This is a genomic window from Pseudomonas sp. 2822-17 (assembly GCF_002742485.1).
GTDB lineage: Bacteria > Pseudomonadota > Gammaproteobacteria > Pseudomonadales > Pseudomonadaceae > Aquipseudomonas > Aquipseudomonas cyclaminis.
This window is the reverse complement of sequence record NZ_LJRZ01000926.1, coordinates 225,151-309,481: the sequence shown is the minus strand read 5'-3', so window position 1 is coordinate 309,481 and position 84,331 is coordinate 225,151. Positions and strand designations below refer to the sequence as shown.

Sequence of the window (84,331 nt, the reverse complement as noted above, 5' to 3'; positions counted from 1 at the left end):
TCGGCGGGTTTTGGGCGGTGATCGAACGACTTTGAGCGGATAAACGCTCGGGATAGGTTGCTCGTGTGAGCACACAGGCCGTCCATGAAATTGATAATCATGGACGGCATTTATGACGCCAGCGAATGACTACAGCGCCTTTCCCTCAGCGCCACGATCCATTGTCGAGTTGCTCAAGTTGCCGGGTCAGTTCACTGCGGGCTTCACGGATGCGGCGTTCGTCCTGGGTGTCGAGGATCTGCTGGAACTGCGCGGCCCAGTGGCCGAGCTGCTCGCGCAGCTCGCCGAGGTTTTCCTGATAGAGCCGTTCGAGGCGCGCAGTCAGCACCGTGTTGACCTGCTGATCGCGTGGGTGAACCTTCAACTGCGCCAGCGCTTGCAGGCGTTGCTGAATCTCTTGCGGGCTGAGCACGCCGGGGTTGTTCTCGATCACCAGGGAGTGCTGCTCGCCGGTCAGCGGGATGCTCACCTGGGCTTCCAGCAGACCGTTGTTGTCGTAGGTGAAGCGCACATCCAGCGAGACTTCACCGGCCTTGCGCTTGGGCACCGCGATGTCCAGTTGGCCCAGTTCGATGTTGTCTTTCACCAGGCGGCTTTCGCCTTGGTAGATTTTCAGCAGCACCTGGCTCTGGTTGTCGTGCAGTGTCACTACGCTTTTGACCCGACTCACCGGCACGCTGCTGTTGCGTTCGATCAACGGCAGGTAATGGCCGCTTTCGATATGGCCGCCGTATTGGTTCGAGGTTTCGATGCCCAGGGTGTAGGGGCACACGTCGGTCAGCACCACTTCTTCAAGCGCGGCGGAACGGGCTTTGAGCGCCGCCTGGATCGCCGCGCCGTGGGCGACCACCTGGTCGGGGTCAAGGCTGATGGACGGAAAGCGCCCGAACAACCCGGCGGCGAGTTTGCGCACCAGCGGCATGCGTGTGGTGCCGCCCACCAGCAGGATTTCATCGAGGTCGCTGACGCGAATCCGCGCATCGCGCAGGGCGCGTTCAATCGGGGCGCGCAGGCGTTCCAGCAGTGGCGTGTAGAGCTTGGCCATGTCCTGTTGGGTGATGGTCTGCACCCATTGCTGGCCATCGACCCGCAGGGCGAACTCGGCGCTGTCGTCCTGGCCGAGGGCCTTGCGCACGCGCTCGGCTTCGCGGCGCAGGGCTTGCAGCACACTGTTGGTGGGCGGAAAACCGGCGCTGTTGCGCTGGCTCTCGACGAAGTGTTCCAGCAGCAAGGTGTCGAAGTCTTCGCCACCGAGGAAGTTGTCGCCGGCGCTGGCGCGCACTTCCATCACCCCGTCGAACAGCTCGATGATCGACACGTCAAAGGTGCCGCCGCCGAGGTCGAAGACCAGGAACGAGGTTTCTTTGTCGCGCTGATGCAGGCCGTAGGCGAGGGCGGCGGCGGTGGGTTCGTTGATCAGTTTTTCAACGTTGAGCCCCGCCAGTTCACCGGCGATGCGCGTGGCTTTGCGTTGGCCGTCGCTGAAGTAGGCCGGCACGCTGATCACGGCTTCGGTGACGGTATGGCCGTAGGTGCGCTCGATGTCTTCCTTGAGGCTCTTGAGCACCAGCGCCGAGAGTTCTTCGGGGCGGAACGAGCGATCACCCAGGCGCACCTCAGTGGCGCTGCCCATGTAGCGCTTGAACAGCGACGTGGTCAGGTGCGGGTGGGTGTGCAGGCGCTCTTTGGCGGCCTGGCCGACCAGGATACGGCCTTGATCATCCAGCCCGACCACGCTTGGGGTCAGCAACTGGCCAAGGGCATTGGGCACCAGTTCGGCGGCGTCGCCGCGCCAGACGGCGGCGAGGCTGTTGGTGGTTCCCAGGTCGATTCCTACGATCATTACGACAAGCTCCCTCTGTGGTCTGTAAGAATCTGTGACCAATTTTACCCTGAAAGGTTGACGCGAAAGCAAGGCGACAGGGCGTTTTGTGGTGAGCCCGCTCGCCACTATGGACATAAAAAAACCGCCTCCTGTAAGGGAGGCGGTTTTTTCTTTACTGCAGCGTGATCAGAACAACTTCAACGCCGGCGCTTCTTCTTTCAACGGCTCATTCTTCGCCGTCTGCTCGTTCCAGCCGCCGCCGAGGGCCTTGTACAGGGTGACCTCGCTGGTCAACTGTGCCAGGCGGTCGGTGATCAGCGATTGCTGGGCACTGAACAGCTGGCGCTGGGCGTCGAGGAAGGTCAGGTTGCTGTCGACACCAATACGGTAGCGACGCTCAGCCAGGCGGTAGTAATCCTGGTTGGCCTCGACGAAACCGCGCTGGGCGTCCAGTTGCTGCTTGTAGGTCTCACGTGCGGCGAGGCCGTCGGAGACTTCCTGGAAGCCGGTCTGGATGGCCTTCTCGTAGTTCGCCACGTTGATCTCTTTCTGGATCTTCGAGTAGTCCAGGCTGGCGCGCAGGCTACCGGCGTTGAAGATCGGGATGTTGATCTGCGGTGCAAACGACCAAGTGCCCGAACCGCCTTTGAACAGACCACCCAAGGTTGGGCTGGCGGTGCCAGCACTGGCCGTCAGGGTGATGCTCGGGAAGAACGCGGCACGGGCCGCGCCGATGTTGGCGTTGGCCGCCTTGAGGTTGTACTCGGCCTGCACGATGTCAGGACGACGTTGCAGCAGGTCCGATGGCAGCCCGGCCGGCACGTCGCTGAGCAGGTCATCCGACAGCGGCTGGCTGGCGATATTCGCCGGCAGGCCGGTGCCCAGCAGCAGGGTCAGGTTGTTTTCGTCCTGGGCCACCTGGCGGGTGTAACGCGCCAGTTGCACGCGGGCGTTTTCCACCGAGGTGCGCGCCTGGCTCAGGTCAAGTGCCGAGGCCACGCCGACTTCGTTGCTGCGCGAGGTCAGTTTGAAGCTCTGCTCGAACGCGCCCAGGGTGTCCTGGGTGAGCTTGAGCAGCTCCTTGTCGGCCTGCCAGGTCAGGTAGGCGTTGGCCACACTGGCTACCAGGCTGATCTGGGTGCTGCGGCGCGCTTCTTCGGTAGCGAAGTATTTCTGCAGCGCTTCTTCACTCAGGCTGCGGACACGCCCGAACAGGTCCAGCTCGTAGGAGCTGATCCCCAAGCCTGCCGAGTACTGGCTGGCGATGGTCGCCTCACCGGTCTGCGACAGCTTGGCCGGTGTACGCGAACGGCTGCCGCTGCCCGTGGCCGAGACGGCCGGGAACAGGTCGGCGCGCTGGATCTGGTACTGCGCGGCATAGGCATCGATGTTCAGCGCCGCAACGCGCAGGTCACGGTTGTTTTCCAGCGCGGTCTTGATCAGCTGTTGCAGGGCCGGGTCATGGAAAAACTGCCTCCAGCCTTGCTCGGCAGCCGCCTGGTTCGGCGCCTGGGCTGGCGAATACGCCGGCCCCTGCGGGAACTGTGCCGCCACCGGCGCTTCGGGGCGCTGGTAGTCAGGTATCAGCGAGCAGCCACTGAGCACGAAGGCGGTGACGGCTAGGGAAAGTAGCGACTTGCTCATTGGCCAGCCTCTTTAGGAGTTTGCTTAGGTTCAGTCTTTTTACGCTCGCCCGCGGCGGACACGGTTGCAAAGAACAGTGGCACCCAGAAGATCGCCAGGACAGTGGCCGTGATCATACCGCCAATCACGCCGGTACCGATGGCGTGCTGGCTGCCTGAACCGGCGCCCGAGGAGATCGCCAGCGGCAGTACGCCGAGGACGAACGCCATGGAGGTCATGATGATCGGGCGCAGACGCATGCGGGAGGCTTCGATGGCCGACTCGACAATGCCCTTGCCTTGTTCATGCAGCTCTTTGGCGAACTCGACGATCAGGATGGCGTTTTTCGCCGCCAGGCCCACCGTCACCAGCAAGCCCACCTGGAAGAACACGTCGTTGGACAAGCCGCGCATGCTGGTGGCGATCAACGCACCCACCACACCCAACGGCACCACGAGAACAACTGCAATCGGGATCGACCAGCTTTCGTACAAGGCCGCGAGGCACAGGAACACCACCAGCAGCGACAAGGCGTACAACGCAGGTGCCTGGGAGCCGGACAGACGTTCTTCGTACGACAGGCCCGTCCAGGCATAGCCCACGCCCGCCGGCAGTTGCTTGGCGATGCGTTCGACTTCAGCCATGGCATCACCGGTGCTGTAGCCCGGAGCCGGGGTACCGAGGATTTCCATCGCCGCTACACCGTTGTAGCGCGAGAGCTTCGGCGAACCGTAGATCCACTTGCCCGACGAGATAGCCGACAACGGCACCATCTTCCCGGAGTCGCTGCGCACGAACCACTTGTTCAGGTCTTCAGGGGACATACGGCCAGCGGCCTCACCCTGCACGTACACCTTCTTCACGCGACCACGGTCGATGAAGTCGTTGACGTAGCTGCCACCCAGGGCAATCGCCAGGGTCTGGTTGATGCTCGACAGCGTAATGCCTTGGGCACTGGCCTTCTCGTCGTCGACGGTGAGCTCGTACTGCGGCTCATCGTTCACGCCGTTGGGGCGTACACCGGCCAGAATCTTGCTCTGGGCCGCCATGCCGAGGAACTGGTTACGCGCCTCCATCAGCTTCTCGTGGCCGACACCGCCCTGGTCTTGCAGGAACACGTCGAAACCGGTGGCGTTACCCAATTCCAGAACCGAAGGCGGCACGATGGCGAAGACCATGGCGTCCTTGAAGGCCCCGAAGAAGTAACCCTGGGCACGCTTGGCCACTTCGAATACCGACTGCGAAGCGTCGCGCTCATCCCATGGCTTGAGCATCACGAACGCAAGGCCCGAGCTCTGGCCACGGCCGGCGAAGTTGAAGCCGTTGACGGTAAACACCGATTTCACAGCCTTGCCTTCGCCTGGCTCGCCTTCTTTGTCGTTGAGCAGGAAGGCACGCATGTCGTCGATGACTTTTTGCGTACGTTCAGCCGACGAACCGACCGGCGTCTGCACCTGGGCAAAGATCACACCCTGGTCTTCCTCGGGCAGGAACGCGCTTGGAATGCGGGTGAACAACCAGATCATGCCGACGACGATGATCAGGTACACAAAGAACGCAGGGAATTTGTGCTTGATCATGTTGCCCACGCCGCGCTCGTAGCTGATGACGCCACGGTCGAAGGTGCGGTTGAACCAGCCGAAGAAACCACGCTTGGGTTGGCCGTGTTTCTCGGGATCGATGGGTTTGAGCATGGTGGCGCAGAGCGCCGGGGTGAAGATCAGGGCAACCAGTACCGACAACGCCATGGCCGAAACGATGGTGATGGAGAACTGTTTGTAGATCACACCGGTGGAACCACCGAAGAACGCCATCGGCAACAGTACCGCCGACAGCACCAGGGCAATACCCACCAGGGCGCCCTGGATCTGGCCCATGGACTTGACCGTCGCCTCTTTCGGCGACAGGTGTTCCTCGGCCATGACCCGCTCGACGTTTTCCACCACGACGATGGCATCGTCCACCAGCAAGCCGATGGCGAGGATCATGCCGAACATGGTCAAGGTGTTGATGGTGAAACCGAACGCCGCCAGGATCCCGAAGGTGCCCAGCAATACCACTGGTACAGTCATGGTGGTGATGATGGTGGCGCGGAAGTTCTGCAGGAACAGGAACATCACCAGGAACACCAGCACGATCGCTTCGACCAGGGTGTGCACCACGCCGGAGATCGATTCGGTCACCACAGGGGTGGTGTCATACGGCACCACCGCCTTCATGCCTGGCGGGAAGAACGGTTCCAGGGATGCCACGGTCGCACGGATGGCCTTGGCGGTGTCCAGGGCGTTGGCGCCCGAGGCGAGCTTGATCGCCATGCCGGAAGCCGGCTTGCCGTTGAACTGTGCACTGATGCTGTAGTTCTGGCCGCCCAGTTCGATACGCGCGATGTCACGCAGACGCACCTGCGAGCCATCGACGTTGACCTTCATCAGGATCTTGCCGAACTCTTCTGCGGTTTGCAGGCGGGTCTTGCCGATGATGGTCGCGTTCAGTTGGGTGCCGGGCAGGGCAGGCAGGCCGCCCAGTTGACCGGTGGCCACCTGTACGTTCTGTGCCGAGATGGCGGTGCTGACGTCGACCGGGGTCAACTGGTAGTTGTTCAGCTTGCCTGGGTCCAGCCAGATACGCATGGCGTACTGCGAACCAAACACCTGGAAGTCACCGACACCCGCAGTACGCGAGATCGGGTCCTGGATGTTGGACACGATGTAGTTGGAAAGGTCGTCCTTGGTCATGCTGCCGTCTTCCGACACCAGACCGATCACCATCAGGAAGTTCTTCACCGACTTGGTCACACGGATACCCTGTTGCTGCACTTCTTGCGGCAGCAGCGGGGTCGCCAGGTTCAGCTTGTTCTGCACCTGGACCTGGGCGATGTCCGGGTTGGTACCCTGGTTGAACGTCGCGGTGATGGTCATGCTGCCGTCGGAGTTACTGTCCGAGGCGACATAACGCAGGTTGTCGATACCGTTGAGCTGTTGCTCGATGACCTGCACCACGGTGTCCTGCACGGTTTGTGCGGACGCGCCTGGGTAGGTCACCTGGATGTCGATGGCGGTTGGCGCAATGGCCGGGTATTGGTTGATGGGCAACTTCAGAATCGACAGTGCCCCGACCAGCATGATCACCAGGGCAATTACCCAGGCGAAAATGGGACGGTCGATAAAAAATTTCGACATGGATTACTCCCCTTTGCCGGCAGCGGCAGCAGGAGCAGCAGCAGCGGAACCTGCGGGCTTGGCGTTGTCAGCGTCCTTGACCTTGACTTCGATGCCCGGCTTGATGAATTGCAGGCCTTCGGTGATCACGCGGTCACCGGCGTTCAGGCCTTTTTCCACCAGCCAGTAGGCGCCGTCGGTACGGTTGGCCACCAGGGTGCGTTGCTCGACCTTGTTGTCTTTGTTCACCACCAGCGCGGTCGGGATGCCCTTGATGTCACGGGTCACGCCTTGCTGCGGTGCCAGGATCGCCTTGCTGTTCACACCGGCTTGCAGTTGGGCGTGAACAAACATGCCCGGCAGCAGGGTGTGGTCAGGGTTGGGGAACACAGCGCGCAGGGTCACGGAACCGGTGGTCTGGTCGACCGACACTTCGGAGAACTCAAGTTTGCCTTCCTGACCGTAGTCGGTGCCGTCTTCCAGGGTCAGCTTGACCTTGGCGGCATTGGCGCCGGCTTTTTCCAGCTGACCGCTTTCCAGGTCACGGCGCAGTTTCAGCATTTCAGCGGAAGACTGCGTGACGTCGACGTAGATCGGGTCCAGTTGCTGGATTACGGCCATGGCATCGGCCTGGCCATTGCTGACCAGCGCGCCTTCGGTGACGGCAGAACGGCCGATACGCCCGGAAATCGGCGCGTAGACCTTGGTGTAGCGCACGTTGATCTGGGCGGTTTGAACGTTTGCTTCGGCAGTCATGCGGTTAGCGACGGCGGTGTCGTATTCCTGACGGCTGACGGCTTGTTCATCCACCAACTGTTTGTAGCGATCGGTGATCGACTTGGTCTGGGTCAGCGTCGCTTGTGCGCTTTTGAGCGTGGCTTCATAGACCGACGGGTCGATCTGGTAAAGCTGTTGGCCTTCCTTCACGTCGGCGCCTTCTTTGTACAGGCGCTTGAGGATGATGCCGTTGACCTGAGGACGAACTTCCGCGATGCGGTAGGCGGTGGTGCGGCCTGGCAGCTCGGACGTCAGGGTATAGGCTTGCGGTTGAATGGTGACGACGCCGACCTGAGGGATTTGAGCGGGCGGAGCCGCTTCTTCCTTTTTACATCCGCTGAGCAGCGATGCCAGGGCGACGGCAGTGACCAGAGCGGTAACAGCTGGCTTAAGTTGCATGAAGATCCTCGGGTCAGGCGCGCAGGGTGCGCACAAGAAGGGTGGAAGGGTAAAAAACAAGCCGTGAGTGGATAAGTAGCTTGCTACGCAATATACTTACGTTCATGGTTGTTTGTAAACTCTTGACAGGCTGCGTGGAATGTTGACAAAGCAACGCCCGAAGCCTCGATTCCATTACGTTCGGCACCCATGACGGTGTCGTCCCACAAATATTCAGATGATCGTTCGCGTCTATTAACGTTGCGTTAACGATAGTCTCAAGTGTCCTGATTGAGGTTCTACTGCCATGGTTCGTCGCACTAAAGAGGAAGCTCAAGAAACGCGCAGCCAAATTCTTCAAGCCGCCGAGCAAGCCTTTTACGATCGCGGCGTTGCACGCACGACGCTGGCGGACATCGCCGCGCTGGCCGGTGTGACGCGGGGCGCTATTTACTGGCACTTCAGCAACAAATCCGATCTGTTGCAGGCGCTGCTCGACACCTTGCATGAGCCGCTGGATGAATTGGCCAGGGCCAGTGAAAGCGAGGATGAACTCGACCCGCTGGGCTGCATGCGCAAGCTGCTGATTCATTTGTTTCATCAAGTGGCCCTGGACCCGAAAACCCGGCGCATCAATGAGATTTTGTTTCATAAGTGCGAATTCACCGATGAAATGTGCGACATGCGGCGCCAACGTCAGACCCATAGCCTGGAGTGCAACCTGCGCATCGGCCTGACCCTGCGTAACGCGGTCCATCGCGGGCAACTGCCGGAAAACCTCGACACCACCCGCGGCGCCGTGTGCATTCATGCCTACATCAATGGGCTGATTGGCCAGTGGCTGTTGGTCCCCGACAGCTTCCAATTGCATCAGGAAGCGGAACGCTGGGTAGACGCAGGGCTAGACATGCTGCGTCTGAGCCCAAGCCTGCGCAATTGAAACAAAATGCGTAATTGCATCAGGGTGTGTCAACAGTAAAGCCTAAGGACAGTCAATCGTCCTTCTGCCTGATTGGTGGGGTGACTTTATATACGGGCTGGCGGGCGGTTGATAGGTAGCCGCCTAAGTATTTTGTAGGGATTTTGTTGCGGTTCTGTGAAGCGATGTTTCCCAAGGCTACAGACAGTCAAAAACGTGGGAGGGGGCTTGCCCCCGATAGCAGTGGGTCAGTCAACACCTATAGTGACTGATGCACCGCCATCGGGGGCAAGCCCCCTCCCACATTTGGTTTTACAGCGCCAGCGTCGGGTAATCGATGTAGCCGACCGGGCCCTTGCCATAGAAGGTGTCCGGACGTGCTTCGTTCAGCGGCGCATCGGCCTTCAAGCGTGCCGGCAGGTCCGGGTTGGCAATGAACGGCACACCCCAGGCCACCGCATCCGCTTTACCTTCGGCCAGCCACGCATTGGCCCTGTCCTTGGTAAAGCGTTCGTTGGCGATGTACACGCCGCCGAAGGCTTTCTTCAGTTGTGGACCGAGGCTGTCCGCGCCTTCCTTTTCACGTGAGCAGATAAACGCGATGCCACGTTTGCCCAATTCGCTGGCGACGTAGGTGAAGGTTTCTGCCAGGTTATCGTCGCCCATGTCATGGGAATCGGCACGCGGTGCCAAATGCACGCCCACACGGCCGGCGCCCCAGACTTCGATGGCCGCGTCGGTCACTTCCAGCAGCAGGCGTGCACGGTTTTCCAGGGAGCCGCCGTACTGGTCGGTGCGCTTGTTGGTGCTGCTCTGAAGGAACTGGTCGAGCAGGTAACCGTTGGCGCCGTGGATTTCCACGCCGTCGAAGCCGGCGGCCTTGGCGTTCTCGGCACCGATGCGGTAGGCGTCGATGATGTCGGCGATTTCTGCAGTTTCCAGGGCGCGCGGGGTCGGGTAGTCAGCCAGTGGGCGTACCAGGCTGACGTGGCCCTTGGGCTGGATCGCGCTCGGTGCCACCGGCGTTTCGCCGTTCAGGTAGGACTCGTGGGAGATGCGGCCCACATGCCACAGTTGCAGGAAGATCTTGCCGCCCGCGCCATGAATCCCCTTGGTGACGTTGGCCCAGCCACGCACCTGGTCGTTGGACCAGATGCCTGGGGTGTCTGGGTAGCCCACGCCCAGCGGCGTCACGGAGGTGGCTTCGCTGAGGATCAGCCCGGCGGACGCACGTTGCACGTAGTACTCGGCCATCAGCGCGTTGGGTACGCGGCCTTCATCGGCACGGCAGCGGGTCAGCGGCGCCATGATGATGCGGTTCGACAGTTCCAGGTCGCCCAGTGTGATCGGATCGAAAATAGTCGTCATGGGAATACACCTTTCTCTTTGAAGTTGATCAGTTGGTCGCAGGGGCCAGGTCGGCATCGCCGCCCTGGCGGAAAGTAATCAGGGTCACTACCAGCGCAAGGATGGCCAGGGCAGCTGCCGCCAATGGCACGCTGGTCAGGCCGAAGCCGTGGGCAATCACACTGCCGCCGACCCAGGCACCAAGGGCGTTGCCGATGTTGAAGGCGCCGATGTTCAAGGTGGACACCAGGTTTGGCGCGGCCTTGCCGAAGGTCACCACGTTGATCTGCAACGCAGGCACGGCAGCAAACGAGGCGGTGGCCCACAGGAACAGGGTGATTTCAGTCGGGATCACGGCGACGCTGGTCCAGGTCAGCGCCGTGGACACCACCGCCATGCTGATAAACACGCCGATCAAGGTCGCGGCCAGACGCTTGTCCGCCAGCTTGCCGCCGATGATGTTGCCCACGGTGAGGCCCAGACCGATCAGCAGCAGGGTCCAGGTCACGCCTTTGGGCGACACGCCGGTGACATCACCGAGCAGCGGCGCCACATAGGTGAAGAGGGTAAACATGGACGCGGCGAACAGCGCGGTCATGCTCAACGACAACCAGATCCCGGCCCCTTTGAGGGCGGCCAGTTCGGCGCGCATGTCGAGTTTTTCTTCGTCGCGCTTGGCCGGCAGGAAGCGGATCAGGCCGATCAACGCCGCCACACCAATCACCGTCACCGCCCAGAAGGTCGAGCGCCAGCCGGCTTCCTGGCCCAGCGCAGTACCCAGCGGTACACCGAGCACGTTGGCCAGGGTCAAACCGGTGAACATCAAGGCCACGGCGGACGCCCGCTTGTTGGCAGGCACCAGGTTGGCCGCCACCACCGAGCCGATCCCGAAAAACGCACCGTGGCACAACGCGGTGACCACGCGGGCAAACATCAGCACGTTGTAGTCACTGGCCAGGGCGCAGAGCAGGTTGCCGATAATGAAGATGCCCATCAACGCTACCAGCGCCGCCTTGCGTGGCAGTTTGGCGGTGGCCAGTGCCATGAACGGCGCGCCGATGGCCACGCCCAGGGCGTAACCAGTCACCAGCCAGCCGGCGCCGGGAATCGACACACCGAGGTCCGCCGCCACATCGGGCAACAGGCCCATGATGACGAACTCGGTGGTGCCAATGGCGAAGGCGCTCAGGGCCAGGATGAGTAGCGAGAGGGGCATTTGCGTTTCCTTTGTTACAGCGCTGCGTTGTCGTCAGCGCTGAGTTCGGTGGTGAGCGCTGCGAGGAAGGCCTGGATGGTTTCCTCGTTGCGTTTGAAAAAGTGCCACTGCCCGGCCTTCTGGCTGCTGATCAAGCCCGCCCGTTGCAAGGTGGCCAGGTGGGCCGACACGGTCGACTGGGACAAGCCGCAGCGCTGGTCGATCTGCCCGGCACAGATGCCGTATTCGTGGTTGTGCAGTTGCTCGGGGAATTGCACTTTCGGGTCTTTCAGCCAGGTGAGGATGTCTCGTCGTACTGGGTGCGCCAGGGCTTTTATTATTTCGTCGAGGTCGATGGACATGGCAGGTGCTCGGTGTCGTAAAGCGTTATATCGCGATGAGGCGAACCTTAAATCGTTGTATCTCGATATACCAATATGATTTTGGTCTGAGGACAGGTCAAATCGGTATATCGGGTTATAACGATACGTTGACGGCAGTGCTAGACTGCGCGCCATGAATTATCTCGCACATCTGCACCTGGGCGGCCAACTTCCTGCACAACTGCTGGGCAGCCTCTATGGCGATTTCGTCAAAGGTCGCCTGCAAGGGCAGTTCAGCCCGCAAATCGAGTCGGCGATCCAGTTGCATCGCTCCATCGACCGCTTTACCGACAGCCACGCGCTGGTCGGCGAAGCGTTGTCGCGTTTCAGCCTTACCCGCAGGCGCTATGCGGGGATCGTCCTCGACGTGTTTTTCGATCATTGCCTGGCGCGGGATTGGACGTTGTATGCCGATCAGCCGCTGGAGCAGTTCACTTCGCAGGTGTATCGCGTGCTCGCGGCCGAGCCGCAGTTGCCGGGGCGGCTGGCGCAGATTGCGCCCTGGATGGCAGCGGATGACTGGCTGGGCTCGTACCGTGAGTTTGAGGTGATGGAGCAGGTGTTGCGCGGGATTTCGCGGCGGCTGACGCAGCCGGAGGAGTTAGGGCAGGCGATGCGGGAATTGCGGATTCTGTATGAGCCGCTGAGCAAAGACTTCAGTGAGTTCTACCCAGAGCTACAAGCCTTTTCACAAGCCCAACTGATTAGTGGGGTCTAAATGTGGGAGGGGGCTTGCCCCCGATAGCTGTGGGTCAGTTATAGATGAGCTGACTGATACACCGCTATCGGGAGCAAGCCCCCTCCCACATTGGAACCGTGTTTAGCTCCTATCAGGCGGCGAATGCTGGTCGAACCGCCACTTGCTCAGCCTCTGGAAGCGGCCCAAACAACGCCTTCTGCACCGCCTGCTGCGCCTGATACGCCAATGCCGCGCGTTCTTGCCCGGCGCACGCAATCGGCTTGAGCACGTGAATCTCCACATCGCCCTGATCATTGGCGAACAACCGCATCAGGTGCGACAACAAATCGTCATCGCCAATAAACGGCGCCAGCGGGTCTACTTGCCCATCGCGCAGGTAACGAATTGCCACCGGTTGCAGCGCCACATCCGCATCGATCGCACTGGCCAGCAAGCGCCCGTGGAAGGTGCGCAGGCTACGCCCGTCAGTGGTGGTGCCCTCGGGGAACATCAGCAGCGGGTGCTGTTGCTCCAGATGGCGGGTCATCTGCTTGCGGATCAACTGGCTGTCGCCCGAGCCACGGCGGATAAACAGGCTGCCGGCCTTGGCCGCCAACCATCCCGCCACCGGCCAGGTGCGCACTTCGGCCTTGGACAGGAACGACATCGGCGCCACCGCACCCAGCAGCGGAATGTCCGTCCAGGACACGTGATTACTCACCCACAGCATCGGCTGCGTTGGTAACTCACCGTGCACCGTCACGCGAAAGGGCAGGGCGTTGGTCAGCCGCGCCATAAAAAACCGCGACCAACGCTGACGCCGCACCATCGAGTTGGCGATGCCCAGCCGCTCGAACACGCCGAACACACTGGCCATGCTCAAGCCCAGCGCCACCACCACCAGCACGCGGGCGATGCGCCCGTACACGCGCAAACGGCTCATCACATGGCCGCCTTGAAGTGGCGCGCGTAACGCGGGCACAAATTATCGCGTTTGAGCAGGATGAACACGTCGGCCACCTGGAAATCTTCATCCCAGCACGGCTCGCCGCAGATCTTCGCACCCAGGCGCATGTAGGCCTTGAGCAGCGGTGGCATTTCGGCGATCACGTTGGACGGCAGGTCCAGCGCCGGCAGCGGTTTTTTCGGTTCGGCGCGCAAGTGTTCGTTGCACAGATAGCGTTCGCGCAGGCGCTGCATGATCGCGTGGGCCTGGATGCCGCCGTCGTGCATCGGGATGCTCGCGCAGCCCATCAGATAGCTGTAGCCGCCCTGGTTGAGCACTTCGGCCAATTCGCCCCACAGCACGGCGATGGTGCCGCCGTTGCGGTAGGCCGGATCGACGCAGGTGCGGCCGATTTCCAGGATCGGGCCCTGCAGGTGCAGCAAGCCATGCAGGCTGAATTCTTCTTCACTGTAGAACCGGCCCAAGGTGCTGGCGGCCTGATGGTCGAGCAAGCGGGTAGTGGCGACGAGTCGACCGCTGTTCAAATCCCGCACGCCGATGTGGCTGCAGTGAACATCATAGTCATCCATGTCCAGGCCGTGTTCCGCGCCTTTCAGCTTGGCGTTGAACTCGCCGCTGAACACGTTGAACCGCAGGGCCTGGGCTTCCTGCAACGCTTGTGCGCCAACCAGGCGTTCGGCTTGCAGACGGCGTTCATTGCCGGTGTCGCTGATGCGGGCGATCTGAGTCATGGCGAATCTCCGAGTGCCAGCCACCTTTCGGCCGGTCGACTTGTTTGTCCAAACTCAGGCTATGTAGGCTCGGTGTCATCTCCATGAAGTTATGGTGACGCTTGGATGACAGCCCTTCCTGTCGCAAATCTGTCATCACCCTCGGCTAGGCTCGCGGGCTTGAATGCCCCCTTGAGTCTGTGTCCATGGTCAGAGGCCTGCTGTGTGTTGCCCTGCTGTTCGTCACCGTTACCGCCTATGCCGACACCTGGCCAGACAAGGACTGGGCCAAGGGCACGCCGCTTGCCGGGCCCGCCGTCGAAGCCTTGGACGCCTACGCGTTCCCGCCGCGTGACGATGTCACCCGCCAAGGCATTCGCACCGATGCGCTGCTGGTGATCCGCGACGGCCAGATCATCTATGAACGCTACGCCGCGCCCACCACCGCCGACACGCCGCACCTGACCTGGTCCATCAGCAAGAGCCTGATGGCCACTGTGCTGGGCATAGCCTACGGTGATAATCGCTTCAAACTGACTGACCCTGTGTGGCGTTTTTACCCGCCGATGAAGCAACACCCCACGGTGACCATGGTCGACCTGCTGCACTGGGCCTCAGGCCTGGACTGGCAGGAGGACTACGAATACGCGCCGCTCAAATCCTCGGTGGTGGCGATGCTCTATACCCGTGGCCACGCCGATATGGCCGAGTTCGCCGCCAACACCGGATCGTTCAGCGCGCCGGGCCAGGCCTTCCGTTATTCCAGCGGTGACAGCAATATTTTATCCGCCGCACTCAAAGGCATGCTCGGGCACAAGGCTTACATCAGCTACCCGTGGGACGCGCTGTTCAAACCGCTGGGCATTCGTAATGCCACGTGGGAAACCGATGCCGATGAAACATTCGTCGCCTCGTCCTATGCCTACCTGACTGCACGCGACTTGGCCCGTATCGGTTTGCTGATGGCGCGCAACGGTCGTTGGGGCGAGCAACAGTTGCTGCCAGAAGACTGGGTCGCCTTCAACCGCCAGCCTTTCGACAAATACCAAGCAGGCCAGGACGAAGCCGTGCCCGGCGGTCATTGGTGGCTGAACCAAGGCACCCCGCGACCCTGGCCCGCCGCCCCGGCTGACACGTTCGCCGCACTCGGCCATTGGGGCCAGGCGCTGTACGTGATGCCCGCCGAACACCTGGTGATCGTGCGTTACGGCGATGATCGCGACGGCAGCTACCAACACAACGAACTGCTCAAGCGCGTGCTTGCGGCGGTGCAGCCATGATCCGTCGTCGGCCGTTTACCACCGTGTTTCTATTGTTGGTCGCAGCCCTGCTGGGCTGGATCTGGCACGAGCGCGTCAACCTGCAAGCCTTCCCCGACATCATCGCGGCGTACACGGCCAAGGAGTACTGCTCGTGCCGGTATGTGGCGAACAATCCAGCCGACTATTGCCGGGGTTATGTGAAGCAGTACGTGCCGACCAGTGCATTCAGCGATAACCCGGAGCGCAGTGAAGTGACGGCGAGTGGGTTGGGGCGCACGCACAGTGCCAGGTGGTTGGGGGAGCGGCAGGGCTGCCGCCTGACACCCTGACCCGGCAAGCGCCCTCCCACATTTGGATTTGCGCCGTTCCTGACATGCGCTTAAGGTTCGTGCAGGTTTTTTGCCCCACGAGTCTTTATGTTCAATGTCAAACCTCTGGCCTTCACGTTACTGACCTGCGCCGCTATCCCCGCCCACGCCGATTGGTACCTGGATAACGAATCCTCGCGGCTGTCCTTTGTCACCACCAAAAACACCGAAATCGCTGAAGTGCAGCGCTTTCTGGTGCTGCACGGCAAGGTCGACAGCAAGGGCGCGGCGCAGGTGGAAGTGGAACTGGAGTCGGTCAATAGCGGCATCCCGCTGCGTGACGAGCGCATGCGCAACCAGCTGTTCGAGATCAAGACGTTTCCCGATGCGCTGATCCGTACAGAGATCAATCTGCAACCCATCAATGACCTGGCCCCCGGCGCGCAGTTGGAGTTGCGCCTGCCGCTGAGCGTGACCTTGCACGGCAAGACCCAGACCTACAGCGCCGAATTGCTGGCCACGCGCCTGGATGACCGGCGCTTCCAGGTAGTGACCCTGGAGCCTGTGGTACTGCACGCCGAGGATTTCGACCTGGCGCCGGGTGTGGCGGCATTGCGTGAAGCCGCGGGGCTCAAGTCGATCAGTTTGTCGGTGCCGGTGGGTGCGGTGCTGATTTTCACGGCGCGCTGACGTGAGCGGCGCAGTGTTCCCGTGGCGCAGCGCCAACCGTTTCGAGTTGTTGATCGACGGACCGAATTTCTTCCCGCAGATGCTGGTGGGCATTGCCCGCGCCGAGCGCCAGGTGGATCTGGAGTTGTACCTGGTGGAGGCGGGCGCTTGTGCCGAAGCCATGGTGCAGGCGCTGGTGCTGGCCGCCGAACGCGGCGTGCAGGTGCGTTGCCTGTTCGATGACTACGGCAGCCTCGCCTTCACCCTGGGGCTGCGCAAGCGTTTGACCGATGCGGGTGTGACGCTGCGTTTCTACAATCGCCTGAGCTGGCGCCGTTGGATGCGTAACCTGTACCGCGACCACCGTAAGCTGCTGCTCATCGACCAAAACATCGCCGTGGTCGGCGGCACCGGCGTCACCGATGAATTCTGGACGCCGGGCGAAGACACCGCCGAATGGCACGAAGTGATGGTGCAGATCAGCGGCCCGTTGGTGCAGGACTGGCAGGCGCTGTTCGACCGCCAATGGCACGCCAACGTGGCGCGCCGGGAATGGAAGCCCGCCACCCATTTCGGTTTGCCGCGCTTGCCCAAAGTGCCGGCGACCGGGCCGGGTCTGGGCCGCGTCGCATATGCCGACGCCCGTCAGCACCGCGACATCCTGCAATCGCTGATCCGTGCACTCAACAACAGCAAGACGCGAATCTGGCTGGCTACGCCGTATTTCCTGCCCACTTGGGGCGTGCGCCGTGCCTTGCGCCGGGCGGCTGGGCGCGGGGTGGATGTGCGTTTGCTGCTGACCGGCCCACGTACCGATCACCCGTCCGTGCGTTACGCCGGGCATCGTTATTACCCGCGTTTGTTGCGCTCGGGCGTGCAGATCTTTGAATACCAGCCGTGTTTTTTGCACCTTAAAATGGTGCTGGTGGATGACTGGGTGAGCATCGGCTCGTGCAATTTTGATCACTGGAACCTGCGCTTCAACCTGGAAGCCAACCTTGAAGCGTTGGACCCGCAATTGACGGCGGCGGTGGCGGGCAGTTTCGAGCGGGACTTTGCACAGAGCCAGGCGGTAAGCCTGCAAGCATGGAAGGCGCGGCCATTGTGGCGGCGGGTAAAGCAGCGAGTGTGGGGCTGGGTGGATCGGTTGGTGGTCAATCTGCTGGATCGACGCGGCTGACAAGAACAACGAGGCCAAATGTGGGAGGGGGCAAGCCCCCTCCCACAGTTTTTAGCGCATTTAAGGTTTAGAGCAGTTCGAAGGTCTGCTGCTGCACATCCTGGGAATCCAGCCCGATCTGCACATTGAATTCACCCGGTTCCGCCGCGAACTTGAGCTGGGTGTTGTAGAACTTTAAATCCTCTTCGGTGATGGTGAAGTGCAAGGTGCGCTCTTCCCCAGCCTTGAGCATGACTTTCTGGAAGTTCTTCAGCTCCTTGATCGGGCGGATCATCGAGCCGGCCACGTCCTGGATATACAGCTGCACCACGGTTTCGCCGTCGACCTTGCCGGTGTTCTGCACGGTGACGCTGGCGTCGAGCTTGCCGGTCTTGTTCAGGGTGGTGGACGACAGCGCCATGTCCGACAGGCTGAACGTGGTGTAGCTCAGGCCATACCCAAACGGGAACAGCGGCCCGGTGGTGTCATCGAAGTATTGCGAGGTGTAGTTGCCCGGTTTGCCTGGGGTGAACGGCCGGCCGATGGTCAGGTGGTTGTAGTAAGTCGGAATCTGCCCCACGGAGCGTGGGAAAGTGATCGGCAGTTTGCCCGACGGGTTGTAGTCGCCGAACAGCACGTCGGCGATGGCGTTGCCGCCTTCGGTGCCGGCGAACCAGGTTTCCAGGATGGCGTCGGCCTGTTGGTTCTCTTCCAGGATCGACAGCGGGCGACCGTTCATCAGCACCAGTACCAGCGGCTTGCCGGTGGCCTTCAACGCCTTGATCAGGTCGCGCTGGCTTTGCGGGATATTCAGGTCGGTGCGGCTGGAGGATTCGTGGGACATGCCACGGGACTCGCCCACGGCGGCGACGATCACGTCGGCATCCTTGGCCGCTTTGACCGCTTCATCGATCAGCACCTGCGGCGCACGCTTGTCGTCCACCACTTCCGGGGCATCGAAGTTGAGGAAGTTGAGGTAGTCGACTACGGCCTTGTCGTTGGTGATGTTGGCGCCACGGGCGTAGATGATCTTGCCTTTCTCGCCGATCACCGCATTCAAACCGTCGAGCAGGGTTACCGACTGTTCCGGCTTACCGGCTGCGGCCCAACTGCCCATCATGTCGATCGGCGCCTTGGCCAGCGGGCCGACCAGGGCGATGGTCGCGGATTTTTTCAGTGGCAGGGTGTTGTTCTGGTTTTTCAGCAAGACCAGGCTGCGGCGCGCGATGTCACGGGCCTCGGCGCGGTGCAGGCGGCTGTCGGCGTAGGTGTCGGCCGGGTCATCCTCGGCCTTGCCGATGCGCAGGTACGGGTCCTTGAACAGGCCCATGTCGTACTTGGCGCCGAGCACTTCGCGCACCGCGTTGTCGATGTCGCTTTGCTCGATCTCACCGGACTTGAGCAGCCCCGGCAATTCCTTGCCGTAGAGCGAGTCGTTCATGCTCATGTCGATGCCGGCCTTGATCGCCAGCTTGGCGGCTTCACGCCCGTCCTTGGCCACGCCGTGCTTGATCAGTTCGAAGATCGCACCGTGGTCGCTGACGGCCAGGCCCTTGAAGCCCCAGTCCTTGCGCAGCAGGTCGTTCATCAGCCAGGTGTTGGCGGTGGCCGGCACGCCGTTGATCGAGTTGAGCGCCACCATCACGCCGCCGGAACCGGCCTTGATCGCCGCGTGGTACGGCGGCAGGTAGTCCTGGTACATCTTGACCGGGCTCATGTCGACCACGTTGTAGTCGCGGCCGCCTTCCACCGCGCCGTACAGGGCGAAGTGCTTGACGCTGGCCATGATGCTGTCGGCATTCGCGGGGCTGGCGCCCTGGAAGGCCTTGACCATGACTTCGGCAATGCGTGAGACGAGGTAGGTGTCTTCGCCGAAACCTTCGGAAGTCCGGCCCCAGCGCGGGTCACGGGAGATATCGACCATCGGCGCGAAAGTGATGTCGAGGCTGTCGGCGGCGGCTTCCTGGGCGGCGATGCGCCCGGAGCGGCCGATGGCGTCCATGTCCCAGCTGGAGGCCAGGGCCAGGCTGATCGGGAAGATCGTGCGGTGGCCGTGGATCACGTCATAGGCGAAGAACATCGGGATCTTCAGGCGGCTGCGCATGGCCGCGTCCTGCATCGGACGGTTTTCCGGGCGGGTGATGGAGTTGAACGTGCCGCCGATGCGGCCGGCGGCGATTTCCTTGCGGATCATCTCGCGGGGCATTTCGGGGCCGATGCTGATCAGGCGCAATTGGCCGATCTTCTCGTCGAGCGTCATCTGCTTGAGCAGGTCGCTGACAAAGGCGTCCTTGTCTTTAAGCGCAGCAGGCTTTGTTTCTGCCCAGGCGGGGTGGGTGGCCAGCGTGGCAACAAGGCCGAGCAAACACAGCTTCTTCATGAATATCCTTTTTCGGCTCACTGCACAGCGAACAGGCGCTGTTCTGCCAAAATGTGGGGAACATATGGTGTTGTTCGAGTGTTATTGCAGAAAATGCACCACACTTCTGAACTCTTATTTGCGCTGGGCATCTTTTTAGCTGAATGATTCGATGCAATCCAGTAGTGGGAGCGGATTATGCCCCAAGCGCGCGGTTTATAGGGTCAGTCGTCACATTCCATCAAGATTGCTCAGGAGAAACACCATGCAAGCAGCACAAGGTTACCGCTGGGGCGTCAAGGCCGCGGCTTTGCTATTGATCAGCACGGTGCTGAGCGGTTGCGGCATCAACACCATTCCCACCCTGGACGAACAGGCCAAAGCCGCCTGGGGCCAGGTGCAGAACCAATACCAACGCCGCGCCGACCTGATCCCCAACCTGGTGGAAGTGGTCAAAGGCTACGCTGCCCATGAGCAAGACACCCTCACTGCGGTGATCGAAGCGCGGGCCAAGGCCACCTCGATCCAAGTGGATGCCAGCACCCTCGACAATCCCGAAAAGCTCAAGCAGTTCCAGCAAGCCCAGGACGGTTTGAGCGGCGCCCTCAGCCGTTTGATGGTGGTGTCCGAGCGCTACCCGGACCTGAAGGCCAACCAGAACTTTCTGGCCCTGCAATCCCAGCTTGAAGGCACCGAAAACCGTATCGCCGTGGCCCGCCGCGACTTTATCCAGGCCGTCCAGGCCTACAACACCGAGATCCGCACCTTCCCAGGTCGCCTGTGGCACAGCGTGATGTACAGCGACTTGCCGATCCGCCAGACGTTTGAAGCCACCAGTGCCGATGCCGATAAAGCGCCGCAAGTGAAGTTCAAGTAAGCCGATGCGCTTATTACGGATAGGCCTGGCGCTGTGGCTGCTGGCCTGCGTCGGGGCGGCCCAGGCGGCGTTGACCTTCCCGGAGTTGACCGGGCGGGTGGTGGACAACGCCCAGATGATCGACCCGGCGGTGCGCGCGCACTTGACCGAGCAGTTGCAGGCGCTGGAGCAGACGTCCGGCGACCAGATCGTGGTCGTCACCGTGCCCGACCTGCAAGGCGTGCCCATTGAAGACTTCGGTTATCAACTGGGCCGCCACTGGGGCATCGGCCAGAAGGGCAAGGACAACGGCGCGCTGTTGATCGTCGCCCGCGATGAGCGCACATTGCGCATCGAAGTCGGCTATGGCCTGGAAGGCGTGCTGACCGATGCGCAGTCGTGGGTCATCATCAATCAAGTGATCACTCCAAAATTCAAAACCGGCCATTTCAGCCAGGGCATCAGCGATGGCGTGGCCGCGATGATCCAGGTGGTTGGTGGTGAGCCATTGGCCGTGCCGGCCCATGTGGCGGACGCCAACTTTGCCAAGGATAATCCCGGGTTTTCCATTGGCCTGTTTATCTTGCTGATCGGCGTGTTGTGGCTGTGCAACCGTATGGGGCTGCCGGTGGGCGCGATCTTGCTGGCTATTCTCAGCAGCAGCGGACGCGGCGGCGGGGGAGGCGGTGGCGGCGGTGGTTTCCGGGGCGGCGGTGGCGGTTTCGGCGGCGGCGGCGCTTCAGGTGGCTGGTGATGACAATAACTAGAAAAGAGCATGTACAACCATGGCATTACTGACTGAACACGAGCAACGCCAAGTCGCCGAGGCGATTGCCCGGGTCGAGCAACAGACCGACGCCGAGCTGGTCACCGTGCTGGCCGCGCGTGCCGACGATTACGCCTACATCCCGTTGTTGTGGGCCAGCCTGATCGCCTTGGTGGTGCCGGGTGTGGTGCATTACCTGTCGGGCTACCTGACCATGTACACCTTGTTAGTGGCCCAGTGGCTGACCTTCATTGTGCTGTGCCTGGTGTTTCGTTTGCCCAAGGTGACCACGCGGCTGATTCCGCGCTCGGTGCGCCACTGGCGGGCGTCCAACCTGGCGCGCCGGCAGTTTCTGGAGCAGAACCTGCACCACACATTGGGCAGTACCGGTGTGCTGATTTTTGTGTGTGAGGCCGAGCGTTACGTGGAAATCCTGGTGGATGACGGCATTTCCAAACGCCTGGATGACAGCAGTTGGGATGCCATCGTCAAGACTTTTACCCAGCAGGTGAAGCAGGGGCAGACGTTGGCCGGGTTCATCTCCTGTATCGAAGCGTGTGGCGAGTTGTTGAAGGTGCATGTACCGGTGACGCAAGCCCGGAATGAACTGCCCAACCGTCTGGTCGTACTCGAATAACCCAGGCGCCGCTGAACAACAATGTGGGAAGGGGCTTGCCCTCCCACATTTGGATCTGTGTTGACCACTGGTCAAATAACCCCGTGCCCTAAACCTCTATCCCCCCTAAAATGCCCGGCATTCTTAGCCCGAGGCGTTTTTGTTCATGTCCGTCACCGCTCAACCTGCCAGCCCCGCGCCGGATCATCACGCCCAGTTCATCGAACTGCTGGACACGAGCCTTGCGCAGAACGCCTTTATCAAGCTGGTGCTGGCCAAGTACGTTGGTGAGGAAGCCGAGCTGCAACGGCTGATCGTCAAGCCCGTGACGGTCAAGGAGCAGGCGTGCCTGTCCTTCGTCTACCGCTACAAGACCCGCGACATCACCAAGAACTTCCCGTTGGCCGATGGCGTGGCGGCGATTGCCGAGCTGCTGCCGGCCTCGTTCAAGAACGCGCATTTGCTGTCGCTGACCGACGAAGCCCAGTTGGAATACAGCAAGAAGAACAAAAGCTCGCTGTTCAAAAGCAAGCCCCAGCAACTGCGTGAGGCACCTTCGGCCGAGCATAACCGCGAGAAGCATCGCTTCCTCGATCTGAGCCGGCCGTTTCTCGCCGACCTGGGCGTGACCGACGCCAGGCAGGCGCTGATCCCATCGATGTCGCGCAAGTGGAAGCAGATCAACAAGTTCATTGAAGTGTTCAGCCATGCGCTGACCTCGTCACCGCTCAAGCTGGACCAACCGGTGCGCGTTGCCGACTTCGGTTCGGGCAAGGGCTACCTCACGTTTGCGATCCACGATTACCTGCGCAACACCCTCCAGGCCGAAGGTGAAGTTACCGGTGTGGAACTGCGCGAAGACATGGTGACCCTGTGCAACACCGCTGCCGCACGCCTGGAACACCCGGGGCTGGTGTTCAAATGCGGCGATGTACGCAGTGTGGCGCCGAGCGAACTGGACGTGATGATCGCGCTGCACGCGTGCGATATCGCCACCGACTATGCGATCCACACCGGCATCCGCTCCGGCGCGTCGATCATCATGTGTTCGCCGTGCTGCCATAAGCAGATCCGCTTGCAGATCCAGAGCCCGGTACTGCTCAAGCCGATGCTGCAATACGGTTTGCACCTGGGCCAGCAGGCGGAAATGGTCACTGACAGTTTGCGCGCATTGTTCCTTGAAGCCTGTGGTTACGAGACCAAGGTGTTTGAGTTCATCTCCCTGGACCACACCAACAAGAACAAGATGATCCTCGCGGTCAAGCGCGCGGAGCCGGTGGACAATGCGCAGTTGCTGGAGAAGATTCAGCAGTTGAAGGCGTTCTACCAGATCACCGAACACTGCCTGGAAACCCTGCTGCGCGCCGACGGCTACCTGGCCTGAATACTGCTCAATATGGGAGGGGGCTTGCCCCCTGCTACATTTAGACCGTGCTCGGTTTAGGCGCTGGGGCCGGTTGCACGGATGTCCTGCGCCCCAGCATCACCGTCACAATCACCCCGCACGCAAACACCCACGTAATCGGCTCGATATGTTCCCCAAAGAACAACGCCGAAAACGCGATGGTGAAGAAGATCTGCAACAGCTGAATCTGGCTGACCCGCGCAATACCGCCCATGGCCAACCCGGCGTACCAGGCAAAGAACCCCAGGAACTGCGAGAACAGCGACACATAGCCAAACGCCCACCAGGTGCGCATGGAAATCGCGCCTTGATGTTGCGCCGCCAGGTACCACACCGGTCCGATCAACACCGGCGTCGACAGCACCAACGCCCAGCAGATCACCTGCCAGCCGCCCATCTCCTTGGCCAACCGGCCGCCTTCGGCATACCCCAGGCCACCCACGGCAATCGCGCCGAGCATCAGCAAATCACCCGCCTGGATACTGCCGGCGCCGGTGATCAACGCATAACTCAATACCAACGCACTGCCCAATGCGGCGCAGGCCCAGAAGGCTTTGGACGGTCGCTCGTGGGACAGCCACGCCGCATACAGCGCCACGCACAGCGGTTGCAGGCCGTTGACCAGCGCGCCATGGGACGCCGGCAGGGTTTGCATGGCCCAGGCCGACAGCACCGGAAAGCCAAGAATGACGCCCGCGATCACCAGGCACAGCCCGCGCACTTGGCGCCAGGTGGGCCAGCGCTCGCGACGCCACAGCAACAGCGCCGCCGCCGGGACCGCCGCGAACAAGGCACGGCCCAGGCCGTTGAGCAGCGGGTGGATCTCCTGCACCACGATACGGGTGAAGGGCAGGGTCAGGCTGAAGATGATGACGCCCAGCAGGCCGAGGGCCATGCCGGTGTTTTCACGCGATCTCATGGGGGTACCGAAATCCAGAGGGCTTCAAGGGAAGCCCATCTAGCCACAACCCCCGCCGAATGCGGGCCTACAGCTGGGTACGGAATTATCCGTACAGTTTTAGAAGAAGCGTGTGACGCTGATCTTGGCGTTGCGCCCTTCGCTGTAGGCACGGTCGCCGCTGAGTGCCGGCCGGTAGTTGTTGTTAAGCAGGTTGTCGACAGTGAAGTTGACTTCGGTGCCTTTGAGGCCGGCCTGTTGGGGTTTCCAATTGGCGAACAGGCCCATGCTGCCGTAGGACGGGTTGGCGTATTGGTCATAGAACGTGTCGCCCACCGAGCTGTTCAAGGCGCTTGAGTATTTATCGCTGGGCAGGCGGTCGGTCTTGCGCACGAACTGCGCCGTCCAGCCGAATTGGGCGTTCCAGGCGGGGATCTTGTTGCCCATCATCAACACCCATTTGGCTGGTGGAATGTCCCGGGCCCAGACGTGGATGTCGGTGGCCCACGGGTTGGTGTAGGGGTTGTCGCGTTTGCCGGTAGCATAGGAGTAACTCACCGAGCCGAACAGATAGGTCGAGTCGTAGTAGGCCTCAAGCTCAAAACCCTTGATCGTCATGCCACCGACGTTGCGGTAGTTGGTCTTGGCGGCCATGTCGGCGCTGGTGCAGACGCCGTCGATGCCCCCCACTGCGGTGTTCTGACGGTCACAGCCGATGCCCGTTGCCTTGAAAATCTCGTCTTCGATGCGGTTGTGGAACAGCGTCGCACGCAGTTGCAGGTTGTCGTCACGGCCGATGAGGTTGGAGAAATTGGTGACGTTGCCCGCGGTTATGGCGGTGATGCGCTCCGGGTTGAGATTAAGGCTGGTGGACGTGCGGCTGCCCAAGCCCTGGACTTCGTACTGTTCGTCGATCACCGGGGCGCGCCAGGTTTTGTTCCAACTGGCGAACATCGCCACGTCCGGCGTGATGTTCCAATAGGCCGCCAGGCGGGGTGACCAACCGGTGTAGGTGCGGTCGCTGTAGTCATGCCCGATGGAGGGATCGGGGTTGCTGTAGTACGGCGCGTCGTTGGCTTCGCCACGGTTGCGCACGTGGTCATAGCGCAGGGAGGGGGTGATGGTCACGTCGCCGAGGGTCACGGCGTCCTGCAGGTAGAACGCGTTGGTGTCGACTTTGCCATGGGGCATGAAGTACGGCTGGAAGTGGCCGTAGTTGTACTTGGCGGTGTTGTAGGTTGCGCCGGGCATCCAGCTTTCGGTTTCACGCTTGTGCTTGCGAATCTGCACGCCGCTGGTCACGGCATGTTCCAGCGGGCCGGTGCTGAACAGGCTGATGTTGCGCAGTTCCAGAATCTTGTCGCCGTAGGCGGTGTCCATCTTGCGCCCACCCGTGGCCAGGGAGAACGACGCATCGGCGTTGCGCTCATCGGTCTGGTCGGTATGAGACACCGAATAGCTGAGCTTCATGTCGATCAGCGGGTTGTCCAGCGGCTGGTAGAGGTACTTGCCCGAGTACGTGGTATCGATGGTTTCCCGATTGGCGAGGAAGCGTTTCAATGCACCCTCGTAGCCATAGCGGTCAATCGCCGACTGCAGCGGCGGGGTGGGATAGCTTTTGGCCGAGAATGGCGTCCAGCGCCGGCTGTTGGAGCGCGAGTACGACAAGCCTGCGCTGTGTTCATCAGTGAAGTGGGCGTTGAGCTTGAACAACTTACCGTCCACATTCTGTGCGCTGTTGGGCAGGCGCTTGGGATTGATCGGGTACTCATTGCGGGGATCCGGCGGCGTGCCGGCCAGCTTCATGTCACCCCCATCGCGCTGGGTCAGGTAGGCGAGAGCGTCGAAGCGGCCATCGTCGGTGCGCCCGTAAACGGCCGAGCTGTAGACCTGCTCGTGATCGTTGCTGGCGTAGCCATACTTGAGCATGGCGCCGGCGTTGCGGCCGTCCTCCAGCATGTCGGGAGCATCTTTGGTCTCCATGATGATCGAGCCGCCGAAGCCACCGTTGCCGGTGAAGGCCGAGTAGGGGCCTTTTTCCACCTCGACGCTCTTGATCAGCTCAGGCTCGATAAACACGGTGCCTTGCTGATATCGCTCAAAGCCGCTTTTGGTGGCGCCATCCACCGACATCGGCACGTCTTCGGCCTCACCCATGCCACGGATATTGATGGTCTGGCCTCCGGGCTTGGACGAGCCACCCATAAATACACCCGGCAGGTTTTGCAGCAGCGCGGGGACGTTGTTGGGCTGAAAGCGGTCGATATCCGCCTGCTTCATGGTAGAGCGGCCGACGGTGCTGGAGTCGACCTGGGTGCCAGTGCCGATCACGCTCAGGGCATCCAGTTGCACGGCGCCGCTGCTGGTGGTCTTGGCCTCTTCGGGCTTGACCACGTAGGTACTGCCCACCTTGATCAAGGTAAACGCAGCGTTTTTCAGCAGGGTGCGAATCGCCACTTCCGGGGTGAAATCACCGTTGAGCGCCGGTGCCTGTACGTTCTTGAGCAGCGTTTCATCGAACAGCAACTGGATTTTCGCCTGCTGCGCCACCTGACTCAGGGAGGTGGCCAGCGACTGGGCGGGCAGGTGCAGGGTGAACGACTCGGCCTGGGCACTGAGGCTGAAGGCCAGGCAGCTGGCAATAAGGGTTGGTCGCAGAAACAGATGCGTAGCGTGGCAAGGCGCGCGAAACATGAAATCCCCCAGTGTGGCCAAATGGCCGAAAATGCGTGCGTATCAAACGCAGACCGGAGGAAGACGGGGCTGGCCAAAAAAACCACACCTGCGAATGAAAAATATTCTCAAGTGTGATTTTGGCTGGCTTACTTGCTCGGTTCTATCCGGACAATGCCATCGGCCGACGCCACGGTTTTCACCGGCAGCAGGGCGGGCAGGGCATTGAGCAGGGCGTCGGGGTCATTCACATCAAGATTGCCCGACACTGTCAGGTGGGCCACGGCGTTGCTCACCTGCAACGGCGCTTGGGGGCGGTACAGGCTCAGTTCATCGATCAGGCTGACCAGTTCGCGGTTGCGAAACGACAAGTGCCCGCTGCGCCAGTCGGCCACTTCTTCAGCCGTGAGGGTTTGCTGCTGCAAGGTGCCTTTGGTGTAGCTATAGCTGGCGCGTTGCCGGGCGCCGAGCAGGGTGACGGGGCTTTTGGTGTCCGGTTCGAACGCGACCTGGCCGTGGGCGACGCTGACCACCAGTTGCTGCTGGCTGCGTCGCACGTCAAAGCCGGTGCCGACCACCCGCACAGTGGCCTCGCCGGCCTGCACGAACAGCGGGCGCTCCTTGTCGGCAGCCACCTCGATGTACAACTGGCCCTTGTCCAGGTGCACGATGCGTTGGTGCGCATTGAAGTCCACGCGCAGTTGAGTATTGGCATTCACGTACAAGGTACTGCCATCCGGCAGATTCACGGTGCGCATGCCCTTGGCATGGGCAGCGACCTGGGTGTGATAGAGCTCACGCGGCGCGCCGATATGCGTGGCCAGCACCGCGCACAGCAATGCGGCGGCCACCGCTAGCGCAGGGCGCCATACCGATGGTTTGCGCTTGGGCAGCGCCACGGGTTTGTTCAGTTGCTGCAACTGGGCCAGGTCCGCCCACAGTTGCTCGAATTCGGCATAGGCGCGGGCATGGGCCGGTTCGGCCACCCAGGCGGCAAACGCCCGGCGGTCGGCGCGGTCGGTGTCGTTGCGGTTGCGCGCAAACCAGCTGGCGGCCTGGGCGTCGATGGCGTCGCTATCGTCGATATCCAGGTCGTCGGTGTCGCTCAGGCGGTTCATTCTGGCTGCTCCGTGCCGGGGTCGTTTTGAAGGCGTCGCTTGCAATGCAGCAGGGCAAAGGCGATGTGCTTTTCCACCATGCTGGTCGAAATGCCCATGCGTTCTGCAATCTGCGCCTGGCTCAGGCCTTCGAAGCGGTGCAGCATAAGGGCTTCTCGCCTGCGGGGCGAGAGTTCGGCGAGGACTTCTTTCAACTGTTCCAGGCGTTGCAAGCGTTGCGCGGCGGCCATGGGATCGTTTTGCTCGTCGGTGACAGGTTCGACGTCCATGGCGGCCTGATCTTGATGGACGGTGTGTCGTACCTTCTGTTTGCGCCAGTGATCACGCAGCAGGTTGCGTGCCATCTGGAACAGAAACGCTCGGGGCTGCTCGACCTTGGCGCGGTCGCGGTAGTCCAGCCATTGGGTAAAGACATCCTGGGTCATGTCCGCCGCGTCGCTGGCGTTGTCCGTGCGTTTACGCAGGAAATACAGAATATCCGTATAAAACCCGCGAAAGGCATCGGCCGACACCGGGTCGGGCTTGGGACGAGACATGGATATCCTTCTTGACGAAGCACGACGTGGGAAAAGTCGTGAATGATATCGAGAACTATTGTCATTTGTCTCTATTTGAAGGATCTACTCTATTTAAAATGTGGGAGGGCGGCCCCGCCCCACACTGGATCGCCGCGTCAGCGCAGCAGCGTCGTCAGCTGTTCAATCCCCGCTTCACCCAAGGGGAACACCGGCAACCGCGGATCACCCACCTCCAATCCGGTCAACCGCAGCCCAGCCTTGATCGTCGCCGGCAACCCGCCCTTGAGGATAAATTCCAGCAGCGGCAACTGACGATAAAACAGTTCACGTGCGAGGGTCAGGTCATTGGCCAATACAGCGTTATACAAATCCAGGTTGAGCTGCGGGATCAGGTTCGGCGCCGCCGTGCACCAACCCTTGGCACCCGCCGCGAAGGCTTCCAGCGCCAGCGGGTTGCAGCCGTTGTAGAACGGCACATCACTGTGACGATGCAGCTGGTGCATACGCTGAATATCCCCGGTGCTTTCCTTGACCATGGTCACGTTCTCGACCTGCTTGAGGATGCGCAGGATCAGTTCCACCGACATGTCCGTGCCACTGGTGGCCGGGTTGTTGTAGAGCATGATCGGCACACCGACGCTGTCGCCGATCGCCGCGTAGTGGGCGAGAATTTCCGCCTCGCTGAGTTTCCAGTACGAGGCCGGCAGCACCATCACCACATCGGCGCCGTTGGCTTCGGCGTAACGGGCGCGGCGCACAGCCTTGGCGGTGGTCAGGTCGGACACGCTGACAATGGTCGGCACGCGCCGGGCGATTTTTGCGAGGCTGTAGGCGCTGACTTCGTCCCACTCGGCATCGCTTAGATACGCGCCTTCGCCGGTGCTGCCCAGCGGCGCAATGGCATGCACGCCGCTGTCGATCAGACGGTCGATGGAGCGGCCGAGGGCGCCGAGGTCGATGCTTTGACCGTCAGCGCTGAACGGTGTGATGGTGTAGCCGATGATGCCGTGAAGAGTGGGGCTGGACATGGATAGTCTCCGGTCTGAGAGGGGCGGGTCAGTTCAGGCAATCGGCGTGTTGGCGCAGGTTCTGCCGGGCGTAATAGTTGAACGCGGCGCCATGGCGCTTGGGTCGGGAAATCCAGTCATGGGCCTCGCGGCCCAGCGCTGGCAGGATCGGCTTGATAGTGCCCGCCGCCATCGCCAGCAGCTGCAATTTGGCGGCGCGCTCGATCAACTGAGCGATTACGCAGGCCTCCTCGATACTCGCCCCGGTGGACAGTTGACCGTGGTGCGAGAGCAAAATCGCGCGCTTGTCGCCGAGCGCCGTGGTGATGATATCGCCTTCCTCATTGCCCACCGGCACGCCTGGCCAGGCTTCCAGGAAGGCGCAGTCTTCGTACAGCGGGCAAAGGTCCATGTGGGACACCTGCAGCGGCACTTCGAGCATCGACAACGCCGCGATATGGGTGGGGTGCGTGTGGATGATGCAGTTCACATCCGGCCGGCCACGGTAGACCCAGCTGTGGAAACGGTTGGCCGGGTTGGGGATGCCGTGACCTTCCAGCACTTCAAGGTCCTCGTTCACCAGCAACAGGTTGCTGGCGGTGATCTCATCAAAACCCAGGCCCAATGGTTGGGTGTAATAGGTGCCTGGCGTGGGGCCGCGTGCGGTGATCTGCCCGGCCAGGCCGGAGTCGTGGCCGTTCTCGAACAGGATGCGGCAGGTGAGCGCCAGCTTTTGCCGGTCGGTCCACGTATTATCCGCCAGGCTGTTTTGCATCTGATTCAGTGCGTGCTTGACCAGTTGGTCTTTGGGGAGTGCTAATGTCTTGGCCATATCGGTGTCCTTTGGGTTAGAGCAAATGACACTAAAGATGCTATATGACACTTTGTGTCATTAGCAAGCACAGCTTATCGTTTTCTGCATGGATTACCCGCAGCGCATGTCTATCCGTTTGAAATTATTAAGGAAAAAACTTGGCGTGACCTTGGAGGCCCTGGCTGAAAAATCCGGGATGACCAAGAGTTACCTGTCCAAGGTCGAGCGCGGGCTCAACACGCCGTCCATTGCCGCCGCGTTGAAACTGGCCAAGGCGTTGAACGTGAACGTCGAGGAATTGTTCAGCGAGGATCGCGTCAGCCTCGACAGCTACAGCCTGGTGCGCAGTCACGAGCGGCCCGATACCACGCCGGGTTACGCGGTGCTGGCCCATCAAGTCAGCGAGCGCAGCTTGCTGCCGTTCATCATTTATCCGCCGGCGGAGTTCAGCGACAAGACCTTCAAGGAGCATCTGGGGGAGGAGTTTCTGTTCGTGCATGAAGGCGCGGTAGAGGTGGACTTCATGAACGAACGGGTGATTTTGCAGCGAGGCGATGCGTTGCACTTCAACGCGCAAAAGCCGCACCGGCTTCGTTCGGTGGGGGACGTGCAGGCGCAGTTGCTGGTGGTGGTGCACAGCGCGGAAGAATAATCACGATCCGAATTTTTGATCAGCGTTCGACAGGGACGGACAGTGCTGCATTCCCCAGCGGATGCGTGCGCGCCGCAAAAAACTTCAGCGCCACACCGCTGCCATCAAACAACTCGAAATACCGCCGCTTCTGCTGGCGGATAAACCCTTCACTGCGGCCCGACACCGAGATCGCCAGCGTGCTCACATTGGCCTGGCGAATCGCGTCCACCAAGTGCTGATCCTGCGGCCCCAGACCGTGCCCGAAGATGCACAGCGCGCCCTCATGAGTCAGCAATTGCTCATAGCAGAACGACAGGTAATCCGAACTGCGGATGGTCTTGAGCTTCTCCTCCATCTTGCCTTCGCTGACAAACAGCGGCACATCGTCCAGGGTCTTGATCGTGTTGTTGATGGCAAAGCTGCTGAGCAAGGTGCTGTCGGTCGTCGGCAGTTTGCGCGCAGTGCCGTCGAGGTTGCGCACCAGGTGCAGGCCGCCGTGCAGGTACAGGATGCGTGTGGCGTCGGTGCGGGTGTTGCGCAGGTCGAAGCTGGCGTCGGCGTTGCGAAACAGGTCGTCGATGCCCGGCGTGTGCAGGATCGCCCAGTAGTTGAGCAGATCGTAGTTACTGGTAAACACAGTGGCATAACCGGCCAGTTCCGTATTGATCGCTGCCAGTGTCGATGGCTGCACCAGGCGCCACGGGATATGCACCGCGTGGATGGTGTTGATCAACGCTTCCTTGATCGCGTAGTAGCGATTGCGCGGTGCCGCCGAGCTGACTGCCAACGCCTTGTTGACCCGGCTGGTGGTTTTCAGCGCGCCCAGGGCTTGCTCGAAACTGCGGGTTTGCAGGGCGTCGAACACGCTGAGTTCAGAGGGGCTCAGGGGTTTTTCTTCGACGGTGCGGGCGTTTTCAAACAGCGAGTCGTAGGCAAAGTCTTCCCAAATCGTACGACTCGCGCCGTTGCCGATCAGAATCCCAGTGAAGTCGATGGCGCTGCGCAGGGCGCTCCAGTCTTCAAGGTGGGCGTCAATATCCTGGAAATCCTTCATTGCGGCGGGCTACTCGAAATCGGCTGGGCGGTGACTTTATCACGAGCGGGCGTTGATCCTGATCAAGATGCCGCAGGCCAGTGAGGTCGATGCTGTAGGCATAAATGTTATCCGAGGATTCGCCATGAGCAGCACCTTCTTCATTCCTGCCGTCAACATCATGGGCACCGATTGCCTCGACGAAGCCATGAACGCCATCCGCAACTACGGTTTTCGCAAGGCGCTCATCGTCACCGACGCCGGCCTGGCCAAGGCGGGCGTGGCCAGCATGATCGCCGAAAAACTGGCGATGCAGGACATTGACTCGGTGATCTACGACGGCGCCAAGCCCAACCCCAATGTGGAAAACGTTGAGAAAGGCCTGGCGTTGTTGCAGCACAGTGCATGTGATTTTGTGGTGTCGCTGGGCGGCGGCTCGCCCCATGACTGCGCCAAGGGGATTGCCCTGTGCGCCACCAACGGCGGGCATATCGGCGACTACGAAGGCGTCGATCAGTCGGCCAAGCCACAACTGCCGCTGGTCGCCATCAACACCACCGCCGGCACTGCCAGCGAGATGACGCGTTTTTGCATCATCACCGACGAAGCGCGCCACGTGAAAATGGCCATCGTTGACCGCAACGTCACGCCGCTGCTGTCGGTCAACGACCCAGCGCTGATGGTCGGCATGCCCAAGGGGCTCACCGCCGCCACCGGCATGGACGCCCTGACCCACGCCATCGAAGCCTACGTCTCGACCGCCGCCACGCCGATCACCGATGCCTGCGCGATCAAGGCCATCGAACTGATCAGCGCCAACTTGCGCTTGGCCGTACGCGACGGCAGCGATAAGGTCGCGCGGGAAAACATGGCTTACGCGCAGTTCCTCGCCGGCATGGCCTTCAACAACGCATCCCTGGGCTTTGTGCACGCCATGGCCCACCAGTTGGGCGGTTTCTACGACCTGCCCCACGGCGTGTGCAATGCGGTGCTGCTGCCCCATGTGCAAAGCTTCAACGCCAGCGTCAGCGCCAAACGCTTGAGCGACGTGGGCCGCGCACTGGGTGCCGAGATCAAGGGCATCACCGCAGAAGAGGGCGCCCAAGCCGCCATCGCCGCCATCCGCAGCCTGGCCCAGGACGTTGAAATTCCCGCTGGCCTGCGTGAACTGGGCGCCAAGTTGCAGGACATTCCGTTGCTGGCGGCCAATGCGTTGAAGGATGCGTGTGGCCTGACCAACCCACGGCGCGCGGATCAGCGTCAGATTGAGGAGATTTTTCGCAGCGCGTTTTGAATAGGGGCAGTGGCAAGCGGCAAGCGTTAAGCTACAAGTCGAATGCGTTTAACTTGAGCTTGCGGCTTGCCGCTGAGGTCCCCTTATGAGAGTTCTGTTATTCGGCGCCACCGGCATGGTCGGCCAGGGTGTTCTGCGTGAATGCCTGTTGGCTGCCGACGTGCAGGAAATCGTCGCCGTTGGCCGCACGCCACTGACCCAGGAACACGGCAAGCTGCATCAGGTATTGCACGGTGACATGCTGGATTTCCAACCCCTGGAAAACCTGCTGCAAGGTTTTGATGCGTGCTTCTTCTGCCTCGGCGTGTCTTCGGCCGGCATGAATGAAACCAGGTACACCCATCTCACCTATGACTTGACCCTCGTCGCTGCCAGCACCTTGGCGCGGCTCAATCCGCAGATGACGTTTATCTATGTGTCCGGCGCCGGTACCGACAGCTCCGAGGCGGGCAAGTCGATGTGGGCGCGGGTCAAGGGCAAGACCGAGAACGCCTTGCTGCGCTTGCCGTTCAAGGCGGTGTACCTGTTCCGGCCGGGGATTATCCAGCCGTTGCACGGTGTGCGCTCGAAGACGCCGTTGTACCAGGCCTTTTATTCCGTGCTGGGGCCTGTGCTCTCGTTTGTGCGCCGGGTCAAACCGAGCTGGGTGGTGAGTACCGAGACCGTTGGGCGGGCGATGTTGCAGGCGGTGAGCCACGGCGCGCCGCAAGCGGTGGTAGAGCAGGGCGAGATCCACCGTCTGGCTGCCGAGCGTCGTTGATGTTGCACAAGAGCCTGGTGCGTCGCCTGGACCTGATCACCCTGCAGCTGTTTGTCGCGGTGTTCGAAGAAGGCACTTTGACCCGTGCCGCTGCCCGTGAGGCCATTGCGGTATCGGCCGCCAGCAAGCGCCTGATGGAACTGGAGCACGTGTTGGGCGTAAGCCTGTTTGTGCGCCGGGCCAAGGGCATGGACCTGACGGCCGCTGGCGAAACGCTGTTGCACCATGCACGGCAGATGTTGTTCAACGTCGAGAAGATGGGCCTGGAACTGGGCGAACACAGCCACGGTGTGCGCGGTTATGTGCGGATGTTGGCCAATCTCTCGGCGATCATTCAGTTCCTTCCTGAAGATTTGCGCGATTTTTCCGAGCTGCATCCCGAAGTGAAAACCGATCTGGAAGAGCGCCCCAGTACCGGCGTGGTGCAGGGCGTGCTGGACGGCGTCGCGGACCTGGGTATCTGCTCGTGCGACACAGACACCAAAGGCTTGCCCAGCGTGACCTATCGGCTCGACAAACTGGTGGTGCTGATGCCGGCGGATCATCCGTTGGGAGCGCGCCAGAGCGTGGCGTTCGCCGAAACCCTGGACAGCGACTACGTCGGCCTGCACGCCGCGAGCTCAATCAACATGCGTACCCACGCCGCTGCGCGTGAGGCCGGCAAGATGCTGCGCCTGCGTATCCATGTGCCGGGCTTTGATGCGATGTGCCGGATGGTCCAGGCCAATATGGGCATCGGTATCCTGCCGCACAAGGCCTACGAATTGTTTGGGCGCGCACTGGGTTTGCACGCGGTGCCGTTGACGGACAGTTGGTCTGATCGCCGTTTGATCCTGGTGGTGCGCGACGAAGCGCAATTGTCGCCAGTGAGTCGGCTGTTGTTCGATTACCTGAGTCTGTCGATGCCTTCCCTGGAGCAGCCTGCCAGCCTGGTCCTACGGAAAATTCGCTGAGCGTTCGCTTTTCGCGAACGCTCCTTGCCAACTGACGGTTGGATTTCTTCCGCCCCCGTCCTCTAGCCTTGGTCCACATTCCAAGAATAAGAGGTACACCCCATGACGGCTCCCCTGAGCGGTATCAAGGTGATCGAGATCGGTACCTTGATTGCCGCGCCGTTCGCCGCACGGTTGATGGCCGAGTTTGGCGCCGAGGTGATCAAGATCGAATCCCTCGGCCAGGGCGATCCGCTTCGTAAGTGGCGAAAGCTGCACAACGGCACGTCGCTGTGGTGGTACCTGCAATCACGCAACAAGAAGTCGTTGGCGCTGGACCTCAAGTCCACGCAAGGCCTGGGCCTGATCAAGCAACTGCTTGGCGACGCCGACGTGCTCATCGAAAACCTGCGCCCAGGCGGCCTGGAAAAACTCGGCCTGGGCTGGGACGTGCTGCACGCACTCAACCCCAAGCTGACCCTGGTGCGCATCTCCGGCTACGGCCAGACTGGCCCTTACCGAGACCGTCCGGGTTTCGGCGCTATCGGCGAGGCCATGGGCGGCATTCGCTACACCACGGGCAACCCGGATTCGCCACCGGCGCGAGTGGGGGTGAGCCTGGGCGATTCCCTCGCGTCCTTGCACGCAGTGATCGGCACCTTGATGTCGTTGCTGCGGGTCAAGACCGGCCAGGGCGATGGGCAGATTGTCGACGTGTCCCTGGCTGAAAGCGTGTTCAACCTGATGGAAAGCCTCGTGCCGGAATACGACATGCTCGGTCATGTGCGCGAACGCAGCGGCGGGGCCTTGCCCGGCATTGCACCGTCCAATACCTACCTCACCGCCGATGGCGCCTATGTGGTGATTGCCGGCAACAGTGACCCGATCTACAAGCGGCTGATGACCACCATCGGCCGTATCGATCTGGCCGAAGCCCCCGAGTTTGCCCACAACGATGGGCGTGCGGCGCAGAGCGGCCTGCTGGATGCGGCGATTACCCACTGGACCAGCAGCCTGCCCATCGAGCAGGTGCTCAGCGCCCTGGAAACGGCGCAAGTACCGGCCGGGCGTATCTATTCGGTGGCGGATATCGTCAGCGACCCTCACTACCAGGCACGTGACATGCTGCTCGACGCCGAGCTGCCTGGCGGCGTTTCGGTGAAGATGCCGGGCATTGTGCCCAAACTCTCGCAAACCCCCGGCGGTGTAAATTGGTCGGGCCCGGCCCTGGGCCAGCACACTGACGACATTCTCACCGGGCTGGGCCTCACCGGCGCCGATATTCAACGCCTGAAAACCACCGGAGTGGTGCAATGATCACTGATTATTCCGACCCGCTGATCGTGCAGGAAGTGTCCCCGCGCGATGGCTTGCAGATCGAACCGACCTGGGTCGAGACCGCCGATAAGATCGCGCTGATTGACCGGTTGTCACTTGCCGGTTTTTCGCGGATCGAGGCCGGTTCGTTCGTCTCACCCAAGGCTATCCCTGCGCTGCGCGATGGCGAGCTGGTGTTCCAGGGTATCGAGCGCAAAGCCGGTGTGATCTACGTGGCGCTGATCCCCAACCTCAAGGGCGCCGAGCGCGCCATCGCGTCTCGCGCCGATGAGCTGAACCTGGTGATGTCCGCCAGCCAGACCCACAACCTGGCCAATATGCGCATGCGCTGCGAAGCATCGTTGGCAGCATTTGCCGACATCGTCAGCTTTGCCGCCGAGCATCCGGTGCGCCTCAACGGCAGTATCGCCACCACCTTTGGTTGCCCGTTCGAAGGCAAGGTCGACGAAGACCGCGTGCTGCAGATCGTTGACGCCTATCGCAAGTTGGGCATTCAGGGCATCAGCCTGGCTGACACCACCGGCATGGCCAACCCCCGTCAGGTGCAACGCCTGGTCAAGCGCGTGCTGGAGCGCATTCCCGCCAGTGACCTGACCCTGCATTTCCACAACACCCGCGGCCTGGGGTTGTGCAATGTACTGGCCGCTTACGAGGCCGGTGCCCGTCGTTTTGATGCGGCGCTTGGCGGCCTTGGCGGCTGCCCGTTTGCGCCGGGGGCCTCGGGCAATATCTGTACCGAAGACCTGGTCAACCTGTGTGAGGAAGTCGGGATTCACACCGGGATCGACTTGGCGCACCTGCTGGACATGTCCCGGCGCCTGCCGGCGCTGTTGGGCCATGAGTTGCCCGGTCAACTGGCCAAGGCCGGGCGCAATGGTGATTTGCATCCACCCCCGGCTTACATCGCCACGTTGTAACGCCTGCCAGACAACAAAAACAATCGGACGCCTGTGAGCAGTCCGCTGGAGAAGCACAATGAGCACTAATACGTTAGAGGCCGGCGCGCGCCCGGCCGGTGAAGTCGATCCCATCAAAGCCGTGGTCAAGAAGGTCGCCTGGCGCCTGATGCCACTGATCATGGTCTGCTACCTGTTTGCGTTTTTTGACCGCATCAACATCAGCTTCGCCAAGTTCCAACTGCAAGCCGACCTGGGCCTGAGCAACACCGCCTATGGCCTGGGCGCGGGGCTGTTCGTGATCGGTTACGTGATCTTCGAAGTGCCGAGCAACATGATGCTCTACAAGGTCGGTGCACGCCGCTGGATTGCGCGGATCATGGTGTCCTGGGGCCTGGCCACGGCGGCCATGGTATTTGTCACGGCCGAATGGCAGTTCTATGCACTGCGCTTTGTGATCGGCGCGATGGAGGCCGGGTTTGCCCCTGGCGTGCTGTACTACCTGACGCTGTGGTTCCCCCAGGATTTCCGTGGGCGGATTACTTCCTTGCTGTTCCTGGCCTCTGCGTTCGCCGGGCTGGTGGGCGCGCCTTTCTCCGGCCTGGTGCTGGAGCACTTGGACGGCGTGCTGCAGATGCGCGGCTGGCACTGGTTGTTCCTGCTTGGCGGCTTGCCGTGTATAGGGCTGGCGTGGATGGTGCTGACGCAATTCAAGGATCGCATCGAAGATGCACCTTGGCTGAGCGCCGAGGAAAAAACCTTGCTGTCCAGCCGTATCGCCGTGCACGAAGTGCACAAGAAAGGCTCGTTGCTCCAGGCCCTGCGCATTCCGGGTTTCCTGATGCTGGGGCTGATCTACTTTCTGATTCAGGTGGCGTCCTACGGCCTCAACTTCTGGGCTCCGCAATTGATCCGCAGTGCGGGGGTCGAAAGCCCGGTGGTGATTGGCTTGCTGACGGCCATTCCTTACATCTGCGGGGCGATCACCATGGTCCTTGTGGGGCGTTGGTCGGATGCCACGGGTGAGCGGCGCAAGTTCGTCAGCGGGCTGGTGGCGTTGGGCGCTGTAGGGTTCTTCTGTGCAGGGATCTTTGATAACCACACCACGTTCCTGATCATCGCCCTGGGCCTGCTGGGCGCGGGGATTATCGCGTCGATCCCGACCTTCTGGACCCTGCCGCCCAAACTGCTGGCGGGCGCGGGTGCCGGGGCGGCTGGCGGGATTGCGCTGATCAACACGTTGGGGCAGTTGGGCGGCATCGTCAGCCCGGTCATGGTGGGGCGCATCAAGGACATCACCGGCAGTACCACGCCGGCGCTTTATGTCATCGCTGTGTGCGCCTTGATTGCCGCAGCACTGTTGCTGTGGGGTTTGCCACACAAGCTGCGTACGTCCGACAAGCGCTGACGGTATTTCACGCGGCAGCCAGGGCTTTGGCTGGTGCGCCGCCGAATTGAATCAGCGCCACCCCACCTATCAACAACAACGCCCCAAGCACCCGGGGCGTTGTCAGTTGACGCTCCACCAGGCCAAACAGCCCGAAGTGGTCGAGCAGCAGCGATGCAATCAGTTGCCCCGCCAACGCCAGGGCAATGAACCCGGATGCACCCAGCTTGGGCAGCAGCATCAGCGCCAAGGAAATAAAGCACACGCCAAACGCGCCACCGGCCCACATCCATAACGGCGCCTGGGTAATGAATGCCAGGCTCGGCAAGGGCAGGCGCAGGGCGATGATCACCGGCAGCAGCACGATAATGCTCACCAGCAGCGATGCCAGGGTGGCCCACAATGGATGGCCCAGCCCGCGCCCGAGGTTGGCATTGATTGCACTCTGAAACGGCACCACCGCCCCGGCGATTACCGCCAGCACCAATAAACCCAGCCATTGCAATGTTGTCATTTGGTATCTCCCAGAGGTTTTGCTGGACTCTAGGCTATTCGTCGCGCAAATTTAAATTCCTAGTTCTTATGCTGGATATGCAGCTGATGAATGATCTGCGCCGCATCGACCTCAACCTGTTGGTGATCCTCGACGCCTTGCTCAGCGAGCAACACGTTACCCGCGCCGCCGAGCGCCTGCACCTGAGCCAGCCGGCGGTCAGCCATGCGCTGGCGCGGTTGCGGGATGTGTTGGGGGATCCGTTGCTGGTGCGCCATGGCGGCGCGCTGGTGCCCACTGCGCGTGCGTTGGAATTGGCCGCACCGCTGGCCGAAGCCCTGGCCCAGGTGCAGGCGTTGCTGGCGCCGAATTGTTTTGATCCGGCGTCGGCCAAGCGCCGGTTTCGTGTGGCGATGTCGGACTACAGCGCGGCGATTTTCCTACCGGGATTGGTCCGCGTTCTGCGTCGTGAGGCGCCGGGCATCGACCTGCAAGTCATCCAGGCCAGCCGTGAAGGCATGGTCGACGGTGTGCTCAATGGCGACCTTGACCTGGCCGCCGGTGTGTTCCCCGACATGCCCGCCGAACTGCGCACCACGCCCTTGTTCGAAGAGCACTACACCTGCCTGGTGGACCGTAACAGCCTGCCGCCGGACGGCACACTCGACCTGCCCACCTACCTCTCGCGCCCCCACGTGCTGCTGGAAATGCGCGGCAGCGGCACGCCGGAAATCGAACGCGCGCTGACGGCGATTCGTCAGCGGCGGCATGTGGCGATCAGCTTGCCGCATTGGGGCGTGGCGCCGCAATTGATCGAGGGCACGGACCTGATCCTGACCGTATCGTCGCGGGGCTTGCGCGCTGTCGAGCATCCGCACTTATTGGCCGTAGCGCCGCCGTTTCATATTCCATCGTTTGCGTTTGAGCTGGCGTGGCATGCGCGGCGGGGAGGGGATTCGGGGTTGCAGTGGTTGATGGGGCAGGTGCGCAGAGTTTTACAAGACTGAATAAGGATCGCTACCAAGACGCGGGTGGCTGACGACGGGTATGGAAAATCCGCATGACCTGCAACCGCCCCTCTCGAATGCGGTAGGGAACGATATAAGGCCATCGAGGCACCACCCATTCGCGAGTACCGGATACTCGGCCCTCTTTCCCCATTGTGGGAAATTGCGCGATGTTCTCAAGGCCGCTCAAAATTGCCTGGACGAACTCATAGGCCGCTTTGGGATTTTCTTCGGCAATGAAGGCCGCTTCGTCGTCAAGGTTCCTGAGGGCTACCCTCAGCCACTCAACCTGCATTGTTGCGCCATTTGTCGGCGATAGCTTTTACCTCTGCTGCCGTTGCGAAGTCACCCGCATCAGCTTCTTTGAGGGCTTTTTGAATTTCTTCAATTTGCCAGGCTTCGCGCGTCAAGTATTCGCGTAACGCATCAACTGCGAGAAAGGATTTGCTGCGCCCGGTGGCCTTGGCAAGACTGGCAAGCGTATCGGCGATTTCTTCCGGTATGCGTAGGGACATAACAGCCATATATATCTCGATGTAGTGATGTGTAGTGAAACATACTACTTTGTCATCATGCTTGCAGTTTGCACCGTTCGTCAGAGTCATTATGGTCTAGGACATCTTCATGCTTACAGGACTCAATCACCTAACGTTGGCTGTCACTGATTTGCACCGCAGCCTGTGCTTTTACCATGACCTGCTGGGGCTTCGGCTTGATGCCACTTGGAGCAACGGCGCCTATCTCTCATTGCCGGGTTTATGGTTATGCTTGTCTCTGGACCCGCTGCGCGTCTCGACGCCTGCACCTGATTACACCCACTTTGCATTTACCACCGATGCGGGCGATTTCGCTGCACTGGTTGAGCGCTTGAGGGCTGCCGGTGTTCAGGAGTGGCGCGACAATCGTAGTGAAGGCGCCTCGTTCTACTTCCTTGACCCCGATGGACACAAGCTCGAAGCCCATGTAGGTGATCTGGCATCGCGTCTGCAGGCCTGTCGACAGAAGGCCTATCCAGGAATGAAGTTTTACCCCTAGCACCGGAACATACAGAATCCATCCAACTCACAGTCTTTTTTCAGAGTCGCCTTCATGACCCTATCCCTGCTGCTCGCGGTACTCGCCTCGGGTTTTATCTATGGCATTACACCTGGCCCTGGGGTGTTGGCCGTGTTCGGTATCGGTGCCGCCCGTGGTCGCCGCGCCGGGGCGGGTTTTCTGTGCGGGCATCTGCTGGGCGATGTGGTGTGGTGCAGCACCGCGTTGATCGCCATTGTCGGTGCGCGGGAAGTGGGCAGCACTGCGTTTGATGTGCTGGGCGTGCTCAGCGGCCTGTATCTGTTCTGGCTTGGCTGGCGGGCCATCCGCACGCAACGGCGCAGCAGTGACGACCCTCAGGGCGCCGCGCGGCATCCGTTCTGGCACGGGATTGTGTTCGGCCTGACCAATCCGAAAGCCTACCCGGTGGCGGTCGCGACCTTCACTGCGTTGCTGTCCAGCCGCGCCGAGTTGCTGACCTGGTCGATGCTGCCGTCGCTGATCTTCCTGAGCTTTGTTGGCGGTCTGCTGGCCTATGCAATCCTGATCGGCGTGGTCGGCGCCCAACGTGTACGCACGGTGTATCAGCGTCATGAAGTCCTTATCACCAAGCTCTGTGGCGTGATGTTTATCGGCTTCGCCATCAATGCGCTGGCCCATGCGGTGCCAGGCCTGTTCGCCAGCAAACCGGCATGAGATGTCGACGACCGTTCGTCGCGTCGGCAAGTTTTTTCTAAACCTTTACCGCCCTGAAAATTCGAATTCAGGGCGGGGTGTGTTCCCCGTCCTAATTTTTGCCCTGGAGGAACCCCTCATGAGCCGCATGGCTATCCGGTTACGCACCGCCAGTTTCGCGATGCTGCTGGGCCTCGGCGCCAGCAATGCTTTCGCCCAGTCGCCTGCTGAATTCATCGAGCAGGCCTCGGCCAAAGGAATGGCCGATATCGAGACCAGCCGCATGGCCCACGCGAAAACCTCGTCCCAGGAAATCAAGGACTACACCATCGAGGTGATCAACGAGCGCACCCTGGCCAATCAGCACTTGGCAGCCATCGCCAAGAAGCTCGATCTGCCCGTGGCGCCACGTGAGAAAATTGTCGACAAAGCCGAGACCCTGATGCCCGAGCTCAAGGACGGCGACTCGTTCGACGCCGCCTATACCGCACAACAGGTCAAGGAAAACGAAGACGCTATTGCACTGTTCAAACAGGAAGGCGCCGCGTCGGATGTACCGGAAATAAAAGCGTTGGTCGATGAGACACTGCCAAAATTGGAAGAGCGCCTGCAGAAGGCCCGCGCCTTGGCGTCGACTTATGGCAAAGGTCATCAAGGCGACGGTTAAGGTCGTCACCTGAATTGAAAAACGGCGGTTGGATCCTCTCCAACCGCCGTTTTTTTATGCCTGGTTCAGATCGGTTTTAGTGGGCGCCGCGTCGTCGGCAGCGTGGCCGCAACTGCTGTTCAGGTTCAAGGTGCCGGCGTTGCCAATGCTGCGGTATTCCTGGCGCAGTTTTTCCAGCTCTTTGCGGTCCAGCCCGTCCAGGCTGAGTACGGCGTTCTGTGCATCTTTGGACACGCGCAGCAGCTCGTCGATCTTGATATGCAGGATATCGTTGTCGCGGTTCTGGGTGTTCTGGATCAGGAACACCATCAGGAAGGTGATGATGGTGGTCGAGGTGTTGATGATCAGTTGCCAGGTGTCGTTGTAGTGGAAATACGGCCCGCTCAGGCTCCACGCCAGGATCAATGCCGTCGCTGCGTAGAAGGTGCGGGGGCTGCCTGCCCAGCGGGACAGGGATTGCGAGACTGTGGAGAATTTCATGACCGTTTTCCTGGAGTGAAGGGGTGATGAACGTATGGACAGCAGGTGCTCTTTGAAATTTCTTTTTACAACTTGGCTGATGAACCAAACGGTGCGCTTTTTCTTCGGGTTTCAAGGCAAGGGCTTACATCGACCAGCAGTGGCGGGCGCAAGACTTTGCTTTTGCCTGGACTGCCCATGCGCGCCATTCCTACCCGCGATTTGCCCACGCTCTATTACCGGACTGAAGATCATTTTTTTACCGTGACCTGTCCGTTACGTCGGCGCTATGGCGCCTGCATCACTGCCTATTTCACCGATCTATTTTGCAACCCGTCGAACCTGTTGCTTATCCGCGTGGGCAACGCCCCGTCGGGTGACGCAATGACTGAGCCTCTGGGTCTGATTCGCCGCACCTGCCTGGCGATACAGGTGGTGATTCATGAGGAAAAGGTCGAGGGAGTGCATGAGGCACTGACGGAGCTCGGCTTGCAGCCTGCCGAAAGGACCACCACGATGGCGCTCGAACTGTCGCGTCGGGTGCCTTCCGTAAGTGAGCGTTTTGCGCAGATCAGCCTGACTCGGAACTTGAATGACTGGGCGCTTCCCATTGGCAATGCGTTCGCGGTCCCGCCCGAGGTGGTGGCGCATTATCAGGCCCGGCACCAGCGTGCCCTGGACGCCGGTCAATCACTTCACCACTTCACTTTGTCTGTCGAGGAGAGGGTGGCGTGTTCGTTGACGTTGTCGCTATGTGATGGCGTCGCACGGCTTAACGATGTCGGCACGATCAAGGAATTTCGTGGGCGGGGTCATGCCACTCAATTGATTAACGCTGCGCTGCTGCACGCTTCGAACCTGGGCGCCCAGCGATGCTTCCTAGAGGCGTCGATGGCGGGGCGCTCGTTGTACAGCACGCTGGGTTTCAAACCGTTGTTCGATTACCAGTACTTTAACCGTGGAGCGGTCGCAGGCACGTGATCAGAAGGCCATTTTCACCTGGCCGCGGTTCTCAAGGGTCAATAGATACTGCTTGGCCTCAAGCCCTCCAGCAAAGCCGGTCAAGGTTCCCGAGGCACCGATGACCCGATGGCACGGCGCGATGATTGAAATCGGATTACGCCCATTGGCCGCACCCACGGCGCGCACGGCGTTGGGGTTGCCGATCTGTAGGGCGATCTGGCTGTAGCTGCGGGTTTCGCCGAAGGGGATGGTCAGCAATGCCTGCCAGACCTGCTTCTGGAACGCGGTGCCGTTGAAATCCAGTTCCAGCTCGAAGGTGCTGCGCGTGCCGGCGAAGTACTCCTGCAACTGGCGCTCGGTTTCCAATAGCACGGGGCTTTCATTGGCTTCGTGCAATTCGCCCAGGCGCACGCGGTTGGCGCGTTCTGTCTCCCACAGGATTGCACCGAGCTTGCCATTGCGTGCCACCAGGGTGAGTTGGCCAACGGGGGAGGGCATGAGTTTGTATTCGTACACCATGAGCGGGCTCCTATGGGCGGGTGTAGTGCCAATCTAAAGCATGCCGCCCCGGCCAAAACTACGTTTCTTGCGGTGGAATTCGACGGCGTCAGCGGTCCTGCTGCAGCACTTTAAGCGCAGTCGACGAGATCCCGGCAATCACGCTGAGGAACGCCTCGACCAACACACTTTTTGTTTCAGTCGCGGTCAAGACTAACAACTGTGCACAGGCGTCCGCCTCGATCAGCGGCCTGTACTTGATGCCCTTGTTCATCAAGCTTTGCGTGCATTCCGGTACCAGCGCCACCCCTTGGCCAGCCGCCACCAGCGCGATGATCGAGGTGATCTGCCGCCCAGTCGGGCCAGGGCGCAGGGGCACGCCGTGGTGTCGGTAAAGCTGTTCGATGGATTGGTTAAGCCCCGAGCCATAATCCGCCGGAAACAATATCAGTGGGTAGGCACTGAGCTGCGCCAAGCTGACCTCGGCCAGGCTCGCCAGTGGGCTGTCTGTGGACACCGCCGCTACCAACCGCTCCTCTCCCAGGGATAGCACCTGCACTTCTCGGAGGGGCGGTAGCAGTCGGCTCAAGCCGATATCCAGCCGCCCATCCGCTACCTGAGCGCCCAGGCTGCCGGAAGCGCACTCCAGCAGCGTCAACTGCACATCTGGATATCGCTGGGCAAAAGACTGGATCGCTTGGCTGAACAGATCTGAGAGGGCTATTGAGCTGGCATAACCGAGCGCCAGCTGCCCGGCAGTGCCTGCGGCCAATTTGTTTGCGATCACCTGTGCCACGTCGATCTGTTCCAACACCCTGCGTACATAGGGCAGGAACGCTCGTCCTTGGGCCGTGAGGGTCACCGTGCGGCTGGTGCGGTCAAACAGTTTGAAACCCAACTCTGCTTCCAGCGCTGAAATCTGCCGTGTCAGCGGTGGTTGCGCGAGGTGCAGGCGAATGGCAGCACGGCCGAAGTGCAATTCCTCGGCGACCGTCAGAAAGTAACGCAGCTTGCGTAGGTCGAGCATCCTGGTCCTTGGGTATCAATCGGTCGGAATTCGGTATTGGTCCCAGACCCGCAGGCCATTCTATAAAGACCTTTCAAAATAAGACGAGAGGTTTCATGAAATCGCGCCTGCATTGCGCCCGCCTTGCCCTGTTCCTGTGTGGCTGCGCGGCGTTTCTCAACCTGTATGCAACCCAGAGTATCCTCCAGACCTTTGCCGCGCAGTTCCACCTCAGCCCCAAGGCCGCAGGTTGGAGCATCACGGTGACCACTCTCGCCGTGGCGATCACCGCGCCGTTTGTCAGTCGTGTGACCGGGCGTTTCGAGCAACGCACGGTGATCTGCGTGGCCGCGCTGTTGCTGGCGGTGCCGACGTTGATGACCGCCTATGCCGGCAGCTTTGCCGAAGTGCTGGTGTGGCGCTTCGTCGAGGGCATGGTGATACCGGTGGTGTTTGCCACCAGCGTGGCCTATATCGGCGACCGTTGGCATGGCGGCACCGTCACCGAAGTCACCAGCCTGTATGTCGCCGGCACCGTGTTGGGTGGGTTTGCCGGACGCTTCGTCACGGGGATGGTGACTGAGTACTTCGGTTGGCGCGAAGCCTTTGAAGTGCTGGCGGTGTTGAGTTTGATGGTCGGTGGGTTTATCCAGTTTCTGCTGCCGGCCAACCGCGCGCGGGAGGTCCAGGTCCGCGCTTCTTCTTCGAGCGTTTTTCGTAAACCATTGTTGGCTGCGTACGCCGTAGGTTTTTGTGTGTTGTTTTCCCAGGTTGCGGCGTTTACCTACGCAGGTTTATACCTTGGCCTACCGCCATTCAACCTTGGACCGGCGGCCTTAGGCACGCTGTACATGGTGTTTTTGTTGGCGCTGATTGTGATCCCCATCGCCGGCCGCCTGAGCAAGGCCCGTCCCCATGCCCAATTGCTGACGGTAGCTGCCGTGCTTGGCGTAAGCGGATCAGCCCTGACGCTGATCCCCTCTCTGTGGTGCATCGTGACGGGCCTGGCCCTCAGTTCCACCGGCGTGTTCCTTGCCCAGGCCGCAGCCAATGCCTTCACCACCGCCACCGCGCACGACAACAAGGCCGGCGCCGTTGGCGTCTACCTCACGTGTTACTACTTGGGCGGCAGTTGCGGTGCAGTCGTGCCAGCGCTGATCTGGGAGCGTTGGGGCTGGGACGGTTGCGTGGCGCTGATCATCGTGTTCCAGCTGTTGATCTTGTTGATCGCGCTGACAGGTTGGCGACCCTACGAACCTATGCGGGGCCAACCCTCATGACGTTGCCTGCCGGGCCTGGATGGCTGGTTGCAACGGTCCTAAAGAGTCGCACCCAGCGAAAATGGAATGCGCAACGCACCGACAGCGCCCTCGCGGGTGCCACACATTTCGTCATGGGCGCACTGCTGCACCAACACACAGGGAAACGGTGGAACGTCCCGCAACAGGTCGCGTAAATGCGTGCTGGAGCGCAGGCGCAGGGTCTTGCCGTTATCGTCCAGCAATGTCATCTCGACGTGATCGAGCTTCACGCGGGCAATATAGAAACCGCCCTCCAGGGACAGCAACTCAAGACCCCGTATTTCACCTTTCTCGGCCAGTTTGGCCAGCTTCTGCACATTCATTTTTCACCCCCGCGTTGACTGTTATTGGCGACGAAAGAACAACGTGACCTGGCCCCATTCCACGCCGAACTTGGACATGCTCGACCGGTTGATCATCGTGTCCTCGTCCATCAGGTACATCCAGTCGTCAAAACTCACCTCGTACACCGAGCCATCCACCGGGAGGTTGAGGCGGTAGCGCCACCGCAACGCGTTCCCGGCGACCTCGCCGATGGCCTCGCCCACCACATCACCCGCTCGCCCGCGCCAGCGCCCCGGACCATCGGGCGTGAGCGTCCACACGCGGCGCTGGCGAGTGCCGTCGCTGTACAGGAACTTTTCGTCGAGAATCAGTTTGTCGCCCTCGCGATGACTGGCGATATCCACTTCAAAACGCTTGGCGACTTCGCCCGAGCGTTTCTCGAAGATGCCCCAGGCTTTCACGGGTTTGCTGAAGAAACGCTCAAGATCCAGCGCAGGTTTCTGGTCGGCGTAGTGTCCGACCTCTACATTGCTGCAACTGGCCAGGCTCAAAACCAGCAACAGTGAAATCAGCAGGCGCGTCATTGCCCGGCTCCTTGATCGTGCGAGGCTTGGTGCCTGCGCTCAAGGTCTGATAGTTGTACGGAATTCTGTATTTGTACAGGTTTTGTGGGCGGGAAAATATTGGCATAAAAAAACCGGCCTCCAGGGACCGGTTTCTTTATGCATCCCCCGCCAAAACCATGTTGGCGTGGGATCTATGTCTGAGTGGAGCGGGTAGAGGGAATCGAACCCTCGTCGGAAGCTTGGGAAGCTACTGTTCTACCATTAAACTATACCCGCTCAGAGCGGCTGACTTTGTACCAGATGTTCACGTGGATTTGAAGTTTTTCTTTGAAAATGTGCAGGTTGCGGCGAAGGCGTGTGCTCCTTCGCCACAACGAGCGTGGCGTTGAGTCGTCATTTCAAACTGCAAATGCATGCTGTGCCTGACCTTGGTGATAACGCAATCGGCTGATCTGCCGCGCCGGTTTCAAAAAGCCCACCACTGCCTCCCGGCTGTCCTTGCATGCCGCTTTATGCTCCATGTCCAGAAAATGCCCCGTCGCCTGGATGGTGTTGAAGCTGCTGTTGGCCACGTAGTTGCCGAACTGCCTGGCATCTTGGGCGCTGGTGTATTCGTCCCACTCGCCGTTGAGGAACAGCACGGGAATGTCGATCGCCTTGGCGGCCTTGAGGTAGCACAGTCGGTCGCTGGTGAGCACTTGGCTGATGTGGAAGTGCATCTGCCCATATTCGTGCTCGGCCAGGCTGCTGACATGCTTGTAGTTGAAGCGCTTGAACAGCGACGGCAGGTGTTTGCCGATGGTGTTGTTGACGAGGTGGCCGACACGGTCGCGGTCGAGGTTGCCGAGGTAGTCGACACCGCGCTCCAAGTAGTCACGCATGGGCGCGTTGATCACTGGGGAGAACGAGCTGATCACGGCCTTTTCCACGCGACGGGGGCGGTGGGAGAGGGCGACCAGGGTAGCGGCGCCGCCCCAGGAAAACGACAGCACGTGCTCGGCGGCAAAGTGGTCGATGAGTTCCAGCAAGATCTGGCCCTCGACTTCCTTCGTCAGCATTTGCTCATGGCGGTTATGGATTTTGGAGCGGCCGGCGTAGGGCTGGTCGTACAAAACCACGTTGAACTGCGGGTGCAGGCTTTTCACGGTTTGGGCGAAGGATGCCGTGGTGGCCATTGAGCCGTTGACCAGAATGATGGTCTTTTCAGCCTCGTCCGCGCGATAGAACTCCGTGTAAACCCGATACTGACCCTGTATATCCAGCACAGCGATTTCTGGCCTCATGTCGTAAGACTCCTGGCAAGCGGGTAGGGCGCGCAGATAACTCTGCACGAGCTTTGTGACAGGTAGGCATACGCCTGAAAATGGAGGCCCATGTCGGTCCAATGACGGCTGGCCGACGGGTGTTGTTATGGCGGGCTGTTTGCCTGGAAGGCCCGTGGGATAAAGCGCGGGCGGGGGCAAGGTGTTTCTTGGAGGTTATAGGCGACTCGCCAGTCATATTTAAACTGGTGAGCTTGATTCAAGCACAGACTCGGGATGTCGCAAGGCGTAAAAATGGGTTTTTGCCATCACCGGCTGAACGGTCATCAGACCTGGCGGATTTCCTCAAGCGTCAACGGCCTATATTCGCCCGGCGCCAGCGCAGCATCCAATTCGAGCGGCCCCATGCGCTCGCGATGCAAGCCGATCACTTTGTTGTTGAAGTGCCCGAACATGCGCTTCACCTGGTGATAACGGCCTTCGATAATGCTCAGTCTCGCGGTCGTCGGTCCCAGCAGTTCCAATGCGGCGGGCTGGGTGGTGAGGTCTTCAAACGCAAAGTACAGGCCCGCCGCAAACGTATTCGCGTACTCGGCGCCGATGGCCTGTTCTGTTTCAACGAGATAGACCTTGGGCAATTTGGTCGTCGGTTGCGTCAGGCGGCGCGACCACTGGCCGTCATTGGTGATCAGCATCAGCCCGGTGGTGTTGAAATCCAGACGGCCGGCGATATGCAAGTCGGCGGTGTCCGGTTCATGCAGCAGGTCCAGCACCGTGGGGTGTTGCGGGTCCGACGTCGCGCTCACACACCCCTGAGGCTTGTGCAGCATGAAATACCGCGCAGGTTTGCCAGCCTGCAGCACGTTCTCATCAACGCACACGCGGCTGAACGCCCGCACTTCATGGTGAGGGTCGCTGACGGCCAGCCCATCGACGGTCACCCGTCGTTCTACCAATAGCAAACGCACTTGCTTGCGGTTGAACTGCGACAGGTTACTGAGGAAACGATCAACTCGCATCGCGGCTGCGCAGCTGTTGATCGACTTGGGCGCAGCGTGGGCACAGGCAGGCTGTGTTGCGCAGCTCGTCCGGCAACGCTTCGAGCACCGCAGTATCGATGGTGACGCTGAAGCACCAGCAGGCCTGGTCGGCGGTACGTGGGTCGGCCAGGGTGCAGTCGTTGCGGGCGCCGCAGGCGGGGCAGAGGGTTGGCGTGGTCATGGGCTGCATCGGGCAAGGTTCGCTTGGCCTTGCACGATACAGCGCCAACCCACGGCAGGCTACTTACAGCTGGAACTTGCTGACCAGCAGATTGAACGACGTAGCCAGGCGCGACAGGTCCTGGCTGGAGGCATTGGTCTGGTGGGCGCCGGCGGCGGTCTGGGTCGACAGGTCCTGAATGTTGAGCAGGTTGCGGTCCACTTCACGGGCCACTTGCGCCTGTTCCTCGGAAGCGGAGGCGATCACCAGATTGCGCTCATTGATCTTCGCCACGCTGCTGGTGATGCGCTCCAACGCCTCGCCGGCGTTCTGTGCCAGGGTCTGGGTGTTGTTGGCCCAGGTCAGGCTCTTGTTCATCGCGGCCACGGCGTCATCGGCACCGACCTGCACTTCGCCGATCATTTTTTCGATGTCGACGGTGGAGATTTGGGTGCGATGGGCCAAGGCCCGCACTTCATCGGCAACCACCGCGAAACCTCGACCTTGCTCACCCGCACGGGCTGCTTCGATGGCCGCATTGAGGGCCAGCAGGTTGGTCTGGTCGGCGATGCCGCGAATCACATCGATCACCTTGCCGATTTCCCGGACCTGGCCCGCGAGGTCGGCGACCGATTGCGTCGAATCATTGATCTCTACCACCATCGAACCCATGCCGGACACGGCCTGGGCCACTTGCTCACGACCTTCTTCGGCTTCGGTGGTGGCCTGGCGCGAGGCTTCCGACGTGGACACCGCGTTGCTCGCCACTTCGTCCACCGCGGCGGTCATCTGGTTGACGGCGGTGGCGGCCTGTTGGATTTCGTCATTCTGGCGGATGAGGCCCCGGCTGCTTTCTTCGGTGACTGCGCTGAGTTCCTCTGCTGCTGAAGCAAGCTGGTCAGAGGCGTTGGCGATTTCCACCAGGGTGCTTTTCAAGCCGCCCTGCATGTCGGCAAGCGCCATCAGCAGTTGCCCGGCTTCGTCGGTGCGCTCGGTGACGATGGCTTGGGTCAGGTCGCCTCTGGCAATGCGTTGTGCGCTCTCCACGGCCTGGGCGATGGGGCGGGTGATCAGGCGGGTGATCAACACACCAATGGTGATGGCGATGATGAAGGCCAGCACGATGCCGCTGATCATCCAGGTCAGCGCGCTGTTGCGCAGGTCATCAGCGGCGATGGAGCCTTCTTTGATCTGGCGGTTGTTGGAGTCGATTAGCACGCGGATCAAGTCGCGTGCCTGGCGGAAAATCTCATTGTTGGTGGTGTTGAGCTGTGCACGGGCCTGGTCGAGCTGGTTGTTTTCAAGCATCGACATGATGCGTTCGGAATTGCTGATGTAGGTGGGCCAGAGCTGGTCGAGCTTATCGCCGGCTGCCCGTTCGTCGTCTTCCAGCGGCGTGGTGCGGTAGGTTTTGTAGGCGGCCTGGCTGTTCGCGAGTTCTTTGGTGATGTCCTGGCGCACGCGATCGCGGTCTTGCTGGGACACGTCGCCCTGGCTGGCATCCATCAACCGGTACAGGCCACGGTTATGAGCGACCAGGCCGTTGAGGGTGGCCGAGGTGGTGCTGACGGAGACCAGATTGTTCGAAAACGTCAATTCCAGTGCAGTGGCGAGGCGAACGACCCCTTTGATACCCAGTACACCCACGCCCAGGGTTACCACTGCGCACAGTAGAAAGGAGAGCAACAGTTTGGTTGAAATCTTCATGGCTGAAATCCGAGGTTATAGAGGTATAAAGCTCGCGCTAGAGCCTCCGTGCTATTGTGCGATGTCATAGTGACACTATTCAATTGTTTAAAGTTTCAATACACCCACAAATGTTCCACCCACTCTCAAAGCCCGACCAATTGGCAAACTTGCGGCGCCAACACAGTTTGGTCTGATGCAGATGTATCAAGCTGTTACCAAAACGCACCAGATTCGGTTTTTGATGTCAGATATTTCGTCATTCGGTGAAAGCTGAATGCCGCCCTCCCGCGTCGCTGGAGGTGCTCTTTCGCGGTCCAGGAGGCCGCCATGTATCGACGACTGCTGCTCAGCGCTTTACTCGGTCTGACCCTTACCGCTTGTGTGCCCTACTACGATGGAGGCCAGAGCTACTATCGATCCGAGGTCTACACCTCACCGGCGCCGGCGTATTACTACGGTGGTGGCCCGGCGTATCAATACCGCCGTGACTACTACCCATCGCCGCGCTACTACGCACCCGCACCGCGTTACTACTCGGCGCCGCGTTATTACCAGCCGGCACCTCGCTATTACCCTTCGGGGCCGAGGGCGGGCTACCGGCCTTATCCGAACCAGGGGTGGGGTGATCACGGGGGTAATGGCAGGCACGGACGCGATGGTGACCATGGCCGCGGTCGCGGCGGTCACCGTTGACCGGTGTTGAATGCAAACGGCGCAGGAAGCGCCGTTTTGTTTTTGGTGAAACAATCAGTAATCGGACAGGTCCGCCAGCGGATGGCGGCCTTCCCACGCCTTGTGAAAGTGCGCCTGCACCACGGCGTCCGGAACTGTATTGATATCTGGCCAATGCCAATGGGGTTTGTGGTCCTTGTCGATCAAGCGCGCGCGCACGCCTTCGCTGAACTCCGGGTGACGGCAGCAATTGAGGCTCAGGGTGTATTCCATCTGGAATACCTGGGCCAGGGATAAATGCCGGGCGCGCTGGATCTGCTCCCACACCAGGTGTGCGGTCAGCGGGCAGCCTTCGCTCAAGGTCGTGCCGGCACGGCTGAACAGCGGATCGGCGTGGTCACGCAGCGGGCTCAAGGCGCGCCAGGCACAGCGCACGTCGCCAACGTCCAGCCATTCGTCGATCTGCGCCCGGCGCGGCAGCCATTGGGCCTCGGGCTGTTGGCTGACTGCTTCCTGGGCCAGGGCCTTGAGCAGGCTGTTGAGCTGCATCGCGGTCTGTTCCTGCCAGTTGAGTTGCAGCAGGCCATCGAGCAGTTCGTCCTGTTGATCATCGCGCAGGAAACGGTCGGCCAGACCCAGGTCCAGGGCGTCACGGCCGTTGATGTGCGCGCCGGTAAGGCCCAGGAATAAACCGAGCTTGCCCGGCAGGCGCGACAGAAACCAACTGGCGCCCACATCCGGGTACAGGCCGATGCTGATTTCGGGCATGGCCAGGCGGCTGCTCGGCGTGACGATGCGGATGGCGGCGCTTTGCAGCAGGCCCATGCCGCCGCCCAGTACATAGCCGTGGCCCCAGCAGATCAGCGGCTTGGGGTAGGTGTGCAGGCGGTAATCAAGGCGGTATTCCGCGGCAAAGAACTGCGCCGCCAGGGCGGGCACTTCGCCGGGCTGTTCACGGCATTCCATGGCCAGGCTGCGCACCTCGCCGCCGGCGCAAAAGGCCTTGGGTCCGTTACCGCGCAGCAGCACGCAAACGATATTCGGGTCCTTGGCCCAGGCATCCATGCGATCGTGCAAGGCCAGGATCATCGGCAGGGACAGGGCGTTCAGGGATTTTTCAGCATCAAGGCTGGCGATGCCGATGCGGGCACCGTCGCTGCCAGTCAGCTCTTCGAAGTGCAGGTTCATTGTGACCTCATTCGGGAGGGTGAAGGATCAGTATGATCGCTTCGTGGGAAGGTGCCGATGGTGTGTCAGATCAATTGACAAGCAAGGCCGGCTTTCCTAGGGTTCGCCTCATTCTTTTTTACAAGACAATTCAACTATGACCGAAGGCGACCGTATCAAACTCGAACCCAGCTGGAAACACGCCCTGCGTGAGGAGTTCGATAAGCCCTACATGGCCCAGTTGCGCGAGTTCCTGCGCCTGGAGCATGCCGCTGGCAAAGAGATCTACCCGCCTGGCCCTTTGATTTTCAATGCCCTGAATTCCACGCCTTTGGACAAGGTCAAGGTGGTCATCCTTGGCCAGGACCCGTACCACGGCCCCGGCCAGGCCCACGGTTTGTGCTTCTCGGTGCAACCGGGCGTGCCCACACCGCCGTCGCTGGTCAACATCTATAAAGAACTCAAGCGCGACCTGAACATCGACATCCCCAACCACGGCTACCTGCAAAGCTGGGCCGATCAGGGCGTGTTGATGCTCAACACCACCATGACCGTCGAGCGCGCCAATGCCAACGCCCACGCGGGCAAGGGCTGGCAGTTCTTTACCGATCGGATTATAGAAGTGGTCAGCGAGCACCAGCCACATTTGGTATTTCTGCTGTGGGGCGCCCATGCGCAAGGCAAGCAGAAACTGGTCGATGCCACCAAGCATCTGGTCCTGACGTCAGTGCATCCGTCGCCGCTGTCGGCGTATCGCGGGTTTCTGGGCTGCGGGCATTTCAGCCGCGCCAACAAGTTTCTTGAGCAGAATGGCGAGACGCCGATTGAGTGGCGGTTGCCGCCGCTCTAATACGGTAGCCCTAGCTTACAGCCGGACCTCTGCGATTGTTGAGTTACCGATATTGGCGACGTACGCAATCCGGCCGCTGGGGGCTACAACGATGCCGCGCGGCTTGTAGAAGCCTTGGATTGTGCCCGTCACGGTTTGGGTACGGGTATCGATGATGCTGACTTGGTTGCCATCGGTTTCGGTGAGGTAGGCTCGCTCTAGCATTGTGTGAAAAGCTATTTGAAAAGGGCCGAGTAAATCGTTGAGGATCGAGCTTGTCTCCTTGGTGGTGGTATCCCCGATATAGAGCCTGCGAGTCTCTCGGTAGGTGATGTAGACGCGAGCGGCGAAGCGAGCATGAGCAATGCTGGTGGGTACTCCAGTACCCGTTCTGGTTTGGAACTCGCGCTGGTTGGTGCCTAGGTTGATACCGGTCCAATGCTCGCCTACTGATGCAACGTGTGAGCGGGCATTGCCTGGGGCTACACAAATGTCGTTGGGATAACGCACGGCGGTGGTGCTGATTCGTTGGTGGTTGGTGGTGTCGATTGCGACGATCTGGCTAGCGCCATCGTCGGCGACGTAAAGGCTTGCACCGGTTGAGTTCAAAGCCATGCCATTGATGGTGGTGAACCCCCTGATTTGCTCGATAACGGTGTCGTTCGAAGTGTCGATCACCGTAATGGGGGTACCGGCCGCCCGGCTGTTGTCGCTGGCATAGAGGCGTTGGGCAGTTGGGTGCATGGCGAGCCAGATGGGCGAACCCACCTCGACAATCATCTTGAGGACCCTCATTTTTGCAGTATCGATGACCGTAATGCCTCTTGGAGTTGTTGAACTGGCGACATACAGCTTGCTTCCATCGTTGTTAAGTACAAGGCGATTAGGAGATCCCTGCACGGAAATCGTGTTGATGATCGCAGCTTCTCGTTGTCCGCGACGGTAGGGGGGGAGGGGCGTCATGTTTTAATCCTCAAGGGTTCAGTAGCACGATTGAGGATCACAGCGATGAGCTTGCCTAGCTGTGAGAATTGACAGTTCAGACAAACGGTTGTGGCCCTTCAAGAGCCACTTCCACAAGGTCAGGGCTGGCGGTTCCAGTACCTGAACAACGGCTCCGCCAGAAACAACACAAACAACAACCGCATCACCTGCATCGCCGTCACCAGCGGCACCGACAGTTGCAGGGTTTCTGCCGTGAGGCTCATCTCGGCAATGCCGCCGGGCATCATGCCCAGGGTTAACGAGCGCAGGTCCAGATGGGTGAGGGCGCTCAAGCCCACTGCCGCCAGCGTCGCCAGCGCCATGGTCAGCGCGGTGCCGATCAGGGTGCGCGCCATGAACGACGGAGCGCGCCGGAAGAACTGACGGTTGAAGTGGCAGCCTAAACCGCTGCCGATCAGCCATTGGCCGATCTGGCTGCCGCCGTCAGGCAAACCGATATGCAGATCCCACACCACGCTGGCGGTGGCACTCACCAGCAACGGCCCGAACAACCACGGGTTTGGCTGACGCAAACGCTGCCATCCCCAGGCTACCAGCGCACCGATTGGAAACAGCAACGCCAGCCAGGCCCAACTTATCGGCGCCGGATGAAACTGCGGCGCACCGCCCTCCAGCAAGTACTTGAAGATCGCCGGCACACACAACACCACCACCAGCACCCGCAGGCTCTGGCCCGCCGCGACACGGCTGAGCACCGCGCCATTGCGCGCGCCGAGGTTGACCATCTCGCCGGAACCGCCCGGCATGCTGGAGAAAAACGCAGTGGCGCGGTCTTCACCGCTGCGGCGCATCAGCCACACACCGACCACGCTCGACAGGCTGGTGACCAGCGCGCCGAAGAAGATCAGGCCGAAGTGGCTCATCACCTGTTCGATCACCACCGGGGTGAAGTGCAGGCCGATACCGATGCCCACCACCCATTGGCCGCATTTGCGCCCGCCGGGAATCTCGGCCAACTGCCAAGGCGTGAGACAACGCACCAGGATGATCGCCAGCAACGAGCCGACCATGTACGGCAACGGCCAGCCGACGAGGCTGGCCAGGTAACCGCCGGCCAGGCCGACCAGCGGTGTTCCCCACCAATGTCTGAAGGTGACCTCAGACATCGGCCACGGCACGACGCTGTTGCGCACGTTTGCGCCAGATACGCAGCAACGGTACGAGCAGCATGATGGCGGTCAGTACCCAGACACCAAAGGTGATCGGGCTCGACCAGAGGATTTCCAGCGCACCGTTGGAGATCGACAGGGCACGGCGCAGGTTCTGCTCCATCAGGCCACCGAGGATAAAGCCCAGCAGCAGCGGCGACAGTGGGAAGTCCAGCTTGCGCAGGATGTAGCCGAAGATGCCGATGGCGATCATCAGGAACAGATCGAAGGTGGTGGCATGCACCGCGTAGACGCCAATCGCGGTGATGATCGCGATCACCGGCACCAGCGCCCAGTTCGGCACGGCGAGGATGCGTGTGAAGATGCGGATCATCGGGATGTTGAGGATCACCAGCATGATGTTGGCGATAAACAACGACGCGATCAGGCCCCAGACGATGTCCGGTTGCTGTTGGAACAGCAGCGGGCCTGGCGTGATGTTGTACAGCGACAGTGCGCCGATCATCACCGCTGTCGTGCCCGATCCGGGTACGCCGAGGGTCAGCATCGGCACCATGGCGCCGCAGACCGACGCGCCGATCGCGGTTTCCGGCGCGGCCAGGCCGCGCATGTCGCCTTGGCCGAACTTGCCGCTGGCCCCTGCGATACGTTTCTCGGTCATGTAGGCAACGGCTGAAGCCATGGTCGCGCCGGCGCCTGGCAAGACGCCAATGATGAAGCCCGACACGCCGCACCGCAGGTTCACGGTCAACACCGACAAGGCTTCCTTGGCGTTGAACATCATGCGTCCGGTGGCTTTCACCGCTTCCTGGCCGCGATGGGTTTTCTCCAGCAGCAGCAGGATCTCACTGATCGAGAACAGGCCCAGTACCAGCACCACGAACTGGATGCCGTCGGTCAGATGGATGTTGTCACCGGTAAAGCGGTACACGCCACTGTTGGCATCGATGCCGACACACGCCAGGAACAGGCCGATCAGCGCCGAGACAAATGTCTTCAGCGGTTTGTCACCGGCCATGCCGCCCAGGCAGACAATCGCAAACACCATAAGGACGAAATATTCCGCCGGGCCGAAAGCAATCGCCCACTTGGCCAGCAGCGGGGCGAACAGCACCATCCCGCAGGTGGCGATAAACGCACCGATGAACGAACTCCATGCCGACAACGACAGCGCCACGCCCGCCAGGCCTTTACGGGCCATCGGGTAGCCGTCGAGGGTGGTCATCACGGTGGAGGCTTCGCCCGGGATGTTCAGCAGGATCGAGCTGATACGGCCGCCGTATTCGCAGCCCAGGTACACGGCCGCCAGCAGGATCAGCGCCGATTCCGGCGGCAGGCCCAGGGCAAACGCGATAGGGATCAACAACGCCACGCCGTTGATCGGGCCCAGGCCCGGCAACAGGCCGACCACCGTGCCGATCAAGGTGCCGCACAACGCGGTCACCAGGTTGTAGGGGCTCAGCGCGATGCCGAAGCCCTGGCCCAAATAGCCAAAAGTATCCATATCAGTTCTCCAGAACGTCGAGCAGACCGAGGGGCAGCGGTACGTCCATGGTTTTATCGAACAGCAGATAAAGACCGACGCTCATCAATGTGATGATCACCGCACCGGGCAGCCAGCGGCCGCCATACAGCCGAGCCATCGGAATGCCGATCAGCATGCTGCTGAGGATGAAACCCAGGGATTCGAAAGTGCCGGCAAACACCAGCAACAAGGCCACGCAGATCCCGATCTTGATCAGCGTGGGTCGGTCCAGCGCGGGTTCATCGTCGGTGTGTTTGGTCGGTTGCGGACGAATCAGCATGTAAAAAAGTGCCAGGCCCATCAGCCCGAGCAGCAGCAATGGGAAGGCCCTTGGGCCTACGGGCTCGTAGGAAAAAGCCGCCTGATACGGCCAGGCCATCAGCGCCAGGCCGACACAGGCCAGTAACAGCACGGCCGCGAAAATGCGTTGTAAGAGCATGGGAAACTCCTGAGCCACGTCTGTGCTCTGCACAGACGTGGCTGCGCGAACAGGGGGGCGATTACTGGATCAGGCCGAACTCTTTGGCCAACACTTTGTAGTCAGCCACCTGTTTCTTCACGTAGGTGTCCAGCTCCGGGCCGGTCATGGCGAACGGGAACAACTCGCGCTGGTCACGCAGCTTGGCGAACTCTTCGGAGGCCAGCAGTTTGTCGAACGCGTCTTTCCACCAGGCGTAGTCGGCATCGCTGACTTTTGGCCCGAGGTAGAAGCCGCGCACCACTGGCCAGACGATGTCGTAGCCTTGCTCCTTGGCGGTCGGAATGTCCTTCATTTCCGGCTCGTCCAGGCGCTTCTCGGAGAACACCGCCAGCAGGCGCATATCGCCACTTAGGATGTGCGGCATGGAGTCGGAGATGTCGGTACTGCCCACCTGGATGTGACCACCGAGCAGGGCCGTAGCGATTTCGCCGCCGCCTTCGAGGGCCACATACCGCAGCTCGCGGGGGTTGATCCCGGCAGCCTTGGCGATCAGGGCGGTTTGCATCCAGTCCTGGCTGCCGACGGTGCCGCCGGAACCGATCACCACGCTGCCCGGATCTTTCTTCAAGGCTTTTACGAGATCGTCGAGGGTCTTGTAGGGCGAATCACTTTTCACGGCAATAGCCCCGTAGCTGGTGCCCACGGCTGCCAACCAACGCACGGCGCTTTCATCAAAACGACCGAACTTGCCTTGTGCCAGGTTCAACAGCGAACCGCTGGACCAGGCCACCAGAGTGCCCGCATCGGCAGGGCGCTGGGCGACCACCGCGTTGTAAGCCACCGCACCCACGCCGCCAGGCATATAGGTCACGCGCATCGGCTTGCTCAGCAACTTCTGGTTGACCAGCGCGCTTTGCGCCAGTTTGCAGGTCAGGTCAAAACCACCGCCGGGGGAGGCCGGGGCGATGCATTCCGGGCGCTTGGGTTCATCGGCGGCCAACAGTTGGCCGGCAAACAGCATGCAGCCGGCGGCGAGGGCAAACTTACGCAGTGAAGGGGTCATGGTTATCTCCGTCTTTTTTTGTTGTGAGGTTCTACTGCCTGAGCACCCTTACCAAAGGGCAACGCTGTAGCTGACCAGTACGCGCATTTCATCCGCGTCACGGGCCGAATAGTTGGAGCGGTAGGTGGCGTTGCGCAGGCGCACGGCAACGTCTTTGAACGTACCGGTTTGCACCACGTACTTGATCTCGGTGTTGCGCTCCCACTCTTTGCCGGTTTCGCCGTTCTTGAGCTTGATGTTGTCACCCGACAGGTAACGACTCATGAAACTCAGGCCGGGAATGCCCAGCTTGGCGAAGTCGTAGTCATAGCGCGCCTGCCAGGAACGCTCGTCGGCACCGGCAAAGTCGTTGATCTGAACGAAGTTGACCAAGTACGGGTCACTGCCATCCACATACGGGAAGGCGCTGTCGCCGGACATGTGCTGGTAGCCGGCGCTGAGCTTGTGGCCATTGAGGGCATAGCTGAACAGGCCGTTGAGAGAGGTGTTGTCGATCTTGCCGCCACGGGCGGCACCCGTGTCATCACTGATGGCCAGGCGCAGGTCGGTGGCGAAGGTGCCGGGGCCCATCGGGCGTGCGGCTACCAGGCCGAGGAAGTGCTGGCGGTACACGTCGTCGAGTTGGGCGAAGTGGTAGCTGCCGGTGATCTTGTCGGCGAACTTGTAGTCCACGCCACCGAAGTTGAAGTGCTTGCCGGTGGCGCCGCTGAGGAAGCGGCTGTTCTTGTTGTTGAGGGCGATGTCCTCGTAGTTGCTGTCGTCGCGGTCCTTGGCTTTGTCCAGGCGGCCGCCGGTGAACGTCAGGTTCTTGAATTCCCTGGAGGTCAGCAGGCCACCGTTGAACGTCTGCGGCAGGATGCGGCCGTCGTTGGGCTTGAGGATCGGCAGTTCAGGCATCAGCGAGCCGATCTTCAACTCGGTGGCGGAGATCTTCACCTTGCCGGTCAAACCCAGCTTGGAATACTCATCGGCGGCGCGACCATCGTCATGGGTCGGCAGCAGGCCGGTGCCGGTGCGGTCGGGGCTGGAGTCGAGCTTGACCCCGAGCATGCCCAGCGCATCCACGCCAAAACCGACGGTGCCGTCGGTGTAGCCTGATTGCAGGTTGAGCATGAAGCCCTGGGCCCATTCGTCGCGCTTGGATTGCTGCGCACTGGTGCCATCGCGAAAGTCGCGGTTGAAGTACATGTTGCGGGTTTCCAGGGTCGCGCTGCTGTCTTCGAAGAAGGCAGCCTGGCTAAGCGGCGAAAAGCCGGCAAGGGCCGCGGCACTGGCAAGGGCGGTGTGGGTCAGGCGGGAAAAACGAACAGGCGGGCAAGCCTGGGGCTGGGTCGACAGCATCGTGGTGCACTCCGTTATTGTTCTTATTCTGGCGAAAACGCATCGAGGCGTTTTTCGGGCGCTACGGTTGAGGTAGCTGGGCAGGCAGGGCCTACCGTGTCTGGATGCTAAAGGGCGAAGCTTTCACTAACCTTTCAACTGCCTTTCAATGTTTTCGGGCTTCACAGGGCAGGCGGCGCCTGTAAACTGCCCGCCAAGGCGTGGCATCGACCACCCATGAACGAGGTAGAAATCCATGCGTGTCCTCCTGGTTGAAGACCATCTGCAACTTGCCGAAAGTGTCGCCCAGGCGCTCAAGAGCACGGGTTTGACCGTCGATGTACTGCACGATGGCGTGGCCGCAGACCTGGCCTTGAGCAGCGAGGAATACGCGGCGGTGATCCTTGATGTGGGGCTGCCGCGCATGGACGGTTTCGAGGTGCTGGCCCGTCTGCGCGCCCGTGGAAAAAATCTGCCGGTGCTGATGCTGACCGCACGCAGCGATGTGAAAGACCGCGTGCATGGCCTCAATCTGGGCGCCGATGACTACCTCGCCAAACCTTTCGAATTGACGGAGCTGGAAGCACGGGTCAAGGCACTGCTGCGCCGCAGTGTGCTGGGCGGCGAGCGCCAGCAGGCCTGTGGCGTGCTGGTGTACGACCTCGATACGCGGCGCTTCACCGTGGGCGGCGAGCTGATGACCCTGACCTCCCGCGAGCAAGCCGTGCTCGAAGCGTTGATCGCCCGGCCCGGCCGGGTGATGAGCAAGGAGCAACTCGCGTCCCAGGTGTTCGGCCTGGACGAAGAGGCCAGCCCGGATGCTATCGAAATCTACGTGCATCGCCTGCGCAAGAAACTCGATGGCCAGCCCATCGCCATCGTGACCTTCCGAGGCCTCGGCTACCTGCTGGAAGCCCGCGATGCATAAGCCCAGCAGCCTGCGCTGGCGCCTGTTGTGGAACCTGGCGCTGTTGCTGGTGCTGCTGATGCTGGCCAGCGGCATGAGCGCCTATTGGAACGGTCGCGAAGCCGCCGACACCGCATACGACCGCACGCTCCTGGCCTCGGCGCGGACTATCGCCGCTGGGCTGACCCAAGTCGACGGTACCCTCAGCGCCAACGTGCCCTATGTGGCCTTGGACACCTTCGCCTACGACAGCGCCGGGCGTATCTATTACCAGGTCAATGACATCGACCAGAAGCTGATCTCCGGTTACGAGAACCTGCCCGGCCCGCCGCCTGGCACGCCGCGCACCGATGACTATCCGGCGCTTGCGCGGTTTTACAACGCCATGTATCTGGGCCAGGAGGTGCGTGTGGTCAGCCTGCTCAAGGCTGTCTCGGAGCCGAACATGAACGGCATGGCGGAAATCCGCGTGGCCGAAACCGACGAAGCCCGCGTGAGCATGGCCCGCAGCTTGATGGCCGACACCTTGCTGCGCCTGGGCATGCTGGCGATTGGCGCGTTGCTGTTGGTATGGTTTGCCGTAAGTGCGGCGCTGCGCCCGTTGGAGCGCCTGCGCACGGCAGTCGAAGAGCGCCAGCCCGACGACTTACGGCCATTGCCGCTGGTGGAAGTGCAGCACGAGTTCGGCCCGCTGGTGCGTTCCCTCAATCACTTTACTGAACGCCTGCGCGGGCAGTTCGAACGCCAGGCGCAGTTTATCGCCGACGCCTCCCACGAACTGCGTACGCCTTTGGCGGCACTCAAGGCACGCCTGGAGCTCGGCCTGCGCGCCGAAGACCCGGCGACCTGGCGCAGCACGCTGGAAACCGCGGCCCAAGGCACCGACCGTCTGACCCATTTGGCCAATCAATTACTGTCCCTGGCGCGTATCGAAAACGGCGCCCGAGCAATTGCCGAAGGTGGCGCGCAGTTGCTGGATTTGAGCCAGTTGGCCCGCGAGCTGGGCATGGCCATGGCGCCATTGGCCCATGCACGTGGTGTGGCGTTGGCGCTGGAGGCCGACGAGCCGGTGTGGTTGCGCGGCGAGCCGACGCTGCTGAACGAATTGCTGAGCAACCTGGTGGACAACGCCCTGGCCCACACGCCGCCGGGCGGCAACGTGATTCTGCGGGTGACGGCGCCGGCGGTATTGGAGGTGGAAGATGACGGCCCAGGTATTCCGCTGGATGAGCGCGACCGGGTGTTCGAGCGCTTCTACCGCCGTAGCCAGCAAGGCATGGGCTCCGGCCTGGGGCTGGCGATTGTCGGCGAGATCTGCCGCGCCCATCTGGCGCAGATCAGCTTGCACGATGGTGCGCAGGCGGGGTTGAAGGTGCGGGTGAGTTTTATCGCCGGTTGATCAATCGAACATCGAGCGGGCTTCATCCAGCTCTGCGCGCAGTTTTTCGCTGTAGGGGTCGACGCGCAGTTTCTTCATTGCCGGCACGTTGGAGACTTCTACCCTTGCCAAAGGGTGGTCGGTGCCGTGATGGCAGTACAGCACGGCGATCTGCACCAGGTCGATGTAGTCGAGGCTGGCGGAGTCGCGCTCCAGGTTCAGGTACTGGCCCGGCAGTTTCGCCAGCATTTCCGGGAAGTCCCAGCCGCTGAGCAATTTGTCACCCAGTGCCGGGTGGATGCTGTCGATCACATGGTTGAGGCTGACCGGGTCCGACAGCAGTTCGTAATGGTCTTCGGCGTAGGTCAGGATCGGCAGCACGCCGATCTGATGCACCAAGCCGCCCAGCGCAGCCTGGTCCGGCTTGAGCTGGCTGTGGCTGCGGCACAGGGCATAGCTGACGCCCGCCACTTCCAGGCTGCGGCGCCACACATCGCGCATTTTCTGTTCTACCGTTTCGGAGCGGGCATGGAAGATCTGTTCCATCACCAGGCCGATGGCCAGGTTGCTGCTGTAGTTGGTGCCCAGCCGGGTGATGGCGGTGTGCAGGTCGGTGACTTCCTGGGTGGCGCGCAACAGCGGGCTGTTGACCACTTTGATCAGGCGCGCCGACAGCGCGGTGTCGCGACCGATGACTTTGCTCAAGTGGCTGATGCTGATTTCCGGGTCTTCAGCGGCCTGACGGATGTTCAGGGCCACTTCCGGCAATGTCGGCAGAACCAGGTCATCGTTGTTGATGGCCTTAACCAACGCCTGTTGGATTTTTTCCGCCAGTTTGTTCATTCATGCTCTCTAGGGTGCTGCAAAAAGGTACGGCGACTAACGCTGGATTTCTCGATCGCGGTCGAGAGTGTAAGGCAGCTCAAGCAGCTGCAAAACGGGGCCTTCCAGCGTGCCTAAGTGCACATCGCCACTATCGGCTGCTTCGGCTTGCAATACGGCCAGAAGTTCAATCACTTGGTCAGCTTTTGCGGCAATCACCACTTCGCCGATCGAGCTGTTGTGGCTGGGTGAAAACAGCGGGGTGCCTGGCTCGGGCATGTCAGCCGCGTTGAGGCTCAGGCGATACAAGCGACGCTTGAGTTTGCCCAGGTACTGCATGCGCGCGACGATTTCCTGGCCGGTGTAGCAACCTTTCTTGAAGCTCACGCCGCCCACCGCTTGCAGGTTGAGCATCTGCGGGATGAAGACTTCGCGGGTTTGCGGCATGACCTGGCCAATGCCGGCGCGGATCTGGCCGAGCAGCCATTCGTTCAAGTCGGCTTCCTTCAAGTGCGCGGCGAGTTGGCTGCGCACGGTGTCAGCTTGCTCGGCAGGCACCCAGAGTTCGGCACGGGCTGGGGAGACGCGGATGGCGACCAGCGCTTCGGCACGCGCCACGCTGTCGGTCTCGGCCGGTAGCTCAAGGCCCAGGCTGCCAAGCGCCTGGTCAGCGTCCGATAGCCCGAAACGCACCCAGGCGGCGCTTTCGTCGGTGAGCTTGGACTTGGAGAACACTGCGTATTTCTTCAGGTCGGCCAGCTGTGGTTCCAGCAGCTCAGTGGCCATCGCCAGCAATACGCCGTCACCTTGCAGCAGGATGCGGAAGCTCGACTGCATGCGGCCTTTTTGTGTACAGCGCGCGCCGAGGCTGGCCTGGGTGTCGCTCAGGTAGTTGAGGTTGCAGGTGAGCTGGCCCTGCAGGAACTTGGCAGCGTCGGAACCGCGGACGGCCAGAACGCCTTCGTGGGACAGCGAGCAGAAAAAAGCGGAGTCAGCCATGGGTCATCGCAGGTCAAAAAGTCATGGGTGCATCATAGAGGGGCGCCCGGCAAATGGATAGTTTCCATATGGGGCGACCAAAGCCGACTGTTCCGGTGCCGTCGGGCCTGTATACTTGCGCTCTATTTGAGGAGCGCTCCATGGTCGAAGATGTAGAAATCAATCGCCTCTACTGGCACAGCCGTCGTGGCATGCTGGAACTGGATGTGTTGTTGGTGCCTTTCACCAAAGAGGTTTATGCGACGCTCAATCAGGTAGATCGCGCCCTTTATGTCCGTCTGCTGGAATGCGAAGACCAGGACATGTTCGGCTGGTTCATGGAACGCGCCGAATCGGAAGATCCTGAGCTGCAGCGTATGGTTCGGATTATTCTGGACCGTGTTCAGCCCAAGTAATCGCTTTGAATGCCGCTGGCAGGCCTCACGGCTGTTGCTGGCGGCGTATGTGCTTGCCCAGCTGTTTGCGCTGGGCGCCTGTTTGGTCCTCGATGTTCCCTTTGCTTTCCTTGGCGTGCTGGTGTGCCTGGCCCATGCGGCCTGGGTGCTGCCACGTCATATCCTCTTGACCCACCGCTCGTCGGTTGTTGGCCTGCGTCGTGATGAGGAGGGTTGGCAGTTGTTCAGTCATGAGCGGGGATGGCACAGCGTGCAGTTGCGCCCTGACAGCCTGGCGTTGCCGCTGATTGTCGTGTTGCGCTATCGGGTGCAGGGCGAGTGGTGGCTGCGTTCGGTCTGTGTGCCGCGGGATTCGCAGGTCGCCGATGTGCATCGGCGCCTGCGGGTACGCCTGAAGTTCAGCCGCCGTAGGTGGTTGGCACCAGAATAGTGTCGCGGGCCTCGGGCAACATCTGCGGATAGTCGAGGGTGTAATGCAGGCCCCGGCTTTCCTTGCGCTCCATGGCTGAGCGAATCATCAGTTCAGCGACCTGCGCGAGGTTGCGCAATTCGATCAGGTCACGACTGACTTTATAGTTGCTGTAGAACTCATCAATCTCATCGAGCAGCAAACGCACGCGGTGCTGAGCCCGTTGCAGGCGCTTGTTGGTGCGCACGATCCCCACGTAGTCCCACATGAAACGCCGCAGTTCGTCCCAGTTGTGGGCGATGATCACGTCTTCGTCAGAATCGGTGACCTGGCTGGCATCCCAGCGGGGCAGGGCCGCCGGCACGGGGATGCGCGGCAGTTGGTCGAGAATGTCCGCAGCGGCTGAGCGGGCATAAACAAAGCATTCGAGCAACGAGTTGCTGGCCATGCGGTTGGCGCCGTGCAGGCCGGTGAAGCTGGTTTCACCGATCGCATACAGGCCGGGCACGTCGGTGCGGCCATGCTGGTCGACCATCACGCCGCCGCAGGTGTAGTGCGCGGCCGGCACCACGGGGATCGGGCCTTTGGTGATATCGATGTTGAACGCCAGGCAGCGCTCATAGACGGTGGGGAAGTGGGTCTTGATGAAGTCTTCCGGTTTGTGGCTGATGTCCAGGTATACGCAGTCGACGCCCAGGCGTTTCATCTCGTGGTCGATGGCGCGGGCCACGATATCCCGTGGGGCCAGTTCGGCACGTGGGTCGAAGCGCTGCATGAAGCGTTCGCCATTTGGCAGTTTCAGGTGTGCACCTTCTCCGCGCAGGGCTTCAGTGATCAGGAAACTCTTGGCCTGTGGGTGATACAGGCACGTCGGATGGAATTGATTGAATTCCAGGTTGGCGACCCGGCAGCCCGACCGCCAGGCCATGGCGATGCCGTCACCGCAAGCGCCGTCGGGGTTGCTGGTGTAGAGGTAGACTTTGGCCGCACCGCCCGAGGCGAGAATCGTGAAGCGTGCGCCATAGGTGTCGACTTCGCCGCTGGCGCGGTTGAGCACGTAGGCGCCGAGGCAGCGTTCGCCGTCCAGGCCCAGGCGTTTTTCGGTGATCAGGTCGACGGCGACGCGTTGCTCCAGCAATTCGATGTTGGGGCGCTGGCGAGCCTGGTCGAGCAGGGTCTTGAAGATCGCGGCACCGGTGGCGTCGGCGGCGTGGATGATGCGGCGGTGGCTGTGGCCGCCTTCGCGCGTGAGGTGGAATTCGAAGCCGCCGTCGTCACTGCTCGCGTGTTCGTCTCGGGTAAACGGCACGCCCTGGTCGATCAGCCATTGGATCGCCTCGCGGCTGTGCTCGACGGTAAAACGCACCGCGTCTTCGTTGCACAGGCCGCCGCCGGCGTTAAGGGTGTCTTCGACGTGGGATTGCACCGTATCGGTGTCATCCAGCACAGCGGCTACACCGCCCTGGGCCCAGAATGTGGAGCCGTTGGCCAGGTCGCCTTTGCTCAGGACCGCAATGCGCAGATGGCTGGGAAGGGTCAGCGCAAGGCTCAATCCGGCCGCGCCGCTGCCGATCACCAGGACATCGTGTTGAAACTGTTGGCTCATTTGAAGGATTCCGCAAAAAGCGATCCAGAGAACAGGCGCAAACAGGACGCCTGGATCGGCGAATCAAAGGGTCACACGGGCCACTAGTATATAGAGGGGGGGAGCGGCACAATAGCCACGCATTCGTGGCAATGTGAGATTACGGTGCACGGCTTGGGTAAAATCAGCTGGTTATTGAGGCGGGAACTTTTTGCATAAGCCCTGACTCAATAGCAGGTTGCCCGAAAGCTGGGAAACGTTGAGTTTATTGGCCCGTCGGGAGCATTGGACGCGTCAGAAAACCGGCGACAAGATTATTCGCGCAGCCGGCGTTACCCGCGCTGCGTTTTTCGTGCGTGCCAAATCAGTGCATGCCGGAAACTTGCTTGAGGGGGGAGAACTTTTGCGAAAAGTCCGAGTCTATGTTTGCAAGCCTGATCGTTTAGTTATGCAAGCCTCCTTCAAGTACAACGAGGAGTGTTCATGCTAACCCAGGAAGAGGATCAGCAGCTGGTCGAGCGCGTTCAACGCGGCGACAAGCGAGCATTTGATCTGCTAGTGCTGAAATACCAGCACAAAATTCTCGGGTTGATCGTGCGGTTTGTGCACGACACCCATGAAGCGCAGGACGTTGCACAAGAGGCCTTTATCAAGGCCTACCGTGCACTGGGCAATTTCCGCGGTGACAGTGCGTTTTACACGTGGCTGTACCGCATCGCCATCAACACGGCGAAGAACTATCTGGTGTCTCGCGGACGCCGCCCACCGGATAGTGATGTTAGTTCGGAAGATGCAGAATTTTACGATGGTGATCACGGCCTCAAAGATCTCGAGTCGCCGGAGCGTGCATTGCTGCGCGACGAGATTGAAGGCACCGTCCATCGCACTATTCAGCAATTGCCAGAAGATTTGCGTACAGCGTTAACTTTACGTGAATTCGATGGTCTGAGTTACGAAGACATTGCGAGCGTCATGCAGTGTCCGGTGGGGACTGTAAGGTCACGGATTTTCCGGGCCCGGGAAGCCATCGATAAAGCCTTGCAACCGTTGTTGCAAGAGAACTAAAGACAGCGGCGACAGCCAAGAGAGGAACCGCCATGAGTCGTGATGCCCTGCAGGAATCGCTGTCCGCAGTGATGGATAACGAAGCGGATGAACTGGAACTTCGTCGAGTGCTCAACGCATTTGATGATGCCGAAACCCGTGATACCTGGTCTCGTTACCAAGTCGCTCGGGCGGTGATGCACAAGGATCTTCTAATCCCTCGTCTGGATATTGCTGCGGCCGTTTCTGCTGCGCTGGCCGATGAAGCCGTTCCGGCAAAAGCTGCTCGTGGTCCTTGGCGTAGCCTCGGTCGCCTGGCAGTCGCTGCCTCGGTGACAGTTGCAGTGCTTGCCGGTGTTCGCCTGTACAACCAGGACGATATCGCTGGTGCCGAACTGGCCCAACAGACTCAGCAACCGGTCATGGCCGGTCCGCAAGTCAAAGGCCCAGCAGTACTGGCAGGCTACAAGGAAAGCTCGGACACCACCGGTCCTATGGCCAACGGTGTACTTCAAGGGCAATCCGGCTGGCAAGACCAGCGTCTTCCAGGTTACCTGCGCCAACACGCACAGGAATCGGCCCTGAAAGGCACTGAAAGCGCTCTGCCATACGCTCGCGCTGCAAGCCTGGAAAACCGCTAAACCGCTAGGGAGCATTATGCGCGCCATACCGCTCCTTACGCTGTTGCTCAGTGGTTGGTTTGCACTACCCGCCCATGCCGATGAAGCCCAAGACTGGCTTACTCGACTTGGGCGTGCCGAGCAGAAACAAAGCTTTGAAGGTACGTTCGTCTACGAGCGTAACGGCAGTTTTTCCACCCATGACATCTGGCATCGCGTCCAGAATGGTCAGGTCCGCGAGCGGCTTTTGCAGCTTGATGGTTCTGCACAGGAAGTTGTGCGAGTGGATGGTCATACCCGATGTGTCAGCGGCACGCTGGTCGCCGGCCTTGGCAATTCGCCTGATGCCCCTTCGCGCTCCCTTGATCCGCAAAAACTCAATCAATTCTATGAGCTGGCCGTCATCGGAAAATCCCGCGTGGCCGGTCGTAATGCAGTCATTGTGTCGATCGCGCCGCGTGATCAATACCGTTATGGGTTTGAACTTCACCTGGATCGTGAGACCGCACTGCCACTTAAGTCCTTGTTGCTGAACGATCAAGGTCAGTTGCTGGAGCGCTTTCAGTTCACCCGCCTGGATACGTCCACCGCGCCCAGTGATCGAGACTTGCAGCCCAGCACCGAGTGCACATCGATTGCCGTCGCCGACACAAAGGCGCCAGAAGTCGAGCCCACCGAGGCTTGGCACTTGGAGTGGTTGCCACCGGGTTTTCAGTTGGCCAATAGCAGTGCGCGTAAGGATCCCCATACCAAAGTCACGGTCGACAGTCTGATGTATGAAGATGGGCTGGCGCGCTTCTCGGTGTTTCTTGAACCGATCAGCGATGTGAGCGTGACCGAGACTCGCACCCAGTTAGGCCCTACGGTTGCAGTGTCCCGTCGTCTTAATACGGTGGACGGCGAAATGATGGTGACGGTCGTTGGTGAAATTCCTATCGGTACCGCCGAGCGTATCGCGCTGTCGGTGCGCGGTGAAAAAAAGGCCCCCACCCAGCCGTGAGTTGTTAATCCTATGTTCATCCGGCTCTTTCACTGTACGTTCATGCCAGGTTGGCTGCCGAGAGCATGAAATGTCTGGATCAGTATTTTCACTTGCAAAAATCCCCCATGTTTTTTATAGGTCAGGGCTTGTCGGCTCTGGCCTTGTTTTGTTCGCGGAACAAAAATGTCGGTCGCAGTTTTCGGCGTTTTTTGAACCCTGTCGCTCAACCCTGCTCGTCGTAACGGGAGCTGTATGTCGATACCACGTTTGAAATCCTACCTATCCATCGTCGCAACGGTGCTTGTACTGGGCCAGGCCGTGCCTGCGCAAGCGGTCGAGTTGCCTGATTTCACCCAATTGGTTGAGCAAGCCTCGCCAGCCGTAGTGAACATCAGCACCACGCAGAAACTGCCGGATCGCAAAGTGTCGAATCAGCAGATGCCTGACCTGGAAGGCCTGCCGCCGATGTTGCGCGAGTTCTTCGAGCGAGGCATGCCACAACCCCGCACGCCTCGTGGCGGCGGTGGCGGTCAGCGTGAAGCGCAGTCCCTGGGCTCGGGCTTCATCATTTCCCCTGATGGCTATATCCTCACCAACAACCACGTAATTGCCGACGCCGATGAGATTCTCGTGCGCCTGGCCGACCGTAGCGAGCTGAAAGCCAAGCTGGTGGGTACCGATCCTCGTTCCGACGTTGCACTGCTGAAGATCGAAGGCAAGGACCTGCCGGTGCTGAAACTGGGCAAATCCCAGGACCTGAAAGCTGGGCAGTGGGTTGTGGCCATCGGTTCGCCGTTTGGTTTTGACCACACTGTGACCCAGGGCATCGTCAGCGCCATTGGCCGCAGCCTGCCGAACGAAAACTACGTGCCGTTCATCCAGACCGACGTGCCGATCAATCCGGGTAACTCAGGTGGTCCGCTGTTCAACCTAGCCGGTGAAGTGGTGGGTATCAACTCGCAGATCTACACCCGTTCCGGCGGCTTCATGGGCGTGTCGTTCGCTATCCCGATCGACGTCGCCATGGATGTTTCCAACCAGCTGAAAAGCGGTGGCAAGGTCAGCCGTGGTTGGTTGGGCGTGGTGATCCAGGAAGTGAATAAAGACCTTGCTGAGTCCTTCGGTCTCGACAAACCGGCCGGCGCCCTGGTTGCACAGATCCAGGATGATGGCCCTGCCGCCAAAGGCGGGTTGCAAGTCGGCGACGTGATCCTGAGCATGAATGGCCAGCCGATTGTCATGTCGGCAGACCTGCCACATCTGGTAGGTGCACTGAAGGCGGGCAGCAAGGCCAAGCTGGAAGTGATTCGTGAGGGCAAGCGCCAGAACGTTGAGCTGACCGTAGGCGCCATCCCTGAAGAGGGTGCGACCCTGGACGCCCTGGGCAATAACAAGCCGGGTGTTGAGCGCAGCAGCAACCGCCTGGGCATCGCAGTGGTTGAGCTGACCGACGAGCAGAAGAAAACTTTCGACCTCAAGGGCGGCGTAGTGATCAAGGAAGTGCAGGATGGCCCCGCTGCCTTGATCGGCCTGCAGCCAGGCGACGTGATCACCCACCTGAACAATCAAGCAATCGACACCACCAAGCAGTTCACCGACATCGCCAAAGCGCTGCCGAAGAATCGCTCGGTGTCGATGCGTGTGCTGCGTCAGGGGCGTGCCAGCTTCATTACCTTCAAGCTGGCCGAGTAATCCGCTAAGCCAATAAAAAGCCCCGCCGTCGGTTAACGATGGCGGGGCTTTTTTATGGGTGATGGGTTTAGCCCATCATCCCTTTTACCAGACGTTCCTGTTCGATCAGTTCACGTTGGCGTGCGTCGATACGTGACGACAGCGGGAAGTTGCTGCCCGCGCGGCGCTTGGCGAAGTCCAATTGCTGAATCGCCTGCTGGAAGTCACCCACCAGGGCAAAGTATTCGGCGCGTGCTTGATGCAGGCCGATGATGTTGCCTGACAACCCACGGGTCTCGGCGACTTGATACCACACGTCTGGATCGTCTGGACGGGACTTGAGCAAGCCATCCAAGGCCTTTTCCGCGTCGGCTGTACGATTCTGTTTCAGCAGCAAGTCGACCCGGATCTGATTCAGTGGGTAGTTGCCAGGGTATTGGGTCAACATCCGATCGGTGCGTTGCTGGGCATCGGGCAGATGGCTGTTGTCTATATCCAGCTGGATCTGCGCCAGGTTGTACGTGATGTCATTGGGTGCCTTGGCCAACAAGGGCTGCAGGCTCTCTCGCGCCAGCTTGAACTGTGAGGCCTTGATTTGGGCGATGGCCAAGCCATAGCGCGCCACATCGTTTTTCGGGTTCTCGTCCAGTTGCGCCTGGAAGCGCTTGGCGGCGAGTCCCGAGGTGTCCTCATATTGCAGCTGCACCCGTGCGCGGATCAGTTGGTAGCGCAGGCTGTCCTCCTTGCCACCGGGCTTGGATTGCTCTGCGCGGTTACGGGTGTCGGCGATCCGCGATTCGGTGACCGGGTGCGTCAGCAGGAATTCCGGTGGCTTGGCGTCGAAGCGGTATTGGCGTCCCAAACGCTCGAACATCGTCGGCATGGAGCGCGGGTCGTAACCGGCTTTCTCCAGGTTGACGATGCCGATACGGTCCGCCTCTTGTTCATTCTGCCGAGAAAACCGCCGTTGTTCCTGGATCGCCGCCGCCTGGGTGCCGGCAATCGCAGCAATGCCCGCATCGCCTGCGCCGGCGGCTGCCGCGATGATGCCGCCAAGCAGGGCAGCCATCATCGGGATTTGCATGCGCTGTTGTGCTTCAACACCCCGGGCGAAGTGACGTTGGGACAAGTGAGCCAATTCGTGGGCCAGCACCGAGGCGTATTCGCCTTCGGTCTGGGCGTTGAGAAACAGGCCGCCGTTCACGCCGACGATGCCGCCTGGCGCGGCAAAAGCGTTGAGCTGCGGGCTGTTGATCAGGATGAACTCCAGGCGTCGGTCGTTCACCTGGCTGGTTTCTACCAGCTTGTACACGCTGGTTTCGACGTAATCCTTGAGTTGCGGGTCGTTCAGTTGGGAAACCTGCCCGCGCAGATAAGCCAGCCAGGCACGGCCCAATTGAAATTCCTGTTGTGGCGAGACAATGGCAGAACTGGCGTCGCCAAGCGACGGCAGGTCGTCAGCAAAGCCCGGAGAGGCCAGCAGGCAAGCCAGCGTCAGCAGGGTAGGGCGCAAAAAAGTCATGCACAGAGCCTTTGGACAAAGAGGTTACTGTAGCCGGACACTGAGCGTCGGACCAGATATTCTAAGCGCCCCGAACGCTTGCCCGGAGTAAACCCATGACCGACGCTGTAGCCTTTGATGCCGAGCTTGACGCCAGCGGCCTCAATTGCCCGTTGCCTTTGCTGAAGGCCAAGCTGGAATTGAATCGATTGGCCAGCGGTGCTGTGCTCAAGGTGATCGCCACGGACGCAGGCTCCCAGCGCGATTTCCGCACCTTTGCCAAACTGGCCGGCCACACCCTGCTGCATGAAGAAGATGCCGCCGGTGTTTACCGTTACTGGTTGCGCAAGGCCTGAGCCGCTGCCCCTACCAACCGAGGTTGATTGATGTTCAAAGTGTTACGAGACTGGATCCAGCGCTACTTCTCTGATGAAGAGGCTGTGGTGCTGGCCGTCCTGCTGTTCCTGGCCTTTACTGCCGTGCTCACCCTGGGCGGCATGCTGGCGCCCGTACTCGCGGGGATGGTGCTGGCTTACCTGATGCAGGGCCTGGTCACTACCCTTGAACGCTTGCGCTTGCCGGGTGGTGCGGCGGTGGGGCTGGTATTTGCCTTGTTCATGGGCCTGCTGGTGGTGTTTGTCGTAGTGGTGTTGCCGCTGCTGTGGCATCAACTGATTACGCTGTTCAATGAGCTGCCGGGCATGCTTGCCAAGTGGCAGTCGCTGTTGCTGCTGTTACCGGAGCGCTACCCGCATCTGGTGTCGGATGAGCAGGTGTTGCAGGCTATCGAAGTGGCGCGCGGCGAAATCGGAAAATTCGGGCAATGGGCGCTGACGTTTTCCCTGTCCAGTCTGCCGCTGCTGGTCAACATCATGATCTACCTGGTGCTCGTTCCGATCCTGGTGTTCTTCTTCCTCAAGGACCGCGCAATGATCGGACGCTGGGTGAGTGGCTACCTGCCGCGTGAGCGAGCGCTGATCACGCGGGTGGCCGAGGAGATGAACCGCCAGATCGCCAACTACATTCGTGGCAAAGTCATTGAAATCATCATCTGCGGCGGCGTTACCTACATCGCCTTTATTGCCCTGGACCTGAATTACGCGGCCCTGCTGGCATTGCTGGTCGGTATTTCAGTGGTGGTGCCGTATGTCGGCGCGGTGGTGGTGACGGTGCCGGTGACACTGATTGCGCTGTTCCAGTGGGGCTGGAGTGACCAGTTCATCTACTTGATGGCGGTGTACGGGATCATCCAGACACTGGATGGCAACGTGCTCGTGCCGCTGCTGTTCTCGGAGGCGGTCAACCTGCACCCAGTGGCGATCATCTGCGCGGTGTTGTTGTTTGGCGGGTTGTGGGGATTCTGGGGAGTGTTCTTTGCGATTCCCCTGGCAACGCTGTTCAAGGCGGTGCTGGATGCATGGCCACGGCAGGAGCCCGTTGTTGCGCCATTATTGTAGTGAGCGGGCTTGCCCCGCGCTGGGCTGCGGAGCAGCCCCGATAAAAAACGCCGCGTTCTTACAGAAAGAACGCGGCGTTTGGTTTTAGGGTTGCTACGCAGCCCAGCGCGGGGCAAGCCCGCTCACAACAATAAGTCAGCTGTTCAGAGTCTGTGCTGCTGCCAATACGGCATCCACATGCCCAGGCACTTTCACCCCACGCCATTCCTGACGCAGCACGCCATTCTTGTCGATGAGGAAGGTGCTGCGATCCACGCCAAGGTATTCCTTGCCATACAGCTTTTTGAGTTTGATCACATCAAACAGCTGGCAGACCGCTTCGTCCTTGTCGCTGATCAGCTCAAAGGGGAATTCCTGCTTGCCCTTGAAGTTCTCGTGGGACTTCACGCTGTCGCGCGACACGCCAAACACTTCGGTGTTGGCCGCCTTGAACGCCGCGTATTGGTCACGAAAACCCTGGCCTTCGGTCGTGCAGCCCGGAGTGCTGTCCTTCGGATAGAAGTAGATCACCACCTGCTTGCCCTTGAGGGCGGCAAGGCTGAAGGTCTGGCCACTGGTGGCCTGGGCTTCGAAGTCGGCTACGGGTTGGTCGATGACTACTGCCATGGGTACTTCCTTACATTGGGTTCTGTGGGCGCCATGGTTCGATCAACGCGTCTAGGTTCAGGGCGTCGGCGAAATCCAGGAACTGGTCGCGAAGCCAACTGATCTGCACACCGGCCGGCAAGGTCACGGTAAAGGTGGCGTTGAGCATGGTGCCGCCGGTTTGCGGGGCCTGGTAGGTGTCACAGGTCAGGTTTTCCAGTTCGACGTTGTGGTCGATAAAGAACTGGCACAGCTCATTGACGATGTCCGAGCGGTAGGCTGAGCTGACGTAAGCGACGTATGGCAGCGCTTGCGGGCGATTTTCCAGCGCGGCGCTGCGCACAACATTGACGGTGAAGTCATGCTTCTTGGCCAGGCCCGGCAGGCCGGTTTCCAGGCGTGCCAGGGCGTCCCAGGTGCCGGAGATCTGCAGGACCAGCGCACTGCACTCGCCGTGGCGGGTCAGGCGGGAAGTCACGACGGCGCAGCGGTTTTCATGGCTGGCGCGGCACAGGACGTTGGTCAGCTCCATGGGGTTGGCGCCGAGGGCACTGATAACAAGGAATTGTTCGCGAACTGTGGGGGTGGACATGCAGCCTTCCTAAACGATGAGCGGTCGATACTCTGAGAGCCGTATCGATCAAAGCATGAAGGGTAGCGAAAAGCGCCGCCAAGGGATAGGAGGTGGCGTTTTCATTACGTGAACGGCGTGATTACACCCCGCTGTAACCCTTGCTTTCATCCAATGATGGCATTGCCCATCGTTTAGTTGCCCCATAACGCATCCTCACGCGGTACTTCGCTTGTACAAGCATCTTGGCGCCAGTACCATTACGGCTCTCTTTTTCCGGCAGGAGCGGTTGCATGATTGCGGGCAGTATGGTGGCACTGGTCACACCCATGGATGCACAAGGTCATCTCGACTGGGACAGCCTGGGCAAACTGGTGGACTTCCACCTGCAAGAAGGCACCAACGCCATTGTGGCGGTCGGCACCACAGGTGAATCGGCCACCCTCGATGTGGAAGAACACATTCAGGTGATCGAGTTCGTGGTCAAGCGTGTCGCGGGCCGTATTGCCGTCATTGCCGGTACGGGCGCCAACTCGACGCGTGAAGCGATCGAGCTGACCAAGAACGCCAAGAAGGCCGGCGCCGACGCTTGCCTGCTGGTAACCCCGTACTACAACAAGCCGACTCAGGAAGGCTTGTACCAGCACTTCAAAGCCATTGCCGAAGCTGTGCAGATCCCGCAGATCCTCTACAACGTACCGGGCCGCACCGCCTGCGACATGCAGGCCGCGACCGTGATCCGCCTGTCCACCGTGCCGAACATCATCGGCATCAAGGAAGCCACCGGCGACCTGCAGCGCGCCAAGGACATCCTGGCCGGCGTGAGCAGCGATTTTCTGGTGTATTCCGGTGACGACGCCACCGCTGTCGAGCTGATCCTGCTGGGCGGCAAGGGCAACATCTCCGTGACCGCCAACGTGGCCCCGCGCGCCATGAGCGATATGTGTGCCGCCGCCATTGCCGGCGATGCAGCCACTGCTCGTGCAATCCACGAGAAGCTGATGCCGCTCAACAAGACACTCTTTATCGAATCCAACCCTATTCCCGTGAAATGGGCGCTGTTCGAGATGGGCCTGATGCCGGACGGTATCCGTCTGCCGCTCACCCGCCTCAGCGAAGCCTGTCACGAACCGCTGCGACAGGCCCTGCGCCAGTCCGGCGTCCTGGTTTAATTGAGGAAGCACTACGCATGAAGCGATTGGCCGGACTTTCCGCACTTGCCTTGATTATCTCCAGCACCAGTGGCTGCGGTTGGATCTGGGGCCCGGAAGGCTACTTCCGTGACCGCGGCAGCGATTACCTGGAAGCACAAGCAACCAAACCGATGCAATTGCCGCCGGACGTCAACGTCGCCAAGCGCCTCGATCCGTTGCTGCCGATTCCACGCAACGTCGCCGACGACACCACTAAAGGTGAGTACGTGGTGCCACGTCCGCAGCCGATCTCGGCCGTGGCGGACGCCAGCGACTACAGCTTGCAGAAGAGCGGTGATTCCCGCTGGATCGTGGCTCAGCGCCCACCTGCCGAAGTCTGGCCAGTGGCCGTGCAGTTCTTCCAGGACAACGGTTTCCGTATTGACGAGCAGCGCCCGCAGACCGGTGAATTCACCACGGCATGGCAGCAAGGCAACGAGCTGTCCGCCACGATGGCCAAACGCTTGCAGGCCGGTGGTGTAGCCGCCGACAGTGAAGCCCGCGTGCGTGTGCGCATCGAGCCAGGCGTGCAGCGCAACACCAGTGAAGTCTACGTCGTGAGCGCCGAGCGTCCTGCCGGCAGCACGGCCAACGTCGACTTCACCAACCGCTCGGTCAACACCGGCGTTGACTCGGCGCTGGTCGACGAAATGCTGGCCAGCATGAGCCGTATCTCCGAGAAGGGCGGTTCCGTTTCCCTGCTCGCCGCCCGTGATTACGACACCCCGAGCCGCGTCAGCCTCACCGAGGACGGCAGCGGCAACGTGGTGCTGAACCTGGGCGAAGACCTGGATCGTGCCTGGGCCAGCGTCGGTCGCGCCCTGGAGCAGGGCCCTTGGCGTGTTGAAGACATCAACCGCAGCCTGGGCCTCTACTACATCAACGTGGCTGAAAAGGCCGAGCGTAAAGACGACGAGCCTGGTTTCTTCGGCAAGCTGTTCGGCAGCCAGCCGACCAAGGAAGAAATCGAGACCCGCGCCGAGCGTTATCAGGTTCGCTTGAGCAAGGTTGGCGAGACCGTGCAGGTCACCGTCGAGAAGAACATCAACACCGTTGCGCCAGCTGAAACAGCGCGCAAAGTGTTGGGTGTGATTCAGGACAACCTGGGCTGATCCGATGCGTTTTGCTGTTCTCGGTAGCGGTAGCCAAGGGAACGGCACGCTGGTCGCCCACGACGACACGTACGTATTGGTGGATTGTGGTTTCTCGTTAAAAGAAACCGAGCGGCGCCTGCTGCGCCTGGGGGTTCACCCCGCGCAGCTGAGCGCGATTCTGGTGACCCACGAACATGCCGACCACGTGCATGGCGTGGGTTTGCTGTCTCGGCGCTACAATCTTCCGGTGTACCTGAGTCGCGGCACCTTGCGCGGGATGCGCAAACCCATTGAACCCGCAGGTTTCCTGGCTGGCGGTGAGCAATTGCAAATCGGCGCCTTGAGCATCGATGTGATTGCCGTGGCGCACGACGCCCAGGAGCCGACGCAGTATGTATTCAGTGATGGCCAGCGGCGCTTCGGCGTGCTGACCGACTTGGGTTCCTACTGCGCGAAGGTGCTGGACGGTTACCGGAACCTCGATGCCTTGATGATCGAGTCCAACCACTGCCGAGACCTGCTGGCTCGCGGTCACTACCCCTACTTTCTCAAGCAGCGGGTGGGCGGCGAACTGGGACATTTGAACAACCATCAGGCGGCGTACCTGGTGTATGAGTTGGGCTGGCAAGACCTGCAACACCTGGTCCTGGCCCACCTGAGCAGCAAGAACAACCTGCCGACGCTTGCCCGGCAATGTTTTGTCGACACCCTCGGGTGCGACCCGGACTGGCTGCAACTGGCCGATCAAGATTCAGGGCTCGACTGGCGACATATCGCCTAGCCCACCTCACTCAAAGCGGAGCCCATCATGGAAAAACGTGAAGAACTCTACCGCGGCAAAGCCAAGTCGGTGTACAAGACCGACGACGCCAACCGCCTGATCCTGCTGTTTCGCAACGACACTTCGGCGTTCGACGGCAAGCGCATCGAACAACTTGATCGCAAAGGCATGGTGAACAACAAGTTCAACGCCTTCATCATGCAGAAACTCGAAGAGGCCGGTATTCCGACCCAATTCGACAAACTGCTGGGCGACAACGAGTGCCTGGTGAAGAAGCTGGACATGATCCCGGTCGAATGCGTCGTACGTAACTACGCCGCCGGCAGCCTGGTCAAGCGCCTGGGTGTGGAGGAGGGCCTCAAGCTCAATCCTTACACCTTCGAACTGTTCCTGAAAGACGACGCCAAGGGCGACCCGTTCATCAACGAGTCCCACGTCGTGGCATTCGGCTGGGGCACCGCTGAACAACTGGCCCGCATGAAAGAGTTGTCCCTCAAGGTCAACGACGTGCTGAACAAACTGTTCGACGACGCCGGCCTGCTGCTGGTCGACTTCAAACTGGAATTCGGCGTATTCCACGACGGCTCCATCGTCCTGGGCGACGAATTCAGCCCGGACGGCTGCCGCCTGTGGGACAAGGACACCAAGAAGAAGATGGACAAAGACCGCTTCCGCCAAGGCCTCGGTGACGTTATCGAAGCCTACGAAGAAGTCGCCAATCGTCTCGGCGTACCGCTGTAATCGACGCAAGCATCTGATAGCACGGAAAAAAATCGCTTCGGCGCTTTGCTTTCCTGATTCACGCTGTTATGATGCGCGCCGTTGGAGAGATGCCAGAGTGGCCGAATGGGACGGATTCGAAATCCGTTGTACCTTCACCGGTACCTAGGGTTCGAATCCCTATCTCTCCGCCATACAAATGAAAGCCCCGTAGATCAAGGTCTACGGGGTTTTTTTGTTTTCTGATTGTACTACTCTGTTGTACTACTGCCTGCTCGTTACTCAGTGTAGAAAATCGGCGAGGCAGTCGAGCCCTGCATGATCTGGATTGAGTGAGTGCAGTCGCTGCGAGCCACGTAACTCTCGCTGCTTCGGGCGATAGCCTTGGCGTTACTGGCGTAGTAAATCCAGTACCAGTGCCCCGAATTGTCTTTCTTCTCCCAATAGCATGGATATGTAACGTCTGCCATGTTGGTGTTTTCCTTCGCCCATTATTTGAGTCCGTAAGGTTAGCTGGGGTCGGGGGAATGGCAAGGTGCTACCACCATTCCTACATGGAAGCGTTCAGCTTTCAATGTGGATGCACGTCACAGCGGGGCACTCGCCAGCAGCATCCCTATCACCCTGCCGTGGCACCCGAATCTCGGCCAGCGTAAGCTCCTACTAACGGTAAGGGTGGATATGACGCGATGATCAAAGACTACTTGAGGGAAGAATTCGACAGGTTTGCTTCGAAGGTGGCGCAGTTGCATCAGCACAAGGCTCAAGTCAACAAGATATACACCGAGCAACACCAGTCGATCCAGAAGTTTCACGGCCAGCTTCCAGACTGGGCGCTTGAATCTCAATACGGGATCAAGCACTACTTTCATTTCAGGTCGCCATCAACCGGCGAAGACCTCTCGCATGATTCCCCGCCATTATCTCTGGAGGATCGGCTTGAGTTAAACGTGCTTCAGAAATTGAAAACTTATCAGTGGCTGCTTGTGGAAGCATACGAAGCCTTTGAAGACTTCCTTGAAAGGGCATACGCATACTGTGGCCTTGCTGGGATGAGCATATGGGTGCGTCCAGTCAAATGGAGTCACGAGGGTTCCAATGACATCAAGCACTACCACCAACTTCCTACACCCAAGGACCGGAAACCGTACGCACAGCTTCAGGCATTCCGGCGGGCGTCGAAGCATTTCGAGCGTTATGAATCCGATAACCCAACAGGGGCGAATTACCGGGTGATACTTGTGCTGATCGAGAAGTTGAGGCACTTCATCGTGCACGATGGAGGTTACTACAACGACGCCGGTACTCTCGCAGGCAAGGTACAGCGAGAATTGCCGGGCATGGACATAAAAAGCGTGATGGGGTTCGTGAACTCATTCTTCATACCACACGCCCACAGCCAGATTGTGGACTTGCTGGAATACCCAGCAGACCCTAAAGCTGATAAGCCGTTAGGCACGTTCCATGACCCGATGCTTGGGTTCTTCAGGAACCTCATTGAGTATGGCCTTCTGATTTTCGAAACGATCCAAATGCAGCGTGAAGCCGAAAAGCGATAAGAGGGTGACTTTATGGCGAAAACCACCGCCGCCCGGAGAGACCTTGCATTCTTCGAACTACTTCGAATTTGGCTAGCAGAAATAATGGCCGGGGCGGTAGTCGGTCTGAACACGCCTCAAGGATGCGCAGCTTGAAAACACTATTAGTGGTGGCATTGGTTGGGATGTTCTGTAGCGGATCGGTCGTCGCTGGCTTCACTGGCGGGAATGCTCTGCTCGCACAGTGCCAAGGCGTGCTTCCTTATGTGGCTGGCGACGAAATCAAGGGTGGCCCAACTATCGCTAAAGGAATGTGCGTAGGACTCGTTGAAGGTGTTCTGAAAACAATGCAGAGCTTGAATAGCCACCTTCCGAACGAGTTTAAAACATGCTTTCTTGAAAGGTCTGTAACAATAGGCGAGGCAGTACAGGCAGTAGTCGATTACTTGTGGACTACCGAACTCAGGGACACTGATGACGCTACTTTTAGCGATGTTTGCCATCCAAGATGCTTATCCCTGCAAGTGACATCGCATTTTTCAGGCGAAATCTCAAATCCCGCGCCGCGAGAGCCATGCACTTCAAGGCGTTCTCTGATACCGGTCAGGGAAAAATAATGGGTGGGGCTTGGCGTCTGGAAAACGGGGTTAAAGCGACACCCTCTTAACGCGAACACGGCTACTCTGCGTTAAAAGCTGAACGATTCTTAAATAAGAGACGGACACCGTACGCACGGCATGCCTTCTGTGGCTGCTCACAAGGTCGCTGGAGAGGCGATCAGGGGCAAGTTTTGGCTGTATAAGTTGTAATGGCGTTGCTCATTGGTGCTGTCAGGCGCTTGGTGATACAGCGTTGTGATTGCCTGAGCTGAGGACATTAGAAAGCCCGCGACATGGAGGACGGTATGATGTTCGTGTTGGAGGTCGTTTGTCGCTGTGGCCTGCTGTGTGATTTCGCACACTGGCGTGCATGACGGTGTGAGCTGAACCCCTTACAGGATGTGGCCTGTGGAGGTCTTACACTTCAATCTTGATTCCGGTATATGCGTACCTAGAGTGGGGTGAGGGTGAGTCTTTCAGGGCGTTAGGATTTATTCCAGTGCCGTTTGACTGTGGCAATACCAACCCCCAGTTCAGCGACTACCTTTGCCCGTGTCATATTTTTAGCCTTCAGGCGCTACACCGATGCAGTCGTGTCGGTTGCTTCTGGACGTCCTAGGTTCTTGCCTCCAACCTTGGCACGGGTCAGAGTCGGAAGGCAGCAGCCACAGCGGGAGCATTGTTGCCGGGGTGTGGCTGGTGGGGTTGCCTCCTATCTTTAAGCTCTTGAAATATCGAGGCTTTATCAGTTAGAAATCTCGAAGTGTGACAGCGTTTAGGTACACCCAAGTGGTGCGCTGTACTGAGTACTCTAGCTCGCTAAAGCGTCCTCTCCAAGCTTCGTGTCCCTCGCAAATAGACTTGTTCTCCTACACGGCATAATCTCATGTATTGGCTGGGATAAAAGCCCACCACATTGCCTTCTGCCAATGATAAGCTGTAAGAAATAAAGTCTTGAGCATGGACGCACAGTATGAATCCAAAATTCAAAAATTTGACCATCAGTGGATGGCGCCAGTTCCATAACGTCTCAGTTGACTTCCATCCTAGACTTACAGTGATCACTGGTGCTAATGGAGCGGGTAAAAGTAGTTTGCTAGGGCTACTCACCCAACACTTTGGCTGGCAGAAGATATTTCTTGGGACGCCACTTAAACGACGCATAAATGGCGTGGCTCGCTTTCTCAGTGGCTTTCGCAGACGAAAAAGCATACATTCGCACGAACAGGAAGTTGGGAATATTAGTTATTCTAACGACACGGGGGCGTCTATTCGAACTGCTACTGAGGGTATTCAGTTCGCAGTGTCGATACACAATCAGCAGCCAGTCCTAGGAACATTTATATCTTCCCATCGCCCTCCGCCCGTGTTTCAACAAATATCGCAGATAAACGTTTATGCAATAAGTGCTGATAATGCCTATGCTCAGTACCATGGCGAATCCATTCAGCGATCACAGGGGCAGAGCCATGGGCCGGGACCAATTTTTCGATTGAAAGAAACTCTGGTCTCTATTGCTCACTTCGGAGCGAAAACAGACTATAGCTCTGGCGACCCGGCAGCAATAGAAATCCTTAACGGATTTTCTAGGGTGCTCAAAGAAATTTTACCGCCCAGTTTAGGCTTCAAAGAAATCTCAATACGAATGACAGATGTTGTATTGGAAACAGAAACTGGAAATTTTTTGATGGATGCCGCGTCTGGTGGCGTCATGGCAATTATTGATATAGGTTGGCAAATATATATTTATTCACTTACTTCTGGCGTTAGTGGTGCTGATGGGTTTACTGTTGTAATGGACGAGCCGGAAAATCATCTACACCCATCAATGCAGCGCTCATTGCTTGGCAACTTGATGAAGGCATTCCCAACAGCACAATTTATTGTAGCAACGCATAGTCCCTTCATGGTTTCATCTGTTCAGGACTCCACTGTTTACGTTCTTCGATACGTTTCAGTTGAAGAGTCGCAAGACGATTTGGATTTGGATGATGGCTTGCCTTTCACGAAGCTTGTCTATAGCGAACGACTTGATGTTATAAATCGTGCAGGGAGCGCTAGCGATATTCTTCGTGACGTACTTGGTGTGCCTGTAACAGTTCCTGCATGGGTTGAAGAGGAACTGAACTCGTTAATAACTGAATTTAGAAGCGTCGAATTGAGTGTTGAGAATCTTGCTGAGCTTCGTAGAAGAATGGCCAGTTTAGGGTTTGGGGAGTTATATCCACAGGCCCTCTCGAAGTTGGTGGAAGATAAATGATCCGGCTCATTAAAACTTCACCCCCTGATGCGCTCGTGTTGAATGGTGAGGCGTGGACGTCTACCGTTTTAGAAAAGATTGCGGCAGGAATTGATCCGACACCTACCGAGCTTTCGAGATACAGAATTCCTGCAATTAAGATTGCTTTGCTTAAAGAGACAAATGGTAAGTGTGCTTACTGTGAGTCAAAATTTGAACATATAGCGTATGGCGATGTTGAGCACATCTCTCCGAAGTCGTTAGATCCTGCGCGTATTTTCAATTGGGATAACCTAACTCTAGCTTGTGATGTTTGTAATACGAATAAAGGGAATAACTTTCCTTTCGGTGAGGGGCTTAT

The 84,331-nt window shown here is 60.0% G+C and carries 86 protein-coding genes, 2 tRNA genes and 1 pseudogene (1 of these 89 cut by a window edge); 44 read left to right on the top strand and 45 right to left on the bottom strand.

All coding sequences use genetic code 11. The features are described from left to right. Positions 1–145: 145 nt before the first annotated feature. From AOA60_RS31310 to AOA60_RS31295, 4 genes are all read right to left on the bottom strand, one after another. Positions 146–1,843 carry a molecular chaperone HscC gene (locus tag AOA60_RS31310; RefSeq protein ID WP_099587563.1) on the bottom strand — a complete coding sequence of 566 codons (1,698 nt, stop codon included), beginning with the start codon at positions 1,841–1,843 and terminating at the stop codon, positions 146–148. Between the two features lie 168 nt (positions 1,844–2,011). After that, positions 2,012–3,469, bottom strand: a complete 1,458-nt coding sequence (adeC, locus tag AOA60_RS31305) for an AdeC/AdeK/OprM family multidrug efflux complex outer membrane factor (protein ID WP_099587562.1) — start codon at positions 3,467–3,469, stop codon at positions 2,012–2,014. Next, entirely contained in the window at positions 3,466–6,627 is a 3,162-nt protein-coding gene (locus AOA60_RS31300; RefSeq protein WP_099587561.1) for an efflux RND transporter permease subunit, read from the bottom strand. The genes adeC and AOA60_RS31300 overlap by 4 nt, the downstream gene beginning before the upstream one ends. A 3-nt stretch (positions 6,628–6,630) precedes the next feature. Beyond that, positions 6,631–7,782, bottom strand: coding sequence for an efflux RND transporter periplasmic adaptor subunit (locus AOA60_RS31295; protein WP_099587560.1), 1,152 nt, complete (start codon positions 7,780–7,782; stop codon positions 6,631–6,633). A 286-nt stretch (positions 7,783–8,068) separates the two neighbouring features. On the opposite strand from AOA60_RS31295, the gene AOA60_RS31290 reads away from it, so the two are divergent. Beyond that, positions 8,069–8,701 (top strand): TetR family transcriptional regulator, encoded by a 633-nt coding sequence (locus AOA60_RS31290; RefSeq protein ID WP_099587559.1) that lies wholly within the window; start codon positions 8,069–8,071, stop codon positions 8,699–8,701. A gap of 291 nt (positions 8,702–8,992) precedes the next feature. On the opposite strand, the gene AOA60_RS31285 is transcribed toward AOA60_RS31290, so the two are convergent. Genes AOA60_RS31285 through AOA60_RS31275 form a run of 3 tightly spaced genes read right to left on the bottom strand, consistent with a single transcriptional unit; the run spans position 8,993 to position 11,584 of the window. Further along, positions 8,993–10,048 carry an alkene reductase gene (locus AOA60_RS31285; protein WP_099587558.1) on the bottom strand — a complete coding sequence of 352 codons (1,056 nt, stop codon included), beginning with the start codon at positions 10,046–10,048 and terminating at the stop codon, positions 8,993–8,995. A gap of 28 nt (positions 10,049–10,076) precedes the next feature. Continuing rightward, positions 10,077–11,243, bottom strand: coding sequence for an MFS transporter (locus tag AOA60_RS31280; RefSeq protein WP_099587557.1), 1,167 nt, complete (start codon positions 11,241–11,243; stop codon positions 10,077–10,079). Between the two features lie 14 nt (positions 11,244–11,257). Next, on the bottom strand, positions 11,258–11,584 hold the full coding sequence (locus AOA60_RS31275) for a helix-turn-helix transcriptional regulator (protein ID WP_012722694.1): 327 nt from the start codon (positions 11,582–11,584) through the stop codon (positions 11,258–11,260). Positions 11,585–11,738: 154 nt separating this feature from the next. On the opposite strand from AOA60_RS31275, the gene AOA60_RS31270 reads away from it, so the two are divergent. Beyond that, positions 11,739–12,323, top strand: a complete 585-nt coding sequence (locus tag AOA60_RS31270; protein ID WP_099587556.1) for an ACP phosphodiesterase — start codon at positions 11,739–11,741, stop codon at positions 12,321–12,323. Between the two features lie 112 nt (positions 12,324–12,435). Here the strand turns inward: AOA60_RS31270 and AOA60_RS31265 are convergent, their stop codons facing one another. Both AOA60_RS31265 and olsB read right to left on the bottom strand, forming a co-directional pair. Continuing rightward, a complete protein-coding gene (locus tag AOA60_RS31265) occupies positions 12,436–13,227 on the bottom strand; it encodes a lysophospholipid acyltransferase family protein (RefSeq protein WP_099587555.1) in 792 nt (263 codons plus the stop codon). Further along, a complete protein-coding gene (gene olsB, locus AOA60_RS31260) occupies positions 13,227–13,982 on the bottom strand; it encodes an L-ornithine N(alpha)-acyltransferase (protein WP_099587554.1) in 756 nt (251 codons plus the stop codon). The genes AOA60_RS31265 and olsB overlap by 1 nt, the downstream gene beginning before the upstream one ends. Before the next feature lie 185 nt (positions 13,983–14,167). Between olsB and AOA60_RS31255 the strand changes: the two genes are divergently transcribed. The 4 genes from AOA60_RS31255 to AOA60_RS31240 all read left to right on the top strand — a co-directional run bounded on the left by AOA60_RS31255 (position 14,168) and on the right by AOA60_RS31240 (position 17,380). Then, a complete protein-coding gene (locus AOA60_RS31255) occupies positions 14,168–15,241 on the top strand; it encodes a serine hydrolase (protein WP_099587553.1) in 1,074 nt (357 codons plus the stop codon). After that, complete coding sequence (locus AOA60_RS31250) at positions 15,238–15,552, top strand: amidase (protein WP_099587552.1); 315 nt, start codon at positions 15,238–15,240, stop codon at positions 15,550–15,552. The genes AOA60_RS31255 and AOA60_RS31250 overlap by 4 nt, the downstream gene beginning before the upstream one ends. An 87-nt stretch (positions 15,553–15,639) precedes the next feature. Beyond that, positions 15,640–16,221 carry a YceI family protein gene (locus tag AOA60_RS31245; RefSeq protein ID WP_099587551.1) on the top strand — a complete coding sequence of 194 codons (582 nt, stop codon included), beginning with the start codon at positions 15,640–15,642 and terminating at the stop codon, positions 16,219–16,221. Between the two features lies 1 nt (position 16,222). Then, positions 16,223–17,380: a phosphatidylserine/phosphatidylglycerophosphate/cardiolipin synthase family protein gene (locus tag AOA60_RS31240; RefSeq protein WP_099587550.1), complete on the top strand. Its 1,158-nt coding sequence runs from the start codon at positions 16,223–16,225 to the stop codon at positions 17,378–17,380. 67 nt (positions 17,381–17,447) lie between these two features. Here AOA60_RS31240 and bglX read toward each other — a convergent pair whose 3' ends face one another. After that, positions 17,448–19,739, bottom strand: a complete 2,292-nt coding sequence (gene bglX, locus AOA60_RS31235; RefSeq protein ID WP_099587549.1) for a beta-glucosidase BglX — start codon at positions 19,737–19,739, stop codon at positions 17,448–17,450. Positions 19,740–19,983: 244 nt separating this feature from the next. Between bglX and AOA60_RS31230 the strand changes: the two genes are divergently transcribed. The 4 genes from AOA60_RS31230 to AOA60_RS31215 all read left to right on the top strand — a co-directional run bounded on the left by AOA60_RS31230 (position 19,984) and on the right by AOA60_RS31215 (position 23,340). Next, positions 19,984–20,595, top strand: a complete 612-nt coding sequence (locus tag AOA60_RS31230) for a LemA family protein (RefSeq protein WP_099587548.1) — start codon at positions 19,984–19,986, stop codon at positions 20,593–20,595. Positions 20,596–20,599: 4 nt separating this feature from the next. Continuing rightward, positions 20,600–21,328 carry a YgcG family protein gene (locus tag AOA60_RS34200; protein ID WP_099587547.1) on the top strand — a complete coding sequence of 243 codons (729 nt, stop codon included), beginning with the start codon at positions 20,600–20,602 and terminating at the stop codon, positions 21,326–21,328. A 31-nt stretch (positions 21,329–21,359) separates the two neighbouring features. After that, a complete protein-coding gene (locus AOA60_RS31220) occupies positions 21,360–21,977 on the top strand; it encodes a TPM domain-containing protein (protein WP_099587546.1) in 618 nt (205 codons plus the stop codon). A gap of 145 nt (positions 21,978–22,122) precedes the next feature. Then, positions 22,123–23,340 (top strand): SAM-dependent methyltransferase, encoded by a 1,218-nt coding sequence (locus tag AOA60_RS31215; protein WP_099587545.1) that lies wholly within the window; start codon positions 22,123–22,125, stop codon positions 23,338–23,340. 40 nt (positions 23,341–23,380) lie between these two features. Here the strand turns inward: AOA60_RS31215 and AOA60_RS31210 are convergent, their stop codons facing one another. The 6 genes from AOA60_RS31210 to AOA60_RS31185 all read right to left on the bottom strand — a co-directional run bounded on the left by AOA60_RS31210 (position 23,381) and on the right by AOA60_RS31185 (position 30,407). Continuing rightward, positions 23,381–24,280 (bottom strand): DMT family transporter, encoded by a 900-nt coding sequence (locus AOA60_RS31210; RefSeq protein ID WP_099587544.1) that lies wholly within the window; start codon positions 24,278–24,280, stop codon positions 23,381–23,383. Positions 24,281–24,379: 99 nt separating this feature from the next. After that, positions 24,380–26,953 (bottom strand): TonB-dependent receptor, encoded by a 2,574-nt coding sequence (locus AOA60_RS31205; protein ID WP_099587543.1) that lies wholly within the window; start codon positions 26,951–26,953, stop codon positions 24,380–24,382. A gap of 128 nt (positions 26,954–27,081) precedes the next feature. Next, the gene (locus tag AOA60_RS31200) at positions 27,082–28,050 is read right to left on the bottom strand and encodes a FecR domain-containing protein (protein WP_099587542.1); all 969 of its coding nucleotides are present in this window, start codon (positions 28,048–28,050) and stop codon (positions 27,082–27,084) included. Further along, on the bottom strand, positions 28,047–28,586 hold the full coding sequence (locus AOA60_RS31195; protein WP_099587541.1) for an RNA polymerase sigma factor: 540 nt from the start codon (positions 28,584–28,586) through the stop codon (positions 28,047–28,049). Before AOA60_RS31195 ends, AOA60_RS31200 begins: the two co-directional genes overlap by 4 nt. Before the next feature lie 137 nt (positions 28,587–28,723). Then, positions 28,724–29,596 carry a dihydrodipicolinate synthase family protein gene (locus AOA60_RS31190; RefSeq protein WP_099587540.1) on the bottom strand — a complete coding sequence of 291 codons (873 nt, stop codon included), beginning with the start codon at positions 29,594–29,596 and terminating at the stop codon, positions 28,724–28,726. Between the two features lie 28 nt (positions 29,597–29,624). Continuing rightward, complete coding sequence (locus AOA60_RS31185) at positions 29,625–30,407, bottom strand: aldolase (protein WP_099587539.1); 783 nt, start codon at positions 30,405–30,407, stop codon at positions 29,625–29,627. A gap of 106 nt (positions 30,408–30,513) precedes the next feature. Here AOA60_RS31185 and AOA60_RS31180 point away from each other — a divergent pair, with 106 nt between their 5' ends. Beyond that, positions 30,514–31,041, top strand: a complete 528-nt coding sequence (locus AOA60_RS31180) for a helix-turn-helix domain-containing protein (protein ID WP_099587538.1) — start codon at positions 30,514–30,516, stop codon at positions 31,039–31,041. Between the two features lie 19 nt (positions 31,042–31,060). On the opposite strand, the gene AOA60_RS31175 is transcribed toward AOA60_RS31180, so the two are convergent. Then, positions 31,061–32,077, bottom strand: a complete 1,017-nt coding sequence (locus AOA60_RS31175) for a DUF4917 family protein (protein WP_099587537.1) — start codon at positions 32,075–32,077, stop codon at positions 31,061–31,063. Positions 32,078–32,201: 124 nt separating this feature from the next. Here AOA60_RS31175 and yiaY point away from each other — a divergent pair, with 124 nt between their 5' ends. The 6 genes from yiaY (at position 32,202) to AOA60_RS31145 (ending at position 38,684) form a co-directional block, all read left to right on the top strand. Next, complete coding sequence (yiaY, locus tag AOA60_RS31170) at positions 32,202–33,350, top strand: L-threonine dehydrogenase (protein ID WP_099587536.1); 1,149 nt, start codon at positions 32,202–32,204, stop codon at positions 33,348–33,350. 85 nt (positions 33,351–33,435) lie between these two features. Then, positions 33,436–34,110, top strand: a complete 675-nt coding sequence (locus AOA60_RS31165) for an NAD(P)H-binding protein (protein ID WP_099587535.1) — start codon at positions 33,436–33,438, stop codon at positions 34,108–34,110. Next, the gene (locus AOA60_RS31160) at positions 34,110–35,063 is read left to right on the top strand and encodes a LysR family transcriptional regulator (protein ID WP_099587534.1); all 954 of its coding nucleotides are present in this window, start codon (positions 34,110–34,112) and stop codon (positions 35,061–35,063) included. Before AOA60_RS31165 ends, AOA60_RS31160 begins: the two co-directional genes overlap by 1 nt. A 102-nt stretch (positions 35,064–35,165) precedes the next feature. Continuing rightward, the gene (locus AOA60_RS31155) at positions 35,166–36,359 is read left to right on the top strand and encodes a CaiB/BaiF CoA-transferase family protein (RefSeq protein WP_099587533.1); all 1,194 of its coding nucleotides are present in this window, start codon (positions 35,166–35,168) and stop codon (positions 36,357–36,359) included. Further along, positions 36,356–37,297, top strand: coding sequence for a hydroxymethylglutaryl-CoA lyase (locus tag AOA60_RS31150; protein WP_099587532.1), 942 nt, complete (start codon positions 36,356–36,358; stop codon positions 37,295–37,297). Before AOA60_RS31155 ends, AOA60_RS31150 begins: the two co-directional genes overlap by 4 nt. A gap of 58 nt (positions 37,298–37,355) precedes the next feature. Further along, positions 37,356–38,684, top strand: coding sequence for an MFS transporter (locus AOA60_RS31145; protein WP_099587531.1), 1,329 nt, complete (start codon positions 37,356–37,358; stop codon positions 38,682–38,684). A 7-nt stretch (positions 38,685–38,691) separates the two neighbouring features. On the opposite strand, the gene AOA60_RS31140 is transcribed toward AOA60_RS31145, so the two are convergent. Then, positions 38,692–39,177 carry a DMT family transporter gene (locus AOA60_RS31140; protein ID WP_099587530.1) on the bottom strand — a complete coding sequence of 162 codons (486 nt, stop codon included), beginning with the start codon at positions 39,175–39,177 and terminating at the stop codon, positions 38,692–38,694. Between the two features lie 68 nt (positions 39,178–39,245). Between AOA60_RS31140 and AOA60_RS31135 the strand changes: the two genes are divergently transcribed. Next, the gene (locus AOA60_RS31135) at positions 39,246–40,163 is read left to right on the top strand and encodes a LysR family transcriptional regulator (RefSeq protein ID WP_099587529.1); all 918 of its coding nucleotides are present in this window, start codon (positions 39,246–39,248) and stop codon (positions 40,161–40,163) included. Positions 40,164–40,173: 10 nt separating this feature from the next. Here the strand turns inward: AOA60_RS31135 and AOA60_RS31130 are convergent, their stop codons facing one another. Both AOA60_RS31130 and AOA60_RS31125 read right to left on the bottom strand, forming a co-directional pair. Beyond that, positions 40,174–40,458 carry a type II toxin-antitoxin system RelE/ParE family toxin gene (locus AOA60_RS31130; RefSeq protein WP_099587528.1) on the bottom strand — a complete coding sequence of 95 codons (285 nt, stop codon included), beginning with the start codon at positions 40,456–40,458 and terminating at the stop codon, positions 40,174–40,176. Then, complete coding sequence (locus AOA60_RS31125; RefSeq protein ID WP_099587527.1) at positions 40,448–40,687, bottom strand: CopG family ribbon-helix-helix protein; 240 nt, start codon at positions 40,685–40,687, stop codon at positions 40,448–40,450. Before AOA60_RS31125 ends, AOA60_RS31130 begins: the two co-directional genes overlap by 11 nt. A gap of 100 nt (positions 40,688–40,787) precedes the next feature. Here AOA60_RS31125 and fos point away from each other — a divergent pair, with 100 nt between their 5' ends. The 3 genes from fos (at position 40,788) to AOA60_RS31110 (ending at position 42,540) form a co-directional block, all read left to right on the top strand. After that, entirely contained in the window at positions 40,788–41,198 is a 411-nt protein-coding gene (gene fos, locus AOA60_RS31120; RefSeq protein WP_099587526.1) for a fosfomycin resistance glutathione transferase, read from the top strand. A gap of 54 nt (positions 41,199–41,252) precedes the next feature. After that, a complete protein-coding gene (locus AOA60_RS31115; RefSeq protein ID WP_099587525.1) occupies positions 41,253–41,894 on the top strand; it encodes a LysE family translocator in 642 nt (213 codons plus the stop codon). 118 nt (positions 41,895–42,012) lie between these two features. Next, positions 42,013–42,540: a DUF4142 domain-containing protein gene (locus tag AOA60_RS31110; RefSeq protein WP_016975135.1), complete on the top strand. Its 528-nt coding sequence runs from the start codon at positions 42,013–42,015 to the stop codon at positions 42,538–42,540. Positions 42,541–42,594: 54 nt separating this feature from the next. Here the strand turns inward: AOA60_RS31110 and AOA60_RS31105 are convergent, their stop codons facing one another. Then, the gene (locus AOA60_RS31105) at positions 42,595–43,020 is read right to left on the bottom strand and encodes a low affinity iron permease family protein (protein WP_099587524.1); all 426 of its coding nucleotides are present in this window, start codon (positions 43,018–43,020) and stop codon (positions 42,595–42,597) included. A gap of 45 nt (positions 43,021–43,065) precedes the next feature. On the opposite strand from AOA60_RS31105, the gene AOA60_RS31100 reads away from it, so the two are divergent. Continuing rightward, positions 43,066–43,980, top strand: coding sequence for a bifunctional aminotransferase class I/II-fold pyridoxal phosphate-dependent enzyme/GNAT family N-acetyltransferase (locus AOA60_RS31100; RefSeq protein ID WP_306461056.1), 915 nt, complete (start codon positions 43,066–43,068; stop codon positions 43,978–43,980). Here the strand turns inward: AOA60_RS31100 and AOA60_RS31095 are convergent, their stop codons facing one another. Together AOA60_RS31095 and AOA60_RS31090 are read right to left on the bottom strand one after the other, a co-directional pair. Then, entirely contained in the window at positions 43,981–44,481 is a 501-nt protein-coding gene (locus AOA60_RS31095; protein ID WP_099587522.1) for a methylated-DNA--[protein]-cysteine S-methyltransferase, read from the bottom strand. Positions 44,482–44,569: 88 nt separating this feature from the next. After that, positions 44,570–45,487 (bottom strand): LysR family transcriptional regulator, encoded by a 918-nt coding sequence (locus AOA60_RS31090; protein ID WP_099587521.1) that lies wholly within the window; start codon positions 45,485–45,487, stop codon positions 44,570–44,572. Between the two features lie 95 nt (positions 45,488–45,582). Here AOA60_RS31090 and AOA60_RS31085 point away from each other — a divergent pair, with 95 nt between their 5' ends. Further along, complete coding sequence (locus AOA60_RS31085) at positions 45,583–46,746, top strand: MFS transporter (RefSeq protein WP_099587520.1); 1,164 nt, start codon at positions 45,583–45,585, stop codon at positions 46,744–46,746. A gap of 38 nt (positions 46,747–46,784) precedes the next feature. Here the strand turns inward: AOA60_RS31085 and AOA60_RS31080 are convergent, their stop codons facing one another. The 7 genes from AOA60_RS31080 to AOA60_RS31050 all read right to left on the bottom strand — a co-directional run bounded on the left by AOA60_RS31080 (position 46,785) and on the right by AOA60_RS31050 (position 51,787). Further along, entirely contained in the window at positions 46,785–47,090 is a 306-nt protein-coding gene (locus tag AOA60_RS31080) for a DUF6482 family protein (protein WP_099587519.1), read from the bottom strand. A 21-nt stretch (positions 47,091–47,111) separates the two neighbouring features. Beyond that, positions 47,112–47,636 (bottom strand): DUF3833 domain-containing protein, encoded by a 525-nt coding sequence (locus AOA60_RS31075; RefSeq protein WP_099587518.1) that lies wholly within the window; start codon positions 47,634–47,636, stop codon positions 47,112–47,114. 184 nt (positions 47,637–47,820) lie between these two features. Then, positions 47,821–47,894, bottom strand: a tRNA-Gly gene (locus tag AOA60_RS31070). A gap of 122 nt (positions 47,895–48,016) precedes the next feature. Beyond that, entirely contained in the window at positions 48,017–48,901 is an 885-nt protein-coding gene (locus tag AOA60_RS31065; RefSeq protein WP_099587517.1) for an alpha/beta fold hydrolase, read from the bottom strand. Positions 48,902–49,206: 305 nt separating this feature from the next. Next, positions 49,207–49,899 carry a pseudouridine synthase gene (locus AOA60_RS31060; RefSeq protein ID WP_099587516.1) on the bottom strand — a complete coding sequence of 231 codons (693 nt, stop codon included), beginning with the start codon at positions 49,897–49,899 and terminating at the stop codon, positions 49,207–49,209. Continuing rightward, positions 49,889–50,101, bottom strand: coding sequence for a cysteine-rich CWC family protein (locus tag AOA60_RS31055; RefSeq protein ID WP_099587575.1), 213 nt, complete (start codon positions 50,099–50,101; stop codon positions 49,889–49,891). Before AOA60_RS31055 ends, AOA60_RS31060 begins: the two co-directional genes overlap by 11 nt. Positions 50,102–50,164: 63 nt before the next feature. Then, entirely contained in the window at positions 50,165–51,787 is a 1,623-nt protein-coding gene (locus tag AOA60_RS31050) for a methyl-accepting chemotaxis protein (RefSeq protein ID WP_099587515.1), read from the bottom strand. Between the two features lie 309 nt (positions 51,788–52,096). Here AOA60_RS31050 and AOA60_RS31045 point away from each other — a divergent pair, with 309 nt between their 5' ends. Further along, the gene (locus AOA60_RS31045; RefSeq protein WP_099587514.1) at positions 52,097–52,462 is read left to right on the top strand and encodes a hypothetical protein; all 366 of its coding nucleotides are present in this window, start codon (positions 52,097–52,099) and stop codon (positions 52,460–52,462) included. Between the two features lie 54 nt (positions 52,463–52,516). On the opposite strand, the gene AOA60_RS31040 is transcribed toward AOA60_RS31045, so the two are convergent. Continuing rightward, the gene (locus AOA60_RS31040) at positions 52,517–53,629 is read right to left on the bottom strand and encodes an enoyl-CoA hydratase/isomerase family protein (RefSeq protein WP_099587513.1); all 1,113 of its coding nucleotides are present in this window, start codon (positions 53,627–53,629) and stop codon (positions 52,517–52,519) included. 136 nt (positions 53,630–53,765) lie between these two features. Here AOA60_RS31040 and ung point away from each other — a divergent pair, with 136 nt between their 5' ends. Beyond that, positions 53,766–54,458 (top strand): uracil-DNA glycosylase, encoded by a 693-nt coding sequence (gene ung / locus AOA60_RS31035; protein WP_099587512.1) that lies wholly within the window; start codon positions 53,766–53,768, stop codon positions 54,456–54,458. A gap of 15 nt (positions 54,459–54,473) precedes the next feature. Here the strand turns inward: ung and AOA60_RS31030 are convergent, their stop codons facing one another. The 6 genes from AOA60_RS31030 to AOA60_RS31005 all read right to left on the bottom strand — a co-directional run bounded on the left by AOA60_RS31030 (position 54,474) and on the right by AOA60_RS31005 (position 60,901). Beyond that, positions 54,474–55,400, bottom strand: a complete 927-nt coding sequence (locus AOA60_RS31030) for a YncE family protein (protein ID WP_143522607.1) — start codon at positions 55,398–55,400, stop codon at positions 54,474–54,476. A 119-nt stretch (positions 55,401–55,519) separates the two neighbouring features. Continuing rightward, positions 55,520–56,548 (bottom strand): AbrB family transcriptional regulator, encoded by a 1,029-nt coding sequence (locus tag AOA60_RS31025; protein WP_099587574.1) that lies wholly within the window; start codon positions 56,546–56,548, stop codon positions 55,520–55,522. Beyond that, entirely contained in the window at positions 56,541–58,055 is a 1,515-nt protein-coding gene (locus AOA60_RS31020; RefSeq protein ID WP_099587510.1) for a tripartite tricarboxylate transporter permease, read from the bottom strand. The genes AOA60_RS31025 and AOA60_RS31020 overlap by 8 nt, the downstream gene beginning before the upstream one ends. A 1-nt stretch (position 58,056) precedes the next feature. Further along, positions 58,057–58,515 carry a tripartite tricarboxylate transporter TctB family protein gene (locus tag AOA60_RS31015; protein ID WP_099587509.1) on the bottom strand — a complete coding sequence of 153 codons (459 nt, stop codon included), beginning with the start codon at positions 58,513–58,515 and terminating at the stop codon, positions 58,057–58,059. Positions 58,516–58,576: 61 nt separating this feature from the next. Next, positions 58,577–59,560, bottom strand: coding sequence for a tripartite tricarboxylate transporter substrate binding protein (locus AOA60_RS31010; protein WP_099587508.1), 984 nt, complete (start codon positions 59,558–59,560; stop codon positions 58,577–58,579). Between the two features lie 48 nt (positions 59,561–59,608). Further along, on the bottom strand, positions 59,609–60,901 hold the full coding sequence (locus AOA60_RS31005; RefSeq protein ID WP_099587507.1) for an OprD family porin: 1,293 nt from the start codon (positions 60,899–60,901) through the stop codon (positions 59,609–59,611). 235 nt (positions 60,902–61,136) lie between these two features. On the opposite strand from AOA60_RS31005, the gene AOA60_RS31000 reads away from it, so the two are divergent. Both AOA60_RS31000 and AOA60_RS30995 read left to right on the top strand, forming a co-directional pair. Then, complete coding sequence (locus AOA60_RS31000) at positions 61,137–61,808, top strand: response regulator (RefSeq protein ID WP_099587506.1); 672 nt, start codon at positions 61,137–61,139, stop codon at positions 61,806–61,808. Beyond that, positions 61,801–63,186: a sensor histidine kinase gene (locus tag AOA60_RS30995; RefSeq protein ID WP_099587505.1), complete on the top strand. Its 1,386-nt coding sequence runs from the start codon at positions 61,801–61,803 to the stop codon at positions 63,184–63,186. The genes AOA60_RS31000 and AOA60_RS30995 overlap by 8 nt, the downstream gene beginning before the upstream one ends. Here the strand turns inward: AOA60_RS30995 and AOA60_RS30990 are convergent, their stop codons facing one another. Together AOA60_RS30990 and AOA60_RS30985 are read right to left on the bottom strand one after the other, a co-directional pair. Further along, the gene (locus AOA60_RS30990) at positions 63,187–64,008 is read right to left on the bottom strand and encodes an HDOD domain-containing protein (protein ID WP_099587504.1); all 822 of its coding nucleotides are present in this window, start codon (positions 64,006–64,008) and stop codon (positions 63,187–63,189) included. A 36-nt stretch (positions 64,009–64,044) separates the two neighbouring features. Then, positions 64,045–64,986 carry a folate-binding protein YgfZ gene (locus AOA60_RS30985; protein ID WP_099587503.1) on the bottom strand — a complete coding sequence of 314 codons (942 nt, stop codon included), beginning with the start codon at positions 64,984–64,986 and terminating at the stop codon, positions 64,045–64,047. Between the two features lie 140 nt (positions 64,987–65,126). On the opposite strand from AOA60_RS30985, the gene AOA60_RS30980 reads away from it, so the two are divergent. Beyond that, on the top strand, positions 65,127–65,381 hold the full coding sequence (locus tag AOA60_RS30980; protein WP_099587502.1) for a succinate dehydrogenase assembly factor 2: 255 nt from the start codon (positions 65,127–65,129) through the stop codon (positions 65,379–65,381). Then, the gene (locus tag AOA60_RS30975) at positions 65,365–65,811 is read left to right on the top strand and encodes a protein YgfX (protein ID WP_099587501.1); all 447 of its coding nucleotides are present in this window, start codon (positions 65,365–65,367) and stop codon (positions 65,809–65,811) included. The genes AOA60_RS30980 and AOA60_RS30975 overlap by 17 nt, the downstream gene beginning before the upstream one ends. On the opposite strand, the gene nadB is transcribed toward AOA60_RS30975, so the two are convergent. After that, positions 65,780–67,396 carry an L-aspartate oxidase gene (gene nadB / locus AOA60_RS30970; RefSeq protein ID WP_099587500.1) on the bottom strand — a complete coding sequence of 539 codons (1,617 nt, stop codon included), beginning with the start codon at positions 67,394–67,396 and terminating at the stop codon, positions 65,780–65,782. The genes AOA60_RS30975 and nadB overlap by 32 nt on opposite strands. A gap of 462 nt (positions 67,397–67,858) precedes the next feature. Here nadB and rpoE point away from each other — a divergent pair, with 462 nt between their 5' ends. The 4 genes from rpoE (at position 67,859) to AOA60_RS30950 (ending at position 71,713) form a co-directional block, all read left to right on the top strand. Beyond that, positions 67,859–68,440, top strand: a complete 582-nt coding sequence (rpoE, locus tag AOA60_RS30965) for an RNA polymerase sigma factor RpoE (RefSeq protein ID WP_003172477.1) — start codon at positions 67,859–67,861, stop codon at positions 68,438–68,440. A gap of 32 nt (positions 68,441–68,472) precedes the next feature. Next, the gene (locus AOA60_RS30960; RefSeq protein ID WP_099587499.1) at positions 68,473–69,060 is read left to right on the top strand and encodes a sigma-E factor negative regulatory protein; all 588 of its coding nucleotides are present in this window, start codon (positions 68,473–68,475) and stop codon (positions 69,058–69,060) included. Between the two features lie 16 nt (positions 69,061–69,076). Further along, a complete protein-coding gene (locus AOA60_RS30955) occupies positions 69,077–70,039 on the top strand; it encodes a MucB/RseB C-terminal domain-containing protein (RefSeq protein WP_099587498.1) in 963 nt (320 codons plus the stop codon). Between the two features lie 234 nt (positions 70,040–70,273). After that, positions 70,274–71,713 (top strand): DegQ family serine endoprotease, encoded by a 1,440-nt coding sequence (locus tag AOA60_RS30950; RefSeq protein ID WP_099587497.1) that lies wholly within the window; start codon positions 70,274–70,276, stop codon positions 71,711–71,713. Between the two features lie 67 nt (positions 71,714–71,780). Here AOA60_RS30950 and AOA60_RS30945 read toward each other — a convergent pair whose 3' ends face one another. Then, positions 71,781–73,214 carry a M48 family metalloprotease gene (locus AOA60_RS30945; RefSeq protein ID WP_099587496.1) on the bottom strand — a complete coding sequence of 478 codons (1,434 nt, stop codon included), beginning with the start codon at positions 73,212–73,214 and terminating at the stop codon, positions 71,781–71,783. Positions 73,215–73,309: 95 nt separating this feature from the next. Here AOA60_RS30945 and AOA60_RS30940 point away from each other — a divergent pair, with 95 nt between their 5' ends. Both AOA60_RS30940 and AOA60_RS30935 read left to right on the top strand, forming a co-directional pair. Next, complete coding sequence (locus tag AOA60_RS30940) at positions 73,310–73,549, top strand: sulfurtransferase TusA family protein (protein ID WP_010212198.1); 240 nt, start codon at positions 73,310–73,312, stop codon at positions 73,547–73,549. 30 nt (positions 73,550–73,579) lie between these two features. Beyond that, positions 73,580–74,650, top strand: a complete 1,071-nt coding sequence (locus AOA60_RS30935; RefSeq protein WP_027604314.1) for an AI-2E family transporter — start codon at positions 73,580–73,582, stop codon at positions 74,648–74,650. A gap of 135 nt (positions 74,651–74,785) precedes the next feature. On the opposite strand, the gene AOA60_RS30930 is transcribed toward AOA60_RS30935, so the two are convergent. Both AOA60_RS30930 and AOA60_RS30925 read right to left on the bottom strand, forming a co-directional pair. Continuing rightward, entirely contained in the window at positions 74,786–75,256 is a 471-nt protein-coding gene (locus AOA60_RS30930; protein ID WP_099587495.1) for a peroxiredoxin, read from the bottom strand. Between the two features lie 10 nt (positions 75,257–75,266). After that, positions 75,267–75,827: a glycine cleavage system protein R gene (locus tag AOA60_RS30925; RefSeq protein WP_003172487.1), complete on the bottom strand. Its 561-nt coding sequence runs from the start codon at positions 75,825–75,827 to the stop codon at positions 75,267–75,269. Positions 75,828–76,099: 272 nt separating this feature from the next. Here AOA60_RS30925 and dapA point away from each other — a divergent pair, with 272 nt between their 5' ends. The 5 genes from dapA (at position 76,100) to AOA60_RS30900 (ending at position 79,788) form a co-directional block, all read left to right on the top strand. Beyond that, on the top strand, positions 76,100–76,978 hold the full coding sequence (gene dapA, locus AOA60_RS30920; RefSeq protein WP_099587494.1) for a 4-hydroxy-tetrahydrodipicolinate synthase: 879 nt from the start codon (positions 76,100–76,102) through the stop codon (positions 76,976–76,978). A 17-nt stretch (positions 76,979–76,995) separates the two neighbouring features. Beyond that, positions 76,996–78,111: an outer membrane protein assembly factor BamC gene (gene bamC / locus AOA60_RS30915; protein WP_099587493.1), complete on the top strand. Its 1,116-nt coding sequence runs from the start codon at positions 76,996–76,998 to the stop codon at positions 78,109–78,111. Between the two features lie 4 nt (positions 78,112–78,115). After that, positions 78,116–78,874, top strand: coding sequence for an MBL fold metallo-hydrolase (locus AOA60_RS30910; protein ID WP_099587492.1), 759 nt, complete (start codon positions 78,116–78,118; stop codon positions 78,872–78,874). Positions 78,875–78,901: 27 nt separating this feature from the next. Continuing rightward, positions 78,902–79,615, top strand: coding sequence for a phosphoribosylaminoimidazolesuccinocarboxamide synthase (gene purC / locus AOA60_RS30905; RefSeq protein WP_017736329.1), 714 nt, complete (start codon positions 78,902–78,904; stop codon positions 79,613–79,615). 83 nt (positions 79,616–79,698) lie between these two features. Further along, positions 79,699–79,788: transfer RNA gene (locus tag AOA60_RS30900), tRNA-Ser, on the top strand. Positions 79,789–79,872: 84 nt separating this feature from the next. On the opposite strand, the gene AOA60_RS30895 is transcribed toward AOA60_RS30900, so the two are convergent. After that, complete coding sequence (locus AOA60_RS30895) at positions 79,873–80,064, bottom strand: DUF1508 domain-containing protein (RefSeq protein ID WP_099587491.1); 192 nt, start codon at positions 80,062–80,064, stop codon at positions 79,873–79,875. A 219-nt stretch (positions 80,065–80,283) separates the two neighbouring features. Here AOA60_RS30895 and AOA60_RS30890 point away from each other — a divergent pair, with 219 nt between their 5' ends. Beyond that, entirely contained in the window at positions 80,284–81,153 is an 870-nt protein-coding gene (locus AOA60_RS30890) for a hypothetical protein (RefSeq protein WP_099587490.1), read from the top strand. A gap of 131 nt (positions 81,154–81,284) precedes the next feature. Further along, positions 81,285–81,749 (top strand): hypothetical protein, encoded by a 465-nt coding sequence (locus tag AOA60_RS32475; RefSeq protein ID WP_143522606.1) that lies wholly within the window; start codon positions 81,285–81,287, stop codon positions 81,747–81,749. 466 nt (positions 81,750–82,215) lie between these two features. Here the strand turns inward: AOA60_RS32475 and AOA60_RS34110 are convergent. Beyond that, positions 82,216–82,380, bottom strand: a pseudogene (locus AOA60_RS34110) (recombinase family protein); the annotation flags it as partial. Between the two features lie 324 nt (positions 82,381–82,704). Here AOA60_RS34110 and AOA60_RS30875 point away from each other — a divergent pair. Together AOA60_RS30875 and AOA60_RS30870 are read left to right on the top strand one after the other, a co-directional pair. Then, entirely contained in the window at positions 82,705–83,991 is a 1,287-nt protein-coding gene (locus AOA60_RS30875; RefSeq protein WP_099587488.1) for an AAA family ATPase, read from the top strand. Then, a protein-coding gene (locus tag AOA60_RS30870) for an HNH endonuclease (protein WP_099587487.1) crosses the window boundary here: on the top strand, positions 83,988–84,331 show its 5' portion. 340 nt of this gene lie beyond the right edge of the window; only the first 344 of its 684 coding nucleotides appear in the window; it begins with the start codon at positions 83,988–83,990; its stop codon lies beyond the right edge, outside the window. The genes AOA60_RS30875 and AOA60_RS30870 overlap by 4 nt, the downstream gene beginning before the upstream one ends.

What these genes read in the sequence shown, in the direction of transcription:
- AOA60_RS31310 (WP_099587563.1), bottom strand. Translation starts at nt 1,843, where the DNA reads ATGATCGTAGGAATCGACCTGGGAACCACCAACAGCCTCGCCGCCGTC.
- adeC (WP_099587562.1), bottom strand. Translation starts at nt 3,469, where the DNA reads ATGAGCAAGTCGCTACTTTCCCTAGCCGTCACCGCCTTCGTGCTCAGT.
- AOA60_RS31300 (WP_099587561.1), bottom strand. Translation starts at nt 6,627, where the DNA reads ATGTCGAAATTTTTTATCGACCGTCCCATTTTCGCCTGGGTAATTGCC.
- AOA60_RS31295 (WP_099587560.1), bottom strand. Translation starts at nt 7,782, where the DNA reads ATGCAACTTAAGCCAGCTGTTACCGCTCTGGTCACTGCCGTCGCCCTG.
- AOA60_RS31290 (WP_099587559.1), top strand. Translation starts at nt 8,069, where the DNA reads ATGGTTCGTCGCACTAAAGAGGAAGCTCAAGAAACGCGCAGCCAAATT.
- AOA60_RS31285 (WP_099587558.1), bottom strand. Translation starts at nt 10,048, where the DNA reads ATGACGACTATTTTCGATCCGATCACACTGGGCGACCTGGAACTGTCG.
- AOA60_RS31280 (WP_099587557.1), bottom strand. Translation starts at nt 11,243, where the DNA reads ATGCCCCTCTCGCTACTCATCCTGGCCCTGAGCGCCTTCGCCATTGGC.
- AOA60_RS31275 (WP_012722694.1), bottom strand. Translation starts at nt 11,584, where the DNA reads ATGTCCATCGACCTCGACGAAATAATAAAAGCCCTGGCGCACCCAGTA.
- AOA60_RS31270 (WP_099587556.1), top strand. Translation starts at nt 11,739, where the DNA reads ATGAATTATCTCGCACATCTGCACCTGGGCGGCCAACTTCCTGCACAA.
- AOA60_RS31265 (WP_099587555.1), bottom strand. Translation starts at nt 13,227, where the DNA reads ATGAGCCGTTTGCGCGTGTACGGGCGCATCGCCCGCGTGCTGGTGGTG.
- olsB (WP_099587554.1), bottom strand. Translation starts at nt 13,982, where the DNA reads ATGACTCAGATCGCCCGCATCAGCGACACCGGCAATGAACGCCGTCTG.
- AOA60_RS31255 (WP_099587553.1), top strand. Translation starts at nt 14,168, where the DNA reads ATGGTCAGAGGCCTGCTGTGTGTTGCCCTGCTGTTCGTCACCGTTACC.
- AOA60_RS31250 (WP_099587552.1), top strand. Translation starts at nt 15,238, where the DNA reads ATGATCCGTCGTCGGCCGTTTACCACCGTGTTTCTATTGTTGGTCGCA.
- AOA60_RS31245 (WP_099587551.1), top strand. Translation starts at nt 15,640, where the DNA reads ATGTTCAATGTCAAACCTCTGGCCTTCACGTTACTGACCTGCGCCGCT.
- bglX (WP_099587549.1), bottom strand. Translation starts at nt 19,739, where the DNA reads ATGAAGAAGCTGTGTTTGCTCGGCCTTGTTGCCACGCTGGCCACCCAC.
- AOA60_RS31230 (WP_099587548.1), top strand. Translation starts at nt 19,984, where the DNA reads ATGCAAGCAGCACAAGGTTACCGCTGGGGCGTCAAGGCCGCGGCTTTG.
- AOA60_RS34200 (WP_099587547.1), top strand. Translation starts at nt 20,600, where the DNA reads ATGCGCTTATTACGGATAGGCCTGGCGCTGTGGCTGCTGGCCTGCGTC.
- AOA60_RS31220 (WP_099587546.1), top strand. Translation starts at nt 21,360, where the DNA reads ATGGCATTACTGACTGAACACGAGCAACGCCAAGTCGCCGAGGCGATT.
- AOA60_RS31215 (WP_099587545.1), top strand. Translation starts at nt 22,123, where the DNA reads ATGTCCGTCACCGCTCAACCTGCCAGCCCCGCGCCGGATCATCACGCC.
- AOA60_RS31210 (WP_099587544.1), bottom strand. Translation starts at nt 24,280, where the DNA reads ATGAGATCGCGTGAAAACACCGGCATGGCCCTCGGCCTGCTGGGCGTC.
- AOA60_RS31205 (WP_099587543.1), bottom strand. Translation starts at nt 26,953, where the DNA reads ATGTTTCGCGCGCCTTGCCACGCTACGCATCTGTTTCTGCGACCAACC.
- AOA60_RS31200 (WP_099587542.1), bottom strand. Translation starts at nt 28,050, where the DNA reads ATGAACCGCCTGAGCGACACCGACGACCTGGATATCGACGATAGCGAC.
- AOA60_RS31195 (WP_099587541.1), bottom strand. Translation starts at nt 28,586, where the DNA reads ATGTCTCGTCCCAAGCCCGACCCGGTGTCGGCCGATGCCTTTCGCGGG.
- AOA60_RS31190 (WP_099587540.1), bottom strand. Translation starts at nt 29,596, where the DNA reads ATGTCCAGCCCCACTCTTCACGGCATCATCGGCTACACCATCACACCG.
- AOA60_RS31185 (WP_099587539.1), bottom strand. Translation starts at nt 30,407, where the DNA reads ATGGCCAAGACATTAGCACTCCCCAAAGACCAACTGGTCAAGCACGCA.
- AOA60_RS31180 (WP_099587538.1), top strand. Translation starts at nt 30,514, where the DNA reads ATGTCTATCCGTTTGAAATTATTAAGGAAAAAACTTGGCGTGACCTTG.
- AOA60_RS31175 (WP_099587537.1), bottom strand. Translation starts at nt 32,077, where the DNA reads ATGAAGGATTTCCAGGATATTGACGCCCACCTTGAAGACTGGAGCGCC.
- yiaY (WP_099587536.1), top strand. Translation starts at nt 32,202, where the DNA reads ATGAGCAGCACCTTCTTCATTCCTGCCGTCAACATCATGGGCACCGAT.
- AOA60_RS31165 (WP_099587535.1), top strand. Translation starts at nt 33,436, where the DNA reads ATGAGAGTTCTGTTATTCGGCGCCACCGGCATGGTCGGCCAGGGTGTT.
- AOA60_RS31160 (WP_099587534.1), top strand. Translation starts at nt 34,110, where the DNA reads ATGTTGCACAAGAGCCTGGTGCGTCGCCTGGACCTGATCACCCTGCAG.
- AOA60_RS31155 (WP_099587533.1), top strand. Translation starts at nt 35,166, where the DNA reads ATGACGGCTCCCCTGAGCGGTATCAAGGTGATCGAGATCGGTACCTTG.
- AOA60_RS31150 (WP_099587532.1), top strand. Translation starts at nt 36,356, where the DNA reads ATGATCACTGATTATTCCGACCCGCTGATCGTGCAGGAAGTGTCCCCG.
- AOA60_RS31145 (WP_099587531.1), top strand. Translation starts at nt 37,356, where the DNA reads ATGAGCACTAATACGTTAGAGGCCGGCGCGCGCCCGGCCGGTGAAGTC.
- AOA60_RS31140 (WP_099587530.1), bottom strand. Translation starts at nt 39,177, where the DNA reads ATGACAACATTGCAATGGCTGGGTTTATTGGTGCTGGCGGTAATCGCC.
- AOA60_RS31135 (WP_099587529.1), top strand. Translation starts at nt 39,246, where the DNA reads ATGCTGGATATGCAGCTGATGAATGATCTGCGCCGCATCGACCTCAAC.
- AOA60_RS31130 (WP_099587528.1), bottom strand. Translation starts at nt 40,458, where the DNA reads ATGCAGGTTGAGTGGCTGAGGGTAGCCCTCAGGAACCTTGACGACGAA.
- AOA60_RS31125 (WP_099587527.1), bottom strand. Translation starts at nt 40,687, where the DNA reads ATGGCTGTTATGTCCCTACGCATACCGGAAGAAATCGCCGATACGCTT.
- fos (WP_099587526.1), top strand. Translation starts at nt 40,788, where the DNA reads ATGCTTACAGGACTCAATCACCTAACGTTGGCTGTCACTGATTTGCAC.
- AOA60_RS31115 (WP_099587525.1), top strand. Translation starts at nt 41,253, where the DNA reads ATGACCCTATCCCTGCTGCTCGCGGTACTCGCCTCGGGTTTTATCTAT.
- AOA60_RS31110 (WP_016975135.1), top strand. Translation starts at nt 42,013, where the DNA reads ATGAGCCGCATGGCTATCCGGTTACGCACCGCCAGTTTCGCGATGCTG.
- AOA60_RS31105 (WP_099587524.1), bottom strand. Translation starts at nt 43,020, where the DNA reads ATGAAATTCTCCACAGTCTCGCAATCCCTGTCCCGCTGGGCAGGCAGC.
- AOA60_RS31095 (WP_099587522.1), bottom strand. Translation starts at nt 44,481, where the DNA reads ATGGTGTACGAATACAAACTCATGCCCTCCCCCGTTGGCCAACTCACC.
- AOA60_RS31090 (WP_099587521.1), bottom strand. Translation starts at nt 45,487, where the DNA reads ATGCTCGACCTACGCAAGCTGCGTTACTTTCTGACGGTCGCCGAGGAA.
- AOA60_RS31085 (WP_099587520.1), top strand. Translation starts at nt 45,583, where the DNA reads ATGAAATCGCGCCTGCATTGCGCCCGCCTTGCCCTGTTCCTGTGTGGC.
- AOA60_RS31080 (WP_099587519.1), bottom strand. Translation starts at nt 47,090, where the DNA reads ATGAATGTGCAGAAGCTGGCCAAACTGGCCGAGAAAGGTGAAATACGG.
- AOA60_RS31075 (WP_099587518.1), bottom strand. Translation starts at nt 47,636, where the DNA reads ATGACGCGCCTGCTGATTTCACTGTTGCTGGTTTTGAGCCTGGCCAGT.
- AOA60_RS31065 (WP_099587517.1), bottom strand. Translation starts at nt 48,901, where the DNA reads ATGAGGCCAGAAATCGCTGTGCTGGATATACAGGGTCAGTATCGGGTT.
- AOA60_RS31060 (WP_099587516.1), bottom strand. Translation starts at nt 49,899, where the DNA reads ATGCGAGTTGATCGTTTCCTCAGTAACCTGTCGCAGTTCAACCGCAAG.
- AOA60_RS31055 (WP_099587575.1), bottom strand. Translation starts at nt 50,101, where the DNA reads ATGACCACGCCAACCCTCTGCCCCGCCTGCGGCGCCCGCAACGACTGC.
- AOA60_RS31050 (WP_099587515.1), bottom strand. Translation starts at nt 51,787, where the DNA reads ATGAAGATTTCAACCAAACTGTTGCTCTCCTTTCTACTGTGCGCAGTG.
- AOA60_RS31045 (WP_099587514.1), top strand. Translation starts at nt 52,097, where the DNA reads ATGTATCGACGACTGCTGCTCAGCGCTTTACTCGGTCTGACCCTTACC.
- AOA60_RS31040 (WP_099587513.1), bottom strand. Translation starts at nt 53,629, where the DNA reads ATGAACCTGCACTTCGAAGAGCTGACTGGCAGCGACGGTGCCCGCATC.
- ung (WP_099587512.1), top strand. Translation starts at nt 53,766, where the DNA reads ATGACCGAAGGCGACCGTATCAAACTCGAACCCAGCTGGAAACACGCC.
- AOA60_RS31030 (WP_143522607.1), bottom strand. Translation starts at nt 55,400, where the DNA reads ATGACGCCCCTCCCCCCCTACCGTCGCGGACAACGAGAAGCTGCGATC.
- AOA60_RS31025 (WP_099587574.1), bottom strand. Translation starts at nt 56,548, where the DNA reads ATGTCTGAGGTCACCTTCAGACATTGGTGGGGAACACCGCTGGTCGGC.
- AOA60_RS31020 (WP_099587510.1), bottom strand. Translation starts at nt 58,055, where the DNA reads ATGGATACTTTTGGCTATTTGGGCCAGGGCTTCGGCATCGCGCTGAGC.
- AOA60_RS31015 (WP_099587509.1), bottom strand. Translation starts at nt 58,515, where the DNA reads ATGCTCTTACAACGCATTTTCGCGGCCGTGCTGTTACTGGCCTGTGTC.
- AOA60_RS31010 (WP_099587508.1), bottom strand. Translation starts at nt 59,560, where the DNA reads ATGACCCCTTCACTGCGTAAGTTTGCCCTCGCCGCCGGCTGCATGCTG.
- AOA60_RS31005 (WP_099587507.1), bottom strand. Translation starts at nt 60,901, where the DNA reads ATGCTGTCGACCCAGCCCCAGGCTTGCCCGCCTGTTCGTTTTTCCCGC.
- AOA60_RS31000 (WP_099587506.1), top strand. Translation starts at nt 61,137, where the DNA reads ATGCGTGTCCTCCTGGTTGAAGACCATCTGCAACTTGCCGAAAGTGTC.
- AOA60_RS30995 (WP_099587505.1), top strand. Translation starts at nt 61,801, where the DNA reads ATGCATAAGCCCAGCAGCCTGCGCTGGCGCCTGTTGTGGAACCTGGCG.
- AOA60_RS30990 (WP_099587504.1), bottom strand. Translation starts at nt 64,008, where the DNA reads ATGAACAAACTGGCGGAAAAAATCCAACAGGCGTTGGTTAAGGCCATC.
- AOA60_RS30985 (WP_099587503.1), bottom strand. Translation starts at nt 64,986, where the DNA reads ATGGCTGACTCCGCTTTTTTCTGCTCGCTGTCCCACGAAGGCGTTCTG.
- AOA60_RS30980 (WP_099587502.1), top strand. Translation starts at nt 65,127, where the DNA reads ATGGTCGAAGATGTAGAAATCAATCGCCTCTACTGGCACAGCCGTCGT.
- nadB (WP_099587500.1), bottom strand. Translation starts at nt 67,396, where the DNA reads ATGAGCCAACAGTTTCAACACGATGTCCTGGTGATCGGCAGCGGCGCG.
- rpoE (WP_003172477.1), top strand. Translation starts at nt 67,859, where the DNA reads ATGCTAACCCAGGAAGAGGATCAGCAGCTGGTCGAGCGCGTTCAACGC.
- AOA60_RS30960 (WP_099587499.1), top strand. Translation starts at nt 68,473, where the DNA reads ATGAGTCGTGATGCCCTGCAGGAATCGCTGTCCGCAGTGATGGATAAC.
- AOA60_RS30955 (WP_099587498.1), top strand. Translation starts at nt 69,077, where the DNA reads ATGCGCGCCATACCGCTCCTTACGCTGTTGCTCAGTGGTTGGTTTGCA.
- AOA60_RS30950 (WP_099587497.1), top strand. Translation starts at nt 70,274, where the DNA reads ATGTCGATACCACGTTTGAAATCCTACCTATCCATCGTCGCAACGGTG.
- AOA60_RS30945 (WP_099587496.1), bottom strand. Translation starts at nt 73,214, where the DNA reads ATGACTTTTTTGCGCCCTACCCTGCTGACGCTGGCTTGCCTGCTGGCC.
- AOA60_RS30940 (WP_010212198.1), top strand. Translation starts at nt 73,310, where the DNA reads ATGACCGACGCTGTAGCCTTTGATGCCGAGCTTGACGCCAGCGGCCTC.
- AOA60_RS30935 (WP_027604314.1), top strand. Translation starts at nt 73,580, where the DNA reads ATGTTCAAAGTGTTACGAGACTGGATCCAGCGCTACTTCTCTGATGAA.
- AOA60_RS30930 (WP_099587495.1), bottom strand. Translation starts at nt 75,256, where the DNA reads ATGGCAGTAGTCATCGACCAACCCGTAGCCGACTTCGAAGCCCAGGCC.
- AOA60_RS30925 (WP_003172487.1), bottom strand. Translation starts at nt 75,827, where the DNA reads ATGTCCACCCCCACAGTTCGCGAACAATTCCTTGTTATCAGTGCCCTC.
- dapA (WP_099587494.1), top strand. Translation starts at nt 76,100, where the DNA reads ATGATTGCGGGCAGTATGGTGGCACTGGTCACACCCATGGATGCACAA.
- bamC (WP_099587493.1), top strand. Translation starts at nt 76,996, where the DNA reads ATGAAGCGATTGGCCGGACTTTCCGCACTTGCCTTGATTATCTCCAGC.
- AOA60_RS30910 (WP_099587492.1), top strand. Translation starts at nt 78,116, where the DNA reads ATGCGTTTTGCTGTTCTCGGTAGCGGTAGCCAAGGGAACGGCACGCTG.
- purC (WP_017736329.1), top strand. Translation starts at nt 78,902, where the DNA reads ATGGAAAAACGTGAAGAACTCTACCGCGGCAAAGCCAAGTCGGTGTAC.
- AOA60_RS30895 (WP_099587491.1), bottom strand. Translation starts at nt 80,064, where the DNA reads ATGGCAGACGTTACATATCCATGCTATTGGGAGAAGAAAGACAATTCG.
- AOA60_RS30890 (WP_099587490.1), top strand. Translation starts at nt 80,284, where the DNA reads ATGATCAAAGACTACTTGAGGGAAGAATTCGACAGGTTTGCTTCGAAG.
- AOA60_RS30875 (WP_099587488.1), top strand. Translation starts at nt 82,705, where the DNA reads ATGAATCCAAAATTCAAAAATTTGACCATCAGTGGATGGCGCCAGTTC.